77 protein-coding genes, 3 tRNA genes and 1 other RNA gene are annotated in these 81,581 nt (G+C 61.0%); 50 read left to right on the top strand and 31 right to left on the bottom strand.

Features of this window, described 5'->3' with window-relative positions:
* Positions 1–257: 257 nt before the first annotated feature.
* Positions 258–346: transfer RNA gene (locus QP922_RS09940), tRNA-Ser, on the bottom strand.
* 167 nt (positions 347–513) lie between these two features.
* Between QP922_RS09940 and ffs the strand changes: the two genes are divergently transcribed.
* From ffs to recR, 6 genes are all read left to right on the top strand, one after another.
* Positions 514–612, top strand: an RNA gene (ffs, locus tag QP922_RS09935) — signal recognition particle sRNA small type.
* A gap of 81 nt (positions 613–693) precedes the next feature.
* The gene (locus tag QP922_RS09930; protein WP_070671446.1) at positions 694–1,965 is read left to right on the top strand and encodes an aspartate aminotransferase type Ic; all 1,272 of its coding nucleotides are present in this window, start codon (positions 694–696) and stop codon (positions 1,963–1,965) included.
* Positions 1,913–2,530 (top strand): hypothetical protein, encoded by a 618-nt coding sequence (locus QP922_RS09925; protein ID WP_284809269.1) that lies wholly within the window; start codon positions 1,913–1,915, stop codon positions 2,528–2,530. The genes QP922_RS09930 and QP922_RS09925 overlap by 53 nt, the downstream gene beginning before the upstream one ends.
* A 71-nt stretch (positions 2,531–2,601) precedes the next feature.
* Positions 2,602–5,169 carry a DNA polymerase III subunit gamma and tau gene (locus tag QP922_RS09920; protein WP_284809268.1) on the top strand — a complete coding sequence of 856 codons (2,568 nt, stop codon included), beginning with the start codon at positions 2,602–2,604 and terminating at the stop codon, positions 5,167–5,169.
* Positions 5,170–5,226: 57 nt separating this feature from the next.
* Entirely contained in the window at positions 5,227–5,607 is a 381-nt protein-coding gene (locus QP922_RS09915) for a YbaB/EbfC family nucleoid-associated protein (protein ID WP_284809267.1), read from the top strand.
* A 115-nt stretch (positions 5,608–5,722) separates the two neighbouring features.
* Positions 5,723–6,379: a recombination mediator RecR gene (recR, locus tag QP922_RS09910; protein ID WP_039673215.1), complete on the top strand. Its 657-nt coding sequence runs from the start codon at positions 5,723–5,725 to the stop codon at positions 6,377–6,379.
* Here the strand turns inward: recR and QP922_RS09905 are convergent.
* The 5 genes from QP922_RS09905 to leuA all read right to left on the bottom strand — a co-directional run bounded on the left by QP922_RS09905 (position 6,376) and on the right by leuA (position 14,513).
* Positions 6,376–7,155: a type 1 glutamine amidotransferase gene (locus QP922_RS09905; protein ID WP_284809264.1), complete on the bottom strand. Its 780-nt coding sequence runs from the start codon at positions 7,153–7,155 to the stop codon at positions 6,376–6,378. The two genes, recR and QP922_RS09905, sit on opposite strands and share 4 nt — an antisense overlap.
* A complete protein-coding gene (locus QP922_RS09900) occupies positions 7,148–8,434 on the bottom strand; it encodes a Mur ligase family protein (protein WP_284809263.1) in 1,287 nt (428 codons plus the stop codon). Before QP922_RS09900 ends, QP922_RS09905 begins: the two co-directional genes overlap by 8 nt.
* Before the next feature lie 23 nt (positions 8,435–8,457).
* Positions 8,458–9,981: a DNA polymerase III subunit epsilon gene (locus QP922_RS09895; protein WP_284809262.1), complete on the bottom strand. Its 1,524-nt coding sequence runs from the start codon at positions 9,979–9,981 to the stop codon at positions 8,458–8,460.
* Between the two features lie 49 nt (positions 9,982–10,030).
* On the bottom strand, positions 10,031–12,256 hold the full coding sequence (locus QP922_RS09890) for a hypothetical protein (RefSeq protein ID WP_284809260.1): 2,226 nt from the start codon (positions 12,254–12,256) through the stop codon (positions 10,031–10,033).
* A 442-nt stretch (positions 12,257–12,698) separates the two neighbouring features.
* Positions 12,699–14,513, bottom strand: coding sequence for a 2-isopropylmalate synthase (leuA, locus tag QP922_RS09885; protein ID WP_284809259.1), 1,815 nt, complete (start codon positions 14,511–14,513; stop codon positions 12,699–12,701).
* Between the two features lie 229 nt (positions 14,514–14,742).
* Here leuA and QP922_RS09880 point away from each other — a divergent pair, with 229 nt between their 5' ends.
* Positions 14,743–15,933: a mannosyltransferase family protein gene (locus QP922_RS09880; protein ID WP_502869603.1), complete on the top strand. Its 1,191-nt coding sequence runs from the start codon at positions 14,743–14,745 to the stop codon at positions 15,931–15,933.
* Here the strand turns inward: QP922_RS09880 and QP922_RS09875 are convergent.
* Positions 15,930–16,802, bottom strand: coding sequence for a DMT family transporter (locus QP922_RS09875; RefSeq protein WP_284809257.1), 873 nt, complete (start codon positions 16,800–16,802; stop codon positions 15,930–15,932). The two genes, QP922_RS09880 and QP922_RS09875, sit on opposite strands and share 4 nt — an antisense overlap.
* Before the next feature lie 146 nt (positions 16,803–16,948).
* Between QP922_RS09875 and QP922_RS09870 the strand changes: the two genes are divergently transcribed.
* Both QP922_RS09870 and QP922_RS09865 read left to right on the top strand, forming a co-directional pair.
* Positions 16,949–18,214 (top strand): aspartate kinase, encoded by a 1,266-nt coding sequence (locus QP922_RS09870; RefSeq protein WP_284809255.1) that lies wholly within the window; start codon positions 16,949–16,951, stop codon positions 18,212–18,214.
* Positions 18,215–18,249: 35 nt separating this feature from the next.
* Positions 18,250–19,287, top strand: coding sequence for an aspartate-semialdehyde dehydrogenase (locus QP922_RS09865; RefSeq protein WP_284809254.1), 1,038 nt, complete (start codon positions 18,250–18,252; stop codon positions 19,285–19,287).
* A gap of 89 nt (positions 19,288–19,376) precedes the next feature.
* Here QP922_RS09865 and QP922_RS09860 read toward each other — a convergent pair whose 3' ends face one another.
* Together QP922_RS09860 and QP922_RS09855 are read right to left on the bottom strand one after the other, a co-directional pair.
* Positions 19,377–20,699, bottom strand: coding sequence for a YkvI family membrane protein (locus tag QP922_RS09860; protein WP_284809252.1), 1,323 nt, complete (start codon positions 20,697–20,699; stop codon positions 19,377–19,379).
* Positions 20,700–20,961: 262 nt separating this feature from the next.
* Positions 20,962–21,510: an RNA polymerase sigma factor gene (locus QP922_RS09855; RefSeq protein ID WP_284809251.1), complete on the bottom strand. Its 549-nt coding sequence runs from the start codon at positions 21,508–21,510 to the stop codon at positions 20,962–20,964.
* 165 nt (positions 21,511–21,675) lie between these two features.
* Here QP922_RS09855 and QP922_RS09850 point away from each other — a divergent pair, with 165 nt between their 5' ends.
* The 4 genes from QP922_RS09850 (at position 21,676) to QP922_RS09835 (ending at position 26,578) form a co-directional block, all read left to right on the top strand.
* Positions 21,676–23,232 carry a catalase gene (locus QP922_RS09850; RefSeq protein WP_284809249.1) on the top strand — a complete coding sequence of 519 codons (1,557 nt, stop codon included), beginning with the start codon at positions 21,676–21,678 and terminating at the stop codon, positions 23,230–23,232.
* A gap of 124 nt (positions 23,233–23,356) precedes the next feature.
* The gene (locus QP922_RS09845; RefSeq protein WP_284809248.1) at positions 23,357–24,808 is read left to right on the top strand and encodes a hypothetical protein; all 1,452 of its coding nucleotides are present in this window, start codon (positions 23,357–23,359) and stop codon (positions 24,806–24,808) included.
* Positions 24,809–25,071: 263 nt separating this feature from the next.
* The gene (locus QP922_RS09840; protein ID WP_284809246.1) at positions 25,072–25,389 is read left to right on the top strand and encodes a hypothetical protein; all 318 of its coding nucleotides are present in this window, start codon (positions 25,072–25,074) and stop codon (positions 25,387–25,389) included.
* The gene (locus tag QP922_RS09835; protein ID WP_284809244.1) at positions 25,376–26,578 is read left to right on the top strand and encodes a hypothetical protein; all 1,203 of its coding nucleotides are present in this window, start codon (positions 25,376–25,378) and stop codon (positions 26,576–26,578) included. Before QP922_RS09840 ends, QP922_RS09835 begins: the two co-directional genes overlap by 14 nt.
* Before the next feature lie 80 nt (positions 26,579–26,658).
* On the opposite strand, the gene QP922_RS09830 is transcribed toward QP922_RS09835, so the two are convergent.
* The 3 genes from QP922_RS09830 to QP922_RS09820 all read right to left on the bottom strand — a co-directional run bounded on the left by QP922_RS09830 (position 26,659) and on the right by QP922_RS09820 (position 28,655).
* The gene (locus tag QP922_RS09830; RefSeq protein ID WP_239107326.1) at positions 26,659–27,237 is read right to left on the bottom strand and encodes a hypothetical protein; all 579 of its coding nucleotides are present in this window, start codon (positions 27,235–27,237) and stop codon (positions 26,659–26,661) included.
* 327 nt (positions 27,238–27,564) lie between these two features.
* Positions 27,565–27,641 (bottom strand) — tRNA-Pro (locus QP922_RS09825).
* Positions 27,642–27,740: 99 nt separating this feature from the next.
* Positions 27,741–28,655, bottom strand: coding sequence for a metallophosphoesterase (locus QP922_RS09820; protein WP_284809241.1), 915 nt, complete (start codon positions 28,653–28,655; stop codon positions 27,741–27,743).
* Between the two features lie 42 nt (positions 28,656–28,697).
* Here QP922_RS09820 and QP922_RS09815 point away from each other — a divergent pair, with 42 nt between their 5' ends.
* Complete coding sequence (locus tag QP922_RS09815; protein WP_284809239.1) at positions 28,698–29,162, top strand: GatB/YqeY domain-containing protein; 465 nt, start codon at positions 28,698–28,700, stop codon at positions 29,160–29,162.
* Between the two features lie 5 nt (positions 29,163–29,167).
* Here the strand turns inward: QP922_RS09815 and QP922_RS09810 are convergent, their stop codons facing one another.
* Positions 29,168–31,609: a transglycosylase domain-containing protein gene (locus tag QP922_RS09810; RefSeq protein WP_284809238.1), complete on the bottom strand. Its 2,442-nt coding sequence runs from the start codon at positions 31,607–31,609 to the stop codon at positions 29,168–29,170.
* Positions 31,610–31,783: 174 nt separating this feature from the next.
* Here QP922_RS09810 and QP922_RS09805 point away from each other — a divergent pair, with 174 nt between their 5' ends.
* From QP922_RS09805 to QP922_RS09790, 4 genes are read left to right on the top strand one after another with little or no spacing between them, the layout of a single operon-like run.
* Complete coding sequence (locus QP922_RS09805) at positions 31,784–32,119, top strand: WhiB family transcriptional regulator (protein WP_210388167.1); 336 nt, start codon at positions 31,784–31,786, stop codon at positions 32,117–32,119.
* Between the two features lie 27 nt (positions 32,120–32,146).
* A complete protein-coding gene (gene sp36 / locus QP922_RS09800) occupies positions 32,147–32,308 on the top strand; it encodes a Sp36 family protein (protein ID WP_010189965.1) in 162 nt (53 codons plus the stop codon).
* Positions 32,309–32,767 (top strand): RidA family protein, encoded by a 459-nt coding sequence (locus tag QP922_RS09795; protein ID WP_284809236.1) that lies wholly within the window; start codon positions 32,309–32,311, stop codon positions 32,765–32,767.
* Between the two features lie 18 nt (positions 32,768–32,785).
* A complete protein-coding gene (locus QP922_RS09790; protein ID WP_284809234.1) occupies positions 32,786–33,598 on the top strand; it encodes an MBL fold metallo-hydrolase in 813 nt (270 codons plus the stop codon).
* A gap of 116 nt (positions 33,599–33,714) precedes the next feature.
* Here the strand turns inward: QP922_RS09790 and glxR are convergent, their stop codons facing one another.
* Positions 33,715–34,398: a CRP-like cAMP-activated global transcriptional regulator GlxR gene (glxR, locus tag QP922_RS09785; RefSeq protein ID WP_039673331.1), complete on the bottom strand. Its 684-nt coding sequence runs from the start codon at positions 34,396–34,398 to the stop codon at positions 33,715–33,717.
* A 302-nt stretch (positions 34,399–34,700) separates the two neighbouring features.
* Here glxR and nth point away from each other — a divergent pair, with 302 nt between their 5' ends.
* The 5 genes from nth to QP922_RS09760 are packed head-to-tail and all read left to right on the top strand — an operon-like array spanning position 34,701 to position 39,004.
* Positions 34,701–35,354 carry an endonuclease III gene (nth, locus tag QP922_RS09780; RefSeq protein WP_284809232.1) on the top strand — a complete coding sequence of 218 codons (654 nt, stop codon included), beginning with the start codon at positions 34,701–34,703 and terminating at the stop codon, positions 35,352–35,354.
* 9 nt (positions 35,355–35,363) lie between these two features.
* Positions 35,364–35,933 carry a TlpA family protein disulfide reductase gene (locus QP922_RS09775; RefSeq protein WP_284809231.1) on the top strand — a complete coding sequence of 190 codons (570 nt, stop codon included), beginning with the start codon at positions 35,364–35,366 and terminating at the stop codon, positions 35,931–35,933.
* Positions 35,930–36,607 carry an NUDIX hydrolase gene (locus QP922_RS09770; protein WP_284809229.1) on the top strand — a complete coding sequence of 226 codons (678 nt, stop codon included), beginning with the start codon at positions 35,930–35,932 and terminating at the stop codon, positions 36,605–36,607. Before QP922_RS09775 ends, QP922_RS09770 begins: the two co-directional genes overlap by 4 nt.
* 21 nt (positions 36,608–36,628) lie before the next feature.
* Positions 36,629–37,825 (top strand): MarP family serine protease, encoded by a 1,197-nt coding sequence (locus tag QP922_RS09765; protein ID WP_284809273.1) that lies wholly within the window; start codon positions 36,629–36,631, stop codon positions 37,823–37,825.
* 39 nt (positions 37,826–37,864) lie between these two features.
* Positions 37,865–39,004 (top strand): HNH endonuclease signature motif containing protein, encoded by a 1,140-nt coding sequence (locus tag QP922_RS09760; protein WP_284809227.1) that lies wholly within the window; start codon positions 37,865–37,867, stop codon positions 39,002–39,004.
* A 184-nt stretch (positions 39,005–39,188) separates the two neighbouring features.
* Here QP922_RS09760 and QP922_RS09755 read toward each other — a convergent pair whose 3' ends face one another.
* The 6 genes from QP922_RS09755 to QP922_RS09730 all read right to left on the bottom strand — a co-directional run bounded on the left by QP922_RS09755 (position 39,189) and on the right by QP922_RS09730 (position 46,343).
* Positions 39,189–40,958 carry an ABC transporter ATP-binding protein gene (locus QP922_RS09755; RefSeq protein ID WP_284809226.1) on the bottom strand — a complete coding sequence of 590 codons (1,770 nt, stop codon included), beginning with the start codon at positions 40,956–40,958 and terminating at the stop codon, positions 39,189–39,191.
* A complete protein-coding gene (locus tag QP922_RS09750) occupies positions 40,958–41,917 on the bottom strand; it encodes an ABC transporter permease (protein WP_284809224.1) in 960 nt (319 codons plus the stop codon). Before QP922_RS09750 ends, QP922_RS09755 begins: the two co-directional genes overlap by 1 nt.
* Complete coding sequence (locus QP922_RS09745) at positions 41,910–42,836, bottom strand: ABC transporter permease (protein WP_284809222.1); 927 nt, start codon at positions 42,834–42,836, stop codon at positions 41,910–41,912. The genes QP922_RS09750 and QP922_RS09745 overlap by 8 nt, the downstream gene beginning before the upstream one ends.
* 204 nt (positions 42,837–43,040) lie before the next feature.
* Entirely contained in the window at positions 43,041–44,639 is a 1,599-nt protein-coding gene (locus QP922_RS09740; RefSeq protein ID WP_284809220.1) for a peptide ABC transporter substrate-binding protein, read from the bottom strand.
* A 221-nt stretch (positions 44,640–44,860) separates the two neighbouring features.
* Positions 44,861–45,763, bottom strand: a complete 903-nt coding sequence (locus QP922_RS09735; RefSeq protein WP_284809218.1) for an alpha/beta fold hydrolase — start codon at positions 45,761–45,763, stop codon at positions 44,861–44,863.
* Positions 45,764–45,848: 85 nt separating this feature from the next.
* Positions 45,849–46,343 (bottom strand): phage holin family protein, encoded by a 495-nt coding sequence (locus QP922_RS09730; RefSeq protein ID WP_239186959.1) that lies wholly within the window; start codon positions 46,341–46,343, stop codon positions 45,849–45,851.
* A gap of 105 nt (positions 46,344–46,448) precedes the next feature.
* On the opposite strand from QP922_RS09730, the gene QP922_RS09725 reads away from it, so the two are divergent.
* Complete coding sequence (locus QP922_RS09725; protein ID WP_284809215.1) at positions 46,449–47,138, top strand: oxidoreductase; 690 nt, start codon at positions 46,449–46,451, stop codon at positions 47,136–47,138.
* 15 nt (positions 47,139–47,153) lie between these two features.
* On the opposite strand, the gene QP922_RS09720 is transcribed toward QP922_RS09725, so the two are convergent.
* The 3 genes from QP922_RS09720 to cmtR form a co-directional block, all read right to left on the bottom strand.
* A complete protein-coding gene (locus QP922_RS09720; RefSeq protein ID WP_284809214.1) occupies positions 47,154–47,966 on the bottom strand; it encodes an HAD family hydrolase in 813 nt (270 codons plus the stop codon).
* Between the two features lie 341 nt (positions 47,967–48,307).
* Entirely contained in the window at positions 48,308–50,200 is a 1,893-nt protein-coding gene (locus QP922_RS09715) for a heavy metal translocating P-type ATPase (protein ID WP_284809212.1), read from the bottom strand.
* Entirely contained in the window at positions 50,197–50,556 is a 360-nt protein-coding gene (gene cmtR, locus QP922_RS09710) for a Cd(II)/Pb(II)-sensing metalloregulatory transcriptional regulator CmtR (RefSeq protein ID WP_284809210.1), read from the bottom strand. The genes QP922_RS09715 and cmtR overlap by 4 nt, the downstream gene beginning before the upstream one ends.
* Before the next feature lie 186 nt (positions 50,557–50,742).
* Here cmtR and QP922_RS09705 point away from each other — a divergent pair, with 186 nt between their 5' ends.
* From QP922_RS09705 to QP922_RS09625, 17 genes are all read left to right on the top strand, one after another.
* A complete protein-coding gene (locus QP922_RS09705) occupies positions 50,743–50,943 on the top strand; it encodes a hypothetical protein (RefSeq protein WP_070669691.1) in 201 nt (66 codons plus the stop codon).
* 329 nt (positions 50,944–51,272) lie between these two features.
* Complete coding sequence (gene ssd / locus QP922_RS09700; RefSeq protein WP_284809208.1) at positions 51,273–52,292, top strand: septum site-determining protein Ssd; 1,020 nt, start codon at positions 51,273–51,275, stop codon at positions 52,290–52,292.
* Entirely contained in the window at positions 52,289–53,425 is a 1,137-nt protein-coding gene (locus QP922_RS09695) for a TadA family conjugal transfer-associated ATPase (protein WP_284809207.1), read from the top strand. The genes ssd and QP922_RS09695 overlap by 4 nt, the downstream gene beginning before the upstream one ends.
* Complete coding sequence (locus tag QP922_RS09690; protein WP_284809205.1) at positions 53,422–54,171, top strand: type II secretion system F family protein; 750 nt, start codon at positions 53,422–53,424, stop codon at positions 54,169–54,171. Before QP922_RS09695 ends, QP922_RS09690 begins: the two co-directional genes overlap by 4 nt.
* Positions 54,168–54,722: a type II secretion system F family protein gene (locus QP922_RS09685; RefSeq protein WP_204099108.1), complete on the top strand. Its 555-nt coding sequence runs from the start codon at positions 54,168–54,170 to the stop codon at positions 54,720–54,722. The genes QP922_RS09690 and QP922_RS09685 overlap by 4 nt, the downstream gene beginning before the upstream one ends.
* Positions 54,723–54,865: 143 nt before the next feature.
* Positions 54,866–56,275 carry a recombinase family protein gene (locus tag QP922_RS09680; protein ID WP_284809202.1) on the top strand — a complete coding sequence of 470 codons (1,410 nt, stop codon included), beginning with the start codon at positions 54,866–54,868 and terminating at the stop codon, positions 56,273–56,275.
* Between the two features lie 91 nt (positions 56,276–56,366).
* Entirely contained in the window at positions 56,367–56,894 is a 528-nt protein-coding gene (locus QP922_RS09675) for a hypothetical protein (RefSeq protein ID WP_284809200.1), read from the top strand.
* 318 nt (positions 56,895–57,212) lie between these two features.
* Complete coding sequence (locus tag QP922_RS09670) at positions 57,213–57,473, top strand: hypothetical protein (RefSeq protein ID WP_284809199.1); 261 nt, start codon at positions 57,213–57,215, stop codon at positions 57,471–57,473.
* A gap of 2 nt (positions 57,474–57,475) precedes the next feature.
* The gene (locus tag QP922_RS09665; protein ID WP_284809197.1) at positions 57,476–58,465 is read left to right on the top strand and encodes an AAA family ATPase; all 990 of its coding nucleotides are present in this window, start codon (positions 57,476–57,478) and stop codon (positions 58,463–58,465) included.
* Positions 58,466–58,537: 72 nt separating this feature from the next.
* The gene (locus tag QP922_RS09660; protein ID WP_284809196.1) at positions 58,538–58,717 is read left to right on the top strand and encodes a hypothetical protein; all 180 of its coding nucleotides are present in this window, start codon (positions 58,538–58,540) and stop codon (positions 58,715–58,717) included.
* Positions 58,718–58,842: 125 nt separating this feature from the next.
* On the top strand, positions 58,843–58,974 hold the full coding sequence (locus tag QP922_RS09655; RefSeq protein ID WP_284809194.1) for a hypothetical protein: 132 nt from the start codon (positions 58,843–58,845) through the stop codon (positions 58,972–58,974).
* Between the two features lie 449 nt (positions 58,975–59,423).
* Positions 59,424–60,716 carry a terminase TerL endonuclease subunit gene (locus QP922_RS09650; RefSeq protein WP_284809192.1) on the top strand — a complete coding sequence of 431 codons (1,293 nt, stop codon included), beginning with the start codon at positions 59,424–59,426 and terminating at the stop codon, positions 60,714–60,716.
* 2 nt (positions 60,717–60,718) lie between these two features.
* A complete protein-coding gene (locus QP922_RS09645; RefSeq protein ID WP_284809190.1) occupies positions 60,719–62,044 on the top strand; it encodes a phage portal protein in 1,326 nt (441 codons plus the stop codon).
* The gene (locus QP922_RS09640; protein ID WP_284809188.1) at positions 62,044–62,529 is read left to right on the top strand and encodes a hypothetical protein; all 486 of its coding nucleotides are present in this window, start codon (positions 62,044–62,046) and stop codon (positions 62,527–62,529) included. Before QP922_RS09645 ends, QP922_RS09640 begins: the two co-directional genes overlap by 1 nt.
* A 125-nt stretch (positions 62,530–62,654) precedes the next feature.
* A complete protein-coding gene (locus QP922_RS09635) occupies positions 62,655–63,503 on the top strand; it encodes a phage major capsid protein (RefSeq protein WP_284809186.1) in 849 nt (282 codons plus the stop codon).
* Positions 63,503–63,841: a hypothetical protein gene (locus QP922_RS09630; protein WP_284809185.1), complete on the top strand. Its 339-nt coding sequence runs from the start codon at positions 63,503–63,505 to the stop codon at positions 63,839–63,841. Before QP922_RS09635 ends, QP922_RS09630 begins: the two co-directional genes overlap by 1 nt.
* Before the next feature lie 3 nt (positions 63,842–63,844).
* Positions 63,845–64,171 (top strand): hypothetical protein, encoded by a 327-nt coding sequence (locus tag QP922_RS09625; protein ID WP_284809183.1) that lies wholly within the window; start codon positions 63,845–63,847, stop codon positions 64,169–64,171.
* 485 nt (positions 64,172–64,656) lie between these two features.
* On the opposite strand, the gene QP922_RS09620 is transcribed toward QP922_RS09625, so the two are convergent.
* On the bottom strand, positions 64,657–65,085 hold the full coding sequence (locus tag QP922_RS09620) for a hypothetical protein (RefSeq protein WP_284809182.1): 429 nt from the start codon (positions 65,083–65,085) through the stop codon (positions 64,657–64,659).
* Positions 65,086–65,176: 91 nt separating this feature from the next.
* Between QP922_RS09620 and QP922_RS09615 the strand changes: the two genes are divergently transcribed.
* From QP922_RS09615 to QP922_RS09600, 4 genes are all read left to right on the top strand, one after another.
* On the top strand, positions 65,177–65,308 hold the full coding sequence (locus QP922_RS09615; RefSeq protein ID WP_284809180.1) for a DUF4244 domain-containing protein: 132 nt from the start codon (positions 65,177–65,179) through the stop codon (positions 65,306–65,308).
* Positions 65,308–65,631, top strand: a complete 324-nt coding sequence (locus tag QP922_RS09610) for a hypothetical protein (protein WP_284809179.1) — start codon at positions 65,308–65,310, stop codon at positions 65,629–65,631. The genes QP922_RS09615 and QP922_RS09610 overlap by 1 nt, the downstream gene beginning before the upstream one ends.
* Positions 65,628–65,972: an Rv3654c family TadE-like protein gene (locus QP922_RS09605; protein ID WP_284809178.1), complete on the top strand. Its 345-nt coding sequence runs from the start codon at positions 65,628–65,630 to the stop codon at positions 65,970–65,972. Before QP922_RS09610 ends, QP922_RS09605 begins: the two co-directional genes overlap by 4 nt.
* A gap of 207 nt (positions 65,973–66,179) precedes the next feature.
* Positions 66,180–66,806: a hypothetical protein gene (locus tag QP922_RS09600; protein ID WP_284809176.1), complete on the top strand. Its 627-nt coding sequence runs from the start codon at positions 66,180–66,182 to the stop codon at positions 66,804–66,806.
* 35 nt (positions 66,807–66,841) lie between these two features.
* On the opposite strand, the gene QP922_RS09595 is transcribed toward QP922_RS09600, so the two are convergent.
* Positions 66,842–69,199, bottom strand: a complete 2,358-nt coding sequence (locus tag QP922_RS09595; protein WP_284809272.1) for a DEAD/DEAH box helicase — start codon at positions 69,197–69,199, stop codon at positions 66,842–66,844.
* A gap of 106 nt (positions 69,200–69,305) precedes the next feature.
* Here QP922_RS09595 and QP922_RS09590 point away from each other — a divergent pair, with 106 nt between their 5' ends.
* Positions 69,306–69,509 (top strand): cold-shock protein, encoded by a 204-nt coding sequence (locus tag QP922_RS09590; RefSeq protein WP_039673371.1) that lies wholly within the window; start codon positions 69,306–69,308, stop codon positions 69,507–69,509.
* Here the strand turns inward: QP922_RS09590 and QP922_RS09585 are convergent.
* Positions 69,506–70,099, bottom strand: a complete 594-nt coding sequence (locus QP922_RS09585; protein WP_448313771.1) for a DedA family protein — start codon at positions 70,097–70,099, stop codon at positions 69,506–69,508. The two genes, QP922_RS09590 and QP922_RS09585, sit on opposite strands and share 4 nt — an antisense overlap.
* A 200-nt stretch (positions 70,100–70,299) precedes the next feature.
* On the opposite strand from QP922_RS09585, the gene topA reads away from it, so the two are divergent.
* Positions 70,300–73,230 (top strand): type I DNA topoisomerase, encoded by a 2,931-nt coding sequence (gene topA, locus QP922_RS09580; protein ID WP_284809174.1) that lies wholly within the window; start codon positions 70,300–70,302, stop codon positions 73,228–73,230.
* Positions 73,231–73,763: 533 nt separating this feature from the next.
* Here topA and QP922_RS09575 read toward each other — a convergent pair.
* Together QP922_RS09575 and QP922_RS09570 are read right to left on the bottom strand one after the other, a co-directional pair.
* Positions 73,764–75,155 (bottom strand): DUF418 domain-containing protein, encoded by a 1,392-nt coding sequence (locus tag QP922_RS09575; RefSeq protein ID WP_284809173.1) that lies wholly within the window; start codon positions 75,153–75,155, stop codon positions 73,764–73,766.
* Between the two features lie 33 nt (positions 75,156–75,188).
* Complete coding sequence (locus QP922_RS09570) at positions 75,189–76,721, bottom strand: adenylate/guanylate cyclase domain-containing protein (RefSeq protein WP_284809171.1); 1,533 nt, start codon at positions 76,719–76,721, stop codon at positions 75,189–75,191.
* Here QP922_RS09570 and QP922_RS09565 point away from each other — a divergent pair.
* The 3 genes from QP922_RS09565 (at position 76,720) to QP922_RS09555 (ending at position 78,853) form a co-directional block, all read left to right on the top strand.
* On the top strand, positions 76,720–77,967 hold the full coding sequence (locus QP922_RS09565; RefSeq protein ID WP_284809170.1) for a DNA polymerase III subunit delta': 1,248 nt from the start codon (positions 76,720–76,722) through the stop codon (positions 77,965–77,967). The two genes, QP922_RS09570 and QP922_RS09565, sit on opposite strands and share 2 nt — an antisense overlap.
* A 102-nt stretch (positions 77,968–78,069) precedes the next feature.
* Positions 78,070–78,145 (top strand) — tRNA-Thr (locus QP922_RS09560).
* A gap of 189 nt (positions 78,146–78,334) precedes the next feature.
* Entirely contained in the window at positions 78,335–78,853 is a 519-nt protein-coding gene (locus QP922_RS09555; protein WP_011273047.1) for a ClbS/DfsB family four-helix bundle protein, read from the top strand.
* Here the strand turns inward: QP922_RS09555 and QP922_RS09550 are convergent.
* Genes QP922_RS09550 through QP922_RS09540 form a run of 3 tightly spaced genes read right to left on the bottom strand, consistent with a single transcriptional unit; the run spans position 78,822 to position 81,566 of the window.
* Positions 78,822–80,417, bottom strand: coding sequence for a recombinase family protein (locus QP922_RS09550; protein WP_062036122.1), 1,596 nt, complete (start codon positions 80,415–80,417; stop codon positions 78,822–78,824). The two genes, QP922_RS09555 and QP922_RS09550, sit on opposite strands and share 32 nt — an antisense overlap.
* 2 nt (positions 80,418–80,419) lie before the next feature.
* Entirely contained in the window at positions 80,420–80,863 is a 444-nt protein-coding gene (locus QP922_RS09545; protein ID WP_284809168.1) for a recombinase zinc beta ribbon domain-containing protein, read from the bottom strand.
* Positions 80,844–81,566 (bottom strand): IS3 family transposase, encoded by a 723-nt coding sequence (locus QP922_RS09540; protein ID WP_284809271.1) that lies wholly within the window; start codon positions 81,564–81,566, stop codon positions 80,844–80,846. The genes QP922_RS09545 and QP922_RS09540 overlap by 20 nt, the downstream gene beginning before the upstream one ends.
* Positions 81,567–81,581 lie beyond the last annotated feature (15 nt).

The following is an 81,581-nucleotide window of genomic DNA, read 5'->3' as shown; positions in this document are numbered from 1 at the left end:
CCACTACATCTTGCGGTGCCTGATCCACTCCGGACAACTACAGGACAAAATCAACGCACTCTAAAACCGGAAGGGCCTTTCCGGCCTAGGCCCCGCAAATGGTGCCTTTACTTTGGTTCCTTTGCCCTAGGACCCCGAGTCGCACCGCTCTAACCGGAAACTGGCCCGGTCTGGTGGCCGGCTTCATGCAGGCCCGAGAGTCAGAATGCGAGAAATCCCGGTTCACAGCGCGATGCTGGTGAACCGGGACTTCCCAGTGGCGGAGGATAGGGGATTTGAACCCCTGAGGGATGTGACTCCCGCACGCGTTCCAGGCGTGTGACATAGGCCGCTAGTCGAATCCTCCGCTGGAAAACATTACATGAGCCCCCTAATGAAGCAAAATCGCCAGGTCAGAGCGAAGAACTTGGGAATGAGAGGCGGTAGAGGGGGAAGCCAGGCTGGAAGTCAGAGTGGGAGCTGGGAGGCGAGGGTGCGGTTTGGCGTCGGCAAGCACGGCACGCTAGGCTAGAGCGCAGGATTCCGCGTGGCGTCCATCCTCTGAACTCCCCCAGGGCAGGAATGCAGCAAGGGTCAGGAGGCTCTGGCGGGTGCGCGGGGTCCCCTTTTTTTATGTGGCCTTGCACACGGGGGAAGCGTGCGGCAGTTACTATAGGTGCCATCTGTCCGCCACATGTCCCGGAAGGAAGAGGGATGTCGCTTTCCAATCTCGACGCATCCGAGCTCAAGGAGCTTGCTGCCGAAGTACGCAAGGATTACGAGGCTCTCAAGGCCGAGGGTCTCAACCTCGATTTGACCCGCGGTAAGCCGTCCAAGGCACAGCTGGACCTTTCCAACGATTTGCTGGTGCTGCCAGGTCGTGGCCACTACACCGACGCTGCTGGCAATGACCTGCGCAACTACGGCAACCAGAAGGGCATCAAGGAGCTGCGTGACCTCTGGGGTGAGCTCACCAATATGGATCCGGAACTGCTTGTTGCTGCGGATTCTTCCTCGCTCAACATCATGTATGACCTGATCCACCTGTCCTACACGTTTGGCAACAACAGCTCTGAGCAGCCGTGGAGCAAGGAAGAGACCATCAAGTGGATCTGCCCGACTCCGGGGTATGACCGCCATTTCACCATTACGGAGTCCTTTGGTTTTGAGCTTCTGTCGGTGCCGATGGAGGAGGACGGCCCGGATATTGACGCCGTTGAAGAGCTGGCGAAGGACCCACAGGTCAAGGGCATGTGGGTTGTTCCGATGTTCTCCAACCCAACGGGTGCTGTTATCTCCGAGGAAAAGACCCGCCGCCTCGCTGCGATGGAGACGGGTGCATCAGACTTCCGCATCGTGTGGGACAACGCCTACGCCGTGCACACTCTCACCGAGGACTTCCCAGAGGTTCTGCCGATTCTGGAGATTGCGGAGCAGGAAGGAAACCCGGACCGCTTCTGGGCCATGTCCTCTTCGTCGAAGATCACCTTCGCCGGTTCTGGCGTGAGCTTCTTCGGCTCCTCCGAGGACAACCTTGAGTGGTACCTCGAGCACGCAGGTATTCGCGGCATTGGCCCGAACAAGATCAACCAGCTGGCGCACTACGAGTACTTTGGCTCCGCCGAGGGCGTGCGTGCGGTGATGCGCCGTCACGCTGCACTGTTGGCACCGAAGTTTGAGTCCGTACTGCGCATCCTGGATAAGAACCTCACCCACCATGAGATCGCAGACTGGACCCACCCCAAGGGCGGCTACTTCATCTCCCTCAACGTGATGGAGGGCACCGCGACCCGCGTGTGGGAGCTGGCCCGTGACGCCGGCATTCTCCTGACCCAGGCAGGCTCCGCCTTCCCCTATGGTGAGGATGCCAAGGACCACAACATCCGCCTTGCCCCGTCCCTGCCGCCGCAGGAAGAGGTAGAGGCCGCGATGGATGGCGTGGCTACCTGTGTCCTGCTTGCTGCCGTGGAGAAGCTGGGGGCATAAGGCCATCAACGCTGACGAGACGGCCTATTGGCTCGATGACGTCATTCCGGTTGACCTCGAATTCAAAAACATTGAGGGACACCGTGTGGGCTTAGCCGTGCTTGACGACGATCAATCGCTCGCCGTCACCTGCGACTTCGCCGACGTGGATACGGGGTTGGCCCACGCGGAGCAGGGTATCGATGTGCGCTGTGAGCTTCTCGCAGTTGCTCGCATCGGCCAAGCGGAGGTGGCTGCCGCCGTGAGTGCCGCGTCCAGCCTCCTGACAAAAGCCGCCGGTGTGCTGCCGGCGCAGCCGGGCCTCCTGTTACCGAATCTCTTTGGTGAGAACGATGAGCGCTTCGCGCACCTGTCTGTGCGCCACGGCATGCTCATCGCTCCTTACCTGTGGGGCGGGCAGACCCCACAAGTCGCGGAGGACAAGCGCCTGACGTTGGTGTGTCAGCTGCTCATGCTGACTGATGCCGAATATGCCTTCGCGGTTGATGAAGGTGTACCGGCCCTGCAGCATGCAGTGGCGGAGCATGGCATCGATCTGTTGGACTGGAAGCGCTCAGAGAGCTGAATCATCGCCTCCACTCGTGGGTCTTCCATGCGTGATCCGCGTGTCCGGGCAAGGCGCTAGACTGACTAACCGTGGCTCTTTACCGGAAATATCGTCCAGCAACGTTCGCGGAAGTGGTAGGCCAAGAGCAGGTCACCACGCCGTTGTCCGCCGCCCTCGACGCGGGGCGCATTAACCATGCGTACCTCTTTTCCGGCCCGCGTGGCTGCGGAAAGACCTCGTCGGCGCGCATCATGGCCCGTTCACTCAACTGCGAGCAGGGCCCCACATCCACTCCGTGTGGCGTGTGCGATTCCTGTGTTTCCCTAGCCCCTGGCGGCCCCGGCAACCTGGACGTGACAGAGCTTGACGCGGCCTCCCACAATGGTGTGGAGGATATGCGTGAACTGCGCGATCGCGCCTACTATGCACCAGCCGAATCGCGCTATCGCATCTTCATCATCGATGAGGCGCACATGATTTCCGCCTCCGGCGCCAATGCCTTGCTGAAGGTGGTTGAGGAACCGCCGGAGCATGTTATCTTCATCTTCGCCACGACGGAGCCGGAAAAGATTATCGGCACCATCCGTTCGCGTACCCACCACTATCCTTTCCGCCTGCTGACTCCGCCGGCTATGAAGGGCCTGTTGGAACGTACCGTAGCTTCAGAAAATGTCCACGTGGATGACACCGTCTACCCTATGGTGATCCAGGCTGGTGGCGGTTCTCCGCGTGATACCTTGTCCATTTTGGATCAGCTCCTTGCGGGTGCGGGCCCCGATGGCCTGACCTACGACGTCGCACGTCCGCTACTCGGCGTGACGGACCTTGGCTTGCTCGATAACACCGTGGAAGCCTTGGCCAACCAGGACAAGGCCGGGTTGTTCAGGTTGGTCGATGATGTCATTGAAGCCGGCCACGAGCCGCGCCGCTTCGCCATTGACCTGCTCGATCGCCTGCGTGACCTCATGATCATCCAGGCCGTGCCTTCCGCCTTGGAGGAGGGGCTCGTGTCCGCGCCGACCGACCGCGGGGAGATCCTCACTGCCCAAGCGCAACGTTTCTCCGGCCCGCAGTTGGCCTACTTGGCAGAGACCGTTAATGAACGCGTGTCCTCACTGCGCGGAGCTACCTCTCCGCGCTTGCTTCTGGAGATTCTCTGTGCCCACCTCATCGTGGGCACAGCACCCGCCGCCGCTGCCGGTCAGGTTCCTGCAGCCACGCAACCAGCTTTGGGCGCATCCTCCGGTGCCCCCGCTACTGGTGGCCAGTCCGGAGCACAGGGCCAGGGCCCGGGCGCTGCAGCGACCCAGCGCCCGCAGTCTGCAGTATCTAGTGCCCAGGACCCCGCCGCCGCTGCTGCCGCCATCATTGCGCAGCGCCGCAGCCGCCAGGCAGCGAAGCAGAACGCTCAGCAGCAAGAACAGCAGCAGTCGCAGCAAGCTCCCGCACAGGAGCACCAAGCACACCAGGCACCAGCTCAATCCACCCCCGAAAGGCCACAGACTGAGCATCAGCCCGAGCAGCAACCGGCACAGCAGCCTGAGCGTGAGCCAGTGCAGCCTCAGCAGACGCCGTCTCAGCAGATGCAGCCGCAGCAGGCACAGCAACAGCAAGAGCAGCGGCAGGACACCGCACCGCAGGATCCAGCTAGTGGCATTCGCTCTCGCTGGTCTGACCTGCGTGCCACCATTGGCCACCGCAACAAGGTTGCGGAGATCATGCTTGCTGAAGCCCGCGTCCTGGGCGTGCGCGACGACACCCTCGTCCTTGGCCACACCACGGGTGCTTTGGCAGAGCGCATCAATTCCCCGGGTACCAACGAGGTCATCGTTTCGGTCCTCAAGGAGGAGCTCAACCGCGACCTCAAGGTGGAGTGCGTCATTGGTACTGATCCCAAGGCCCACGGCTTCACAGTGGAGAAACCTGCCCAGCGCACTCAGTGGAACCCCAACCAACCCCAGCGTGAGGCTTCGGAGCCTGAAGAGGAGGCAGAGAGTCCGGAGACGCCTAGCTCCACCGAAACGTCCGATTCTGGTCAAGCAGAAACGAGTGAACAGCCGGCCACAACTGACACGTGGGGCGCGCCGCGCCGCATCGGTGGACAGGAACCGTCGTCGTCCGACACGACGGAGCAACCCCAGCCGACACCGCAGCATCAGGAACCGACGCCTCGGCATCAAGAGCCGACATCGCAGCAACAAGAGGCGTCGCCGCAGCGACAGGAAACACCTCAGCGCGGTGCAACAGTGCCCCCAAAGAGGGAGGCTCGTGGCAGCCAATGGCGATCACGCATTGCTCAAGCGAGTCAGGTAGCAGCCCAACGCGATGAGGAGTTTGCCAAGGTTCCGCAGTTCGGAAACGGTGTTCCGCTGCCGCCGGAGCCAGGTCCGGATGAGGGTGAGTACGAGGCGCCACCGGAGGAGTATGCACCGCCGGCGGGAGTAGATGGGGCGTCGAATAGCGCAGGACACAGGCCTGAAACACCGCCGCAGCAAGCTCCGCAGCAGGCCCCTCAACCCCAGCCGGAGTACTCACGCGATGATGAGGAACGCGACATGATGGAGGCCGCGCAAAACGCCGGCGAGATGGACCATCGCAACGCCACGGAAGTTGCCATGGAGCTTCTCGCGCAAGAGCTAGGGGCGCGGCGACTATAGCGCGGCATCTGTACACTTGTCGCGTAGTGAAAATAACCGTGTGAAAGGACTTTTAGCATGACTGAGAACGATCCGATGCAGCAGGCCAACGACATGAACGACATCCTGGCGCAGGCTGCCCGTGTCCAGGCTGAACTGCAGAAGGCACAGGAAGAGATCCTGGCCGCCACCGTGGAAGGCACCGCTGGTAATGGCCTGGTGAAGGTCACCATGACCGGTGGCGCTGAGCTGCAGGACATCACCATTAATAAGTCCGTGGTGGACCCAGAGGACATTGAGACTCTGCAGGACCTCATCGTGGGTGCATTCAAGGAGGCCCACGCTGCTGCCGGCCGTCTGGCACAGGAGAAGATCGGCCCGCTGTCCCAGGGCATGGGCCAGTCCCAGCAGAACTACGATGGTCCGTCCATCCAGGATGTCTTCGGCGGCAACCAGTAAGTCGCGCGATACACTATAAGGCCGTTGTTGCTCTCCTTTGTGGGGAGAGCAAGGCGGCCTTTTGTGTACCCGTGCCCACGCTGGGCTAGGGATTATGAAGTAAGGGGAGCAACGCGTGTTTGAAGGACCACTGCAGGATCTCATCGATGAGTTCTCGCGCCTGCCCGGAATCGGGCCGAAATCAGCACAGCGCATCGCTTTCCACGTGCTGCATCAGGATCCGGAGGACATCGACCGGCTGCAGAAAGCCCTCGGCGCTGTGCGCGATGGCGTGACCTTCTGCCGAATCTGCTGCAATATTTCCCGCGAAGAAGTGTGCCGCATCTGTATCAACTCGCAGCGCGATGCTTCCACCATCTGTGTGGTGGAAGAGCCTAAGGACATTCAGGTTATTGAGCGCACTGGCGAGTATGAGGGCCGCTATCACGTGCTTGGCGGTGCGCTGGACCCGCTGGCGAATGTGGGGCCGAAGGACCTCAATATCTCGCAGTTGCTGCAGCGCCTCGGCGGCGTGCTGCCGGACCGCGAGCTTGCGGATTCCACTCCGGAAGAGCCGCTGTACGACGACACCCCGGAAATCACCGAGGTCATCCTCGCTACCGACCCGAACACTGAGGGCGAGGCCACTGCCGCTTATCTCGTTCGCCTTCTCCGGGATTTCCCCGGGCTGAAGATCACGCGATTGGCTTCAGGTATGCCGTTGGGAGGCGACCTCGAGTTCGTTGATGAGCTGACGCTCTCGCGCGCTTTGAGCGGTCGCCTAACGGTTTAGCGCTGCGAGCGCGGCGGCTCGGAGGCATTGAAGCGCTCGGTGCGCAGGCGCTCGATGGCGGGGATGTCGAGCGGTTCGAGCTCACTGAGGGCAACGCCCATGGCCTTGGCCAGCAAGAGATCTCCCAGCTGTGGATTGCGGGCGAGTACTGGGCCGTGCATGTAGGTGGCGATGACGCTGCCCTGAACGGCGCCCTCGGCGGCGCGCTGGGCAGTAGTATCAGTCAGGTCGTAGGTAGCAGCGGTATCAGCATTGCCGGTGCCGCGAGTCAGGGTGCCCAAAGGCTGGGCGGCCGGGCCCAAGATGGTCGCGCCCATGTGGTTCTCAAAACCGGTGAGTGGCTCGGTGAGCTCGGCGGTGATGCCCGCCTGAGTGGGCTCGGAGGCCACTTCGCCGATGGCGCGCTCGGACAGGGAGGCGGTGGTGGCGTCGAGAAGCCCCACGCCGTCCACGACGCGGCCAGATGCCCGGAAGGATTCGCCCAGCACCTGCAGACCTGCACAAATAGCCATGATTGGGCGGCCAGCAGCAGCCGCGCGGGTAAGCCCGCCGTCAGCAATGAGGTGCTCAGCTGCGAGGATCTGCGCGGTGTCCTCACCACCGCCCAGGGTGTAGATGTCGAGCGAATCCGGCACCGGCTCACCCAACTTGATGGGCACAATTTCTGCTTCGTAGCCGCGCATGCGGGCGCGCTGGCGCAATACGAGTGCGTTGCCATCATCGCCGTAGGTGCCCAGCACGTCCGGCAGGATGAGGCCTATCTGCAGGCTAGTCATTGGAGTGCTCCTTTACTGCGGCGGTGAGTGCCTTCTTGAGGTCGCGGAAGGCGGTGTAGTTGGCCAGCACCTCGATGTGGCCTTCGGGGCAGGACTGAATGGCGGTGAGGGGGTCGTCGATAAGCTCATGCGAAATGTCCGCATAGACCAGGCGCACCGCGAGGTCCGTCCCGCGCTCACCGGAGGCTTTGACCGGGATGTCCTCGAAGTCCTCAAAGCGCACGTCCCACAGCCAGGACATATCGATGCCGTCAGCCACGTGGCCATTGGTGGCGATGACCAGGCCATCGGCGTCGCGGTCCACCATGGACAGTGCCTCCTGCCAGCCGGCCGGGTTCTTGGCCAACAGCAGGCGAATCGTGCGCTTGCCCAGCGTGATGGTGGAGTAGCGCCCGGCCACATCATCCACGCCCTCAGCGGCGGCGATGGCCTTGTGGCGGTCGACGCCGAAGGCTTCTACCGCGGCGGCGACGGCTTGGGCGGCGTTGCCACGGTTGGCACGGCCGGGAAGGGAAAGACGCAGCTTATCGACGCCCTCCGGACTCACCAAGCCTTCCTCCGTGACGGCCCAGGTGGGGGTGGGGCGGCGGAACTCGCGGCCGTCGGCAAGCTGCTTGACCGCGTGCCAGTCCTCGCCATCACGCACAATGTGGCCACCGGTGCGCGGGCACGTCACGGACTCGCCCATCCAGCCAGCACCGGCGGAGACCCAAATGACGTTCTTCGCGTCATAGGCCACCGAGGTCATGAGGACGTCATCGCAGTTGGCGATGACGAGCATGTCCGGGTGGGCCTCCACCGCACCGCGCAGGGCGCGCTCAATCTTGTTGATTTCGCCCACGCGGTCCAGCTGGTCGCGGGAGAGGTTGAGCAAGACCAGCGCGGTGGGGTCGAGGTTATCGGCCACATGGGGGACATGCAGTTCGTCAACCTCAAGGACGAGGTGAGAGGCTTCCTTGCCCGCAAGTAGCGCGGAGATAATACCGGCGTCCATGTTGTCACCGCCGTCGTTGGTCGCCACGCTGTGCTCAGCGCGCACGGCCGCTGCCAACATGCGGGTAGTGGTGGATTTACCGTTCGTGCCAGTCACCAGGACGGCCGGGCGCTTCTTGGCCAGGTTCTGCATGATGGTGGGGTCGATGGCACCTGCGATGAGGCCGCCAATCATTCCGCCGGCGCCGCGGCCAGTGGCGCGCGAGGCGGTGGTGGCCAGCGAGGCGGCAGTCGTAGCCACCGCGGTACGCGCTGAGCTCAGCGCGTTTCGGAAGTTAAAATTCATGTTCCCCAGGGTAGTCGGGGAGGCTAGTTATCTGTGGTGCGGGAGCGGTTGTGTCCCGAGTTTTGCTGGTTCTGCTGGTGCTGGTTGCCGTTGCCGCGCCGACCGCGTCCACCGCGGCGCCGGCGCCGACGTCCATTGTTGTTACTGCCCTTGTTGGAGCCGCCCTTGGCGTTGTTCTTATTCGGGGACCCGTTGTTGCCGGAATCGTCCTGTGTGCTCTTGTGGTTCTGGCCCTGGTTGGCGTTGTTCTTTGAGCCTTGACCGTGGTGGGAGGATTTCCGGCGAGAGCGGCGGCGATTCTTGTTGTGGGAGGAACGGTTGCGGTTGTTCTGCCCGCCAGAGCCACCGCCATGGTTGCCGTGATTCCCACCGTTACCTGCGTTGGAGCCGCTGGTCTTGTCTGTTTCTTCTGGCTCCTGAGCGTCCTCAATGCGCTCAAGCGCAGCGAGGAAAGCAGTATCGGACATCAGTGGGATGTCCTTGCGGTGAGCGTGCATCGGCTTGCCCACGAGATCCGTGGTGATATTGCAGACCACCAGGGAGGTTTCCCGCGTGAGCTTTTCAGAGTAGTTGAGTTCCTCACGGGCAAGTGCCGCGATGATGGTGTCGGGGTCCTCGGTGATTTCTGGAGCAACCACGATTTCCATGCCGCGGATGAGCTCTTTGCCCGGAACGTACGGGCCGGGGTTGTGGTGCTGTCGGGGAGCCTCGGCGGCATCGACACGGACATGAGAGCGCTGCAGCCCGAAGCGGTCTGCGCGCAGGTCCTCTGGGGAGGCTGTGCTCAGCGCACCTTCACGCTGTGCGCGGTAGAGCTCTACGAGGAGGCGGGTGGCCTCACGGGAGGTGTCCTTTTCCGTGCGTTGGGCACGCTCGACGGTGGCCTTGGGGGAAGGTGCGTCGAGGCCCGTATCGCGGGCGACGGCGGCGAGGCGAATGTCGGTGCCCCACACGCCCTGGCGGCGGGCGGTGGCAAGCGTATCGATAATGCTGACCGGGGCCGGCACGTGGCCTACCTTGACGCGACGGCGACGTCCTTTGTTGTTGCGGTTCCGATTGCGTGCGCGGTTCTGGCGGGCAGCCGCGGTCATGGCGCGGCGAGCCTCTGCCACGATGAATCCCCAGGTGTAGGTGGTGTCGTGGACGATGAGTGTGCGGCCATCGATGAGCCTGTCCAGCGGCTTGAGCAAGGAGGAAAAGGCTTGGCCAGCCTTGATCTCCTCCGGGCTTAGGCCATGCAGGTGACGCGGGCCTGGGTCACCATCGGGGTTGATGACGGCGTGAAATTCTTGGCCGACGTCCCCTGAGTCATTCAGCGTTAGCGCATCGACGGTGAGCAAGCGGCCCGTCGAGGGATGAATGCCGGTGGTCTGGATGGTGAGCGCCACGTAAGGAAAAGCCGCGAGGGCTTCCTCGCGCGCGGTGTCCTTAGTGTGCTTGGGGCGTGGACCGGGTTTGGGAGCGCCTGTGCTTGGCGACGTCACAGCTGCTTCTGCCTCAGCGCTGTGTTGCGCTGTGGGCTCGGTGGGGCTGGGTGTCGTCGTCATTGTTCACAGTTTAGTACCCCGCCCCGAGGAACCAGGGAAGGGCACACTCTTAGCGATTGCGCAGCGCCGGTGCTGGCCCGTTTTCCCGCTCCATCTTCTTGAGCTGGCCCGGAGGGATGTGCGAGTTGTGCTTGTTCTCTTCTCGTTCGTCCCGTTCATCCCATTCATCTTGTTGTTCAGGGGACGCGGTGGGGTCGGTCGCTTCCGGTTCTGGGAGTGGCTCCACGCTTGGCTCTGCGCTCGGCGACGCGCTTGGTTCCACGCTCGGCTCGTCTTCTGCTGCGAGTTCGTCCTTTGGTTCGAGCTCGGCCTCTGGTTCAAGCTCTTCCTCGGAAGTCGCGGAAGGTTCCGTCTCTGTCACGGGAGCGGGGTCAGTAGGTTCTTGAGGTGCGGTGCTTTCCGTTTCCGACTCAGGGGTCGGTTCTTGCGGGATGTCGGTCGTGGTGCCTGGTAGTGGTTCCAATAGCTCAGGCGGAAGGAACGGCAGGAAGGGAACGATAATGAGGTCTTCAATCCGGGGCGAGCGCTCCTGGTCGGCTACTGCACGGTCGTAGTCCGTTGCGGAGCGATCCTGGCCAATAGGGGAGCTATCTTCGCCGACGGCTGCACGATCCTGTCCGATAGGGTCGGATGGGGTGGGTCGTGGTGTGCGCGGCTCGTAGCTGGGGTGCGGGTCCGGAAGATAGGTCGGACGTTCCGCCGGTGGCTTCGCAGGAGTGGGCTCAGCCTGGTGCTTAGTTCGCGGCGGCGTGACTGTGTTCTGCGTCGTTGGGGTGGCCATCGGAGTTGTGGGACGCGGTTTCGGCTTAACCTGGCGTGACGGTGTCGAGTCGCTAGCGGCAGTGCCGCGTTCCGCTGCTGGGCGCAGCGGTGAATATTCAGAATTCGACATCGAGCGGGTGCGGTTGCTGGGCGAAGGACGGTGCGTAGGCGCTGCGTTGGTGCGTCGTGGCTGCTTGGGAGACGCAGCGGCCTCGTGGTTTTTGTCGGCGCGGCCAGAAGTAGCAGTGCTCTCACTAGGGGCCGCGTCAGCCAGCGCTGCGGCGGGGCCAGCATCGCTAGAGCCGTCCAGAGCTTCCGGTTCGTCGTCAAACAGGGGAGAAGGCGCATCCCAGACGCGTCCTTGCTTCATGTCCTGGGTGACGTATTTTTCTTGCGACTCCGAGGCATCAGAAGCGTTGGTAGCTTCCGCTTCGTCGGCGTCCTGTGCGCCGGCCGCACGCGGGCTAATAAACGGGTCCTCGTAGGTCTCCAAGGCAGAGCCAGTGACGAGTTCATTGGAAGAGCTGAGTGACACTACTGAAGCGGCAAAATTCGCGGTGCCGCCAATGATGACTGCAACGCTGGCGGCGCAAGCGAGTTTCAATCCGGTGCTGGCACCAGCGACCTTGGCGCCAAATCCTGCTTTCGGTGGGGCACCATCAAGGGAGCTGAGTGAAATGGAAGCAGAATCCGAAGCCGCAGATGCGCCAATGAGCGGGGCGGGGGACGTTGCGCCGTGCGCTTCAGAGTGAACCAGAGCCGCGGCAGTACCAGCGGTGGTAGCTGCCGCGATGATGCCCGCGGTGCGCAAAGCGGGAATGCCCGTGGGGGTGCTGTGACCGGCGAAGATAGTGAGCGTTGGTGCTTCATCGTCCACCGAGTAGTACGCACGCGCCACGGCAACAAGACCTTCGTGGTTGACGGCGGTGACGGAGTCAGCCAGCCACTCGGCATTCTCACGAGGGAGCGTGGCGATGAGGGTGTTGTCCAGGGAGAGCTCAATATGGCGATGGACTAAAGCGCGCTTGTTGTCTACGCGCACGAGCAAGTGAGCCGAATGGTCCGGAAGGGCCTCGTGTGCGGTGTCGAAATCGGTGACATGCAGGGCAGTATCGCTCTCTAGCAATCCCCAGCGCTCAGCTGGAGGGATATTGCTGGGAACACACAAACCGGGTTCAGGGAGGAGAACTTCGAAGACAGGGGTCGTTTCGTCGTCGCTGTCCTGGCTAAGGGCCACCGTCGCCGTAACTTGGGGGCTAAAGCCTGAGCTCATTACCCAATCGAGCTCGCTATACTCTTTCGATTGCTCGGCGGAGATCATTCCCACCACAGTGTCTTCGTGGCGAACGCGGAAACCGGAGCTGGAGTGGCCACACAGAGTCACGGTGAGCTGCTGATTATCGTCTTCTTCATCCAGAAGGCTGAGAAAGAGGTCCGGGTCAACATTGTTGACGCTAAGGCGGCGAGGATCACCAAAGCCCTCGTGGGGGACCACATAGTTGGTGACCGTCATATTGTTCGCCTTTGTGGCTGGCTCAGGTCTATCACCGTGGCCGATGTAAGAGAGTACATCGGCGTGGTAGAGCGAACTGAGCTTTAGCCTGAGAGTTTCACTTTTAAGAATAGTAAAAAAGTTTGCAGCACCATCGTGCTATGTGCTTAGACTACAGTGCCCATTGTGCGGCTACAAGCTAGTGTGTCCAGCATAATGTTTCCCCCAGTAACCTAGCAAAAAACCTTGCATTGTTGACGGGTGTACATGCGTTTTTCTCGTTTGGGTGTATATACAATGCGCTTAGGTGCGGGGATTGCGAAGGTGGTAAGGGCAAAACGCCCGTTACGCAATCCGCGATATGTGGGGTAGTGTGACGGGCTTTGGGGGTGCTGGCTGAAATTGGTGTGTACTAGTTGCGGTTGTGGACGTGGGCTCAACCGTGCGCCTGGTTTAGGGTGAACTAGGCGGCGCGATTAATTGCTGAGGTGATTGCGTTGATGGAGGCACGGGTAGTGGAGCCGGCGATGCCAGCGCCCCATACCTGGGTGCCGTTGACTTCTGCGGCGATGTAGCAGGCGGCCTCAGCATCGTCGCCGGCAGTACGGGACTGCTGGGAGTAGTCAATGACTTCAAAGTCGATGCCAACGTTTTCCAGCGCATTGGCATAAGCGGCGATGGGGCCGTTGCCGCTACCGGAGACGACGTGCTTCTCACCGTTGTAGATAATCGAGGCAGTCACCTTGGCGTCTTCCGATTCCGTCGTTGAGTTATCAACGTGGAAGGATTCCAGTTCCAGCGGGGTAGTGCGGTCGAGGAACTCGGCGGCAAAGATATCCCACATGTTCTTGGAGTTGACCTCGCCACCCTCGGCGTCAGTGACGGCCTGGACAACGGAGGAGAACTCTGCCTGCATGGCGCGCGGCATGTTGATGCCGTGGTCGGTCTTCATGATGTAGGCAACGCCGCCCTTGCCGGATTGCGAGTTCACGCGGATAACGGCCTGGTAATCGCGGCCCACATCCTTCGGGTCGATGGGCAGGTATGGAACCTCCCAGGTGGTCTCACGCAGCTCTTCCCAGGACACGTCCGTGTTGTTCGCACCGGGGCGCACAACCTGGGCCAGGGCGTCCAGGCCCTTGTTGATGGCGTCCTGGTGGGAGCCGGAGAATGCCGTGAAGACCAACTCGCCGCCGTAGGGGTGACGCTCGGGGACGCGTAGCTGGTTGCAGTATTCCACCGTCTCACGAATCTTAGGCAGGTCGGAGAAATCGATCTGTGGATCTACGCCCTGGGTCAGCATGTTCAGGCCCAAAGTGATGAGGTCGACGTTGCCGGTGCGCTCACCATTGCCAAACAGGCAGCCCTCAATGCGGTCCGCACCGGCCATGTAGCCCAGCTCCGCAGCAGCGACACCTTCGCCACGGTCATTGTGTGGGTGCAGGGACATGATGATGGAATCACGCTTGGCAAAGTTGCGGTGCATCCACTCGATCTGGTCGGCGTAGACGTTCGGACTAATCATCTCCACCGTGGACGGCAGGTTGATGATCATGGGGTTGTCCGGGGTTGCCTCCATAATGTCGACGACCGCATTGCAGACTTCGACTGCAAAATCCAGCTCGGTGCCAGTAAAGGACTCTGGCGAATACTCCCACCGCCAATTGGTGTCCGGGTAATCCTGAGCAATGGACTTGATGAGCTCTGCAGCATCCGTTGCCAGCTTCTTGATGGCCGGGCGGTCCTTGCGGAAGACCACGCGTCGCTGCAGCTTCGACGTCGAGTTGTAGAAGTGAACTATGACGTTCTTGGCGCCCTCGCAGGCCTCAAAGGTTCGGCGGATGAGGTGCTCACGCGCCTGCACCAGGACCTGAATGGTGACGTCATCGGGGATCTTGTCGCCTTCGATGATTTCGCGCACAAAGTTGAAATCCGTCTGGGACGCGGAGGGGAAGCCCACCTCAATTTCCTTGTATCCCATTTTGACGAGCAGGTCGAACATGCGATGCTTGCGCTCGGGGCTCATCGGATCGATGAGGGCCTGGTTGCCATCGCGCAGATCCACCGCGCACCACTGTGGGGCGACGGTGATGGTTTTATCCGGCCAGGTGCGGTCGGGCAGTTGTACGGGTTCTACTTCCTGGGCAAAGTTCTGGTAGCGGTTGACCGGCATGGAAGATCTGCGCTGCTTATTCCATGCGGGCTGATTGTCATTGCGCGGGCCGTTTGGGGTGGTGATGTCACGCGGAGCGGAGATAAAAGAATCGTTGGGGGACATAAGGTGTTCTCTTCCTTGAAAGTGTGGCTGTGTGGTGGGGGACGGCCAGCTGCAGTGTCTGCATCACTACGCTCCGCGACGGGGCGCTGGCCGTGGAGTCACGAACCTAAATCCCGCCGCGGCTACTAAGGAGAAGGGTGTGCCGCAAAGTCATGTGAGCCACAATACAACGCTTCCCATTCTGTGGCAAGCAATTTCATATGCTGAGATACATGTGAGGGTGGCTAAGATGTCCCACGTGCTTTCAAAGAAAACCGAGTCGAAGTCTCCAGATACTGCCGACACCCCTGCGGGTGGTGCCGCGCTAAACGACGCCTCCCCACAGCCCCTCGGCACGTTCATTGTGCGCGCCGTTGCCATCGCCGTTATAGGGGCAGCGGTGCGCATTGGGATGCTGAGTCTTTTGAGCTCGGTGAACGACCGTGAGCTGTGGGACCAACTCTTGGCGTGGGATGCCAAGTATTACCTCGAGATTGCACGCGTTGGCTATTTTGACGCCGATATCAGCGCGGACGGCCCAGTGTATGAAAAGACGATGGCTTTCTTCCCCGGCTTTCCCATGCTCTTGCGCGTGGTGGGCTGGACGGGGCTCAACTTGGGGCTTGCCGCACTGATTCTCAACACCGCACTCACTGCGGTAATGGCCGCTGGCGTTATGGTGCTTGCGCGCCGACTTGGTGCAGGCCACATCGGGCAGCTCGCCGCGGCGATTGTGGTGACGAGCGCACCGATGTCCATTGTGTTCGCTATGCCGTATACCGAGGCGCTTTTCGGTGCTCTCGTGGTCTGGGGGTTGGTGGCCCTAGATCAGCGCGCATGGTGGTGGGCTGGTGCTGCGGGCTTCGCGCTGTCGTTTACGCGCCTGACTGCGGTGGATTTCCTCGCGGTGTTTGGTCTGTGGGTGCTGATATATGGCCGGCGGGAGTGGCGGGCATGGCTGAGCCTTGGTGTTGCAGCACTTCCACTTCCGGGATATCTCCTATGGACGAAAGGTTACCTGGCAGATGTTGGGGGCTATTTCGGGATTCAGACGAAGCATTGGAACTCGACCTTTGATGGTGGCGCCGCCACCGTGACGTTCGTGTGGGACACCCTGACGAAGAACAACGATGTGGGCTACCTGTTGACCGTCTTGGTCATCCTCGGAGCTGTGGTGCTGCTTGTGGCGTCATGGGGCAAGGCTAACCCGGTGGCGTGGTGGTTTAGTGCAGCGCTCATGGCGAACGTGTTGCTCTCAGACGGAATTTTGCACTCCCGCCCGCGACTTCTTCTGCCGGCAGCGCTCCTGTTTGTGCCGTGGGTAATCCGTGCGTTCAAAAAGCTTCCTGCCCGCGTCGCCTGGTCTGGCATTGCAGTATGGGTGCTGTGGTCGGCGTGGTTCTCTGCCTACATGATCGTCGTCTTTGAATGGGCCATTTAGCGCGGCGCTTGGTCGGTGCGCTTCGTTGTACCCGTGTTCACTGGGAGGCGGGAAAGCACGATGGTGGAGACGATCATGATGACGAGTGATCCGCCCATAACGCTCCACCCCACTGCGGATTCCACCTGGAACTTCTCGCCCAACACCCAATAGCCCAAGCCAAAGGCCACGATTGGTTCCATGATGGTCATGGCCGGCAAGGAATGCGCCAAAGCGCCGGCGTGGAAGGAATATTGCTGGATCACCGTACCGCCGGCGGCGAGACCGATCAGCGCATAGAGCTCCCAACTCCCCAGCGCTGCCACGGGACCTTCGTTGCCAAAGATGTCCACCACGGCCTTCGCCACAAGTGCGACATAGCCATACAGAATGCCGCAGGCCGTGCCTAGCGCCAGAGCTGACTCTTCGGGGCGGTTGAAGGCAGCCACGAACAGTGCAGCTAGGGCTAGAGCGCCGACGGCGAAGGCGGGCCACCATTGGGACCACGTGGGCGTCGTCAATCCAGCAGTGGGGCGGCCGTACACAACCAGAATGCCCACAGCAATGGTTAATGCCACACACCACACAACCTCACGAGCGGGCATGCGGCGGCGTGAATACCAGGCCGCGAGTGGCAGCGTGAACATGAGGGAAAGGACAAGGATGGGCTGCACGATGAGCAACGCGCCGAAGTGAAGCGCGAGGAGCTGCAGGGCGTAGGCGACGACGGCAGCGGCCGTGCCGATCCACCAGAGAGGGGTTCGTAGTGCGGTGCGCATCACACTGGTGGAGCTGGCATCCAAAACGATACGGTGGCGTATGACTGTGCCCCAGGCAATGACCAGTGCCGAGGCCAGCGCAAAAGCAACGGCAACCACGTTAGAAAACATCGAGTCCACCCTACCTGGAATTAATGTGCGCCCAGTGTTTCGGTAGGGCCGGAAGAGCGGTAGTCTAAAAGCGTTGACTGCCGGCCTATAGGTATTGGGCGGTGAACAGGTATTGGCCCTCGCGAAAACGAAAGGTGGGACCGTCAGTGGCCCTAGTCGTACAGAAATACGGGGGATCCTCCCTCGAAAGCGCAGAGCGAATCCGCGCCGTCGCGGAGCGCATTGTGGCGACGAAAAAGCAGGGCCACGACGTCGTTGTCGTGTGCTCCGCCATGGGAGACACCACCGATGAGCTCCTTGACCTCGCCGCCCAAGTCAACCCCGTTCCGCCGCAGCGCGAAATGGACATGTTGCTGACTGCTGGTGAGCGTATCTCTAACGCGCTCGTTGCCATGGCGGTGGAGTCTCTCGGTGCGCAGGCTCAATCGTTCACCGGCTCCCAAGCCGGCGTGCTCACCACTGAGCGCCACGGTAATGCCCGGATCGTCGACGTCACCCCGGGCCGCCTTACGGAAGCGCTCGATAACGGCAAGATTTGTATTGTTGCTGGATTCCAGGGAGTCAATAAAGAATCCCGTGACGTCACCACCCTGGGCCGCGGTGGTTCGGACACCACTGCGGTCGCTCTGGCCGCGGCGCTCGGCGCCGACGTGTGCGAGATTTACTCGGACGTCGATGGTGTCTACACCGCTGACCCCCGCATCGTGCCTAATGCCCAGAAGCTAGAGAAGCTCTCCTTCGAGGAGATGCTGGAGCTGGCCGCAGTAGGCTCCAAGATTCTGGTTCTGCGCAGCGTCGAATACGCCCGCGCTTTTAACGTACCCCTGCGAGTTCGCTCGTCTTATTCAACCGACCCCGGCACGCTCATCGCCGGTTCAATGGAGGACATCCCCGTGGAAGAAGCAGTACTTACCGGCATCGCTACCGACCGCTCTGAGGCCAAGGTCACCGTCCTCGGCATCCCGGACCGCCCAGGGGAAGCTGCCAAGGTCTTCCGCGCTATTGCGGACGCGGAGATCAACATCGACATGGTTCTGCAAAACGTCTCCTCACTGGAGTCTGGTACTACCGACATCACCTTCACCTGCCCGCGCTCGGACGGCCCGAAGGCAATGGAGATCCTGGCCAATCTCAAGGAGGAGGGTCACTGGACTAACGTGCTTTACGACGACCAGGTGGGCAAGGTTTCCCTCGTCGGTGCCGGAATGAAGTCCCACCCAGGTGTCACCGCGGACTTTACCGAGGCGCTGCGTGACGCAGGCGTGAACATGGAACTCATCTCCACCTCTGAAATCCGTATCTCCGTGCTGACGCGCGAAGCAGACCTAGAGAAGGCCGCTGTGGCCCTGCACGAGAAGTTCCAGCTTGGCGGCGATGAAGTAGCCACCGTCTACGCTGGTACGGGACGCTAGCAAGGATTGCTGATAAGGATTAAGGAGTTAAGGTCATGACCACTGTTGCAGTAGTTGGCGCCACCGGACAGGTTGGCCGCGTGATGCGGTCCCTTCTGGAGGAGCGTAACTTCCCGGCTGACACGGTTCGCTTCTTCGCCTCTGCGCGCTCGGCAGGGCAGGAGCTCACCTTCCGTGAGGAGAAGGTCGTCGTGGAAGACTTGGCGGAGCAAACTGTAGAAAGCCTCGCCGGTATTGATATCGCGCTGTTCTCCGCGGGTGGTTCCACCTCCACGCAGTACGCACCGCTCTTCGCTGAGGCGGGTGCCACCGTGGTGGATAATTCTTCCGCGTGGCGCAAGGACCCGGACGTCCCCCTTATCGTCTCTGAGGTCAACCCGCAGGACAAGGACGCTGTGGTGAAGGGCATCATTGCGAACCCCAACTGCACCACGATGGCGATTATGCCGGTCACCAAGGCGCTTCACGACGTCTCCGGGCTCACCACCCTGCGCGTCGCCTCCTACCAGGCGGTATCTGGTTCCGGCCTGGCAGGTGTGGAAACGCTGGTGAAGCAGGTCGCCTCCATCGGTGATCGCAACGTGGAGCTGACGCACGATGGCTCCGTGCTTGAGGTTGAGCCGGACGAGCTCGGCCCCTACGTTGCCCCGATTGCCTACAACGCGGTGCCCCTGGCCGGCAACCTCGTGGACGATGGCACGGAGGAGACCGATGAGGAGCAGAAGCTGCGCAACGAGTCCCGCAAGATTCTGGGCCTGCCAGAGCTCAAGGTATCCGGTACCTGCGTGCGTATCCCGGTCTTCACTGGCCACACCATGGTGGTGCATGCGGAGTTTGAGCAGCCGATTACCCCGGAGCAGGCCCGCGAGGTGCTGTCCAACGCTGCAGGCGTCAAGGTCGTGGACGTTCCCACCCCACTCGCTGCAGCTGGTATCGACCTATCTCTGGTCGGCCGCATCCGCCAGGACCAGACCATCGCGGACAACAAGGGCCTCGTCTTTGTTGTCTCCGGCGATAACCTCCGCAAGGGCGCAGCCCTGAACACCATTCAGATTGCGGAGCTCTTGGTCTAAGGGCCGCATGTAGTAAAAGTCCGCCACCAGATAGCACTCTGGTGGCGGACTTTCGCTGGTTTTAAGGACCTTGGTCTTTAAGCCGGCCTTTAGTTCTTCGGAACCTCAGGCTTGGTGTGCTCCACGAAGGTCACGGACGGTTCCGGATCCTCGCGGTCATACTCAATCTCATCGTCAGCCTCAAGCTCCTCGTGAATCTCATCGGCGACGGTCTCGACGAACTCCTCGGTCTCCATGTTGGAGGCTGCAGCAAGCTTGCGTAGCTCGCGCTCGTTCTTCTTGGTGAAGTGCTCGCGCGGGTCTAGGCGGCGTTTGACCAAGGTGCGGGCGCGCACGCGGCGGTCAGACTCGGAGCTGATCTTGTCGCGCTGAGTAATCCAGGTGATGACCATGACGGCAATCATGAGCAGGCCAATCCAACCCAGAATCGGGTAGACGCTGGAGACCAACTGCTTGAAGCCCACGAAGGAGAGGACGAAACCGATGCCGCAGGCGCCAGCATAGACAGGGTAGAAGAGCTTCGGCTTCTTGCGGGTCAGGCGCTTGCCCATGGCGTAGAACATGCCGATGGCGGTATTGAAGACCATGCCGTAGATGATGAAGGTCATGAAGTAGCCGAGGATCGGGTTCACGTTGTTGATGAGCGTGAGAACCGGAAGGTCTTGACCGTTGACATCAGGTGCCACCATGTACAGCGAGACCACAAGAAGAGCCAGCAGAACCAAGTAAATGATGCCACCGAAGAAGCCGCCGATACCTACGGCGCGGTTATCCAAGATATTGCCGCCAATCACGATGGACATGGACACCGCACACATTACGTTGAGGCCGGTGTAGTTCAGCGCAGCGAGCCACCAGTTGTGGATGGGGGTTTCAACGTTGTCTACGGCGTAGGTATTGATCGAGGACCAGTCCACGTCCGTAGTGATGATGGTGTAACCGGTAGCCAGAACCACGAAGATAATGATGAAAGGCGTAATCGCGCCGATGACGGAGCTAACCTTGTCCACGTCGAGGAGGCCCACCAACAGGACGAGCACGAGCATAATCGCGCCGCCTACCCACACGGGAACACCGTCAAACTGCTGGTTAATGGTGGAGCCGCCGCCGGCGAACATGACGAAGCCGATGGAGAACAGTGTTGCTAGGGTGCCGTAGTCCAGCACGCGGGAAATGATGGGGCCACTAATCTTGTCGTAGACGGCAGTGTGCTCATCAGCCTGAAAGTAGGAACCCAGCTGCAGGATCGAAATACCTGTGATCAGCATGAGGGCTGCAGCAAGCACAACGCCCCACAGGCCCCAGTTGCCAAAGGCTACAAAGTACTGCATCGCTTCCTGGCCCGATGCAAAGCCGGCGCCGACGACGACGCCGATAAAGGCCATGGAAATGGCCACTGCGCGTTTCCACATTTGGTTTAGAGGTCTCTCAATCCCACACGCGCCGGGGGGTCGTCACAGAACTAAGTGTGGTGCGGGCGGTCGGAAGCCGCGCGGCCCGGTTCGACTATCGATTTGTCACGTGTGCCTCGTGAAACATTAGGCGTGGTCGACAGGTATTTGCCAGCTGAAACGGTGTTCGTATCGTGTGATGTGTGTGACAGCCCTGGCAAGTTAGCGGTGTCTGTGCAGGTGCCTACACTAAGCGCCGCAGATTATAACGGGTCAGTAACGATTATCCACGATGATCGATAAGGTCTTTTCGGGCGCGGGCAACCCGAGAGCGAATGGTGCCTACGCGCACGCCTGCGATTTTGGCAGCCTCTTCATAGGTATAGCCCAGCACTTGGGTGAGGATGAGGGCTTCGCGGCGGTCCTCCGGGAGGGCGTCGATAAGCGATCGTGCGTCGATCCACTCGCTCCACGTGCCTGAGTTCTCCGGGGTGGCTGCGAGCGCAGCGGCATCCTCGTATTCGGTAGCAGACTTGCGGGGCCGAGCCATGTCGTGGCGGATATTATCTACCCACACGCGGCGCGCGAGGGAGAGGAGCCATGTGCGCGCGGAGGAGCGCGCAGCAAAGCGAGGGAGCGCGCCGATGACGCGTAGGTAAGTCTCCTGGGTCAGGTCATCTGCAATATCGGCCCCGCCGAGGTGGGCGAGCAGACGCCAGACGTCATCCTGGGTGGATTTGATGAACTCCGTTAGGGCTGCGCGGTCGCCACGTCCCGCCTTGAGGGCGAGGTCGGTAACGCGCGCATCATCGCGCTCGGAGTGGACTTTCACCTCCCACAACTTACCAGTAGCGGTAGGCCACCTTATCTATCGCTGTGATCTCCTGCCGGAATTCTAAAAACTGTTGCGGAGGTCATTTTTCGGCGGTAGGCTATGAAACGTCCGAGATTGATAATAAACCTCAAATTATCAGCGAATCCAGGAGGCATTTTCCTTATGACTAACGCTTCGAACGAGTCCGCAGCAGACAAGGTTCTGGATAAGGGCCAGCGCGCCCCGGGTGGCCCGAACACTACCCGCCCGTCCGGCCAGCCGGTTGCTACCGAGAACACCAGCATCACCGTGGGCCAGAACGGCCCGGTTGTGCTCAATGACATCCACCTTATTGAGAAGCTCGCACACTTCAACCGCGAGCGCGTGCCGGAGCGTACCCCGCACGCAAAGGGCCACGGCGCTTTCGGCGAGCTGCACGTCACCGAAGACGTATCCGCCTACACCAAGGCCAAGCTCTTCCAGAAGGGCACCGTGACCCCGATGATGGGCCGTTTCTCCACCGTTGCTGGTGAGCAGGGCTCCCCGGATACCTGGCGTGACGTCCACGGCTTTGCACTCCGCTTCTACACCGAAGAGGGCAACTACGACATCGTGGGCAACAACACCCCGGTGTTCTTTATCCGTGATGGCATTAAGTTCCCGGACTTCATCCACTCCCAGAAGCGTCTGGGCACCAACGGCCTGCGTGATGCCGATATGCAGTGGGACTTCTGGACCCGTAACCCGGAGACCACCCACCAGGTGACCTACCTCATGGGTGACCGCGGTACCCCGAAGACCACCCGCCACCAGAACGGTTACGGCTCCCACACCTTCCAGTGGGTCAACGAGCAGGGCGACGCCTTCTGGGTCAAGTACCACTTCAAGACCCGCCAGGGCGTGGAGAACTTCACCGACGCTGAGGCAGCTGAGATTGCCGGCCAGAACGCCGACTACCACCGTGAGGACCTCTACAACGCTATTGAAGAGGGCAACTACCCAGTATGGGACGTCAAGGTTCAGATCATGCCGGTAGCAGAGGCTGAGGGCTACCGCTTCAACCCGTTCGACCTCACCAAGACTTGGTCCAAGAAGGACTACCCGCTGGTGGATGTCGGCTACTTCGTCCTCAACCGCAACCCGCGCAACTTCTTCGCACAGATTGAGCAGGTTGCCCTGGATCCGTCCAACATCGTCCCGGGCATTGGCCTGTCCCCGGACAAGATGCTGCAGGCGCGTGTCTTCGCTTACTCCGACCAGCAGCGCTACCGCATCGGACCGAACTACAAGCAGTTGCCGGTAAACCAGCCGCTCAACCAGGTCAACACCTACGAGCACGAGGGGCCGATGCAGTACCTGTTCAACGCCCCGGAGGATCCGGTGTACTCCCCGAACCGCCACGCTAAGGGCGGCGGCTACCTGGATGGAGACGAGAACCTGCGCTTCAAGGAGCAGGAGACCACCACCGCACCGGATCTCTACGTCAACCCGGACCCGGCCGGCATCGACCTGGTCCGCGCTCCGTACATCCACCACGCAGAGGACAACGACACCGTCCAGGCCACCGACCTGTACGAGAATGTCTACGACGATGGCGCCAAGGAGCGCTTGGCGGACAACATCACCAACGCAATGGCTGGTGTGTCCCCGGAGACCGAGGAGCGCGTCTACGCCTACTGGGATGCCGTTTCCCCGCAGCTGGGCAAGCGCGTGCGTGAGCTTTTCGCGGAGAAGAAGTAATTAACGCATACGCGTTAATTACGTAACCTCAGTAGCCCCGCTAGTTACCCGCCAGCACGGTACTAGCGGGGCTTTTCCGCGCGCCTGACCGCTTGTGCCCAGCGTGGGCGATAGTTTCTATATCATGACCTCACGCCTTGCCACTTCTGCTGATGACGACCGCCCAGTGGGCACCCGCTCGCTGCTGATTGCCGCCCTCCTCCTTGTGCCGCTCATCATCGGCGCAATCGTTGCCACTGCATCCGAGTGGCAGCCGGCGCAGGCCTGGTCACAGGAGCAGGCCGGTGCGCCCAGTGACGGCACGATTGATCCCGCTGAGCTTTATGACGTCGCCCGTGCACTCAGCGAAGCTAACGCCCAGGCCGGGTTTCTGGCCAACGGCACGCAGCAGCTTGCAGACGGCACAGGGCAGCTCAAGGACGGTGCCGGTGAGCTCGGTGGCGGAGTGGACCAGCTGGCAGGCGGCTCGCAGGAGCTCTACGACGGTCTTGTGCAGCTCCAGTCTGGCACCGCGCAGTTGGGCAATGGTGCCACTGAGCTTGCCGACGGCGTCGGCGGCGCCGTCGATCAGATCGTCGGCCTCGGCGTAGTCCGCGGCCAGATCCTAGAGGCCATCGACGGCACTGTTAAGGACCTCGACGGCAACAACTCCGCTGAAGCGAAGGAGATCCGCTCCCAGCTCGGTGACCTCCGCACGCAGGTGGAGAACTTCCAGTTTGACCAGTCCGTCCAAGACCAGCTCATCCAGCTCAAGGATGGTTCGCGTGAGTTGTCCAATCAGCTCGCCGTAAACGGCTACGCCTATCACGATGGTGTGTACCAGGCAACGGAGGGGGCGAAGCAGCTCAATGCCGGAATTGGCGAGCTCAACGCCAAGGTCGATGAGGCCCTCAAAGGCGTTGACGAGCTGGTGGCCGGTGCTGAAAAGGTCGACGGCATGGCCCAACAGAATAGGAACAAGGTCCAGGGTGCTCAGCGCGCCCTGCCTACCGTTGCTGGCCCTGGTGAGGCACAGGATGGTCCTTCGCAGTTGCTGAGCCCCATCGTGGCGATGTTGCTGGCGGCCCTCTCGGTCCTTGGCGGTGGAGTGCTGGGCGCACTACTGACTCGTGTTGAGCGTCGCCTTCTCGCCCTCATCGCGGGCGGGGTAGTTATCGGCGTGGTGGTTGGCCTCCTGACTTCCTTGCTGGCCACCGGTGTGACCGTTGCTGCTGTGGTGTGGGCGGCACTTGCGGCGCTGGGGGCTGGGGTGGCGTCGGCAAGCGCGGTGTATGCCCTCGTGCGCGGCCTAGGTCTTCCTGGCTGGGGCTTGGGAGTCCTGCTGGGGCTGGTCCAAGTGGGAATCGTGGGCTGGGCATGGAAAGCAGCCTCGACCGGCACGGACCTTAACACCGCGATGAGCGCGCTCGTGCACCTCTTTCCCATGCAGTGGGCAACCTCCGCCATCACTGTCGCGGGCAACGGGGGCAGCTCCCCGCAGCTTTTTGCCGCGATGGCGATTTTGGGGGTAATTATCGTCGTATCCGTCTGGGTTGTGGGGGCACCCGCTCGCCGTCGCAGCGAAGCAAAAGCCTAGCTCAGGGCCTCGCGTTATCGGCGCAGGCTGAGCGGGGCGCTGAGATACTACGATTTTGTTGATTTAGGTATCGCTGCGAGGGGAAATAGTGCTAGAGTTGGAATTGCTCACAAAGCCTACTTAGGGGGTAGGCAAACGGTTTCTCCAATCCGTTGTGAGTGATAGGGAATAGGGGCGACGCGGCTGCTGTAGGGGCACCGCGTCGTTTCCCGTTGTGGGGGTAAAATTGGCGGCACTGAATGCTGAAGAATTGGAGAATCACCGTGACTGACTCTCGCGATATCAAACCTTTTGCCGCCAGCCGTGGCCCCAAAGTAACGTCGGTCGACGCCATCGTCGGTGCGGCCATGGTGGGCGGTCTGCTGCTCGGGGGAATCGGCGCGGGTGCGAGCTTGGCGGCCTTCGATGCGCCTGAACGCTCCGACTACGTTATGCAGCCCGCGCAGCGTGAGGTGCAGGCTGACATCATGGACCCGGACGATGTGCTCACTCCGGAGGAGGAAGAGCGCATGCTTGGCGACGTCTCCCGCATCGCCGCCCCCCGACGTGGTCCAAGGGCTGCACTACATGGTCTTTGCTAAGAACAAAGAAAACGTCAACGACTCCGTGGAGGAGTACCTGCGTGATAATCACCCGGAGCTCATCGGCAAGGATAAGTTTGCTGATGGCCAGGTCTTCGTCGGCGTGGGCCTCGACCCGCGCCAGGCCTTCATCTTCGCGGGTGAGGACGTGGCCGGGCAGATGAAGCTGCGCAAAGGTGACGGCCATTTGGAGCGGTCCATCGAAGCCATTAAGCCGGGCGTGCGGGATGACAACATTCCTGCTGGTCTCTTTGCAGGTGCGGCGGCTGCTATCGACGTGGACCGTGCTGCGGATGCCCAGTACGAGAGTGCGAAGGATGGGCGCATTGGGGCGGCCTTTGGCCTCGGCGTGGCGGGCCTGGGCGTCGGTGGCGCGGGTATAGGCATCGTCGGCGGTACTCGTCGCAGCCGGCAGAAGAAGGCACAGCAGGCGCGTGAGGATTGGGATTTTGTGTCCCAGACCTATACCGACGTGGCACAGCGCCTTGAATCCATTGATATCCGCGCACACTCGCTGCAATCCGGCCTCGTGGATGAGCGTTTGCGTGAGGATTGGGAAGGGCTGCGCGATGACTTCCTAGCCCTTGACCGCACCGTCGGCTCCTTCATGTCCATGCCTGCGGATGCTCCCGACGAGCAGTTCCGCGAGCGCGCGGAGGAACTTGCTCATGCGCGTTTGCTGTGCGAGCGCGTTGATACGGCGGAGACCAACATTGAGAAATTGCACCGCATCGAAAACGCCGATGCTGATGCTCGCCGCTACGAGCTTTATGAGCTAGGCAAGGATTTGGCACAAGCGTCGTACGTTGCGTCCGATATTGATTCGCAGGCCGAGCAGCACGCCAAGGAGTTGGAAGACGCCGCCATGGTGCTGTCCAAGGAACCGAACCACCCGCAGTTTATGGAACGCTACCTCGATCTTCTTGACCGCACCGCGCTGCTGTCGGAGCATCTGCAAGCGCAGCTGCAGAAGCGCAACGAGGCCGACGAGCGTCCCGAACGCACGCACATTTACGATTCCAACTTCTTCGCCGGTGCCGGCTACCACGGCTACGTGCCGTTCTATACCGTGAGCACGTGGGACAGTGACGCTATCTCCGCGCGCGACTCTTCCTCCGGCAGCAGCGGCGGCGTCAACAGCGGGTTTAGCTCGGGCTTTTCCGGTTCGGGTGGTTCCTCTAGTTTCTAAAATCTCGTAGGTTTGTGTGTTGAATGCGCGCCGACTTTGATGATTGCTTCTGCTTCCGGTCGTATTGTTGCGGTTTGCGGCTACGGTCGCTGTGCACGTATGGCGGGGACTCGCGAATTGTCCTTTATCCATGCCGCGGCTTGAGGATTGATGAAGTCCGCTACCATTTGGATGGCGCTATCAACGGAGTCGAGATGTGCGCCTTCACGGGCTATATCGTGTTGTTGCACGATTGATTCATGATGAGAGCATCTATTTCTCATTGTGTAAACAACGGATACAAGTTCTTCGAATTCCTGTCTGCTGTCAGGAGTCTTCTCTAACGCCCTCTTTACCTGAGGCCAGATGCTTGCTTGGTAGTGGCTACTTAAGAGGAAGCGCCAGAAGTCGAAGCTGAGCTCAGCAATGATTTTTCCTGACGGCGCACCTTCTTCTCCGGCTCGTCTTTTCGCCTTACGGATGTTCTTCCTGGCTACATCGGTGAAGGGTATTCGAACGTCGTCAAACCATCGGTCACCGTATCGTCTGGCCAGGGCATTGTGAATGCAGTTTCGGAGGAGCACCTCAAGATGCTCAATGTCGGCGAGATAAGTCTTCGTGAGGTGAGTATTCCAAAGGTATAGCGCTTCTGGTCGGGGATGCTCGGCGTACCGGCTCATCCGTGCGGATGAAAACCATTGCGATAGCGGTACTGCGGTCGATCTTGGATTACTCATTTGCACATGCTATTCTCTATTTTGAAAGCCTCGGGACGATCCCTGCACTACAAAAGTAGGAGCAAATCGCCGAGGTTATTGATTTTTGGGGAAGTCAACTTCGGGTCAACGGCCGGACGGTCTGCCTAGAATTGGGGATTTATAGGCTCTGAACGGTTGCGTCAAGAAGGCGCGTTGCAAGCATATATCCGGCCATTTGGGCCCCTTAATCCGCTCGCGATAGCGGGTCAAGATGAAAACGACGAAAACCCGCAGTTTCCTGCGGGTTAGTGGTCGGGATAACAGGATTTGAACCTGCGACCTCTTCGTCCCGAACGAAGCGCGCTACCAAGCTGCGCCATATCCCGGTGTCTCGCTCTAAGCGGTACCGGATTACTTTAACGCACCCCGGGTCGAAAGGACAAAACGGCAGCGTGGCGGGTCTTTCTCAGGTGGCCTTAAAGGTCTTAGGTTGCTGAAGTGGACTTCTCTGTGATGCGCAACAGCGTGGCCGATGGGCGGCAGAAGACGCGGAAGGGAACGAACTTGGAGGTGCCTAGTCCGTTGGAGACATGCATATACATCGGCCCGAACCGGTGCAGTCCCTGGGCGCGGGCACGGTCGATACCACAGTTGGTCACGATGGAGCGCGAGCCCAACACCTTAAACGGCAGGCACAACTGGCCGCCGTGCGTATGCCCCGACAGGGAAAGCTGGTAGCCGTCAGCGGCGAACCTCTCCAAGACGCGGGGTTCCGGGGAGTGGAGCAGCGCTAGGGAAAGGTCAGCGTCTTCGTTCGGGGCGCCGGCGATTTCGGAGTAGTCATCCAAGTCATGATGCGGGTCGTCCACACCAGCGGCAGCGAGGCGGACGTCGCCCACCTTGAATTCCACGCGGGCTTGGTTGGCGTCGTGCCAGCCGTGCTCAAGGAATGCAGCACGCATGCCCTTCCAAGGCAAGTTCACATAGGACGGCGTGTTCTTTTTGCCAATCAAGTAGTTGAAAGGATTCGGGATGCGCGGTGCCCAGTAGTCATTGGTGCCGAAGCAGAACATACCCGGGCGGCTCAGCAGGGGGCCAAGGGCACGGAGGACGTCGGGAACGCCACCTTTGTCGGAGAGATTATCGCCGGTATTAACCACGAGGTGTGGGTCGAGGCGGTCGAGGTCCGATACCCACTCGATTTTGGCGCGCTGGCCCGGAATCATGTGGAGGTCGGAGACGTGTAGGATGCGGAATTCTGGCTCCTCGCGCAGCGTGCCGGGCTCCAGCAGAGGTAGCGTGTACTCCTTGAGCTCAAACTTGGTGAGCTCCGAGTGCGCCCACGCGGCAACACCCAGGCCTGCGGCGGCGAGTCCGCCAAGGATGGGAAAAATCTTCACCCTCCCCACCCTACCTGGGCGAGCTAGCGTAGATTGAAGGGCATGAGTGAGTTGAAAGAAACTATCCGCGCCGACCTCAAGACCTCGATGAAGGCCAAGGACAAGGCCCGCACGTCCGCCATCCGTTCCCTCCTGTCCGCCATTCAGGCGGAGGAAACCACCGGTTCCCGCCACGAGATCACCGATGAGGACGTACTCAAGGTCATCGCGCGCGAGATTAAGAAGCGCCGCGAGTCCGCTGAGGTATACGCCGAGAATGGCCGCCCGGAGTTGGCGGAGGCCGAGCTTGTCGACGTCCCCTTTTTCGAGGCCTACCAGCCCGAGCAGCTTGACGACGACTCCCTAAACGCCCTCGTCGCCGACGCAATTGCCGAGGTAGAAAAGGAGTCCGGCGAGCCGGTCACCATCAAGCAGATGGGCAACGTCATGAAGGTCGCCAACGCAAAGGCCGCTGGCCGCGCAGACGGCAAGCGCCTGTCCACCGCCGTGAAGGCTGCCCTGAACTAAGGGGGCTAAAGCCCGAAGAAATCCCGCACGTCGTTGGTGAAGCGGTCCACATCATCCTGGTTGATGAGGGGCTCCGGCTGTGCGGGCGGCTGGCCATCGCCACCGCCACCACCACCGCCGCCGTTGTCGGTGGGCGGCTGGTAATTGTAGGTGCCTGACGTGGAACTATCGTCTGAGGTGGTGGCCGAGGAGCCGTCGGAAAGCTGCAGCGTTACCTCCGCACCTTTCTTGGTGCCGGACGCGCCCGTGATGACGCGCACCACCTTGCCGTAACCCACACCAGGGGCGGCCACTTCCGTGGTTTTTACCGTGTAGCCGGCCTTCTCCAATGCGGCGCGGGCTTGGCTTTCGGACTTGCCCTTGAGGTCGTCGATAAGCGGCGAGACCGTACCCGAATCATAGGCGCGGTCATAATCCGGTACCGTGCCTTGTGCGGCCTCCGGCACGCGCACCGCCATGGTGTAGAACGTCGCCGCCGGCTCAAGGCCACCGAAGAGGTTGCCGCTCCCGCATTGACGCACCGGGCCGGTACACAGCGGGGTCGTTGTCGTGCCGTCGTTATAGATGTACGGCGCGGCCGCCACCGCCGAGTTGAAGCCCAGGAAAGCTGAGGACTGGTTGGATTCCGTGGTACCCGTCTTAGCCGCTGCCTGGCCGCGGAAGCCCGCCGCGCGTGCCGATGCCGACGCCGTGCCCTTCTCCGTATCGGCCGTCATGTTGTTCTCCAGCGCCTTAGCCACTTCCTTGCCCACCGCGCGCTCGCAGGGCGTGTGCTTGATGTAGACCTCGTTACCGTGGGCATCGGTAACTTCCTCGATGGGGTTCGGCTCGCACCACATGCCTTCCGACGCCACCGTGGCGCCCACATTAGACAGTTCCAGCGCATTGACCGCCGTGGGGCCCAAGGTGAAGGAACCCAGGTTGGATTCCTTGATGTGATCCGCAATGGAGGAGTTTCCGTCATAGCTGCCTGGGTCTTTATAGGAGCGCAGGCCTAGTTTCACGGCCATGTCCACCACCTGCTCCACGCCGAGCTGCTCGATGAGCTCGATGAAGGGGGTGTTGGGGGAGTAGGCCAACGTATCCTGCAGCGTCATCGTCGAGGCATAGTTGCCCGCATTCTCAACGCAATACTTATTCGGCGGACAGTTCTCCGCGCCGCCGAAACCAAGGCCTTCTGCTTCGTAGCGCTTCGGCACGGCGAGGCGGTCCTTGATGCCATAGCCCGATTCGAGCGCGGCCGCGGCCGTAAACAGCTTGAATACGGAACCTGCGCCATTGCCCACGAGTGAGTTCGGTTGCGGCAGCAGGGTCTCATTGTTCTCCAAATCCAGGCCGTAGGTGCGGGAAGACACCATGGCCAGGACCTTGCGCGAGTCAGTGCCGGGCTTGACGACGTTCATCACTTCCGCCACGCCCGCCGCATCCGGCGCGGTATGACTGCGCACCGCGTTTAGGGCCTGATCCTGCACATCGGGGTCGAGTGTGGTCTTGACGGTGAGGCCACCGCGAGCTAGGTGCTCACGGTCGATGCCTTTATCGGCGAGGTAGCTCAAGACATAATCGCAGAAGAATCCGCGGTCGCCGGCGCCGATGCAGCCGTTGGGCAAGGTAGCGGGGCTATCGAGCACGCCGAGAGGCTGCTGGGCAAAGTTATCGGCGTCCTCTTGGGAGAGGGAGCCGTTGTTGACCATGGCCTGCAGGACGACGTTGCGGCGGTCCCGCACGCCTTCCTCGTTGGTATAGGGATTGAGGTACTCGGAGGACTGCACCATGCCAGCCAACATGGCGGATTGTGGCACGGTGAGATGCGCGGCATCGGTGCCAAAGTAGGTACGGGCTGCCGCCTCCACGCCGAAAGAATGGTTACCGAAGGGAACGAGGTTGAGATAGTTCGTGAGGATCTCGTCCTTGGAAAGCTTTGCATCGATATCGGTGGCCATGCGCATCTCGCGCAGCTTGCGGGCCATGGATTGTTCAGTAGCAGCTTGGCGCTCTTCATCGGTAGTGGCGTTGACGAGCAGGAGGTAATTCTTCACGTACTGCTGATCAATGGTGGACGCGCCCTGGGAAACGCCACCTGCTGCCAAGTTGGTCCACAGTGCTCGGAAGTTTCCCTGCAGGTCCACGCCTTCGTGCTCGTAGAAGCGGCGGTCCTCGATGGCCACCATGGCCTGCTTCATGGCATCCGAAATCTCATCGGGTTGCACCGAATGGCGGCGCTGCTCATAGATATAGGCCAAGGTGTTGCCTTTAGCGTCCAGGATGGTGCTCACGCCCGGGGTATCGCCGTCGGTGAGATCCTGAATATCCGATTGCATCGTTTCGTTGGTCCTGGCTACGGCCACACCGCTCACACCTGCGATGGGGGCTAGTGCGAGGGCAATGAGGAGGCCCACCAGTACTGTGGAGAGAACGAGCTTTCCCAGGGATTTGATGACAGTCACCCTCCACACACTACGTGCTTCGAGGCTGATCCGGGAGACCCCCCTAAAGTGTGACCTATTAGACAGGCATATCGGTTAGTGAATAGACTAACGGTGAGTACATAATATTCCGCCATATTGAGGGTTATTCACTTTTATGAGGTGGGATGGGAGCTTGGAAGGAGTTACCTAGCCATGGCAGTCAGTGTAAAAGGTGCAGGACGGTCCGCAATGGTAAAGAATGCCTCTTCGACCACCGAACGTGGTGAGTGGGTTACCCAAGCCAAGTGTCGCAACGGCGACCCGGATGCCCTGTTTGTACGCGGCGCGGAACAGCGCAAGGCCGCAGTTATTTGCCGTCACTGCCCGGTGCTCAACGAATGCCGTGCGGACGCCCTGGATAATCGCGTCGAATTTGGCGTGTGGGGAGGCCTGACGGAACGTCAGCGCCGCGCTCTTCTGCGCAAGAATCCGCACATCACCAGCTGGGCACACTACCTTGCAGAAGGCGGCGAATTAGTCGGGATTTAAGCGCCGGAGTTTAGTAGCATGGAACCCATGACTAAATGGGAATATGCCACCGCGCCGGTTCTTACTCACGCAACCAAGCAAATCCTGGATTCCTGGGGTGAAGACGGCTGGGAGCTCGTCACTATCACCCCGGGTATGAACCCGGAAAACGTGGTTGCTTACTTCAAGCGCCCGCTGGAGGAATCCTAAATGACCGCGCGCGCACGTCTGGAAGAGCTCGGTTTCGAGCTTCCGTCCGTTGCCGCTCCGCTCGCATCGTATGTCCCTGCCACCCGTGTGGGTGGCCAGGTGTGGACTTCTGGCCAGCTGCCCGTCGTTGACGGCGAGCTGCCCGCCACCGGAAAGGTGGGCGCGGAAGTTTCCGTAGAACGAGCCCAGGAGCTGGCACGCACCGCAGCCCTCAACGCACTCGCGGCCATTGATGCCGAAGCGGGCTTGGACAACATCACCCGCGTGGTGAAGGTCGTGGGCTTCGTCGCCTCGGATCCTTCCTTCACTGAGCAGGCCGCGGTTATTGATGGTGCCTCGGAATTCTTGGGGGAGCTCTTTGATGAGGCCGGTGTGCATGCACGGTCTGCCGTGGGAGTGACGGTGCTGCCGAAGGATTCTCCCGTTGAGATCGAAGTCATCGTAGAAATCGCTGAGTAATCGGATAGGGTTAGAACCATGGAGCATCCTGCATATAGCCAATTGCGTCCCGTGAGCAAGTCCGTCGGTGTCGTGCTGTGTGACAACCCCAGCTACACCGCCCTGGAAGGAACCAACACGTGGATCATCCGTGCGGGGGAGGATTCCCGCGCCATTGTTGTTGATCCGGGCCCCGAAGATGAGGGCCACCTCAACGTCGTCACCGCGAAGGCGGGTGAGGTTGCGCTGATCCTCCTGACCCACCGTCACGATGACCACGCGTCGGGTGCACAGCGCCTGCGCCAGCTTACTGGCGCTCCGATCCGCGCTTTCGATCCGAACTACTGCAATGGGGCCGACGCGCTTGTCGACGGTGAAGTGATCGACATCGACGGCGTCACCCCCCAGCTCGAGGTAGTCCACACCCCGGGCCACACCGCTGATTCCACCTGTTTCTTCGTGTGGTCCGACGAGGCTAAGAACTCCACCCTGGAGGGCATCCTCACCGGTGATACCATGGCTGGCCGCCACACCGTCTTGCTTTCTGAAACCGATGGTGATTTGGGCGATTACCTCAAGACCTTGGATCTCTTGGAGGAGCGCGGCAAGAATGTTCCGCTGTTCCCGGGCCACGGTCCGGACTTGGAGGACACCTCCGCGTTTGCCCGCAAGTACATCGACCGCCGTCACCACCGCCTCAACCAGATCAAGGAAGTTCGCTCCCGCTTGGGTGAGGACGTTGACGTTAAGACGCTGGTGGATGAGATGTATGACGACGTCGACCCGGTCCTGCGCCACGCGGCTGAGCAGTCCACGCGCACCGCGTTGAAGTACCTCGACGCTGAGAAGTAACCCGAAAACCACGAAGTCCCCCGATATTCTCGGGGGACTTTTTCGTATGCAGTGAGGGGCGCGTTGAGCGCTCTCTCAGCGCGCCTTAGGCGGGCGCGCTCGAAGAGCACCACATGTTAGCGCGCGCGGCGGGCGAGGTGCTCGGTATCGACGATGAGCACCGACTTGCCCTCGAGGCGAATCCAGCCGCGGTGGGCGAAGGTAGCCAGGGCCTTGTTCACGGTCTCACGGGAAGCGCCGACCAGCTGGGCGATCTCTTCCTGGGTGAGGTCGTGGTTGACGCGCAGGGCGCCGCCTTCCTGGGAACCAAAGCGGTTGGCCAGCTGCAGCAGGGTCTTTGCCACGCGACCAGGCACGTCGGTGAAGATAAGGTCAGCCAGGTTAGCGTTGGTGCGGCGCAGGCGACGAGCCAGCACACGGAGGAGCTGCTGGGCAATCGCCGGGTGGTCAGCAACCCACTGCTTGAGCATCTCGGAGTTCATGGTTGCGGCGGTGACCTCGGTAACGCACACAGCGGAGGAGGTGCGCGGGCCCGGATCGAAGATGGACAGCTCGCCGAACATATCGGACGGGCCCATCACCGTCAGGAGGTTCTCGCGGCCGTCCGGGGCGTGGCGGGCAAGCTTAATCTTGCCCGAGGTGATGATGTAGAGACGGTCACCCGGCTCACCCTCATCGAAGATGGTGGTGCCGCGCGGGAAGCGGACAGTTTCCATCTGCTCAATCAGGTTCTGAACTGCCACTGGGTCAACGCCTTGGAAAATTCCAGCGCGGGAGAGGATGTCCTGTACGCCTTCCACTGTTACTCCTTAAAGCCTGCGCAGAGGATAGATTGATACACACGCAAGCAGGTTGTGTTGGTTGTTGACGCACCTGCTGTGGCAGTGCGTCAAGAGGCACTGTCCAATATCATACAGTGTAATTTGTCACCTTTTCCAGCAGCCTGAAAATAATCACACGCTATGAGAACTTATTTAGTTCTCGAAGGCAGTTGCCTCAAGCTTTTCCATCAAAATGGCAAAGAGCGCGAGGCCCAGCGGGACCAGCAGTACAAGCGAAATCATGTGTCCTACTGTACCTGGGCGCCAGTAGAATAAGGCACATGCCTCTCGACAGTCACCGCGACTCCATCCACACTGCTGAGCGCGCCGCCCACATCCGCGCTGCTCTCGCGGCGGAATACCCGGACGCTGACTGCGAGCTCAATTTTTCCAATGCCCTCGAGCTCCTTATCGCCACGGTGCTGTCGGCACAATGCACGGATGAACGCGTCAACCAGGTCACTCCACACCTTTTCGCGACCTATCCCACCGCCCCGGACTATGCAGCTGCCGACCGTGCAGAATTAGAAAGCATCCTGCGCCCGCTGGGCTTCCAGCGGGCAAAAGCCGGCCACCTCATCGGCATCGGGGAGAAACTCGTGGGCGAATTCGACGGCCAGGTTCCACGCGGCATTGATGAGCTCACTTCGCTTCCGGGCGTCGGCCGCAAAACCGCCCTCGTTGTGCGCGGCAACGCCTTTGGCTTGCCCGGCATCACCGTGGATACGCACGTCACACGACTAAGCCAGCGCCTTGGGCTTACCGCGGCGAAGACGCCGCGGGCGATTGAGAGGGACGTCGCCAAGCTCGTCCCCGAAGACGAGCAGACCGTGTTTTCTCACAGAGTCATCCTCCACGGCCGGCGCGTGTGCACTGCCCGCTCGCCGCGGTGCGGGGCCTGCGTCCTTGCCCCGTGGTGCCCGTCGCGGGGTTAAGGTGGAGCAATGAGCCAATACTCCCGGTGGCCTGGATATGTGAAGGCCAGCATCGTCGCCGTCATTATGCTGGCGGCGCTTGCGCTGGTTGGCGTGGTCAACCTCCTTGAGAACGATGAACCGGAAGTTGCCGTGCCGCAATCCCAGGAAGCGGACGTGGCCCCGCGTCCCAAGTGTCCGGAAGGCCCCATCGCCGGGGTAGATCTTCCGTGCCTGGGAGCTTCCAGCACGGCCGCAGCGAAGAATATTCAAATCGTCACCGTGTGGGCTTGGTGGTGCGAACCGTGCCGAACTGAGCTTCCCTTCTTCCAAGACATCGCGCGCTCGCACTCCACGTGGAATGTCGTCGGCGTGCACGCAGACCCGAACGCAGCAAACGGCGCGGCACTCCTTGATGATCTAGGCGTGGACATCCCCAGCTACCAGGATGAAAAGGGCACTTTTGCCGGCGAGCTTAGCCTGCCGGGCGTCATCCCCATCACGCTGGTGGTGCGCGATGGCCAGGTCGTGGAAAAGTTCGTCAAACCTTTCACGTCGGCTGAGGAGCTGGAAGAGGCCATCGATGAGGTGCTCAAGTGAGTCGCCTTCACCCTGCCCGTGCCCCTGAGTGGTTGCGTCCGGCGCTGGGCGTCGATACGCGCGCGGTGCAAGAGCGCCTTATCCGCCACGTGCGGCCGGCGAAACGTCGCCGTGAATCGGCGGTGTTGGTGCTGCTCAAAGGCGAGAGCTTCGAAGATGGCGAGGTACTGCTCACGCACCGTTCGCCGTCGTTGCGCTCCCACTCCGGCCAAATTGCGTTTCCCGGCGGGCGCAAGGACGAGGGGGACGCCTCGCTTGTCGACGCCGCCCTGCGCGAAGCCGAAGAAGAAACCGGCCTCGACCGCTCCACGGTCACACCTTTGGAACAGTGGGGCAAGCTGGACATCCGGGCGACCGGTAACACCGTAAGCCCAGTTTTGGCCTACTGGCATACTCCCGGCACTGTGTGGCCGGCCAGCCCTGCCGAGACCGATGATGTCTTCACCGTCCCGCTCCGGGAGCTGGCAGACCCGGCAAACCGCATCATGGTGGGGCACAGCCGCTGGAAAGGCCCTGCTTTCCGGTCGCGCGGCTACCTGGTGTGGGGCTTTACTGCGGGGGTGCTGTCAGGATTGATGGATCATGCAGGCTGGTCCGTAGAGTGGGATAAAAATAAGGTCCATGATCTGCGTGAATCACTCACTCGCTCACTCAATAATGAGAAGATGGGTTAGTTCTGCTGCCTTTGAGTGAAAGTGTTCTCTGTGTCCCTAGCTGTTGACATCGCCATTGTGATTGCCGTGCTCCTCGCCGTGCGCGTGGGCTGGCGTCAGGGTGCGCTGACCGCAGTGCTTGCAGCGGTAGGTGTCATTGCAGGCCTAGTGCTGGGAACAGTCGCCGCCCCAGCGGCGATGCAGCTGGCGGACCAGCCAGCAGTGCGGTTCCTGCTGGCTGTCGGCGTGCTTATTCTCTTGGTGGGGCTGGGGCAGTTGGTGGGGGCGTCGCTAGGCGCGGCGTTGCGGGACCGTATGCGCACGCGCTCGGGTCAACGCGTGGATTCTTCCATCGGTGCGGTCTTCCAGTCCGTGGCGGCGGTTGTGGTGATTTGGCTGGTGTCCCTGCCGTTGGCCTCCAACCTGGGTGGGCAGCCAGGCCAGGCGCTGCGTGAATCGCGAATTCTCAGCGGCCTTAACGCCGCAGCTCCTGACCGTTTAGCCTCATTGCCGAATGGTCTGGCGGCCATGCTCAACGATTCCGGCCTTCCGCCTTTGGTGTCGCCGTGGGAGCGATCCGGCGCGGACGTTGAGGTGGAAGCACCTGAAATAGAGATTGGGGACCCGGAGCTGCTGGAGCGCGTCCGGCCTTCTGTCATCCACGTGTTGGGTGACGCTGAGGCTTGCTCGCGGCGCCTTATGGGCTCGGGTTTTGTAACGGAGCCGGATTACGTCATCACGAATGCGCATGTTGTGGCCGGTACGGATAAGGTGCGCCTCGATACGGTGCTGGGGCTGAAGGAAGCGGACGTGGTGTATTACAACTCGGACGTGGACATTGCTGTGCTGCATAGCCCGGGCCTAGGTTTGGATCCCCTGCCGTGGGCAGAGGATGTTGCGGTGACCGGCGATGATGCCATTGTCTTGGGCTTCCCCCAGTCGGGTCCGTTCAGCGCGGAGACCGCGCGTATTCGGGATCGCCTCACTATTGCCGGGCCGGACATTTACTCCACCGGCCGCGTGGAGCGCGACGCCTACACCGTGCGCGGTAACATCCGGCAGGGCAATTCCGGTGGTCCCATGATTACCCCGGAGGGCCAGGTGCTGGGCGTGGTCTTTGGTGCGTCCGTGGAGGATTCCGACACCGGCTATGCACTTACCGCGGACGAGGTGCGCGGCCACATTGGTGACGTCACTATGCTTGCCGACGCCACCCCCACCGGCTCCTGCGTCGGCTAACTGTTGCGCGCTTACTTAAGGTGTTTTAGTCTTTGGCGCATGGGGGTATTAGAAACCTACTTCCACTACCGCAACTCGGGGATCGCGCTAGTGGAACAAGCATCCAGCTCACCCGATGAGCTCCGCGCGCTCGGCGCCGACCCAGCCGATGCCGCAGAACTCGCGCACCTTCATCGCATCTACTTCGGGCAGACTCGCTTCACTGGCAAACAGCGCAAAGCACGTGCCGCCGCGGTGGCACAAAAGCATGGCCTAGCCACTCTCACCCTGATTGAGTCCTACACCACCAAAGTCAACAAAGACCTCGACGCGTGGAACCTACGCATAAAACTTGCCGGAACACCTGCCCACAAAATCCGCCAGGTAGCCACCAAGCGTTTAAAGGAGCTTCGTGCCAAACGCGAAGCTAAACCCGGAGTCCGCTTCACCTACCGGTCCAAAGGACCGAACTCCATCACCATCACCGACACTCCAACCGTCATCGCCGACATCCGCGGAACCCTCGAATCCGTCAACAAAACAAACCTGCTTGACGCTGCCCGCACCGTCATTGTCACCGGCGGTATCGGCACCAAACCTGCCGTACATGCCCAAGTCGTAGTCACCCTCAACGAGCTCGACCAAATTATTAACGGTGATGGGGAGGAAATAGAACTTAACCTCACCAACGGCGCACGCATGACAGGCGCAGACTTCTTGGCCTACAAGTTTGCCGAGATTGGCTACGCCACCATCATCCACCCCCTTGAAGGGCCCATTAACTCTTATAGGATTCAACGGCATGCCAGCTGGAAGCAACGCATCAGCCTGTGCGCCGAAACCCAAACCTGCTCACGCGACGGCTGCAACAAACCCGCAGACTACTGCCAAGTCCACCACCTCATCCCCTGGCAGGCAGGAGGATTCACCAACATTAAAAACCTCACCTTCCTGTGCGCCTACCACAACGGTATTAACGATGATGACCCGAAACGGCCCACAGGCAGGGGCTACATGTTCCGGTTGAATACCGGGGTGAGCTACATCCCGCCCTGGGGTGTGCCAATTACCGCCATGCCCGAATACCAAGAAGCGATAGCCAGACTCGCCGCCGAACAAACAGGACAAGCCACAGGCCAGCCACCCGACCCACCGCCAGGAACAGGCCAGCCGCCCGCCCCACCGCCGCGTGCAGGCTAAACGCCCGCGATGAGGCAACGCGAGCGCCGGAACGCCTAACCACGCGCCCGCGCCGAAACCCGCGAACCACACCACGGTTAGCGGGCACATCGGCGATCCCACAGCTAGTGGAGGCAAGCGCCGAGACGGCGAAACCCGCCGACCAGAGGAGGTTGGCGGGTTGGGAGGCGTCGCTAAGCGCAGGCTAGTGGCCGGTACCGATTTCCAGGTGCATACCCGGAACCGAATTGATGAGGTTGCGGGTGTAGTCCTGCTGGGCGTTGTCGAAGATGTCGTCGGCAGTGCCCTGCTCGACGGCCTGGCCCTTCTTCATGACCACGATGTCATCGGCAGTCTGGCGGACCACCGCGAGGTCGTGGGTGATGAAGAGGTAGGAGAGGCTGAGCTCGGACTGAAGCTCGGCCAGCAGCTGGATGATCTGGTTCTGCACCAACACGTCGAGGGCGGAGACGGCCTCATCGAGGACGATGACCTCCGGCTTCAACGCCAACGCGCGGGCAATGGCGATGCGCTGGCGCTGACCGCCGGACAGCTCGTTGGGGTAGCGGCGCATAGCCGAGCGTGGCATGGAGACCATGTCGAGAAGCTCGGCCACGCGGGCCTCGCGTTCCTTGCGGGAACCAACCTTGTGCAGCGCGAGGGGTTCTTCGATGCACTTATAGATCGAGTACATCGGGTCCAGCGAGCCATACGGGTTTTGGAAGACCACCTGCATCTTACGACGCAGGTTAAACAATTCCTTCTTCGACAACGTCGAAGTATCGCGACCTTCAAACTCAATGGTGCCGGAGGTCGGCTCCAAAAGACCCAACACCATGTTGGCCACCGTGGACTTGCCGGAACCAGACTCGCCCACCAAGGCCAAGGTGGTGCCTCGGCGGATGTCGAAGGAGACATCGTCCACGGCCTTTAGATGCTTCTTCTCACCGCGCTGGCCACGGATGTTGAACTCCTTGGTCAGGTTGCGCACCGAAATCACCGGTTCCGCAGTGCCTGGCGCTGCGGCATCAGAGGCGGTCGACTGCGCGGAGAGCGGAACAGCGGCACCCGGCTCCACCGCAGAAGTTTCGGCGCTGCTGAGGGCGCCGTCGGCGGCGTTGGCCTCGCCGGTCTTCAGCTCCTTCGCTTCCACGCCGGCCTCCTTGGCGGCGCGGATGCGGGAAGAGGCGAGGGAGGGGGCGGCGTCGACAAGCCGGCGCGTGTAGGGGTGCTGCGGGGAACGCAGAATCTCCCGCGAGGGGCCCGACTCCACGATGCGGCCTCGGTGCATGACGATGAGGTGCTCGGCGCGCTCGGCGGCCAGACCTAGGTCGTGGGTAATGAAGAGCACCGCATTACCCAGCTCCTCAGTGAGGTGCTCCAAGTGATCCAGAATGGTCTTCTGTACCGTCACGTCAAGGGCGGAGGTGGGTTCATCGGCGATGAGCAGTTTAGGGCGCGCAGCCAAGCCAATGGCGATGAGCGCGCGCTGGCGCATACCGCCGGAGAACTCGTGGGGGTACTGCTTGGCGCGGCGTTCGGCGTCGGGAAGCCCGGCCTCCTCTAGGAGCTCGACGACGCGCTGATGGCGCTCGGAGCCCTCCACGACGTTGTTGGCCTTGAGGGATTCCTCGACCTGCGTGCCGATGCGCCACACCGGGTTGAGGTTGGACATCGGATCCTGCGGGACCAGGCCAATCTTGTTGCCGCGCAGCGCTTCGAATTGTTTGTTGTTGTAGTGGGTAATGTCCTCGCCTTCGAAGAGGATTTGGCCGCCGGTGACCTTGCCGGTTCCCGGCAAAAGCCCCAGGATGGACATCGCCGTGGTGGACTTACCCGAACCGGACTCGCCCACGATGGCCACGGACTGGCCAGGGTAAATGGACATGTTGACGCCACGCACGGCCTCCACCACGCCGGTCGACGTGGTGAAGGAGATCTGGACGTCCTTCATTTCAAGAAGTGGAGTAGTCATTAACGCTTCCTCGCCTTCGGATCGAGCGCGTCGCGGACGACGTCACCCATCATGATGAAGCTCAACACGGTCAGGCCCAAGGCACCCGCCGGGTAGAACAGAACTGCCGGGGCCACGCGCAGGGACGCCTGCGCGTCGGAGATGTCGCCGCCCCAGGACACGAACGTCGGCGGCAAACCGATGCCCAGGAAGGACAAGGTAGCTTCCGCCACGATGTAGGTACCCAGCGCCACCGTGGCGTAGGAAATGATGGGAGCAGCAGCGTTCGGCAGGATGTGGCTGAACAGGATGTGCCAGTTCGATGCGCCGATGGAGCGCGCGGACTGGACGAACTCCTCGTTCTTGATGGAGACCACCGCGCCGCGGGTAATACGGGCGATGGATACCCAGCCGAAGAGGCCGAGGACTAAGACCACCGTGATGATGGTGCGGTGCTCCTTGAACATCTGCATGACCACGATGGCGGCCAGCACCAGCGGGATGGCGAAGAAGATGTCCGTGATGCGGGACAGCACGGAGTCGATCCAGCCACCGAAGAAACCAGCGACGGCACCGATGAGGGAGCCTAGAACCACCACGAGGAGGGTGGTAAGAACGCCCACGGCTACCGACGCCCGCGCACCGTAAATGACGCGGGAGTAAATGTCGCAGCCTTGGCGGTTAAAGCCGAATGGGTGGCCGGGCTCAGCTGGGGCGAGGGATTTGGACAGCTCGCACAGGCGCGGGTCGGTATTGGTAAACAGACCTGGGACGACGGCCATGAGGATGGCCACGAGGATCATGACGGCCGCAATCCAAAACAGTGGGCGGCGGCGCAGGTAGCGCCAGGCCTCGCCCCACTGGGAGGAGGGCGCAGATTCGTCTTTGACGGCGTCGACTGCGCCGAGGCCCGTCTCGTCGGTTCCGGAAACGAAGTGCTCTTGGCCCGGGTAGGGGGTAGTTTTCTCGAAGTTAGGCATAGCGGATCCTCGGATCAAGTACGGCGTACAGGAGGTCAACGAGCAGGTTGGCGATGATGTAGATGATCACCAGGACCGTCGTAAAGGACACAATCGTGGTCGGCTCGCCGCGCAGGATGGCCTGGTACATGGTGCCACCGACGCCGTTGATACCGAAGATGCCCTCGGTGACAATCGCACCGGTCATGAGCGCACCAATGTCGGCACCGATGAAGGTGGCCACGGGAATCAGCGAGTTGCGCAGCACGTGGCGGCGGGTTACCGCACCGTTGGAGAGGCCTTTCGCGCGGGCGGTGCGCACGTAGTCAGCACGCAGGTTCTCTGCCACGGACTGGCGGGTCAAGCGGATGACATAGGCCAGCGAGAGGGCGCCGAGCACCATGGCTGGCATAAGCAGCGATTTCACCGAGGCGTTCGCGCCGACGGTTACCGGCAGCACACCCCACTTGATGCCCACGATGTACTGGAAGACAAAGCCGATGACGAAGGACGGCACGGCGATGACCAGCAGGGAAATGACCAGCACGGTGGAGTCGAAGAAGCCGCCGCGGCGCATACCGGCGACAACGCCGAAGAAGATGCCGAAGACAGCCTCGAAGATGATGGCCATGACGGTGAGTTTGACGGTGACCGGGAAGGCGTTTGCCATCACTTGGGTCACGGGCACGCCGGAGAAGGTCGTGCCGAAGTCCAGCATGAAGATGCCCTTGATATAGAGCAGGTATTGGATGATGAACGGCTTGTCGAGGTTGTATTCGGCCTCGATGCGGGCGCGGGCAGCCTCGGTAAGGCCGCGGTCACCGCCAAGGGCTTCGACGGGGTCGCCGGGCATCAAGAAGACGAGCGCGTAGATGAGCAGGGTGGCTCCGAAGAACACCGGAATCATCTGGAGCACTCGGCGCCCGATATAGCGCAACATAGTGTGGTCCTTTACTCGTTTGTGGGCAGGTGCTTGTCGACGCCCTGTTAACAGGCGCCCACGTAGCTCATAAGGATTTTAGTGTGTGATCTAAGGTGGCGAGAAATCTATAGAGCGTTTCGAATCACACTTACGGGTAAAAACGTGGGGAGACCCCCGCTCCACCGAGGTTGCGGGGGTCAAGCGAAAAGCCTGGGTGAAGGCTTACTTCTTGGTGATGTTGTAGTACACCGGCTGGGACTTCCAGGAGAAGACGACGTTGTCGACGTTCTCGGAGTAGCCGCCGGTGGCGTTGGAGTACCACAGCGGGATGGCCGGCAGATCCTTGAACAGGACCTCTTGAGCCTCGATGTACTTCTTGTTGGCCTCGTCGTCGGAGTGGGCGGTCAGGGCTTCGTCGAGAGCCTTGTCAAAGTCCGAGTTAGCGTAGTCGCCGTCGTTGGAGGAACCGCCAGTCTTGTAGAGGGGGGCAAGGAAGTTGCCCTGGCTCGGGATGTCTGCCTGCCAGCCGGTACGGAAGGCGGTCTTGATGGTGCGGTTGGTGACCTCATCGCGCAGGGACTTGAAATCCGGGTACGGAGCGCCGACCGCTTCGATGCCGAGGGCGTTCTTAACAGAGTTGGTGGTGGCGTCTACCCAGCTCTTGTGGCCGCCGTCGGAGTTGTAGGCGATCTCCAGGGACGGGTTATCCCACTTGTTGATCTTGTCTGCCTCTTCCCACAGCTTCTTGGCCTTCTCCGGGTCATACTTCAGGACCTCGTTGCCCTTGATGTCCTCGGTGTAGCCCGGCAGAACCGGGGAGGTGAAGTCCTTGGCCGGGGTGCGAGTGCCCTTGAAGATGGTCTCGGTGATCTCCTCGCGGTTAATCGCATGGGAGATGGCCTGGCGGCGCAGGGCGCCTTCCTCACCGGAGAAGTGCTCGAGGTTCTCACCCAGGGTGAAGGACTGGAATACGGCGGTGGGCTGGTTTACTGCGCGCTCGCCGAGGTCTGCCTCGTAAACGTCGAAGGCGGAGTCCGGAACGGCGTCGAGAACGTCGAGGTTACCGGAGAGCAGGTCGGCGTAGGCAGCGTCCTGGGAGGCGTAGAAGACGAACTTGATGCCGTCATTCTGCGGGGTCTGTCCACCCTTGTATTCCTCATTTGGAACGACGGTAGCGTCCTGGTTGTGGTTCCACTCGGACAGCTTGTACGGGCCATTGGTGATCGGGTTCTGGCCGTAGGCGTCCATGTCGTCGTATGCAGACTCGTGGAGCGGGTAGAACGCGGAGTAGCCCAGCTGTGCCGGGAAGTCCTGCTCTGGGCTGTTCAGGGCGATGGTAAAGGTGAGGTCGTCGACGACCTTGAGGCCCTCCAGCTTCTCGACGCCCTCCTTAAAGCCCTTGATGTTGGAGAAGAAGGACGCGTTGAGCTGATCGTTAGCTACGGCGTAGTTCCACGCATCAACGAAGCTGTTCGCGGTGACCGGGGAGCCGTCGGAGAAGGTGGACTCCTTGAGCTTGACGGTGAACTCGGTGTTGTCATCATTCGGCTCGATAGACTCAGCTAGCTCGTTCTGAGCTTCACCGTCACCGTCGTAGTAGACGAGGCCGGAGTAGAGAGAGCCAACGATGCGGCCGCCGCCGGTCTCATTGGTGTTGGCCGGAATCAGCGGGTTCTGCGGCTCGGAGCCGTTCACAACAATGATTCCGTCGCCGGAACCGGATGCAGCGGTGGAGCCGGAGTCGGAATCGCCGCCACAAGCCGCGAGGGTAAGCGGCAGGGTAGCGGCGGAAACAACGGCAAGCGTCTTCTTGAGCGTCATGTGGGTCTTAGACCTCCGTGGTGCGAAAGATGTAGAAAACCTGTGGTTTGGTTTGTTATGAAGCTACCGTGTGTCGTGACTTACATACAAGAAATCGGAAAATATGTCCTGTGATGAAAGCTATAGTTTGCTAGGTATTCGTCGCCGACCTGCGTTTTCCTCGAAGAATAAAAATGTGCCCCACCCCCTGTGTGGGGTAGGGCACTGAATTTCTATGTATGTTACGTACTTCGCATCCACTGGATGAGGGTCTGGGCGAACCCACGCGGGTTTTCCAGGAAGGGCAGATTCTTCGTTCCGGGAATCGTCGTGGCGGTAAAACTCCCGCGGCAACGCCTCGCCGCGCGTCGGGCCACCGGCCGCCACAGCAGCTGATCAGCATGGATGAACAACACCGGCGCGGCAACCGTAAGGTCGAGCCAACTCAACGGCACGACGGCCGTGCGCAGCCGGTGATTCCACAAAATGCCGCGACGCACATTGCCAATCTGGGAAGCGGCAATGCGCAAGCGCAGAGATTCCTCGCGTGCGTCTTCGCTGAAGGAACCCAGTGCATCGAGATCCATTTCCCTCCGGTAGGCAGATTCGCGCATCAGCAACCGCGGCGTGCGCAGCCAACCCATGCGGCACAACGTGGCGCGCAGGAGTACCCACCCAAAATCCCACGGGCGGGCAGCAATCGCGCGACGCAGGTCAGCCGGGTGTGCAGCGGAGACAGACACCAGTCCCCGGACACGCTCGGGGCGCTCCGTCGCCAGCGCCCACGCCACCGCACCACCGGTATCAGCACCAACGAGGAAAGCATCGTCATGGCCCAGCGCCCGGATGGCCCCACTGACGTCACCCACCGCGACACGAATATCTTGCCCAGGTTCCAGTGGAGGCTTATCCGACAGTCCGAAGCCGCGCATGTCGAGGGCGGCGACGTGGAAGCCGGCGTCGGCAAGCACTGCGATGACATCCCGAAAGTCGAACCATCCGCCAAAGGAGCCATGCAACAGCACCACGAGGGGATTGTCCGGGTTGCCGGCAGTCGCGGCGTGGAGGCGGATGCCGCGCGTGTGGAGGAACTCGTGCTCAAAGGGGCCGTCGAGCTCCACCACGGACGGGGACAGGGACGTCATTGCTGCAGGCCTTTCAATAGACGAAATCCGCCCCTCGGGGGACGAGGGGCGGGGGTAAAGGGGGAAAGCGAAAGGACCCTAAAATTTAGGTGTAGAGGCCGCGTTCGATGGACTTCTCAGCTCGGCCCGGGACCAGCTTCTTGAGTTCCTTCGTGGACTCAATGGTCTTCTCCGGTGCCTTGACCTGCTTGACCTGCTTGAAACCGATAAAGGCCACAATGGCGGCGATGACCACCATGATGAGGAAGACAATCAGGAACGCAGCCCAGCGGTCGAGCCAGACCGCCAGCAGCTCTGCCAGGAAGAAGAAAAAGAAGAAGGAGCTGTACAGCGCCACGGTGCCGGCGACGCCGAACATGCCCGCGCCGATGCCGCCCTTCTTGGCGGAGGCGGCGAGCTCGGTCTTAGCCAGCTCCACCTCGGAGCGCACCAACTGGGACATCTGCTCGGTAGCGTTAGAGACCAGCTGGCCGATGGATGCTTCGCCGCGGCGGGAGGTATCGGCATCACTCAGGGGGATGCTGTCTACCTTCGGGGCGAACTGGTTGGACCCGTCAGTGAATAGTCCGTCGTTGCTCACGGTTAAAAACTCCTACTGTTTTGTCGCAATCTATATCGGCCATAGTAATGAACTTTTCAGAGTCCATGTGGTGCGGCCCGCATTTTTGGGTACGGCGTTATTGTAATGGGTATGCCTAGTTCTGACCTGCTGACCCCGCTGATGGCCCTATCCGGGGTGGAGGAGAACGCGGCGGCGGCAGTCAGTGCTATCGCCCGCGTGCACCGCCGGCCCGCGGGGTTGCGCAAGTTTGAGGTGATTTCCTCGGAGTCCCTGCTGCGCGGGGCACGGGCGTGCGCGGCAATCGATGGCGCGTCGCTCGCGCTTGCCGACGTCCCCCCAACCGTCAGCGCCTACTCCCTCCTTGCCCCCGAAGTGCAAGCCACGACGGTGCGCACCTTCGCGCGGGCTCCGCTGCAGGTCTTGGCCCGAATCGACGTCGCTTCGGGCGGGCCTGGCCAGCCCACCCAGGAACCCGCGGTGGCCCAGGCGTTGGCGCAGCTCATCACGCATGGAGCTGGCGTGGACTATGACCGCTTGCTGCCGGTCGTGCTGCATGCGGAGATTGCCGCGCGCGAGCTTTTTGGGGAGCGCAGCACTGTCGTGGCGCTCGTTGCCGCGCGTACCGCAGCAATTCATACCGGCTTCGATCCGCGCGGCTTCGCCGTGCCGGAAACCTACCTCAACCGCCACCGCGCCGCGTATCGCTCGGCACTGTCCACCTATGACGAGGCCCCTGCTGAGCTGCTCTCGCTGCTACTTCAGGCCTGGACCGCCGGTGCGAAAGAAGCCGACGGTATTGCCCGCGCGGCTTAAGTCTTAGGCCTGCATTTATTTGTTGCGTTGGCGCGCGAACAGCACGCCACCGACGATGAGTGCCGCAATCCCCGCCAACACCGCCGTGCCAATCCCAAACTCGCGGGCGCTCGGCGGGGTAAAGAGCGGCACAGGGTCTTTAAACGTACGGGTCTCCCAGCCGTTATCTGCGGCATGTTTCTTCAGGAGCCGATCCGGGTTGACTGCCACCGGGTGCCCAACCTGCTTGAGCATCGGGATATCCGTGGCCGAATCCGAGTATGCGTAGGAAGTGTCTTTGTCCACACCAAGCTTCTGTGCCATGCGCTTTAGCGCCTCGGCCTTCGCGGCGCCTTTGCAGTAGAAAAGAATCTCCCCGGTAAACCGGCCATCTTCTTCCGCCAGTTCAGTGGCCACGACGTGTTCAATCCCCAACTCCTCGGCGATGGGCCTGACCAGCACGCTTGCCGACGCCGAAATGATCACCACCTCATGGCCCTTTTCGCGATGTGCAGCAATGAGATCGCGCGCCTCGGCATAAATAGTGGGGGTAACCACAGTGTGCATTGTTTCCACCGCGATGTCGTGGACCTTCTGTACCGACCAGCCGACCACCATGGCGGCAAGCTGATCCCGCGTGGCATCCATATGCTCGCTACTGTGCCCGGCAAGCATATAGCTCGCCTTGGCCAGCGATAACTGCAGCGCCTCAGTGTGGGTAATGAGCCCGTTGTGCATGAACTCCCGGCCAAAAGCGTAGGCCGAGGAGGTGGCGATGATGGTCTTGTCCAAGTCGAAGAACGCGGCCACGCGAGCGTTGCCGCTGGGCGTAGAAAAGTGTTCGGTCATGGAGTGCACCTTGCCGGTATCTGTGCGAGTTACAGTGCACATCGTAGCCTCTCAGCAGCAGAAATCGGGCGCGCAGCGACGTTCTTAAAAGATTCTCAAGGAATGTTGCCTCAAGCTGTTGTCATCTTTTCCTAGCCGTGCCATAATGTGTGGTGCAAGGCCCCGATATACAGTGCGGCCTGCCCCGGCGCACCCCCCGATGCCGGGTTACAGATGGCCCGCGCACACCCCCCCGAGGCGCGGGCCATCACCTATTTCTGCCGAAACGGCGGTTGCCCGTTTTCAAAGCCCCAAACTCATAGATCAAAGGGGTTAGGCCATAACACTCGCCGGTCGCAGCCTCAGCGCTTCGTTCGTGCGGCGCGCAGACCGTTCAAGATCACGATGACCTCGGCAACCTCGTGGACCAACACCACGGCCGCCAGGCCCAGCACGCCGGTGATCGCCAGTGGCATCAACACGATAATGATGGCCAGAGACAGCACGATGTTTTGGTTGATGATCCTGCTGCCTCGGCGGGCGTGCTGCAGCGCCTGCGGGATCAGCCGGAGGTCGTGGCCAGTGAAGGCGACGTCAGCGGACTCGATCGCGGCGTCAGAGCCGGTCGCTCCCATCGCAATGCCCACCGTCGCGCCCGCCAGTGCCGGCGCGTCGTTGATGCCGTCGCCGATCATCGCCGTCGGCGTCTTGGAGGAGAATTCGGCGACGATGCTTGCCTTGTCCTCCGGGCGCAGCTCGGCGCGCACGTCGTCGATTCCGGCGATTTCAGCCAACGCCCGGGCGGTACGAGTGTTGTCGCCGGTGAGCATGCTTACTTCCACATCGTTGGCGCGCAGGGTCTGCACGGCTTCGGGCACCTCGGGCCGCAGCTCGTCGCGGACGCCGATCGCTCCGGCGAGGGTGTCATCGACGGTGACCAGGACGCAGGTCTGGCCCTCGGACTCCATGCGCTCAACGTCCGCTTTCAGTGGCCCGGCGTCGATCCACCGGGGGCTGCCCACCAGCACGCGTCGACCTTCGACGGTGCCGCCGATGCCATGACCGGCTTCCTCACTGATGTCCAGGGCGGCAGGCGCTTCGGGCTCCGCTGCCACGATCGCCGCAGCGAGGGGGTGCGTCGATTGCTGCTCAACCGCCGCCGCGAAAGCAAGCACCTGCGCCCGATCGAATCCCTCTGCCGGGACCACTCCGGTAACCTCGGGCTGGTTGCGGGTAAGGGTTCCGGTCTTGTCCACTGCCAGGTGACGGATGCCGCCGAGTCGCTCGAACGCCGCGCCGGACTTGATGACCACGCCGAACTGGCTGGCCGCGCCGATCGCGGCCACGACCGTCAGCGGCACGGAGATTGCCAGCGCGCACGGCGACGCTGCGACCAGGACCACCAGCGCACGGGTGATCCACGTCTCTGGGTCACCCAGCAGCGAGCCGATCACGCCGACCAGCACCGCCAGGATCATCACCCCGGGCACTAGGGGTTGGGCAATCCGGTCGGCGATCCGGGCGCGGTCACCCTTTTCCGCCTGCGCCTGCTCGACGAGGTCCACGAGTGTGGTCAGCGAGTTGTCCGTTCCAGCTGCGGTCGTCTCGACCTCCAGCACACCGGCGGAGTTGATCGCTCCCGCGGGCACTTCGTCGCCGGGCGCAACCTCCTCCGGAATGGATTCTCCGGTGATCGCTGAGGTGTCAAGGCTGGAGCGCCCAGACCGAATGATGCCGTCCGTGGCGATCCGCTCTCCGGGGCGCACGAGCATCAGCTCGCCAACCACGAGGTCCTTCGCTGCGACCTTGACCGACGTGCCGTCGCGCAGCACCGTCGCGGTCTGCGGTACCAACTTCAACAGTGCCCGCAGTCCGCCCTGTGCCCGGTCCATTGCCTTGTCTTCCAGCGCCTCGGCGATCGAGTACAGGAACGCTAGCGCCGCGGCCTCTCCGACGTAACCGAGGATTACCGCGCCGACCGCGCTGATCGTCATCAGCAAACCAATGCCGAGCTTGCGCTTCGTAACAAGGTTCCGGATCGCGCCGGGCGCGAACGTATACGCCCCTAGCAGCAGGCCGACCCAGAACAGTACTGTCGCGGGTGTCTCTACCCCGGACCAGTCCAGCGCCAGGCCTATGCCGAGGGCTACGCCGGAGAAGATCGGCAGTAGCAACTCGGGGTCCTTCCACCATGGCCGATCGAGTTCTTCGATCTCTGTGGCGGGTTCGTGTGCGCATCCACACGCCGAGCTCATGCGTCCGCTCCCTTCTCGCCGCAGCCGAGCACCGAGCATTCAGGGTCGATGCACGGGGCGTTTTCGTCGACAGCCAATGTCGCGTTCACCAGCGCGTTGAGCGCTGCCGCGAGGTGCGGATCGGCGATCTCGTAGCGGGTCTTGCGGCCCTCCGGCTCGGCGACGACGATGCCACAGTCGCGCAAGCAGGTCAGGTGGTTCGAGACGTTCGAGCGGGTCAGGTCCAGGTCGCGCGAGAGCACAGCCGGGTAGCTCGGGCCGTCGAGTAGGGTCATTAGAATTCGGGAACGCGTCGGATCAGCCATGGCCCGGCCGAGCCGGTTCATGACGTCGAGGCGTGAAGCAATAGTCAGCATGTACTGAACTATACAGCGAGTGCTGAACTATATCAAAGTGTGAAGAACCCGCCGCTCGCTCTGTCGATACCGGCGACGGTCGTCAGCAGCCCGCGACAACCGCGGCAACCGGCAGGAACTGCCTACGTTTTGCGCATCGGCTAAGCTGCCTTTCCGCCGTATAAAGCGCAAAAAGGAGCAGTTGACGTGACAGATTCGTTGGGTGCGCAGAAGATCCGTCGCGCCGCGCTGATCCTCATCCCGGCCATCGCCGCGTTCAACCTGTCCGCAGCCAAGGAAGTGTGGGAGGCCTCCCGTGAGGAGTACGACTCCGTCGAGGACGCCTTCGCCGATGAAAGTGCGAAACTGCTAATCATTTCACACTCTAATTCTCACTTTGGAGGTTAATCGGCGAATAAGGGCAGGTAGTGAAAGTGCGAAATGTGATCGGCTTTCATTCGCAGATTGACACTTTGATTCTCAGTTTGGCGCAAAGTGGGAATCTCAGACTGCATCCGGGTAGTGCGCCAGGGCCGGGTGTCGGACGCAGCGTGCGACCCCGAATCTCTTCTTATGCTTCGTTTGGGGCTCTAGGTCGCCACCAGAGCCCCGAGTTTCACAGGGCATTTGTTGAAGAGCTAACTAAAGCAGCCGAAAAGTGCAGTTTCGGCATGAGTTATCCACAGGCAGCAAAGTGACCCTAGCGCCCGTGCGGTGCGCTCGCGCATGCTTCAGGCATGAGCACATTCCACCTTCTTATCGCCGTTGGAGACTCGGCCTTGCGAGCTGAAGCGGCCTCCACCGCTGCGGCCAGTACTGCTGAGGTCAGCACCGTTGAGGACCCGCGTGATTTCCCGCGCTACCTGCCCAAAGTAGATGCGGTCCTCGCGGATTCGCTGACGGCAGGCCTCGTGGAGGGCCACCCGCGGGTCTACTTTTTGACACCCGACCCAGGGCCTATCGACTATGAAGCGGCACTGCGCTGCCATGCTGCTGCGGCATTTATCCTTCCTGCGCAATCGAAGGAACTGTTAGCGGCCCTTGCCGCTGATACCCACCCCGAGACACAGGCGGCTGCCGCGGGGTTGACCATTGCGGTGACCGGATCCGCTGGTGGGGTGGGTGCTTCCACACTGGCGGCAGCGCTGGCGCGCCACGCTAGGGCGGCTTTGCTCGTCGATGCCGCGCCCTTGTCCGGTGGTCTCGACCTCCTGCTGGGAATGGAGAATAAACCCGGCGCACGCTGGCCGGACCTGGCAGCAGGAACGGGGACGGTGGACCCGGGTGACCTCGCTCGTGCTCTGCCCACCACGCCAGATGGCATCGCGGTGCTTGCAGCAGCACGTACCACCAGCGCCGGTGCCACCAAGCTCAGCGCCACGCGGCGCGCGGCGATACTGCAGGCAGCCTGCGCGCACCCAGGAGTCGTCGTGGTGGATTGCCCGCCGTGGGATGTTCCGGATGCCGCAGACCACGTCGTCGTGGTGACCGCGGCAGAAGTGCGGGCGGCTGCTGCATGCGCGGAGATCGTCGCTGAACTGCGGGCGCGGCCTAAGGACTGCTCCGTGGTGCTGCGGCATAGGCAGTGGTCGGGGATTGATAAGGGGGACGTCGCCAAGCTCACGCACGCTGACCCCGTTGCACAGCTTCCGACAGTGCGCGGCCTAACCCGCGCGGTGGAAACTGGCGGACTTCCGCAGCGCCTTCCGCGTCCGCTCGCCCGTGCCGCGCGGGATATTTGGGAGGCGGTGGCATGAGTCTTATCGATACGATGCGCACCATCGTGGCTACGGAGCCACAGCTTGCGCACGATGCGTCAGCGCTGGCCCGGCGGATTAGGGAAGAAGCCGGCGTCATTAGTGATGTCGACGTGTTCGATCTCTTACAGCGCCTTCGCCACGATTCCTTGGGGTTGGGATTACTGGAGCCGGTGCTGTCCCTGCCGGGGCTTACCGACGTCGTCGTCAACGGCCCCGACTCCTGCTTCGTGGACTGCGGCCACGGATTGCAGCCCAAGGAGGTCGGTTTTAGCGATGACGCAGAGGTCCGTCAGCTCGCAACACGGCTGGCAGCAGTTGCCGGTGTGCGGCTTGATGATGCGCAACCGTTTGCCGATGGCCGCCTAACCCGCCCCGACGGCACCCGCATTCGCCTCCATGCACTGTTGGCACCGCCCTCAGCAAGCGGGACGTGCATCAGCCTGCGCGTGCTGCGCCAAGCCCAGACGAGCCTGGCGCAGCTCGTGGCTAACGGCAGCATTGACTCGGGGGTGGAGGGGCTGCTGCGGGGGATCGTCGATAAGCGCGCGTCCTTCCTCGTCACCGGCGGTACCGGTTCGGGCAAGACGACGCTGCTTGCGGCACTTTTGGGCTGCGTGCCGGCGACCGAGCGTCTGCTCATTATTGAGGACACCCCGGAGCTTGCCCCGGCACATCCGCATGTGGTGACGCTGGTGTCGCGCCGGGCTAATGCAGAAGGTAGGGGTGAGATTTCGATGTCGCTCTTGTTGCGCCAGGCGCTGCGCATGCGTCCAGACCGCATTGTGGTGGGTGAAATCCGTGGCGCGGAGGTTGTCGAGCTGCTCGCCGCGCTCAACACCGGACACGATGGTGGCGCTGGCACGGTCCATGCCAACTCCGTCGATGAGGTACCTGCACGCATGGAAGCGCTGGCGGCACTTGGCGGGTTGGACCGGGTGGCTTTGCATTCGCAGCTGGCTGCCGCGGTGCACGTGGTACTGGGGATGGAGCGCGGCTCCGAAGGCCGGCGCTTGGCGCACATCGGTGTACTGGAGGGCAACCCCGTGCGACCCCGACTGGTGTGGACCGCTGATGGCGGGCCGCGCGCTGGGTTCGACGAGCTATGCGCGCGGATGGGAGTTCAGCCATGATGTGGCTATATCTCGCCGCTGCATGCCTGTTGTCCCCACCTGGGGCGGTGTCGCGCCTGGCAACACCGAAGGCGCGCTCGATGGCACCTGCTGTGCTTTTCGTCGGCGTGGGATGCTGTGTCTTCTTCGGCAGGCCCACCGTGGTGATAGCTGCCGGCTGCATCTTGGCCTGTGTGCTGTGGTTCGCTAATGATCTCGCCTCCGCCCGGCGTGAGCGCCGCGGTGCTAAGGCCCTAGCTTCCTATTTCGGCACGATTGCCGCGGAGCTGCGCGCTGGTTCTACTACTACGAATGCTTTGCGCCGCGGTACGGACTCGTTACCCGACACCACACCGGAGCACCTCCATAGCGCGCTAAGCACTGCAGCTGGCCTCGCCGCACAGGGCGGGTCACCGTCGGTTGCTCTCACCACGCCGGAACTGTCCCGTTTCGCTGCGCTGTTGAATGTCTCCGGCCACCACGGTGTTGCATTGGCTGACCTAATGGAACAGGCTCAAAGTCAGCTCGACACAGCCCAGCGCCACGCCCGGGAAACCGCCGCCTCCTTGCAGGGACCGCAAGCCACGGCAGTGGTCTTGGCGTGTCTTCCGGTGGCCGGAATCCTTATGGGTGGGGCCATGGGGGCGGATTCCCTGGGGTTCCTCGTGGGCGGTGGAGTGGGCGGCGTGCTTCTCGACGTCGGCGTGGCCCTCGTCTGCGCCGGCTTTTGCTGGTCACGCCTCATCCTGCGAAAGGCTGCGCAATGACTCCGACAACCTATGTTGCCACCGCACTTCTCGCCGCAGCATTGGCTGTTGCTACTGCTGCTCCCGCGGGCCGCGTAGGGGTGGGAGGGACACGCACACCACGGCCGAAAACTCCGCGCGATGGGCCCGACTACGGTCCACTCGATGCCGCGAGCGACTTGGAGCTTTTTGCCGCCTGCTTGGAGGCTGGCCTCTCTCCACGCACGGCTGTCGTGGCGGTGGCCGAAGCTTCCCCCACGTGGTCAGAGGCAGCCGCACTTATCGGAGTGGGAGTCCCGATGAGTAGCGCTTGGCAGGCCTTAGCCGCACAGAAGAACTTGGAGGAGCTCGTGCGTCTGGCGAAGCTTTCCGGGGACTCCGGTACAGCTATGGCTTCTGGGTGTCACCGCCTGGTGGCACAACTGCGCGCCGATGCTGCGGCGCAGGCAACCGCGAAGGCGGAGCGTGCTGGTGTGTTCATCGCCGCGCCGCTCGCCGTCTGTTTCTTACCCGCTTTCCTGGTCTTGGGACTGGTGCCCGTCATCATCAGTTTGGGCCAGCAACTTCTTTAAAAACACACCACACAACACCACACGAAAGATAGGTACAATCATGCAGAAAACACTCGATAACAAGGCAAAACTCCTTAATGAGGACGGGATGTCGACGATTGAGTATTCGACTTTGTCAATGACATGCCAGGTATGATGGGGGTATGACCACCCCCACGAAGCGGGCCGTAATCTATACCCGCATCTCAAAAGACCTACGTGATGGAAGCGGGGTAGACCGGCAAAAAGACGAGTGCCGAAAATACTGCGAAGCCCGCGACTATCTCATTGTCGACGTCCTGGAAGACAACGACATTTCAGCATTCGACCGAAAGAAAAAGCGGCCCGCCTATGAACAACTGCTCGACATGGCACGCCGCGGCGACATGGACGTCATCGTCGCATGGCACACAGACCGACTCTATCGACGAGTCGCAGACTTAAGCACCATCGTCGACGCATGCAACACCACCGGCGTCGACGTAGAAACAGTGCAGGGTGGGGAGCTCGACTTAAGTACCGCTAACGGCCGCATGATTGCACAGATTCTTGGATCAATCGCAGAGGGTGAAGTCGACCACATCGTTGAGCGAATACAAGCCGCACACGCCGACCGGGCGGCGCGCGGCCGGTACCGTGGCGGCCCGGTCTCGTTCGGTTTCAACACCGTCAAGGGGAAACCTGGCTACCTCGTTCACAACGCAAAAGAAGCTGAAGCGGTACGTGTCGGTATCGACGACGTGCTAGCTGGAAAGTCCCTCAACTCGATCGCACGCAAGTGGGTAGACATGGAGGTAGCGAGGGAAGGAGAATACGGCCCACTAACAGCGGCCAAAGTTCGCAGACGTCTATCCAGCCCGCGGGTGGCGGGCCTAGAGCCGTACAAGGGGCAGGTCTACCCCGCCACCACTTACGAGGCCATAGTCCCCGAGGATAAATGGCGCGCAGCCCTCGACGTTATGGCTAGCAATGAATCCCGCAACACCCGAGGCAGCGAACGAAAGTGGCTAGGCACCGGCATTTACCGTTGTGGACTATGTGGCGGGTACATGTTTGTCATCAACCGTAAGCGTGACAACGGCAAGCGCGTGCCCTCATACCATTGCCGCACATGTACGAAAGTGTCACGCAAAGTCGCCAACGTCGACGAGGTCGTCGTTGGTGCTGCTCTAAGGCACCTAAGCCGCCCGGAGAACCGTATACGTTTAGCCCGCAAAGATAACGAATCCGGTATCAACCTACAGTCACTACTCGACCGGAAACGAGGCGTTGAGGCACGCATGAACGAGCTCGCCGTACTACTGGCTGAAGGTGACCTAACGGCCGGTCAATTCCGCGCGGCCAACAACACCCTAAAAACCGAGCTACAGGGCCTAGATCGTCAACTTTCCCGTGTCCGTAGAACCTCCCCACTAGCTCAACTCATTGTTGAAGGTGAAAACTTGCAACGAACATGGGATAGTTTGGTGCCAGAACAGAAACATCAAGTAATCAACGCACTAATGAAGGTCACCATCATGCCTACCGGCTACGGACATTTCGACCCATCAAAAATCAAAATTGAATGGAAATAGCATGGCGCGAACACGACGAGCTGGAAAGGGCCGAAAGCGCAACATCCCCAAAATGTTCATTAAATGCGTATGTGGACAAGCATTAGGGCATGTGACTAAACCCCGCCGTAACGACGGATCACTCGTCGACCCGTTGTGGACGGTAGATGGCCTAATTATACGTGCTGGCTACAACAGCAACCGCGGCGACCAATACGAGCATGACCACAACAACCGCATTGCCACATACTCGTTTGACTGTGAGTTCACAGAGTACGGCGCCCCGCCCGTCGTTCAACGCCCAACCGACGAGGAACGAGCACAGTGGATTAAGAGCCAACAGAGACTCGCTCGTATCCGTCGCCGCCGCAGCCCCAATATCGAAATAGGCCCGCACCCAGATGATGGGCTGAACCCGTCCCGCTATGAGCAATCAGGGCGCACAGAACGCCCCCGCGACACCAAACGAGAAAACGAACGGTGCGGTAGGCACCATAGAATTAAGGCAGAGCGCATAGCTCAACGCTGGCACGAGCTGGCAGGCACGTCGTCGACCATGTCGCCACGTGAGGCAATGATTCAGGAGAAGTCAGCGTATGAATCTGCTAACTATCACTGGGAAATCACGCTATCCGACTAGTTTGCTACTATTCGGAACATAACTTAATCGCTCCCACCAAACACGGTGGTCGCAGCGGCGGGCAGCTTGGTAACCCGTTAAGAAGAAAACCAGCCGGTGGTGAGCCGGTAGTCCTTGAGTCCATACTCTTGTGGCTTGCAACTTTGGTGGCCCTCATCGTCCCCACCCTTAGCGGGGTGGGGACGGAGGGTCTATCAAAGGAGCTCAAAAAATGCTCACCGTAGACGAATACATCGATTCCGTCGTTGCTGAAGCCCCGCCGCTCGACGACGAAAAACGTAAGTTCATCACCGCTATTTTTCAGCAGGCGGTGGAAGAATGAACCACCGTGACACCGCGCAGCAATATCAGCGCCGCCATGCAGCGGCGTTGAGATTGCCACCCCTCGACAACGGCCACCGCGACCCGGCCACCAACCTCGACGAGCTGAAAACACCAAGCCTGCTCACAATCTGCGAACTGGCAGCAATGGGCGCCCCCGTCACCCGCGACATGCTCGTCGAAGCATGGCACAGCATGCCAGATGCCCGCCCCGTACTAGAGGCCGCCGCAAAAGCACAACAGGACGGGTGGCGATAGGCATGAAGTTTCTCACCCGCGACGAGATTGACGCTATCCCCGATCTGGAACCAATGATCGACGGCGTACTCGACAAGGGCACCGTCGTCATGCTGGCAGCACAACCCGGCGCCGGTAAATCGTTCCTAGCCCTAGATTGGGCATGCCGCTACGCCACCGGCACGCCCTGGCAAGGGCGCACCGTCGACCGCATGATGAAGTACTCAACCGGCAATTACGGGCCCGGCAAAGTGCTATACATCGCCGCTGAAGGCGCACGAGGCCTAAAGACACGACTAAAGGTGTGGGAAAACGCGTGGAAGACACGAGTACCGCAACACCAATTGCGCATGCTCGACCACCCGGTCAACCTAGGCAGTCATAACGAAGTCGCCATGCTAGCCGCCGCCATGGAAGACAACGGGCCTTTTGGCCTCGTCATCATCGACACCCTAGCCCGCTGCTCGTTCGGACTGGAAGAAAACAACGCCAACGAAATGGGCCGTGTCATCCAAGCGGCATACGCAATCCGCAACACCATGGGCCCCGACGGCACCGTGCTACTCATTCACCACCTAGGCAAAGGTGGCGTCGTGCGTGGCTCGTCTGCACTCATGGGTGGTGTTGACCTACTGCTACGCCTCGACAACCACGACGGCCACCTCGTCCTAGAAGACGAGAAACGCAAAGACGGCCGGCCGCTGAACCCCATGTCACTAAAGCTCGTCGAATCAGGGGAATCAATGACCGTACAAGCCGACACCTTCACCCCATCAGTGACCAACCCGCTCGTTGCTGAAATGACTGCAATAGCTGAGGTTCTGCCGTTGAGCCGCAATGAACTGAAATCAGCTACTCGTCTAAGTGACAAAGACCTGTACCACTACCTGGCACATGGCCTTAAGCACAACCTCATCGAGGAGATAAACGGGAAGCCGCCCCGCTACTCATTAGCAGGGGTTAATGGGAATTCTACTTTTAGCCCGTCCCAAGGCGCGTGGCGACCGCGTTGAGCCTCGCGTCCGCACGCTGGCGGGCTAAGCGTAGCATACACCACCAAATTCCACCCTAAAGGAGGGGGAACAATGATTCAGTACTCAGAACAGTGTCAGGCGCGCGTCACTGTTGACCATCGAAGAAAAGCTAAGTCAAAGATCCTGCTCAGAATAGGCCCAGCGGCCTTTTGGTTAACACCAAAAGAGGCCTATCAGCTGTCCAACAACCTCGTCGACGCAGCGGAGGTGCTGCACTATGCCCCTCGCTAATCCATGCCTCACATGTGGGGAACCAACGACCAACGGCACCCGGTGCTCAACGTGCGAATCGACGAACAGGTCAATGGAAATCAGGAATAGGCGCGCGGGTGGGCTATCTGCCCACCAGCGCGGCTATGACTCACGATGGACACGCCTATCACGACGAGCACGTGAGCTACAGCCGTTCTGCTCAGACTGTGGAGCCACCGACGACCTGGAATGCGACCACACACCCGAAGCATGGCAACGACGCAGTCGAGGCCTAGCGATACGCCTCGAAGACGTCGACGTTGTGTGTGGCCCCTGTAACCGACGACGAGGCGCGGCACGAGGCAAACACGTCAAACGCCACTCTAAGCCGTCGAAACCATCCCGCAGCCACTGGGGTACCAACCATGAACGTTAGGCGCTCACGCGGCCGCACAGGCCCCACGGGAGGGCTCCCCCGCGGGGCCGACGGAAGACCGAACGGGGACGGAGCTCTTCTTTTAGTTACACTCTCACTATTTGAGACAGGAAATCCCATAGAATGAGATTAGGGAGGTGATGAACAATGAAAGCAGGCCCTAAACCAGCCGCGATCAAAGAACCGCTGGACTGGCACCCGCGCTCTAAAGGTGTTGACCACTTTCGCATGTTCTGCAAAAAGTTTCTGAAGACACCACGGGGTGTAGGAGCCCGTGCCGCGTTTAGACCGCGGCCCTGGCAGTTGGACATGTGCGCTGAACTGTACCGGCCGGGCGGTGCACACACTCACGTGTGGGTATTGCCGCGCGGTAACGGTAAATCGGGTCTTGTTGCCGCGGTAGCACTTCACCATTTGTTTACGTTTGGGGAGGGTGCGCGTGTGCTCGTCGTGGCACAGAATGACCTATCCGCCCGCCGTTTGTTGGCTACAGCGCGGCGCATGGTGGAGCTCAACGACGACCTGCTCGACCGTTGTCAGGTGTACAAGGATCGTATCTATGTCCCCGGTAGTGATTCCGAACTGAAGGCGGTGGCTTCAGAGCAGACCGCCGTCGAAGGTGAAGACCTCACGCTGGCCATTATCGACGAGATTGGCTTTACAGAACGTGAGGTGTACGAGGCGGCACTGTTGTCGACAGGTAAGCGGCCGGGCTCGAAGGTTGTGGCGATTGGTACCCCGTCAACACCTCGTTGGAAGGATAAGGCCCCGTTGTGGGATCTCGTCGTGACGGGGCGCGCGGGTGACGAGGCGGTCCACCTCGTCGAGTACAGTGCCCCGGTCGACGCCCCGGTCGACGACGTGGAGGCGTGGAGGGTGGCGAACCCCGCGCTCGACGATTGGCTCGACGCTGATACTGTGCGCGCCATGCTTCCACCTAAGACGAGGGAGTCAGAGTTTAGGCGTGCTCGTCTAGGTCAATGGCTTAATCAGTCAGGGGAGTCGTTTCTGCCTGCTGAAGCGTGGAAGAAACAGGCGCGCCCCGGCGTGCGTATCCCGAAGGGCACGCCGGTGGTGCTAGCCCTCGACGGCTCGCAACGGTGGGACGCCACGGTGCTCGTCATGGCGTCTGTTTCAACGAAACCGCACCTAGAGATTGTGGGTTTTTGGTTTGGTGACCACGACCCAGATTTTGAGGTCTCCCACGCTGAAGTTGAGGCCCGTGTCCTGGAGCTGGCGCGCGATTACAACGTGCGGGAGTTCACCGCCGATCCGTTTGCGTGGCAGCGCACCCTACAGGTGCTTGCCGACGAGGGGTTAAAGGTCACGAAGTTCTCGCAGAACGCGGGGCGTATGTCGCCGGCGCTGGCAGATTTTCGTGGCGCGGTGCTCGACGGTCGTCTCACTCATGCCGACGACGTTGAGCTCAACCGCCATATTTTCGCCGCACAGATTGAAGATTCAGGCCGCGGTATGAAGCTGGCTAAACCATCGAAAAAGGAACATATCGACGCCGCCGTTGCCGCCGTGATGGCGTATTCGCGTGCGGATTGGTTAGGCGGGAAACGGCACCGTAAGAAAACACGAAGCTACAGGAGGTAGCCATGTCCACTCAGTCCCTACTAGCTCGACTCGACCAGGTTCAACCAACGATCCATATCCGCGATATGCACTACCGCGGCAAACAACCATTGCGTTACACCGTCTCAAAGGTTGATCCGGCCGTGATGGGGTACCGCGCAAACCTGGCTAAGGTAGCCGTTAACGCCCTGGCAGAGCGCATGCGCATTCACGACGTCACGGCCACGGTAAAGGGCCGTGACGTAACGGAGCGGGCTCGTCGCCTCGTCCGTGATTCAGATTTCCCCATGACGCTACAGTCGATCCTCGTCGACATGCTCGCAGTGGGTAGCGCTTACCTCATTGTGTGGACGGATCTCACTGGCCGCCCCGTTGTCACGGGGGAGTCCGCCGAGCAGGTTATCGTCGAGCGTCACCCGGTCACCCGTGCAGTGACCGCCGCGGTTAAGCGGTGGGAAGTGCACGACGAGATGGGGCGCCTGATTTCCGAGCACGTGATTAAGTACCTGCCGTACAAGGTGATCCACCTACGCCGCGACATTGTCGAAACTGAACTGAAGGTCGTCGAGGTCGTCGACAACCCGTTAGGTGTTGTCCCCGTCGTGCCATTGGTCAACGTGGAGCGGATTCACGACGACGTGGGCTATTCCGTCGTCGACGACCTGGCCCCGCTCGTTGACGCGCTGAACAAAATCATGGTCGACATGCTCACCGCTTCCGAGGCGGTGGCTCGTCCTAAGCGGTATGCCACCGGCGTCGAGCTGGACGACAAGGACACCGCGTGGACAGCCGACGAGTATGACGAGTATGACGAGGGATTCAACGCCGACGACCCGGTCGACAACGACGCCGGCGCCGACAGCGCCGACGACGTTGACGACGAGCACGTGCAGGCACCGTTTAAGGATTCAGACGACATGTGGATCACAGAGCAGGCTGAAGCAAAGTTTGGTCAACTCGCAGGCGCGGATCTCAACGGCTATCGCACAGCGGTGGATCTGATCATTCAGCAAATCATGGCGATTACCGCGCTACCGGCGCACATGGTGGGTATCACCACCGCTAACCCCTCGACCGCTGAAGCTCTACGCGCATCCGAAATTGCCCTCGCAGATAAAGCGTCGAGCCGTATCCGCGTCGTCAACCGCCCCGTCGAGTGGGCTTTACGCCTGCTCGTTGCTGTTGACGCCGGCGTGACCCCCGACGAGGTCACCGTCGACGTGAAGTGGGCAGATACCGCGACACGTTCGCATGCTCAGGACGCTGACGCCGCCGCGAAGCTCACCGGCGCTGCTATCACCACTACCGACGAGGCCCGCGACATGTTGGGCACTGGAAAGGAACTGTAATGGAAACCAACAACACCAACGAGACCACCAACGATGTTGTCGACGAGGTCGTCGACACCGGCGACGACGTCGTTGACGCCCCGGCCGATAACGACACCAACAACGAGACCACCAACGACGACGGGAAGGCCGACACGTTCGATCGTGCCTACGTGGAGAAACTACGCCGCGAAAACGCTGACTACCGCGCCCGCGCAAAAGACCGCGACGAGGTCGCCGCAACCCGCGACGACTACGCCCGGCGCCTGCACACTGCACTCGTCCGCGCCGACGGCCGCCTAGCCGATCCGGACGACCTCCCGTTTGACGCGGCACACCTCGACGACGCTGACGCGCTCACCGCGGCGATTGGTGACCTCGTTGACCGTAAACCGGGGTTGCGTGCGCGACAGTACGGCAACGACGTAGGAGCCGGTACACGTGGCGACACACCTAAGGTGAATACCGACCTCATTGAAATCATCCGAGGAGTCCAAGGCAAATAGTCACTGTGACTAACTATGCTAGTGTTGGGCCATGAGCGGCCCGGTGCCTGCTCGTGGTGAAAACGTCCCCGATGGACTGAACCGAAACGACCATTCATTTCCGTTCTATCCATTGGGGATTTCTTATGTCTACTGATACCACTAGCGCCCATTCACTCATTCAGGAACAGCTCTCCGCTATCCTCGTCGAACCGCTCGAAGCGGAATCCGTTCTGCTGAAGTCCGGCCCCCGAATTTTCAACTCCGCTGAACCACTCCGTATCCCCACCATCGAATCAGAGGGCCCGGTTACGTGGGTAGGTGAAAACGAGAAAATTCCAGACGACGGCAAAACTCAGTTCGGAGAAATCGAGCTCATGCCGTCATCTCGCAAGTCCTTGAAGGCAATCGAGCGTATTTCCAACGAGCTCATTCGCGCCGCAAAGCGCGGCGTGACCGGCGCTCTACAGGCACGCCTCGTCAAGCGCGTAGCCGACACCCTGGATACTGCCCTGCTCACCGGCGACGGTGCCGACGACACCATCACTGGCCTGCTCAACCAAAAGGGCCTGGAAACCGCCCCTATCTCAACGACGGACACCGACCCGTTCCTCGACGCCCTGGCCCTGGCCGCATCGAAGGAAGTCACCCCGAACCGCTTTATCCTCAACGGCACCGACTTCTACGCCCTGCGCAAGCTGAAGGACAAGAACGGCCGCTACGTCATGCAGAACGGCGTGGACGGTTCCGCCCCGTTCCGACTGTTCGACATCCCCGTCACCGTCACCAACAAACTGAAGCCGGGGCAGGGCGTTCTGGCCAACATGAATGACGTTGCCGTCGTGCGCGACACCAACCCCACGGTAACGATCCTCACCGAACGCTACGCCGAATATGACCAGGTAGGTATCCGCGTAACCACTCGTTTCGACCTTGGTCTCATTCGCCCCGAGTCCGTCATCCTGCTGAAGGGTGGAAGTGGAAGCGAGGCCTAATGTTCACTGACCGCGTATTCATCGTTAAACCACGCCTCGTCAAGTCCCCTTATTCAACGGAGCTTGTCAAGGACTGGACTAACCCCACCCTCGTCCCTGTTGACGCCCCTGTATCTGTACAGCCGGTCACCAGTGACGAGCCATGGACCGGAATACGCTCGTCGGTTGAAACGCAGTGGCGCCTCGTCACCGCACCCGGCCACACCCTCAACGTTGGTGCCGACGCCCGCCTACGCGTCGACGGTATCGACGGAGACCTTGAAGTCGACGGCCGCCCCTCCCAGTGGGGCGCGCCGTTGCGACACACAGAAATCAACCTCAAGCTATACGAGGGGTAAACCATGCTCACCGTTGACGACCTGCTCAACTACGCCCCACCAATACAGGACGGGCTCACCCCACCCGGTGCTGCTCGTCACGCCCTCGACGCCGCCGAGGGTTTCGTCGAGGCCTACACCCGCGGCCGCCACCTCACACCAACCGGCGACTACCGCCCCGGCGTGCGCGGCGTCGTCCTCAACGTCGCCGCGCGCATGCTCGCCAACCCCGGAGGCATCAACACCCGCGTGCAGGCCGGTGCAGTCAGTGTGTCCAAACAGTCAGGTTTCGAGGGCTTCACCCTGGCAGAGCAGGCCGTGCTCAACCGCTACCGCAAACGAGCACTCTAAGATAGGGACGGCCCAGCGGGGGCATTCGGGGGGGGATTGCCGCACAGCGCCGGGCCTAGCCGCTCACACGGGGGGTTGGTGAACGGCTACAGGTAGTCTCCCATAGGTGGGGCGGGGGCGCCACACAAACGAGCGCTACGCGCACTAGTGGGCTTGTTGGTGACCTCCCAGGCCATGACCTCCCATTGTGCCGCTTCCGTTGTCACCCCACGACTGATAGCCCCGCGTGCTCCCTGGCACGCGCGGCTATCAGTTATGCACCACCACAAGCTGATCAGACGAGTGGAGGTGAACCTAACGGGACGCTGTTAGGTTTCTTTCATGCGTTGAAGCTCATTTACGTCCCCGCGGTTGTTGGTAGCCCGGTACTCACGTGTAAAGCCGGGGATCGGTCGACGGTGGATAGTGTTTGGAACGTCCCTTAAAGCGGGTGCCCCACCCAAGGCACACGACATGCTCGTCGTGCGCGGTGGAAGGACACCCGGCTAGAGGTATTCGACGTGAAGGATCGTCACGAGGTCGACGTACTGGCGCGGGGCAATCACCCGCGAAATAGTCCCCCAATGCTCGTCATCACGGCCGGCTCGTCGAGCGGTAACGTCGTCGCCATACGCGGCGCGCGCGGCGTCGAGCACGTCAACGCCGCTGTAGTTGCCCTCGTTGGTGTGCAGCACGACGCGGGGCGGCTGCTCGACCTCGTTGGGGGTTGCTAGCTCGAAGACGAGGGAGGCGTCGAGGCCCAGGCGCTCAATGAGTGTGTCGACGTTGGAGACAGTGAGGTCGAAGGGGTCGATCGTGTCCTCGTCGAGGTCGTGATAGACCTCGTTGCTGTGGCGCTGGATTACGGCAGCAAGGAGGGCGCACGCGAAACGTGCGCTCGACGAGTTGAATGGGGTAGAGTGATTCGCAGACATGCGGAAAGTCGCTTCCGTTGTGTTTAGGCCCCCTAGGTGCGGGAACACCTAGCGTGAGGCCGCTATTTTTTTAAGGCATGTCTATTAATAGGTGGAATACGCCATGGGGTCGCTCGCAGCAGCAGCCCTTGCCGCGGTGCTCTACGCCGTGATTAACGGCGGCCAAGTCAGCAGTGCTATCACGTCCATCATCACCGACGCGCTCTCCAATACTCCGGTCTAATGCAGGTGCTTGACGACGCCGGCTCGGTCACCATCGAGGCCGCCCTCGCGCTCGCCTCCCTGGTCATCGTGGCCGCGGGAATCGTGGGCGGTATAGCGACGCTGTCTGCCCACCTCGCTGCCGTTGATGCGGCGGGTGCTGCTGCGCGATCCGCTGCAATTGGGGTGGACTACCAGCGCGAGGGAGTTGCGGTCGCCATTACTGAATCCTCCGGCCTTGTTACTGCGGAAGCCGCCGTCCCAGCACCTTTGGGAACCATGCGCGCGCAGGCGGTCTTTCCTGCGGAGATCGGAGCTGGTAGAGACTCAGGAGCGCGACCGTGAGGCGTCGTCAACACAGCTGGGGGCGAACTCTGGCCGGTGACGACGGCTATGCCACCGTCGTCACCGCCGGGATCATCGCCGCTGTCGCCTCGCTGCTGTTGGCCGTAGCAGCAGTTGGTTCTGCCGTTGCTGCACGCCACGCAGCGCAGGTAGCGGCCGATCTTGCCGCCGTGGCCGGGGCCTGGGATCTGGCTAAGGGCAGGGACGCCTGCTCGAAAGCTGAGGAGGTTGCCGCTTTAAACAATGCGCGCCTTGACTCCTGTGCCGTTGATGACCGCGACGTTGAAGTCACCGCGCTGATACGTGGACGCAGTGCCATCGCCCGCGCCGGCCCGATTTAAGAAGATTCCGCGCATTTAGAGTTGGGGAAATGCACTCGCGTGGGGTTTCGTTGCTACAGGTACCAGTGGAACAACGAGTTACGTCCACGTGAGTGCATTCCGTAACAGAATTCACTATTTATGCTGGTTAAAGCGATTGACAGGCCTATATTGAGAGTAAATACTTAAAGAGTCTCTCATTCTCTTTTCTCTCGAAAGGTCTAAGCAATGCCCAGCATTGAGATCCCCGGCCTCGGCCGTGTCGGTATGCAACAAATAGTCGGAGCGATTCTGGCAGCTATCGCTGTTGTTGGTGCCCTCGTTGGCGTGACAACTGGAAGTAGCAAGGGGGCTGGTTCGGACAACTCTGGTACGAATATTTCTTCCCCAGCCCGTCCGTCTACCCCAGGGCAGGAACCAGGAATCTCCCTCGAAGAATCCCGAATGATCGCGGAGAAGAATTTCGGAGTGAATCCGACGTTTAAGGAGCGGCTTGGACTATCTGACACTGCATTGGATCGCCTCGTAAGCGAGGTTGATCGTCAACAAAACTCCTTTATGGAACGCAGTGGCGCTACCGCAAGCAATCGAGTCAAGAGCGTTGCGCTTCGTGAACATACAAGAACGCCAGAGTTGACATTGTCCGTTGGGGATAAATGGAAGGGCGAGATCATTGAGTACAAAAATGGGGGATTCACTGTTGTGTCGCGCGTTCGGTATTCGCTTCTAGACATGGCTGAAGCTGATGGATCAATCGATGATATTACTGCGCAAAATTCGCCCGCCCTTAAATACGGGATCGTTGTTACGCGCGATGACAATTACATCTACATCACTTCGGTTCTTATGGGGTGAGAGCATCACAATGATTTTAGAAGTAGGAATTTTATCTACGACGTCATCGTGACTAGTGCGCCCAGGAGTGCGACAGCACCTGCCTTATCCAGCGGGTTGTTGCCGTTGCCGCACTTGGGGGACTGCACGCAGGACGGGCAGCCGGACTCGCAGGGACAGGAACGCACGGCCTCAAAGGTGGCCTCGATCCACTCGGGGAAGCGGCGGAATCCTTCCTCAGCGAAGCCGGCACCGCCGGGGTGGCCGTCGTAGACGAAAACTGTGGGCAGGCCCGTATCCGCATGTTGTGCGGTGGACACGCCGCCAATATCCCAGCGGTCACACGTGGCAATGAGCGGCAGCAAACCAATGGCGGCATGCTCGGCTGCATGCAGAGTGCCCGGTGTTCGCCCCGCGGTGACTCCCATCGCTGCGAGTGCCAGCGGATCGATGGTGTAGGCTACCGCGCGGGTCACCAGGCGCTGCTCCGGAAGGTCGAGGGGCACCTCGTCGCCCACGGAGCCATCGGGAAGTCGGACCTGGTAGCCGGTGACCTTATCGGTTACCTCGACCTCCAGGCTTGCTACCCACAGGCCCGGCGCGTAATTCACCAACTCGTCGGCTTCGCGGAGAATACGGATATCCGTCGTGGACTTCGGCTGGGTGGTGTAGTCCGGTGTCTTCGGCACGGCCAGGGCCACGCCCGGTTCGCCAGGCGCCGCGTCATCAGCACCGCCCAGCTGCAGGTCCTCGATGACGAAGCTCTCACCGCGATGCAGGTAGACCGCGCCGGGATGCACCTGGCTCACGGCGCGGGCGGCGTCGATAGTGCCGAGGAGGCGGCCATCGGAGGCATCGACAATCATGACGTCGTCGCCCGAGCCGCCGCGCAGGGAGACAGCCGCGTGGGCAGTCTCCGGGGTAAGGTCTGCCGAGCCGGCAGGTAGGGGAGCGGCGAACCAGCCTTGGGGGCGGCGGCGCAGCAAACCCTGCTGGGCTAGGTCCTCGACCACGGCTTCAACCTGGAAAGCGGCAACGTCGGCATCGGATAGGGGCTTTTCCACCGCCGCGCAATAGACATGTCCGCCCAGGATATAGGGGTTAGCCGGGTTAAACACGCTCGCTTCGACTGGCCGTCCCAACAGGGCTTCTGGGTGATGCACGAGGTAGGTGTCCATCGGCTCATCGCGGGCGACGAGTACGACGAGTGAGCCTTGGCCGCGGCGGCCCGCGCGGCCAGCCTGTTGCCAAAAGCTCGCCACCGTACCGGGGAAGCCAGCCGTGACTACGGCATCAAGCCCGCCGACGTCGATGCCAAGCTCCAGCGCAGATGTCGTGGCCACACCAAGTAAGGAGCCGTCGTCGAGGGCTTGCTCCAGCGCGCGGCGGTCTTCGGCTAGGTAGCCAGCACGGTAGGCGGCAATGCGCCGAGCGAAATCCGGACGGCCCAACCGGCCAGAAAGCTCCTCCGCTGCGCGCAATGCCGTGGTTTCCGCGGCACGTCGCGAGCGCACAAACGTCAACGTTCGCGCTCCCTGCGCCACCAGCGCAGCCATCATCCAGGCCGCTTCCGTGGTGGCGGCACGACGCACCGGCGCGCCGTTTTGCCCCTCGATGCCCTCCATAAACCCGGGCTCCCACAAGGCCACGGTCCGCGCGCCCGTCGGCGCGCCGTCCTCGGTCACAGCACGCATCTCCCGCCCCGTCAGCCGCAGCGCGTGGGCGGCGGGATCCCGCATGGTGGCCGAGGCAGCAATAATCACAGGCCGCGAACCATAATGCGCGCACAGGCGCATAAGCCGTCGCACGACCAGTGCCACGTTCGCCCCAAACACGCCGCGATACGCATGTGCTTCATCGATGACGATGAACCTTAAATGCCGCAGCACGCGCGCCCAGCGTTGATGCGCGCCCAACAGGGAAGAATGAATCATGTCCGGGTTAGAGAAAATGAATCGCGCGTGGTCACGGATGCCGGCGCGTGCTTCGGTGGGGGTATCGCCGTCGTAGGGGGCGGGGTGGACGTCGTGAAGCGCGGCGATACCCTGCGTGAGCTCCAGGACCGCACGCAATTGGTCCGAACCCAGCGCTTTCGTCGGCGTGATATACAGCGCGCAGGCAGTAGGGTCCTGCGCCAGGCGGGTAAGAATGGGCAGGCGATAGCCTAGGGATTTTCCCGAACTCGTCCCCGTTGCCACCACCACGTCCTGACCAGACCACGCGGCCTCCGCCACCGCGACTTGGTGAGCATAGAGCTTGGCGACGCCCTGTTCCTCCAACGCCGCCCGCAACTCCGGCAGGATCCACTCAGGCCACGGCGCATACTGGGCAGGCTGGGCCGGTAGGGTCGTGGAGTGCGTCAGCTCAGATTCGGCGAAGCGCTCGACAAGAAGCTCGACGAGCTCCTCGCCCATAGGGTTTTCACTCACGCTCGCCTCCACATTTCAGCCACGCATTCCCAAAACATGGCACACTAGTGCAACAGATTGAGCATTGTATATCCGCAAAGGACAACTCTTCATGGCATACGGTACCGTCAAGTTCTTCAACGCCGAAAAAGGTTATGGATTTATCGAGCAGGAGGACGGATCGGGCGATCTCTTCGTGCACTACACCGAAATCCAGGGCACGGGTTTCCGCACTCTAGAAGATAACCAGCGTGTTTCCTTTGAGGTCAGCGACGGCCCCAAAGGCCCACAGGCCACCCACGTCGAGACGGTCTAGGGAGTTTCCGCATAGCCGCGGCGAGTATCCCACCATTCCATGAGCTTGTTCTGGCCTTTTTGCAGGCCAAAGCCAATAATGACCGCGGCGATGATGGAAATAATCATGGCGATGGCCGGCGAGCCCGAAAAAGCCACACCACCCAGGTAACCAATGGCTAGTGCTTGAGCTACCCACATCAAAACACCGATGGTGTCGAAGAAGAAAAACAACGGCCACGGATAGCGCATCGAGCCCAGCAGGATCGTCATGAACAGGCGGGCCGAGGGGATAAAACGCGCAATGATGATGGCCGCGCCGCCGCTGCGCCGGATGTTGCGCTTGACCCAGGTCAAGGCGTCGTAAGCCTTGGTGCCTTTTTGGGCTCTATTAATAAGGGCAATAAGCCGCGTGCCCAAAAGGAAACACAAGTTATCGCCCAGGATGGCAGCCACCATGGCAGTGAAAAACATCGTGGGCAGGTGCGGGAAACCTTGCGAGCCAGACCAGGCGCCCACCATGTTGAGGGGGATTTCCGAGGGCAGCACAGGGAAGAAGCAGTCGAAGAAAATCAGGGTGCCCACCAGCGGATAAATCCACTGGGTGGCCATGATGACCTCGAACCATGCGGTAATAGAAGCAATCACGTCTTCTCCCTGCGTCACGCTGTAGGGGCCTTTCTCAGACGGCAAGTATAGACCCCTCACGTGTGGACGCACAGTGGCCTCAATAACTACAGTGAGCCTTTATCTGTGTACGCTAGGGGCAATTGCCCAGCAGAGGGTTAGCCATCGGAAGGGATGAAGCAGAAGTGGCAGAAGGTACCGGCCCGGGGAAGACCCTGGTCATCGTCGAGTCAGCAACCAAGGCGAAGAAGATTCAGCCTTACCTCGGCGATAAGTACATCGTTGAGGCCTCCGTCGGTCACATCCGTGACCTTCCGCGTGGCGCTGCCGACGTCCCCGCTAAGTACAAGAAGGAATCCTGGGCGCGCCTCGGTGTGAACCCGGAGGATAACTTCACCCCGCTGTATGTCATCAGCCAGGACAAAAAGAAGAAGGTTGCTGACCTCAAAGCCAAGCTGAAGCAGTGCGATCAGCTCTACCTCGCAACAGACCCCGACCGCGAAGGCGAAGCCATTGCCTGGCACCTGCTGGAAGTGCTCAAGCCCAAGGTGCCGGTGCGCCGCATGGTCTTCAACGAGATCACCAAGTCCGCCATCCTGGACGCCGCGGAGAACACCCGTGAGCTCGACGCCGATCTTATCGACGCCCAGGAGACCCGCCGCATCCTCGACCGCCTCTACGGCTACGAGGTCTCCCCGGTGCTGTGGAAGAAGGTCATGCCGCGTCTGTCGGCTGGCCGCGTGCAGTCGGTAGCAACCCGCGTCATCGTCGAGCGCGAACGCGAGCGCATGGCGTTCATCCCGGCCGAATACTGGGATCTCACAGCAACGCTGAAATCCACGCCGGACTTCGATGCCCGTCTGAGTGCTCTCGACGGCAAACGTGTCGCCGCTGGCCGTGACTTCAACGATAAGGGTCAGCTGAAGGGTGACGAGGTGGTCGTCGTCAAGCAGGCCCAAGCGGAGCAGCTGGCCAGCGCGCTGGAAGGCTCCACCATGACGGTGGCCAGCGTCGAGCACAAGCCGTATTCGCGCAAACCTTCCGCACCGTTTATGACCTCGACTCTGCAGCAGGAGGCTGGTCGGCGCCTGCACTACACCTCGGAGCGCACGATGCGCATTGCGCAGCGCCTCTACGAGAACGGTCACATTACCTATATGCGTACCGACTCGACCTCCCTGTCCAAGCAGGGCCTGGGTGCTGCCCGTGAGGCGGCAACGTCCATTTTCGGCGCCGAGTTCGTGGCGGATGGCCCGCGTACCTACGACCGCAAGGTCAAGAACTCCCAGGAGGCCCACGAGGCCATCCGCCCTGCGGGTGAGCGTTTTGCCACCCCGGGCCAGTTGGCAGGCCAGCTCGACGCCGAGGAGTACAAGCTCTACGAGCTGATTTGGAAGCGCACCGTGGCCTCTCAGATGGCTGATGCCAAGGGCACGTCCATGAAGGTCACCGTGCAGGCGTCTGCCGATGGCCACGACGTGGACTTCTCCGCTACCGGCCGCACGATTACCTTCCCTGGCTTCCTCAAGGCCTATGAAGACGTTGCGGCGAAGGGCTCGAACGAGGAGTCCCGCCTGCCGCACCTTAACGAGGGCGATACGCTCACGGCGTCCGCGGTTACTGCCGACGGACACTCCACCAACCCGCCGGCGCGCTATACCGAAGCCAGCCTGGTGAAGAAGATGGAAGATTTGGGCATCGGCCGCCCATCGACGTACGCCTCCATCATCAAAACCATCCAGGACCGCGGCTACGTGCTCTCCCGCGGAAATGCGCTGGTGCCCTCGTGGGTCGCCTTCGCTGTGGTGGGCTTGCTGGAGAACAACTTCACCGAGCTGGTGGACTATGATTTCACCTCCTCCATGGAGGACGAGCTGGACTCCATTGCCGCCGGCCGTGAGAACGGCACTGAGTGGCTGAACAACTTCTACTTTGGCAATACCGAGGCAGGTGAGCAGAAGGCTGCGTCCATCGCGCGCCATGGTGGTCTGAAGTCCTTGGTGGATATCAACCTGGAGGCTATCGACGCCCGCCAGGTCAACTCCCTGCGCCTCTACACCGACGCCGAAGGCCGCGATGTCTTCGTGCGCGTGGGCCGCTACGGTCCCTACATTGAGCGTGCCGTGGGCACCAACGAGGACGGCACGGTGGAGTACCAGCGCGCCAACCTGTCTGAAACCGTCACCCCGGACGAGCTCAACGAGGCTCTGGCGGAGAAGCTCTTTGCCACCCCGCAGGGCGGGCGCGAGCTGGGCCAGAACCCAGAAAACGGCCGCACCATCGTGGCCAAGGAAGGCCGCTTTGGCCCGTACGTCACCGAGCAGGTACGTGAGGATGAGCGCGAGAAGGCCGAGGCTGAAGCCGAGGAGATCGTTAAGCAGGAACGCGCCGCCGAGGACGCCGAGCGTGCTGCCGAGGGCAAGCGCGCGAAGAACTGGGAGACCAAGACTGCGGCGAAGCAGAAGGAAAAGCGCATTGCTGAGTACATCGAGGAAAAACTCAAGCCGGGCACGGCCTCTCTGTTTAGCTCCATGGAACCGGCCAGCGTCACCCTTGAGGAAGCCCTTAAACTGCTGAGCCTGCCGCGTGAGGTGGGCGTGGATCCGGTGGACGGTGAGGTCATTACCGCCCAGAACGGCCGCTATGGCCCGTACCTGAAGAAGGGCAAGGACTCGCGTTCTTTGGCCAACGAGGATCAGATTTTCTCCATCACCTTGGATGAGGCGCGCCGCATCTACGCGGAGCCGAAGCGCCGCGGACGCGCGGCCGCGCAGCCGCCGATTAAGCAGCTGGGTGACAATGACGTTTCCGGCAAGCCGATGACGGTCAAGGACGGCCGCTTTGGCCCGTACGTCACCGACGGCACCACGAATGCTTCGCTGCGCCGTGGCGACGATCCGGAGCAGCTTACCGACGCCCGCGCGAACGAACTCCTCTCCGAGCGCCGCGCCAAGGAAGCCGCCAACGGTGGCACGAAGAAGGCTACGAAAAAGAGCACCAAGAAGTCGACGAAGAAGGCCACCAAGAAGTCGACGCGCAAGGCGACTAAGAAGGCTACGAAGAAGCCCTCCCCGGGCACGAAGAACGTGGTCAAGGCCGGATCGCGCAGGAAGTAGCTAGGCCATGAAGACCAGCTTCGCGCGCGACATGCTGGACCGTACCCAGGAAGGTACTGCGGCTCTCCTGCATGCGGTGCGCCCAGCCTTTACTGGCCGCGATCACTTCACCCTCGGCGCGCTCGCCGCGGGGGAGACCGCCGCATGGTCGGGCCTGTTTACGTGGCGCACGCTGGGCACCGCGACGACGGTTGCAGCCCCTGTGGCCTTGGCCTTGCGCCCCGACTGCTCACCAGAGACCCGCGTGGGACTGGTGGCAGCTGCTCTAGGCCAAGCCGCCAAGCGCGGTAAACCAACGACGTTCGGGGTGACGTGCGTGAGTGTGCAATACGCCTCCTTCGCGTGGGCGCTGCGCGATGCGCGCAATGATGCGTTGGGCTGGAGCTTGCGCACGGGCGCGTGGGCGGCTGGCATCGCGCTAGCTCGTACTCGCAGCGAGCGCCTCGCTACGGCTGTCGCTGGAATCCCGGCGGCTGCGCTCTCCGTGCTAGCCGGTGACCCGGCCTTGCGTGCTGCCGAATCTACGCAGGGGATTAGCCACGGCGCCAATCTTCTTCTGGCCTCTGAGGCTGCGACGGTGGCCCGAACGCGTGCGGTGCAGCTCCCTGCTGCGGGAAAGACTGTGGGAAAGCTCCTGGCTGCGGGCCAGTCGGCGGCCCAGACGGTAGGCCTGGTGCTGCTGGTGGATGGCCTGGCGCGGAAGGCACAGGGTTAGGCACAGCCCCCAACTCCGGGCGCATCGTCTTTCCATAAGACAAGCGGCGGTGGACCCACTCGAAAGGACCAGGCTTGCCTGCGGCCTCAAGCGCGCAGGCGATGAGAAGCGTTGCTAGCCACACGCCGGCGGCCAGCGCTGCCTGGCCCGCGGCACTGAACTCGGGTCCAATGTTGAGCGTGAAGGGGTAGACCAGCGCCAAGAAGAACACGGACTGCAGCACGTAGCCGGTCATGGAACGCTTACCCAGCGCAATCAACGGCCAAAGGAACCATGAGCGCGCACCACGACGCTGCAGGGGTTCCAAGGCAAGTGTCGCCGCCGCCACGATGCCTGGGCCGGTGAGCATACCGATGAAGCTATTTGCTGCGTTGAGAGGCTCCGCCAGTGCCGGATCAATGAATCCGCTGGCGGCCAAGCCCCACGGCAGACCGATGAAGAGGATGATGGCCGCGGTAATCGCCGTCCAGATCCAAAGCTCGCGGCGGTGTCCGCCCGCCAGCGTGCCGCGGCGCGCCCATACGAAGCCGACGAGCATCACGGGCAGCACAATGAAGCCGGTGAAGGGCATTGAGAGGAGCTGGGCGACCACCATGAAGGCTTGTTCGCCCAGCAACTCCCAGTAGTTTTGTGCGGAGGAGAATGCGCCAACATCAACCGTCGAGGTATCAATGAACGCGGAACCAATCCCCATGCCGATACCGATCAATACTGTGAGCCCGAAGAGCACATAGGCCACGATCATGAGGACTCTATCGGAGAGGGAAAGTACGAGCGCGATGAGAATGCCCATCATTCCGTACAACATCATGATGTCTCCCATAAACAGGAAAAGACAGTGCAGTGCTCCAAACAGCGCTAAGAACCCGTAGCGCTTCACAATCACCGTCCGCGCGCGGCCTAGCGGGAAACCTCGCCGCCACAAGCTCATCGCGATAAGCCCCACACCGAAGCCCAGCAACGTGGAGAACATCGGCAGGCCACGCACGTGGACGAACATGGCGGCAAAGACCACATAGATTTTGTCCGCGAGGGTCTCGACACCGCCAAAGTAGGCGTCAGGCCCCTCACCGCTGGTGGAGATCCACCCAGTGGTGATGTTGGCTAGAGCGATGCCCAGCAGGGCCATGCCGCGAGCGACATCGGGGACAAGGAGGCGAGGACTCGAAGTCTGGCGTGGTGGATGGGGCTGGTGTGGCTGTTGGAGCATGGCCTCGAAGTTACCAGAATCACAAGAGCCTATTTATCCTTGGGCGCGCTCCGCCAGAGTCGGGCGAATCGGGCGTGCCAGCTGCGTCATACGACGGCGCCCGCGCAGCTCAATGGACTTCATGAGTGTCCAGCGCGCTTGCTCCGCCTCATTAGCTCCGCGCAGCGTGGCGGAGTTGGTGAGCACCTGGCCCGGGGTGTCTTTGGCCAGTTCGGTCAGGCGAGCGGCTTCATTGACGGCGTCACCAATCACGGTGTACTCAAAGCGGTCCGCACCACCAATGTGGCCGGCCACCACGTGGCCCGCAGCTACGCCGATGCCTGCCTGCAGCTGCAGACCGCGCAGCTCCTGGCGCAGCTCGCGGGCAGCTTGTAGCGCCATAGAGTTAGCGTCATAGACCGTGAGTGGTGCACCGAAGACGGCGAGGGCGGCATCGCCCTGGAACTTGTTGATGATGCCCTTGTTGCGGTGTACGACCTCCACGACGTGCTCGAAGAACTTGTTAAGCTCCTCCACGACCTCCTCCGGGGTGTGGTTGACCGCGAAGGTGGTGGACCCGATGACGTCGATAAACAGCACTGCAACCTTGCGGTCCTCGCCGCCGAGTTCCGGGCGTTCCTCCAGTGCACGCTGGGCCACCTCAGTACCAACGTAGCGGCCGAAAATATCGCGCACGCGCTGGCGCTCGCGCAGGCCACGCATCATTTCGTTAAAACCAGCCTGCAGCACGCCGAGCTCGGAACCATCGTAGATATCCACCTGGACATCGGTCTCACCGCGGCGAACGCGGTTAATAGCGTCCTGCAGCTCCAGGATGGGGTCGACCACACTCATCATCGCGAACATGGTGCCGATTAGTCCCGTACCCAACGCGGTAATGCTCAGCGCGATGATGGCGGGAATGATATCGGAGGTATCGGCGGTGAACATCCCCATCCTCTGGCCCACGTGGACCAGGATGATGCCGATGAGCGGGATGCCGGACGTCATGAGCCACGTGGACAGCAGGCGGTACTTAATCGGCGGCTCCAAGGTCGAATCCTCGAAGCGCCGCGCCACGGCCTCCGCCGCGACGGGCCGCACGAGGCGCTCTGCCTGCAGATAGGTAAGTAGAACCACGAGCGCTCCGGCCAACGTGGAGGACACTCCTACCACGATTCCCAGGCGCGCGGATTGCTGGCCAGCCAGCACCACCGCCAGAAGGATGCCGAGCAACCACACCATGGCGGCCACACCAGCCTGGTAAATGGGGATGCGCAGCACCAGGTTGCGCACCATGTTGGGGTCGTGGGCCGTCGGGTTGCGCTGCCAATCAAGCACTGGCCGGAAGATGCGGAGTGTGACCGCAATACCGATGATGACGGCGAAGATGACAAACAGCGAACCGTAGGTCCACAGGTGTGGCGTTTCGGAGATGAATTCCGAAATCTCCGGCATGGGGAGGAAGAAGACCACAAAGGTCATAATCGCGATGGCGCCGATGATGTTGGCGCCCAAGACGAGCGCGGCGTACATCGGCCATTGGGTGCCCCACAACCAGCGGGCGCCACGCATCAGTCTGTTCATGGTTACACACTTTAGTTATCCCAGTAGGCTTGAGCGAGTGAACACCTCCAGCGTTGCTACAAGGCTTGCCGACGCCCCCTCCGTCGCCCACACCATCCTCAGCGCTGCCCGCGCGGCGCGGGGCGAGGGCGACCCGCGCGCGATGAGCCATTCCTGGCTGTTTACAGGCCCTCCCGGTGCCGGGCGCTCGCTGGCCGCGCAGTGCTTCGCGGCCGCCCTCATGTGTACCTCTGCTGATGAGAACGGCGACCCGGGCTGCGGGCGCTGCCCGTCCTGCCAGAGCGTCCTGGAGAATCACGAGCACACCGACTTGGTCTACGTGGACCCAAAGGAACAGTTCATCACCGTCGGCGAGGCGCGTGAGGTTATCGGGCGCGCGGCCAGCCTGCCCAGCGTGGCGCCGTGGCGCGTGGTCATCTTTAACAAAGCAGATCGCCTCCGCAACGAGGCTGCCAACGCGTTGCTCAAGACCGTGGAGGAGCCGCCAGAGCGCACCGTCATCATCATGGTGGCCCCTTCAGAGGACCCGGAGGATTTCTCGGTTACGCTGCGCTCGCGCTGCCGCCACCTTTATATCCCGGCGCCGAGTGTGGAGGGCGTCGTCAAGCAGCTCGTCGCCGAAGGCGCTACCGAGGACGACGCGCGTCTGGCCGCCGTGACTACTCTGCGCCACGTGGGGCGTGCGCGACACCTCGTCAAAGACCCGGCCGCACAAAAGCGCCGCGCCATGGCCATCAACCTGGCCGAAGACGTCTTCCACGGCTCCCAGGCCTTCCAGTCTGTCACCGCGCTGCTGAAATTCATTGAGAAGGACGCCAAGGATTCCCACGCGGAGGCGGAGGAGGCGGAGCGCTCCAAGATCGAGCAATCCTTCGGTGTTGGTGCCAAGGGCAAGGGTGCGGCCAAGGCGCAGCGCGACGCCCGCAGTGCCCTGAAGGACCTGGAGGATCTCCACAAGAAGCGCGCTAAGCGCCGCATTGCTGACGGCCTCGACATCGCCCTCGTGGATCTCGCCGGCATTTACCGCGATGCGCTCATGCTCAAAGTTGGCGCTGAAGTGGAGATGACCCACCCGGACTTCGCGGGCCTAGCCGGTGAACTTGCTCAACGCGTGAGCGAAGACGGCCTGCTGGCCGCCCAGTCCGCTATCCGCACCTGCCGCGAGCAGCTGCCGCAGAACGTCACGCCGCAAGTGGCTTTCGACGGCATGGTGGGCCGCCTGCGCCTGGCCTGTGGCGCGCGCTAACCAGCACGTGTGCTGCGTGCACACTACAGGTGATAGCCCGATTTCTTTATCAGCCCAGGCCTAGGCTAAACTCTCAGGCGGTGCATATACACACTGCATCGTGCCGCCTTAGCTCAGTCGGTAGAGCATCTCACTCGTAATGAGAAGGTCGCGAGTTCGATTCTCGCAGGCGGCTCCACTTAGACGTCGGATTTGATAAGTACCCTTTTGCGTTAGCGAGTATCGCTTAGGGGGTGTGAAAAATCGCTTGCGTTAGCGGGTTTGGGTTTTGCGTTAGCGGGTATCTTGTTTGCCCTAGTAAAATGCGTATTCAGGGTTTAACGCGCTAACGAAGCGTTAAACCTAAGGCCGTTTCACGAGGAGGTGTGTGGTGAGATCGTATGCGTCCGGCGATGAACTAGCCGCAGAGATTACTAAGCGTGGCGAACTTTTTATCGGCGAGTTCGTAGGCGTTCCTGGCGATGGTTGGGACCGGCTGGTTGACGGTGTTGACCGCACGCCCCGGCAGATGATCGCCTACCAGCTTGGCTGGATGGAATTACTGCTCGGCTGGGAACGTGACGAACAAGCCGGTCTTGACGTGGTGACTCCGGCACCTGGTTTTAAGTGGAATCAACTGGGCGGATTGTATGAATCGTTCTACCAACGCTGGGAGCAGGTATCTACTGAGGATTTGATCGACAGGTTCAAGATCCTGCTTGGTGAGATAGTCAAAATGGTGGGCGGTCTAACCGAATCAGAATTGTTTAGTTCGGGTCAGCGTGCGTGGGCTTCTTCCACCCCGTCGGCGTGGCCGGTGTGGAAATGGGTGCATATCAACACCGTCGCGCCATTTACGACGTTTCGCACCAAAATCAGGAAGTGGAAGAAACTGGCAGCCTGCTAGCAATAGGCACGGTGATTTCAGTGCCGATTCTGAAGACGAACTGGATCTCGTTGGCTCCGATAACGGCATGGTCGATAAGCGCTGTCCACTGGGATGGTTGAAAATGCTGGATGGGCTTGTCGGCCAACTGGGTGTAGGCGGTTTTGATCGCAGTGGCCTTGGCACTCTTGGCAGCAATCTCGGCCTCGATGGCTTGTTTGCGGCCCAGGGTTTTCTGGTATCGCGCTTCTAGCTGGGTGTAGCGGGCGAGGTATTGGTCCTGGTCTTGCGCTACCCGCTGATTTTCTGCAACCAATGATTCAATCTCGCTGGCAAGAGCGCGGATTTTCTCGTCTAGGCGCTTGGACTCCGCTTCGAGCTGGTCTGTATTAAACATGGCGTCGATGACCTGTGGTAGGTGGCTTTGTCCGCGATATTGTTCAGCCAGCTGGTTTAGCGCGGCGAGGAACGCGGTCTGGATTTGCTCATCACGCAAGGTAGCGGTCTGGCAGGGACGGGGATGGTCGTATTTTTGGTTGCACCGCCAGATCGTGTGCTTGTATTTAGTGTTGGATGCCCAGGTTTTGCGTCCGTACCAGGATCCGCAATCTGCGCATTTGAGTCGGCTGGCAAATAGGCCGATTTTGGAGCTGTTGGTTGCGTGGCGGGTGGCCAACTCGTATTGAACCTGATCCCAGACGGGCGCATCAATAATCGGCTCGTGGTTTCCGGTGACGTAGTATTGCGGGACTTCGCCCTCGTTTACTTCGATTCGTTTGGTTAGGAAGTCAGCGGTGAACGTTTTCTGGAGCAGGGCGTCGCCTTTATATTTCTCATTGGTCAAGATGGAGCGCACGGTTGAGGTGGACCAGTTGGTTTTACCTCGCGGAGTCAAAATACCGCGACGCTGTAGCTCGGCACGGATTTCGGTGATCGATGAGCCGTCTAGAAACAGCTGGTAGATCAAGCGCACGGTCGGGGCTTGAGTCTCATCAATAGCGAGGTTACCGTCAGCGCCTTTCTTATATCCCAGTAGCGAGGAGTAGGGCACCATGACTTTCCCATCAGCGAAGCGTCTGCGATGTCCCCAGGTGACGTTCTCAGATATGGAGCGAGATTCTTCCTGGGCAAGACTACTCATGATGGTGATGAGTAGTTCGCCTTTAGAATCAAGGGTCCAGATGCTTTCTTTCTCGAAATACACCTCCACACCGGCTTCTTTTAGCTGTCGGACGGTGGTCAGGGAGTCGACGGTGTTACGAGCAAACCGCGAGACACTCTTGGTGAGGATCAGATCAATTTTCCCGGCTAACGCGTCGGCGATCATGGCTTGGAAGCCCTCACGGTGTTTGGTAGAAGTACCGCTAATGCCTTCGTCGGCATACATGCCAGCAAACACCCAATCAGCACGCGATTGGATGTGGACGGTGTAGTAATCGATTTGGGCTTGATAGCTGGTGGCTTGTTCTTCCATATCGGTGGACACCCTTGCGTAGGCTGCCACCCGGCGTTTGGAGCTAAAACCTGAAAGCGCGCTGTCGTGGATGCGTGTCTTGGTTGCTGGTATCGCGGTAACCGTAGCCACTGTTATTCTCCTTCCAGCTGGGCCAGCGCAATGACTGTCTGGCGCTGATCGTCATGGGTGAAGATCAACTTGTCTTTCATGACCGTGATGCAAGATAGGCGGGACATGATTTCTTCCTCATTCCACTTAGCCAGCGTGAGGATCTTGATTACTGTTTGTTTGAGTCGGGTTTCTTTGAGATCCGGCCCACAAGTATTGCCTTGCCCGAGGCATGCTCCCCAGCAACGCCAAATCTTGTAAGCACCAGCCTTTCGGTAGCGGGTTTTACGCTGATAATTCCTGCCACACGAGGCACACTTGATCCTGGAAGTAAAACAGCCCGTGGCAAGCGAAGGCGTGGCAGCAAGACCAAGCCTGTGGCGACGCGCTAACTCTGTTTGTACTTGTTGGAAGGTCTCTGTGTCGATGATGGCGGGATGGGAGTCTTCAACCCAGTAGCGCTCCAACTCGCCATTGTTTTTTACTTCTCGTTTGGCGCCGATAGCGGGGATGAAGGCGGTTGTAGACGACTTCAATCCAGTAGGCAACGGCCTTGCGTGCGGCATCACGGGTCGCCCAGCGCTTACGGTCATAGAATTCGGTTTTAAGCGTCGACCAGAACGACTCGGCCATCGCGTTATCGAAGCACACGCCAGTACGCCCCACAGACTGAGCAATGCCCAGGCTGCGGCACACCTCCCAGAGCTTCTCACTGGTAAATTGCGTTCCACGGTCAGCGTGAAACACCAGCCCATCAGGAACGTCACCACGAAGCGTATGCGCCATCCGCAGGGCCCGTTCGACCAGGGATGTATCTTGAACGCTATCCATTGCCCAGCCCAATACCCTGCGGGAATGGCCGTCGCGGACCGCGCACAAGTACAACCAGCCTTCACCGGTGCGCAGGTAGGTAATATCCGACATCCACACCCGGTTGAGCTCACCAGTATCAAACATGCGTTTAACCAGGTCAGGAAGAGTTGACTTACGCTTGGATTGAATCGTTGTCACCGGGACAAAGGCACGCGGTGAAATCCCTTCAATACCCATCATGCGCATCCGCTTCGCCACAGTCTTACGGTTAAGCGAAATGCGGTAGCGCTCGGTAAGTTCTGCGGTGATCCGCGGAGCACCATAAACCTCATCAGAGTCTTTCCAAATCTGATGAATCTTTCGGTCAACATC

This window comes from Corynebacterium sp. MSK218 (assembly GCF_030232655.1).
Lineage (GTDB): Bacteria > Actinomycetota > Actinomycetes > Mycobacteriales > Mycobacteriaceae > Corynebacterium.
The sequence above is the reverse complement of the archived record's forward strand: the minus strand, read 5'-3'. Positions and strand labels throughout refer to the sequence as shown.

What these genes read in the sequence shown, in the direction of transcription:
- QP922_RS09750 (WP_284809224.1), bottom strand. Translation starts at nt 41,917, where the DNA reads ATGCCTAACTTCGAGAAAACTACCCCCTACCCGGGCCAAGAGCACTTC.
- QP922_RS09755 (WP_284809226.1), bottom strand. Translation starts at nt 40,958, where the DNA reads ATGACTACTCCACTTCTTGAAATGAAGGACGTCCAGATCTCCTTCACC.
- QP922_RS09570 (WP_284809171.1), bottom strand. Translation starts at nt 76,721, where the DNA reads ATGAACAGACTGATGCGTGGCGCCCGCTGGTTGTGGGGCACCCAATGG.
- leuA (WP_284809259.1), bottom strand. Translation starts at nt 14,513, where the DNA reads ATGTCCCCCAACGATTCTTTTATCTCCGCTCCGCGTGACATCACCACC.
- QP922_RS09590 (WP_039673371.1), top strand. Translation starts at nt 69,306, where the DNA reads ATGGCATACGGTACCGTCAAGTTCTTCAACGCCGAAAAAGGTTATGGA.
- QP922_RS09795 (WP_284809236.1), top strand. Translation starts at nt 32,309, where the DNA reads ATGACCGCGCGCGCACGTCTGGAAGAGCTCGGTTTCGAGCTTCCGTCC.
- cmtR (WP_284809210.1), bottom strand. Translation starts at nt 50,556, where the DNA reads ATGCTGACTATTGCTTCACGCCTCGACGTCATGAACCGGCTCGGCCGG.
- QP922_RS09650 (WP_284809192.1), top strand. Translation starts at nt 59,424, where the DNA reads ATGTGCGCTGAACTGTACCGGCCGGGCGGTGCACACACTCACGTGTGG.
- QP922_RS09845 (WP_284809248.1), top strand. Translation starts at nt 23,357, where the DNA reads ATGACCTCACGCCTTGCCACTTCTGCTGATGACGACCGCCCAGTGGGC.
- QP922_RS09775 (WP_284809231.1), top strand. Translation starts at nt 35,364, where the DNA reads ATGAGCCAATACTCCCGGTGGCCTGGATATGTGAAGGCCAGCATCGTC.
- QP922_RS09600 (WP_284809176.1), top strand. Translation starts at nt 66,180, where the DNA reads ATGCCCAGCATTGAGATCCCCGGCCTCGGCCGTGTCGGTATGCAACAA.
- QP922_RS09740 (WP_284809220.1), bottom strand. Translation starts at nt 44,639, where the DNA reads ATGACGCTCAAGAAGACGCTTGCCGTTGTTTCCGCCGCTACCCTGCCG.
- QP922_RS09745 (WP_284809222.1), bottom strand. Translation starts at nt 42,836, where the DNA reads ATGTTGCGCTATATCGGGCGCCGAGTGCTCCAGATGATTCCGGTGTTC.
- QP922_RS09680 (WP_284809202.1), top strand. Translation starts at nt 54,866, where the DNA reads ATGACCACCCCCACGAAGCGGGCCGTAATCTATACCCGCATCTCAAAA.
- ssd (WP_284809208.1), top strand. Translation starts at nt 51,273, where the DNA reads ATGAGCACATTCCACCTTCTTATCGCCGTTGGAGACTCGGCCTTGCGA.
- QP922_RS09805 (WP_210388167.1), top strand. Translation starts at nt 31,784, where the DNA reads ATGGCAGTCAGTGTAAAAGGTGCAGGACGGTCCGCAATGGTAAAGAAT.
- QP922_RS09685 (WP_204099108.1), top strand. Translation starts at nt 54,168, where the DNA reads ATGACTCCGACAACCTATGTTGCCACCGCACTTCTCGCCGCAGCATTG.
- QP922_RS09875 (WP_284809257.1), bottom strand. Translation starts at nt 16,802, where the DNA reads ATGTTTTCTAACGTGGTTGCCGTTGCTTTTGCGCTGGCCTCGGCACTG.
- QP922_RS09890 (WP_284809260.1), bottom strand. Translation starts at nt 12,256, where the DNA reads ATGACGGTCACCAACTATGTGGTCCCCCACGAGGGCTTTGGTGATCCT.
- QP922_RS09665 (WP_284809197.1), top strand. Translation starts at nt 57,476, where the DNA reads ATGAAGTTTCTCACCCGCGACGAGATTGACGCTATCCCCGATCTGGAA.
- QP922_RS09905 (WP_284809264.1), bottom strand. Translation starts at nt 7,155, where the DNA reads ATGACTAGCCTGCAGATAGGCCTCATCCTGCCGGACGTGCTGGGCACC.
- QP922_RS09715 (WP_284809212.1), bottom strand. Translation starts at nt 50,200, where the DNA reads ATGAGCTCGGCGTGTGGATGCGCACACGAACCCGCCACAGAGATCGAA.
- QP922_RS09645 (WP_284809190.1), top strand. Translation starts at nt 60,719, where the DNA reads ATGTCCACTCAGTCCCTACTAGCTCGACTCGACCAGGTTCAACCAACG.
- QP922_RS09655 (WP_284809194.1), top strand. Translation starts at nt 58,843, where the DNA reads ATGACTCACGATGGACACGCCTATCACGACGAGCACGTGAGCTACAGC.
- QP922_RS09865 (WP_284809254.1), top strand. Translation starts at nt 18,250, where the DNA reads ATGACCACTGTTGCAGTAGTTGGCGCCACCGGACAGGTTGGCCGCGTG.
- sp36 (WP_010189965.1), top strand. Translation starts at nt 32,147, where the DNA reads ATGACTAAATGGGAATATGCCACCGCGCCGGTTCTTACTCACGCAACC.
- QP922_RS09595 (WP_284809272.1), bottom strand. Translation starts at nt 69,199, where the DNA reads ATGGGCGAGGAGCTCGTCGAGCTTCTTGTCGAGCGCTTCGCCGAATCT.
- QP922_RS09930 (WP_070671446.1), top strand. Translation starts at nt 694, where the DNA reads ATGTCGCTTTCCAATCTCGACGCATCCGAGCTCAAGGAGCTTGCTGCC.
- QP922_RS09830 (WP_239107326.1), bottom strand. Translation starts at nt 27,237, where the DNA reads ATGAGCCGGTACGCCGAGCATCCCCGACCAGAAGCGCTATACCTTTGG.
- QP922_RS09575 (WP_284809173.1), bottom strand. Translation starts at nt 75,155, where the DNA reads ATGCTCCAACAGCCACACCAGCCCCATCCACCACGCCAGACTTCGAGT.
- QP922_RS09815 (WP_284809239.1), top strand. Translation starts at nt 28,698, where the DNA reads ATGAGTGAGTTGAAAGAAACTATCCGCGCCGACCTCAAGACCTCGATG.
- QP922_RS09670 (WP_284809199.1), top strand. Translation starts at nt 57,213, where the DNA reads ATGAACCACCGTGACACCGCGCAGCAATATCAGCGCCGCCATGCAGCG.
- QP922_RS09635 (WP_284809186.1), top strand. Translation starts at nt 62,655, where the DNA reads ATGTCTACTGATACCACTAGCGCCCATTCACTCATTCAGGAACAGCTC.
- QP922_RS09850 (WP_284809249.1), top strand. Translation starts at nt 21,676, where the DNA reads ATGACTAACGCTTCGAACGAGTCCGCAGCAGACAAGGTTCTGGATAAG.
- QP922_RS09900 (WP_284809263.1), bottom strand. Translation starts at nt 8,434, where the DNA reads ATGAATTTTAACTTCCGAAACGCGCTGAGCTCAGCGCGTACCGCGGTG.
- QP922_RS09625 (WP_284809183.1), top strand. Translation starts at nt 63,845, where the DNA reads ATGCTCACCGTTGACGACCTGCTCAACTACGCCCCACCAATACAGGAC.
- QP922_RS09860 (WP_284809252.1), bottom strand. Translation starts at nt 20,699, where the DNA reads ATGTGGAAACGCGCAGTGGCCATTTCCATGGCCTTTATCGGCGTCGTC.
- QP922_RS09915 (WP_284809267.1), top strand. Translation starts at nt 5,227, where the DNA reads ATGACTGAGAACGATCCGATGCAGCAGGCCAACGACATGAACGACATC.
- QP922_RS09725 (WP_284809215.1), top strand. Translation starts at nt 46,449, where the DNA reads ATGGGTATGCCTAGTTCTGACCTGCTGACCCCGCTGATGGCCCTATCC.
- QP922_RS09640 (WP_284809188.1), top strand. Translation starts at nt 62,044, where the DNA reads ATGGAAACCAACAACACCAACGAGACCACCAACGATGTTGTCGACGAG.
- QP922_RS09835 (WP_284809244.1), top strand. Translation starts at nt 25,376, where the DNA reads ATGGTCTTTGCTAAGAACAAAGAAAACGTCAACGACTCCGTGGAGGAG.
- QP922_RS09620 (WP_284809182.1), bottom strand. Translation starts at nt 65,085, where the DNA reads ATGTCTGCGAATCACTCTACCCCATTCAACTCGTCGAGCGCACGTTTC.
- QP922_RS09660 (WP_284809196.1), top strand. Translation starts at nt 58,538, where the DNA reads ATGATTCAGTACTCAGAACAGTGTCAGGCGCGCGTCACTGTTGACCAT.
- QP922_RS09695 (WP_284809207.1), top strand. Translation starts at nt 52,289, where the DNA reads ATGAGTCTTATCGATACGATGCGCACCATCGTGGCTACGGAGCCACAG.
- QP922_RS09895 (WP_284809262.1), bottom strand. Translation starts at nt 9,981, where the DNA reads ATGACGACGACACCCAGCCCCACCGAGCCCACAGCGCAACACAGCGCT.
- QP922_RS09925 (WP_284809269.1), top strand. Translation starts at nt 1,913, where the DNA reads ATGGCGTGGCTACCTGTGTCCTGCTTGCTGCCGTGGAGAAGCTGGGGG.
- nth (WP_284809232.1), top strand. Translation starts at nt 34,701, where the DNA reads ATGCCTCTCGACAGTCACCGCGACTCCATCCACACTGCTGAGCGCGCC.
- QP922_RS09610 (WP_284809179.1), top strand. Translation starts at nt 65,308, where the DNA reads ATGCAGGTGCTTGACGACGCCGGCTCGGTCACCATCGAGGCCGCCCTC.
- QP922_RS09760 (WP_284809227.1), top strand. Translation starts at nt 37,865, where the DNA reads ATGGGGGTATTAGAAACCTACTTCCACTACCGCAACTCGGGGATCGCG.
- QP922_RS09735 (WP_284809218.1), bottom strand. Translation starts at nt 45,763, where the DNA reads ATGACGTCCCTGTCCCCGTCCGTGGTGGAGCTCGACGGCCCCTTTGAG.
- QP922_RS09630 (WP_284809185.1), top strand. Translation starts at nt 63,503, where the DNA reads ATGTTCACTGACCGCGTATTCATCGTTAAACCACGCCTCGTCAAGTCC.
- QP922_RS09585 (WP_448313771.1), bottom strand. Translation starts at nt 70,099, where the DNA reads ATGGCCACCCAGTGGATTTATCCGCTGGTGGGCACCCTGATTTTCTTC.
- QP922_RS09720 (WP_284809214.1), bottom strand. Translation starts at nt 47,966, where the DNA reads ATGACCGAACACTTTTCTACGCCCAGCGGCAACGCTCGCGTGGCCGCG.
- QP922_RS09880 (WP_502869603.1), top strand. Translation starts at nt 14,743, where the DNA reads ATGTCCCACGTGCTTTCAAAGAAAACCGAGTCGAAGTCTCCAGATACT.
- QP922_RS09565 (WP_284809170.1), top strand. Translation starts at nt 76,720, where the DNA reads ATGGTTACACACTTTAGTTATCCCAGTAGGCTTGAGCGAGTGAACACC.
- QP922_RS09690 (WP_284809205.1), top strand. Translation starts at nt 53,422, where the DNA reads ATGATGTGGCTATATCTCGCCGCTGCATGCCTGTTGTCCCCACCTGGG.
- QP922_RS09790 (WP_284809234.1), top strand. Translation starts at nt 32,786, where the DNA reads ATGGAGCATCCTGCATATAGCCAATTGCGTCCCGTGAGCAAGTCCGTC.